Raw genomic sequence first — 109,377 nt, 5'->3', positions numbered from 1 at the left:
GCGACGCCTGTTCGTTTCGTTCCTGGTCCTTGTCGATGTCGGCCATGAAACTGCCGTATGCCGTGTTAGGTTTTGGGTTTTACGTTTTACGTTTTGCGTTGTTCGCTCTAGCCGTCAGCGCGCAAGACGGCGGTTTTGCAACCCTTGCAACGAGATTCCGGGCTGCTGACGGCGCCGTCAACAAACCGGCGCCAAACCCGGGGTATCAGGCTGCGGCGGCGATGGAAAGGGTTGCAGACTTCGTGCCGGAAACGCGTTCTGATTCCGGGATTATCGCTCCGGATTTCGGGCAATGGCCGGGCCGCAAGGAGAGATGATGGACGCCTTTCCCCGCCGTCCAGTCTTGCGCCTGACGCCCGTTGCCTGATGCCTGCACCCCCGGCGCCTACATTGCCCTGAGCAAGAGGCCCATTTCGGCGGGGAGGTTCGAGAAGAGGCCGGCCGCGATGTGGAGAAACAGGGGCAGCGTGACCCCGATCCCGATGAGGCCGATGGCGATCTGGAGCGGGAAGCCCACGATGAAGATGTTGATCTGTGGAACGGTGCGCGCGACGAGGCCCAGGCCGACATTCGCGCACAGGAGGGCCACGACGATGGGGGCCGAGACCTTGACGGCGATGATGAAGAGGTTCCGCGACAGCGCGACGAGGTTCTGCACCAGGTCGCCCGTGACGTGGAACCCGAGGACCGGCAGGACCCGGTAGCTTTCCGAGATGGCCTGGATCATCGTGTGGTGGCCGTCGACGGCCAAAAAGAAGAGCCCGGCCAGCATGTACTGAAACTCGGCGATGATGGACACCTGGCCGCTCGTCGCGGGGTCGATGACGTTGACGATGGCAAAGCCCATCTGGAAGCCCACGAGCTGGCCTGCCAGCTGGATCCCCGCAAACACGAGCCGGCCGGCGAATCCCAGGATGACCCCGATGAACACCTCCCCGCCCATGCGCATGCCGAGGCTGAAGAGATCGTCCGCGGCCGCCGCCGGGGGCTCCACGAAGGGCAGGACCAGAGCGGTAACGAGAATCGACAGCCCCCCCTTGACCCGCAGGGGCGTGGTCCGGTCCCCGAGGATCGGGATCATGGCCAGGATCGTGCTGACCCGGATGAGGACGAGGAAGAACAGCTCGACCTGGGCGGCGGAGAAAACGGGGAAGTTCACGCTCTGTCACCTGATGCCCGCGCCTGTTGCCTGGTGCCTATTTGATATAGTTCGGTATGTTCGAGAACAGGTTGTGTGTGAAGTTCACGAGCATGTCCAGCATCCACGGCGCGGCGACGAGGAGGGCCAGCATGACGGCGATGATCTTCGGCACGAAGGTCAGCGTCATCTCGTGCACCTGCGTCACTGCCTGGAAGACGCTGATCACGATGCCCACGACGAGGCCGACGAGCAGGATCGGCGCCGACACCAGGAGGGTCACCTTCATCGTCTCGGCCGCGATGCCCATGATCAGATCCGTTGTCATGCCTCTGCCTCCCCCCCGCGGGCGCTCAGTGGAAGCTCTGGACGAGCGAGCCGATGATGAGGTACCACCCGTCGACGAGCACGAACAGCAGGAGCTTGAAGGGCAGGCTGATCATGATCGGCGGCAGCATCATCATCCCCATCGACAGCAGGATACTGGCCACGACCATGTCGATGACGAGGAAGGGGATGTAGATGAGAAAGCCGATCTGGAAGGCGGTTTTCAGCTCGCTGATCACGAATGCCGGGATGAGCGCCGTAAGCGCCACGTCGGCGGGCTTCTCGGGCTTTTTGCCGCCCGAGATCTTGATGAAGAGCTCCATGTCCTTCTCCCGGGTCTGTTTGAGCATGAAGTCCCGGATCGGCACCGCCGCCTTCTCGAAGGCCTGCTGGGTCGAGATCTCCTCGTTCATGTAGGGCTGGATGGCGTCGCTGTTGACCTTCTGCCAGACGGGCGTCATGATAAAGAACGTCAGGAAGAGTGCGAGCCCGATGACAATCTGGTTTGCCGGCAGCTGCTGGGTGCCCAGGGCGTGCCGCAGGATCGAGAGCACGACGACGATCCGCGTGAAGGAGGTCACCATCATGAGGATCGCCGGGGCGAGCGACAGGACGGTGAGCAGCAGCAGCAGCTGCATCACCACGGCCACCTTGCCCGGCTCGCCGGAGCCGTCGCCGATGCTGAGGCTGACGGACGGCACGGGCATGTTCTGCGCCCACGCGGCCTCCGCCGCGGAGAGGGTGGCCGCAGCGGCAAGCAGGGCCGCCAGGGCGAGCGATGTCCACAGGGGCTTTTTCATGGCCGTGTCCGCCGGGTCGTTGTTCGGGTGCGTCGCCTCATTTCGTTTCACCCTGCCCGCCCAGGAGGCTCAGGGTCTTGAGCTTGCGCCGGTACAGGGCCACCGGGTCCAGAAACGGCTGCGGTTCGGCCTCCCCGGGGCGCGCCGACCGGAGACGCTCGAGGGCATCCTCGTCGGTGATGGTGGTCAGCAGGGTCATCCGGTCGCCGGAGACACCAACGACGATCACGCTTCCCAGCACGTCGAGCAGCAGGATGCTCGACTTCGGGCCCAGGTGGCGGGTGGAGAGGACCCGGATCATCCGGCCGTCGTCGACCTTCGCACCCGTCCTCTGCATCAGCTTCCGGACCGCCCAGAGCCCGGCCAGCATGACCCCGAGCACGACGGCCAGGGCCGAGATCATCTTCACGAGCGACGCCAGGAACTCGAATGTGCTCATGCCCGCCCGCCTCCCTTCAGCGCAGCTTGAGGATGCGCTCCGCGGGGGAGACGATGTCCGTCAGGCGGACGCCGAACTTCTCGTTGATGACGACGACCTCCCCGCGCGCGATGAGGCGCTGGTTGACATAGACGTCCATGGGCTCGCCGGCGATCTTCTGCAGCTCCACCACGGACCCCTGCCCGAGCTGCAGCAGCTCGCTGATCAGCATGCGGCAGCGGCCCAGCTCCACGGTGAGGCTCAGCGGGATGTCGAGGATGAAGTCGAGATCGAAGCCCCCCTTGCCGGCCGCAGGCTTCTGCAGCTCGCTGAAGTCGGGATCGCTGACTTCCGCCGTCGGGGCGCCCTGCCGGGATTTCTCCAGCTCGTCCCTGACGTCGTCCCAACCGATCTCCCCATCCTGCCTGGGCGGGGCGCCGCCGGTCTCCTTGTTGATCTCCTGCATCAAGCTGTCCACTTCATTCTGTTCCATAGTACCGAGCCTCTTTTCCTTCCACCATTCCCGCGATCTGAATCGCCGTGTTTCCCTTGTAGACGCCCGGGTAGGCGCGCAGCTTCTGGACCCCCTCCACGTAGACGTCGAGCGGGTCAACGCGGTAGCGGTCGAGCATGATGACGTCGCCCTTCTTGAGGCCGACCACCTCCTTGGCGCTGACTTCCGTGCGCCCGAGCTCCACGATGAGCTCCACCTTCGACGCGACGAGCCCCTCCTTGAACCGGTTGGCCCACTCCCGGTCCACCTCCAGGGCGTCGCTCTGGAAGCCGGCCTGCAGCTTCTCGCGCACGGGCTCCAGCATCGAATAGGGGATGCAGATGGACACGATGCCCGAGGAGAACTCCATCTCGATCTCGAAGTGCACCACGACGACCACGTCCGTCAGCGGGACGATGTGCGCGAACTGGGGGTTGATCTCCGAGCGCTGGTGCGTGATCTTCACCTCGAGGATCGCCTTCCAGGCCTTCTCGAAATCGGCCAACGCGCTGAGCACGACCCGCTTGATCAGGCGGTTCTCGATGGCGGTGAACTCGCGGCCCTCGATCTTGAAGCTCGACTGTCCCGAGCCGCCGAAGAGGATGTCCACGAGGGAAAAGATCACCTTCGACTCGACGACGAAGATCGCGCTGCCCCGAAGCGGGTCCATCCGGAAGATGTGCAGGCTCGTCGGCACCGGGAGCGTCTTGAGGAACTCGCCGAACTTCATCATCTCCACCGACAGGGCGCTCACCCCGACGACCCGCCGCAACAGCGACGAGAGGCTGAGCCGGAAGATGCGGGCGAACTTCTCCGTCGTCATCTCGAAGGTGGGCATCCGGCCCCGGATAATCCGGTCCTGGCTGGTCAGGTCGTAGGGAAGGACATCGCCCGGCTCGTGCTGCTCGACCCGGTCCGTGTCGATCTCCCCGCCGGAGAGCCCTTTCAAGAGGACGTCGACTTCTTCCTGGGACAGGATGTTGGACATCGCGAAACGCCGCCTATTTCTCTTCCCGTTTCTATTTCGTCCAAATCCCCCTCTTTCCCCGTTTTCCATGAGGGGGTGTCAGGGGGATTTCCGCCTTTTGCCCTTCGCCTCTTATTGCACCACAAAATCCGTGAAGTAGACCTGCACCACCTTGCCCCTCGTGAGGTGGCTGTTGAGGCGCATGGCGATCTCTTCCTTGAGGCGCTGCTTGCCCTCGAAGTTGTTCAGGTCCTTGAACGTCTTCACGGTCAGCACGCCGAGGACCATGTCGCGCACCTTCGGCTTCATCTGTTCCAGCTCGGTCGCGGCGAGCGCGTCCGACAGTTCGAAGTTCATGGTGATCTTGAGATAGCGGTCCGCATCGGCGTCGGCGAGGTTGATGATGAACACGTCGGGTGCCCAGACGGCGCCGATGGGGGGCTTCGGGGGGGCCTGGGGCTCCTTGCCCGCCGACTTGTTCAGGAACAGATAGGCCCCGGCGCCGCCTCCTCCGAGCACCAGCAGGAGGACCACGCCGATGAGGATCCACTTGAGCTTGGAGCCCTTCTTCTTTTCCTTGCCGCCCTCGGCGGCCTGCTCTTCCGTCTTGTTCTTTTCCGCTTCCTTGGCCATGGCTCCCCGGTTCACTCCTTCGGATTTACGCTGTCGGCCCGAACCGTCAGGGCATACCGTCCCGAGGGCTCGAGCCCTGCGGGCTGGGTCCCGGGCCGGGCCGCAGCGGCGCTGCGGGCGCACAGAGAATGAGAGCAAATTCCATACCAATCGAAAGCGGGGATTTTTCAAGCGATTCCGGCGGCCGGGGCTGCCCGCGGAGGGGTACGGGCCGGCCCGGCGGCGGCGGCCGGACAGGCGCAAGGGAAGGTCCCGGGGACGGCACGGGGCGGCCCCGGCGGGTCAACAAATTGACGGTGAGAAACGGGCATCCGGGCTGCCCCCTTCGGCGGCTTACCGCACTTCAGGGGCAACCCGGATTGCCGGGTTACCGCTTGATGTTCATCAGCTCGGCCATCATGGCGTCCGTCGTCGTGATGACCTTCGCGTTGGCCTGGTAGGCCCTCTGGGCCGTGATCATCGTGATGAACTCCGTGCCGAGGTCCGTGTTGGCCATCTCCAAGGCGTTGGACTTGACCTCGCCCAGCCCGCCGGCGCCCGGCGTGTTGATGATCGCCTGGCCCGAGACGAGGGTGGCGCTGAAGAGGTTCGAGCCCATCTTCTTGAGGCCCCAGGGGTTGGGGAAGTCGCCCAGAGCGATCTGCCCCAGCGAGGCCGTCTGGCCGTTGGTGAAGAAGCCCGTGATCGTGCCGTCCTTCTCGATGGCAAGGCTCCGCAGCACGCCGGAGGGATAGCCGTCGTTGGTCAGGGCCTTCACCGTCGAGCTGGAGGCGTAACCGGTCATCGTCTCGGCCCGGGCCGACGTGAGGTCCCACGTCAGGGTTCCCCCGTTGCCGATGACGGCACCGTTGGCCAGCCCGCTGAAGGCGACGTTGATGTCGGCGGGGTCCGCCTCGGTGTACGTGAAGGGGATCGTGAGCAGGTCGCCGTTGGCCCAGGCGCCCCCGAGGGTCACGGTGATGTCCGCCCCGCCTGCGCCGTCGAGGTCGATGAGCAGCGTGTCATCCACGTTGGTCGTGCCGTAGCCCGTGATGGAGGCGTTTGCATAATCCGAGGAGGAGTGGACGGACCAGGCGTTGACGCTGTCTCGCTGCAGCACGAGGCTGCCCGTCTTGTAGATCTGCCCGTTATGGCCGGCAACCAGCTGCGCCGTGGCCGTCCCGCTGCCCGAGGGCGTCAGGGTGCCCATGGTCGAGCTGTAGACCTTTTCGAGGTTGCCCAGGCCGTCGAAGGACAGCCCCGAGTAGTTCTGCGAGTCGGGCGCGTTGCCGTCCAGGGTGACGTACATCCCCCACTGGCCGTCGCCCTCGTTCTTCATGTAGGTCACGGCCAGCGTGTGGGCCGCCCCGAGGGAGTCGAAGACGGTCTGGGAGGAGTTGTACGTGCCGCCCGTGGCGGTCCTCGCGTCGAGGTTCAGCCCGATGGAGAAGGTCGTGGACGGGACGGGGGCCGACTGGGCGTTTCGGGTGTTGATGTCCCCCAGCGTGGGTGTCCCCGGCGGGTATCCCTGCACGCGGTAGTCGTTGACGTCGACGAGGTAGCCCTCGCCGTCGATGTGGAAGGCCCCTGCCCGTGTGTAGAACTGGGAGCCCTCGTCGTCCCGGACGATGAAGAAGCCGCCGCCGTCGATGGCCAGGTCCAGAGCGCTCGAGGTGGACTCGAGGGAGCCCTGGCTGAACTGGGTGGCCACGTCGGCCACGGTGACGCCCTGGCCGATCTGCATGATGCCGGAGGCGCCGCCGGAGAGGCTCTGGCTCAGCACGTTGGCGAAGTAGGCCTTGCCGGCCTTGAATCCCATCGTGTTGGCGTTGGCGATGTTGTTCCCGATCACGTCCATCTGCTTGGAGCTGGCGTTGAGCCCCGAAATGGCGATCCACAGTGCGCTTCCCATCTCGCTGTCCTCCTCGTTTCCCCGGTCAGACGCCCGGTGTTAATTCGTGCTGGTCTTCTTCACGGAAATGACGTCGCCGTAGGCGATCTCGCGGCCGCCCACGCTCAGCGTGGTGGCGCCGTCGCGGAAGTTCACCCCCGTCACCTCGCCCTGGATCACGGTCTCGGCGCCGACGGCCCTGCCCGCGCGGTCGGCGGCGCTCACCTCGAAGGTGCAGGTGCCCGCAAGCGCGCTCGGCGGGCTCCAGGTCAGTGTGTTGAGGCCCTGCTTCTGGTTCCGGAAGGCCACGGCGTCGACGAACTCGCCCTCGGCATTGTAGATGCGGACGAGGCCCTCCGCGGCATCGCCGGCGAGCCGGTAGCTCAGCGTCACGGGGCCGCCCGCGGCCTGGACCGTGTTGCCCCGGGCCAGGACCTCCTTGCCGATGAGGCTCACGGCCTGCGCGCTGCCCAGCGACTGCTGCTGCCTGGTGAAGGCGGTGAGCTGGGTGTTGATGTTCTGGAGCTGCTCGAGGCTCGAGAACTGGGCCAGCTGCGCCGTGAAGGCCGTGCCGTCCAGCGGGTTGAGCGGGTCCTGGTTCTTCAGCTGGGCGATGAGCATCCGCAGGAACTCGTCCTTGCCGATGATGTTCTTGCCGCCTGTCGTCGCGGCCGTGTTCGTGCTGTTCGAGGCCGCCTGCACGGTGTTGGTCACGCTCATGGTTCGACTCCTTCCGATTCCGTATCCTTTCAGGCGAAGACGCTCAGTCCGCCGTCCCCGATGCGGGGCGGCCCCGCCGGGATTCCCGGCTCAGGCGCTCGTGCATCCTGCCCGTGCTTTCGTTCGTTTCCCCTCCGGGAATCCCCGCGGGCAAATCCCGCCTCCCTCCAGAAGCCCTCACCGTCCTCGTCGGGACGGTTCTGGACGAGCACCTCCAGGCGCTCGATCTCGAAGCCCTTGTCCTGCAGCGCGCTCCGCAGGTCGTCCATGCCGGCTTGGAGCAGCTGCTTGACCTCCTGGTTGTCGGCCAGCATGACCAGCTTGACGCGGTTGTCCTGGACGACGACGTCGAGGTCGAGGGTGCCGAGCCGCGGCGGCTGCAGGTTCAGGACCATGCGCCCCGAGCCGTCGCGGAGGATCTGGGCCGCGCCCTCGAGGACCTGGCTCACCACGGTCTGCGGCCTTGCGGCGGACAGGTTCCCCGCCGCCTTGCCCTGGGCGGGGGCGGACCGTTCGGCCTGGCCGGCCGGCGCATCGCGGCCCTCGAGGCCGCTGATCCTCGGGACGGCCTGCTTCTTCAGGGAGCCGGTGTCCGCCGTCTTGTCCGGCTCGCCCCCGGCGAGGCCGCCGAATTCGCTCTTCACCCTCTCGGCGGACGGAACGGCCTGGCTCGGCTTGCCCTCCGGCGGGGGCGCCTCGGGAACCACGGCGGCCGGCTGGGGCCTTGGCGCCTTTGCGGTCTTCGCCTTCGACTGTGCCGGGGCCCCCTCGCCGCCCGTGAGGATCCTGAGGACCTCCCCTTCCCTGGCGGTCATCGATTTCACGGCGTTGATCCCCTCGCGCCGGTTCAGGGGCTCGCCGTTGACGTATCCCGTCTGCCGTGCGGCCTTCCTCTGCGCGGCGAGGCCGCCGTTGTTCCGGACCATTTCCTTCAGCAGGGCCTCCTCGGCCGGGGTGAGGGAGCCTTTTTTCGACGCAGCGGCGGCCTGCTGTGCATCCGCGCCTTCCCGGACCGCCGCCTTCGGGGGCGCCGCCTTCATGGCCTGCCCGGCAAGCTCCCTCGCATGCTCCAGGGTCTCCTTCGCCTGCACCTCGACGGCGGCCTGCCCGATCCGTCTGCCCGCGGCGGCGAGCCGCCCGCCGGCCCCGGCGAGCGCTTCAGCCCCCTCCGTTCCCCCTGCCGGTTTTCCCTTCGGGGACGTTCCTTTCTTCTCGCCCTGCGCCTTGACGGCCTCGAGATCCAGCCTCTTGGACCGGAGAATGTCGGCAAAGGACACGGTGAGGCCGGCCGCTGCGGCATCCCTGGCGTCGGCCCGGTCGTCCCGCTTCCTGCCGGGTGCCGGGTCCGCGCCGCGGGGGGCGTCTGCCTGGGCGACGGGGTCAATCGGAAGCTGAACAGCGGAAGAATCCATGGGCATTCCTCGAGTTGTTTTGCCCGTGCAGGGGAGCAACCCGTGTGCCACGCCGCCGGGGCACGGGGCACAGGGCGCAGGGCCAAAGGGCGACAGGAGGGACAGGACGCGTATAACACATCGGAATCACGACCGTTCACTTCCGATCGCGCTCTCCTTCCGTGCCGTGCTTCCGGTGATTTCGCCCGCGCGGAAGGGGGCACGACGCCCTGCGGGCCGGGCAATATTTGCCTGCCTTTCCCCGAGGGGCCGGGTAAATTTTACGAGGGTGCAGCGCCTAAAGAAACGCCCTGTCCGTGCCGATGAACCCGTTGAGAAGAAAGGCTCAAAGAGGATTCGGAGCGCCATGACGGCCATCGACACAACGGGTGCGGAGCGGCTCTTTGCCTCCATGCAGGTCAACCCCGGGCAGCTGGAGTACTACGCGGGCCGCGCCCTGGAGCGGGGCATCGAGCGCTACAAGAACAAGCAGTACGGGGCCGCCGTCGGGGAATTCCGGATGTCGCTGTCCCTCGCGCCGCAGGCGCAGAACGCCCTCGGCGTGGCGGAGCTCATGTCGAAGGCCTACCGCGCGATGGGGGATGCGCAGCGTGCCGTCGACTCCGTCAAGGACTTCGTCGGGAAGAACCGTTCCTCGGACGGGGCACACGCCCTGCTGGCCCGCCTGCTGTTCCAGGAGGAGCGGTACGACGAGGCCGTCACGGAATACGAGAAGGCCGTCGAGCTCAGCCCCAGCGCATCCAACCGCTTCGCCCTCGGCGAGGCCTACCTGCAGGCGGGCCGCCTGGGCGATGCCGAGCAGGAGTTCATGCGGGTGCGGCTCATGCTGCCCGACGACCCCGCCGCGCACCTGGGCCTCGGCCAGACCTATGCCCGGCAGGGCGACACGGAGGCGGCGGTCCGCGAGTTCAAGGCGGCCATCGACAAGAAGAGGGACTTCTGGGACGCCTACGCCGAGCTGGGATACGTGTACGCCGACCGGGGGGAGATCGACCTCGCCCAGGACACCGTCAGGCTCCTCGAGTCGAAGGCCCCTGCGCTGGCGGACATCCTGAGCCGTTACATCTACAAGGCCGACCCGCCGAAATTCGTGCTGGCCTACGCCAACAGCTCGTTCCCCTACAGCCTGCCCGCGGGAACGGCGGTCTCGAGTCTCGATGCCGAGCTTTCCGCCGCCGGCGCCTCGAAGACCTTCTGGGTGAAGTTCCAGTTCGACAAGGAGATGGACCGGGAATCCGTGGAGACGACGACGAACTGGACCATCCGCAGGTCCCAGGGAGGTGGGGCAGGACTCTACAATTTCGGCCTGCCGGTCCCGTCGACGGAGATCTCCGTCGCGATGCTGCCGGACTTTGTCAGCTACGATTCCCGGAACCTCACCGCCACGGTCTTCTTCACCGTCCGCCAGAACGCCGCGGCCGACGGCACCATCGACCCCGGGCACATCGAGTTTTGCTTCCGGGGGACCGACCGCTTCGAGCAGAGGATGGACCCCCGGAAGGACCAGTGGACCGGCTTCTCGGGCGTCTTCTAGGCTTCCCGGGTCCGGGTCGACGGGGGCATAAAAAAAGGGATCGATCGTCCGATGGACTGACCGTCCCCATGCAATGTGCCCGCTTTATGCGTCCTCTCCGGGGCCCTGTCGCCTCTTGATCTGAGCCTTTTGCCTGCTGCGAAGCAGCCTACTGCGCCGGCTCCGGCCGGTTCGGGGTGCCCGTGATCTCCTTGGCGATCTCGGCGGCCCGCTGGGCGCTGAGGTGTCCCCAGATTGCGCCCGCCTTCTTGCTCTTCATGTTCATGATGATCCCGGCGGCAAGCTTCCTGTCCATCTTCTCGAGCATGGGGCCCGCCTGGGCCGGCGGCGTGGCCTCGAAGACGGTGGCGAGGTCGCGGAGCCGCTTGTCCTCGGCCGCCTTCACGGCGTCGAGCATGCCCGAGAGCCTGTCCTCGAGGCCCTTGAGCGCGTCGATCTTGGCGACGATCTCCCCCTTCAGGGCCTGCAGCCTCTTCTCCTCCTCCCGGATCGCGCTTTCGCGGCCGTCGAGCTGCTTCTCGCGCTCGGCCAGCGCCGCGGCGAGCTTGCGCTCCCTCGCCAGGGCGTCCTCCGCGGGCTGCGGCGGGGCCCCCTTCTCCGGCGCCTTCTGCGCCACGTTGGCGATCGCGTGATCGGGGTCGAGGACCGCCGCGGCATGGGGCATGAACGTCTGCAGGACGCCCCCGGCGGCGGCGAGCTTGACGACGATCAGCGCCACGACGAGGATCTCACAGATGATGATCAGCCTTCTCATCGCCGGACCTCTTCAGAAAGCGGATGATTCCCTGCTCGTTCAATTCCACGGACTCCTTGCGGGTCCACTCTTTCCAGTACTGATCGAACTTCTTCTGCTTGAGGATCTCCATGATCTTTCGCCGCTTCATGGCCTCCGTGAGCTCATCCCGCTTGATCTCGAGGGCTTTCTCGCGGTCGGCGACCAGCACCGCCTGGGCCACCTCCCGCTGACGGAGGGTCCGGAGGTACCCGAAGGCCAGGCCGATCTCGCCCGCGTTGAGCGTCCCTTCCCGGCGGCGCATCAGTCCGGCCAGCACGGAGGCCTTCTCGCCGCGGATCGACCGGAGCCGCTCCTTCTGGCGCTCGAGGTCCCGGACCTGCTCGGAGAACTCCTGCAAGATCTGCTCCTCCGCGAGCTTCCGCACATTCAGGACCTGTTCGAACCGGAACCGGAACACCCTGTACTCCTGTCGTTCATCCCTCCTGTATGTCGGAGAGATGTCTCGATGAAAGGCCGCAGCCTGCGAAGCTGAGAAGTTTTGAAGCTCTGAAGCTTGGAGAAGCGAAAAGGACATGTCGTGCCGTAGCGCATTCCAAACTTCTCAACTTCCCAACTTCGTATCTTCCCGGACATTACGAGCCGCACCACCGCAGAGGTTTGTTCACCTCTCACTCGAACAGCGCAAGCAGCTGCCTGCGGCTCTCCTCGAAACTCACCTTCTCGCTCATGTCCTGCCGGAGGTAGGCGTTGACCCGGTCGATCATCCGGATGGCGTGGTCGATCTCGGGGCTGCTGCCCGCGACGTAGGCGCCGATGTTGATGAGGTCCTCGGCCTTCCGGTAGGTGGCGATGATGTTGAGCAGCTCGTTGGCCCGCCTGCGCTGCTCGCCGTCCACGATGTCGATCATCACGCGGCTCACGCTCTCGAGCACGTCCACGGCCGGGTAGTGGTTCTTCGCGGCGATGGCGCGCGACAGGGCGATGTGACCGTCCAGGATGGAGCGGGCCGCGTCGGCAATCGGCTCGTTGAAGTCGTCGCCCTCGACGAGCACGGTGTAGAGCCCCGTGATGCTCCCCCGGCCCTCAACGGGACCCGTCCGCTCCAGGAGCTTGGGCAGGAGGCTGAAGACGGATGGCGTGTAGCCCTTCGTGGCCGGCGGCTCGCCCACGGAGAGGCCGACCTCCCGCTGGGCCATGGCGAAGCGGGTGAGCGAGTCCACCATGAGCAGCACGTCGGCGCCCTGGTCCCGGAAGTACTCGGCCACGGACGTGGCCACGTAGGCCGCGCGCATGCGGATCAGCGGATGGCGGTCCGAGGTGGCCACGATGACCACGGAGCGGCTCAGGCCTTCCGGCCCCAGGTTCTTCTCGACGAATTCGCGGACCTCGCGCCCCCGCTCGCCGATCAGGCCGATCACGTTGACGTCGGCCTTCGTGTAGCGGGCGATCATCCCCATGAGAATGCTCTTCCCCACGCCGGAGCCGGAGAAGATGCCCATCTTCTGGCCCTTGCCGCAGGACAGCAGGCCGTTGAGGGCGCGGATGCCGAGGTCCATGGGCTCCACGATCCGCCCCCGCTTCAGGGGGTTGATCGGCTCGGCATAGAGCGGATAGTCGTCCTCCGGCTCGATGGGGCCGCGGCCGTCGATCGGGTTGCCCAGGCCGTCGATGATCCGCCCCAGGAGCTTCTTGCCCACGGCGATGGACGCCTTGCGCCCCAGCGAGACGATCTTGCAGCCCGGGCCCACGCCCTGCAGGTGGTCCAGCGGCATGAGGAGGACCTTTCCCTTCCGGAAGCCGACCACCTCGGCGCGGAGCGTCTCGCAGGCGCCGCCGTTGGCGAAGATGTTGCACATCTCGCCCACGGAGCTCGCGGGTCCGTGCCCCTCGACCATGAGGCCGATGATCTCGCTCACCGTCCCGTTGACCTTGATCGGGTTGATCTGGTCGAGAATGCGGTTGTAGCGGTTGAAGTCCAGGGTCATCAAAATACCTCAGGCGCAGGGACCGATGGCGTAAGGGCTTGAAAAGAATTTTTTCCGCGTCGCCTTTCGCCCTTTGCCTTATGCCTTTTGCCCGTTTTGCAAAAACGCCTTCAGGATCTCCTCGAGCTGCTGCTCCAGGGTGGCGTCGATTTCGCCGAAGGCCGTCTCGATCACGGCGCCGCCGGCGCTGATGCCCGGGTCCGCCTCCAGGGTGATCGACCGGATCCCCTCGAAGCCCGCAATGAGGCCCGGGGTCAGCTTCGAGACCCGCTCGTGGTCCCGCGGGTTGAGCCGGATCTTGATGCGGTCGCGGTCGAGGACGTTCTTGACGGCCTCGCGCAGGACGCCGAGGATCACGTCGCGGTCCATCGCCACCTCCCGCCGGATGACCTTCCGGGCCACGGCGATGACGAGCTTGAGCACCTTCGCCTCCCCGCGCTCCAGGATGCTGCGGCGGATGTTCTCGACCTCGAGCAGCAGCTTCTTGAGCGCCTCGGCCGTGGCGGCCAGTTCCTTTTCCCGCGTTTCGCATCCCTTGCGGAACCCCTCGGCATGCCCCCTCTCGTAGGCATGCTTCACGGCGGCCTCGATCTTCCTCTCCGACTCGACGAGGATTTCCTCGATCCGCGAGCGCCGCGGCACCGGGCCCTGGGAGAGGTTCTCGCAGCCGAAGTCGGCCGGCACGAAGCGGGGCTTTTCCGTCCGGGGGGCGTCGACGATCTTGACGTTCTGGGACTTGATGACCCGGTTAGACGAACGCATCGCCCTCCTCGCGCAGCAGCTGGATGCGGCCCTCGGCCTCGAGCCGCTTGCAGATGTCCAGGATGGCCCGCTGGCTCTTCTCCACCTCGGAGAGACGCACGGGCGGCATCATCTCGATGTCTTCCTTCAGCATCTCGGCGCCGCGCTTGGACATGTTCCTGAAGACCTTCTCGCGGCCCTCCGCGACGACGACCTTGAGGGCCCGGGCGAGGTCCTCGCTCGAGACCTCGCGCAGCAGCTCCTGCATGCTGCGGTCGTCGAGCTTCAGGATGTCGTCGAAGGTGAACATCAGCCCGCGGATCTCCGCGGCCAGCTCCGGGTCCGTGCCGTCGAGCGAGGAAATGATCGCGCTTTCGCTCGTGCGGTTCATCCGGTTGAGGATCTCCGCCATGAGCCGCACGCCGCCGATCTCCTTCTCGTTGGCGGCCCCGGAGATCAGCTCGCTCTCGAGCGTCTCGGCCACGTCCTCGATCAGGTCCGTGGGCACGCTCTTGAGATTCGCCATCCGCCGGACGATCTCGATCTGCATCTCCGGGGAGAGGGATTCCATGATCTCCGCGGCCTGCTCGGGGCGCAGGTGCGCAAGGATGAGCGCCGTCGTCTGCGGGTGCTCCATCTTCGTGAACTCCTTGAGCAGCTTGGGGTCGATGTCCCGCAGCTTCTCGAAGATGGGGTTTTCGCTGATCTTGCCCTTCTCGTCCTCCAGGGCGGTGAGGATGCTCCCGGCCTGCTCGGGGCCCAGGGCCTTGAGGACGATGTTCTTCGCCACGTCCTCCTTGACCGAGACGATCCCGCCTTTTTCCTTCGCGAGGTCGCAGAATTCCCTGGCGACGTTCTGCACGTCGCTCGCCGAGATGCTCGTGATCCGGCTCATGTACTTGCTGATGCGGCGGACCTCGGAGGCCCGGAGGTTCTTCATCACCGCCGCCGCGAGCTCCTCGTCGAGGGAGAGCAGAAGGATGGCTGCCTTTTCTTCGTTGGTCATAGAAAAACCCTGGGCATCAGGCATTGGGCATGAGGCTCGAGGGAAGAATTCCGAACAGGCCTGACGCCTGGTGCCTGGTGCCTGAAGCCTGTCACTTTATCCAATTCCGCAGCAGCTCGGCGAAGCGCTTGGCGTCCGCCGAGGCCATGTGCCGCACGATGTCGGCCTCCGTCAGTTCGCGGGACGCCTGCGGGGCGCCCAGCGAGAGCGTCACGCCGTCTCCCCCCTTGATTTCGCCCGCGGCGGCCGGCACTTCACGGACCGACACCTCCACCTGCCGGCCCCGCTCGGCGAGCATGCGCACGAGGGGCTTGACGACGAAGAGCGCCGCCAGGACCACCACGGCCAGGATCACGAGGTAGCGGACCAGCGGCAGGAAGGGCGCCAGCCTGTCGAGCCAGGACTTCTCGGGCATATCGGAGGACAGGTCCACCTTCTTGAACGGGACGTTGGACACGACGACCTGGTCGCCCCGCTTCGCATCGAACCCGGCGGACTTCTTCACGAGGTCCTCCAGCGCCGCCAGTTCCTTCTCGGGGCGCGGCTGGTACTCCTCGACCCCCTTGTCGTTCTTCGCGTACGTGCCGTCGACGAGCACGGCGATGGAGAGCTTCTTGACGTCCCCCACGGGCATGACGGTCTTGTGGACCGTGCGGCTGATCTCGTAGTTGATCGTCTCGTCGGACTTCTCGCGGTTCGTCCCGGCCGGCCGCGCAGCGGGCGCCGCCGCCTGCCGGGCCGTCAGCGCGACGGAGCTCTCGCCCATCGAGCCGGACGTGCTGCCCGACTTCTCCTGCGAGCGCTGCACGCTGCGGATGGCGGGCTCCTCGGAGTCGTACTTCTCCTCCGTCTTCTCCATGACCCGGAAGTCCAGGTCGGCGGAGATGCGGACGACGGCCTTCCCCTCGCCGACGACCTTCTCCAGCATGGAGGTGATGCGGCTCGTGAGGTCCTTCTCGACGTTCTTCTTGTACTCGATCTGGGAGTTGGACAGCTGGGCCACCCCGCCCCCCTCGGTCACCTTCGAGAGAACCTTTCCGCTCGAGTCCACGATCATGACGTCCCGGGGGCTCATCCCCTCGATGGAGCTCGAGACGAGGTGGGCGATGCCCTGGATCTGCTGCTCGCTCAGGCTGCGCCCGCTCTTGAGCTTCACGATGACAGACGCCGTGGGCTTCTTCTGGTCCTCGGCGAAGAGGGACTTCTTCGGGATGGCCAGGTGCACCCGGCTCTGCTGGATCTCGTCGAGGCTGTTGATCGTGCGGGTCAGCTCACCCTGGAGGGCGCGCTGGAGGTTGAGCTGCTGGACGAACTCGGTGACGCCCAGGTTCTTCGTGTCGAAGATCTCGAAGCCGACGCCGCCGCCCTTCGGCAGGCCCGAGGCGGCCAGCTCCAGCCGGAGCTGCGACACCTGCTCTGCGGGCACCGAGATCGTGTCGCCGCCGGGTGAGAGCTGGTAGGGAATCTTCTTCTCCTGGAGCCTCGACGTGATCTGGCCGGCGTCCTCGGCGGAGAGGTTCGTGAAGAGGACCTTGTAGTCCGGCTGGTTGATGAAGACGACGGCCAGCGCGATGCTGACGAGCGTGGCGGCCGCCGCCGCGAGGATGGTGAGTTTCCGGGGGACCGGAAGGGACTGGAACCCCTTCCACATCTGCGAGACGAGCTGAGCCATGGGCGGTTGATCCCTCTATCCGTCAGAAGAATTTCGGTACCCGTCATCGGAGCGCGCAATCCAGGTCGAGGTCGAGCAGGAGCCGCAGATGACAGAGGGCGGAACCCTGAACGTTACACCTGCATCCGCATCACTTCCTGGTAGGCTTCCAGGATCTTGTTCCGGACCTGCATCATGGCCCGGAAGGACAGATCGGCCTTCTCGAGGGCGATCATGGCCTCGTGGATGCTGCCCGACTGGCCGAGCTGGACGTTCGTGATCGCCTTGTCGGCGCTGTTCTGCAGCCGGTTGATCTCGCTGACCGCCTGCTTCAGCATCTCCCCGAACGAGCCCTGCGGCCCGCCCGCTGCGCTCCCGGCAGGCCGCGGGGCCTGCGCCAGGGGCGCCTGGACGTCGTGACGCGTCGTGATCTTGTTCATGGGTCGTGCTCCTTCACCGTCCGGGGCCGGTTTGCGCCCCGGACCTTCCCGGATTCGTTACTTGCCGATGTCGAGGGCCTTGAGGACCATGTTCTTCGAGGCGTCCAGCGCGGTCACGCAGGCCTCGTAGGCCCGGTTGGCCGTGATCATGTCGGCCATCTCCGTGACCACGTTCACGTTCGGGTAGGTGACGAACCCCTGCTCGTCGGCGTTGGGGTGGGCGGGGTCGTGGACCTTCTTGAGCCCCTCCCCGTCCTCGACGATCTCCGTCACCTTCACCTGGGAGAGCGCATCCTGGAGGGCCGCGCCGAACTTGCCCCGCACGGGCTCCGCGGCCAGCACGGCGACTTTTCTCTTGTAGGGGCCCCCCTCGGGGGTCTGGATCGTGCTCGCGTTGGCGAGGTTGCTCACGATGACGTCCATCTTCTTGCGCTGGGCCGTCAGCCCCGACGCGCAGATGTCAAAGGACGTGATGAAATCCATTACTTGCCCTCCCTCAGGACGATCTGGAGTTTCCTGAACTTGCGCGCCAGCATCTCGACGGCGGCGTTGTGCATGAGGTGGTTCTCGGCAATCGCGACCATCTCGCGGTCCAGGCTCACCTGTTCCCCCGTCCGGACCACGGAGAGGCTACCCCCCGCCGTCTGGGCAGGCAAATGTTTCCCGTGCGTGCGGGCCAGGCGGACGCCCTTCTGCTGCATCGAGGCGATCAGGTTCTCGAAGTCCACATCCTTGGGCTCGTAGCCCGGCGTGTCGATGTTGGACACGTTCGAGGCCAGGACCTGGTGCCGCTGCGACCGGGCCCCCACGATGTCCGAGAGCATGTTGATCGTTTTGCCGAAGAGGATGTCCATGCAGATTTTTCCCCGTTCAGAGAATCCGTGGGAAAACTTTGCAAGGCATGTGCCAAAGAAAAGTGTTCGGAGAAACAGGCAGATAGGCCATTTTGGGACAGCGGGCGGGAAGCCGTCAGGCATCGGCCCCGGCGTCCGGCGAGCCCTGTTCGAGCTTGTACTCGTTGAGCTTGTTCCGCATCGTCCGCACGCTGATCCCGAGGATCTCGGAGGCCTTCGTCTTGTTGCCCCGGACCCTCTTCAGGGTGCTGAAGATGAGATGCTTCTCCATGTCGCGCAGGGTCGTCGCCCCGCCCGCCGGGGACGGCGGCTCGGGACCTGCGGCCCCCGACTCGATCCCGCCTCCGTCGAGGTCGAGGTGATGCGGCTCGAGCGCATCGCCCGGGCACACGAGCACGGCGCGCTCGATGACGTTTTCCAGCTCCCGCACGTTGCCCGGCCAGGGGTAGGCGGCAAGCGCCGCCAGGGTCTCGGGGGTGAGGACCGGCTTTTTCCTGCCGTTCTCGGCTGCGTACTTCGCAAGGAAGTGCCCCGCCAGGGCCGCGATGTCGCCCTTGCGCTCCCGCAGCGGCGGGACGCGGACGGGGATCACGTTGAGCCGGTAGTAGAGGTCTTCCCTGAACTTCTTCTCCCGGATGCACGCCTTGAGGTCCGCGTTGGTCGTCGCGATGATCCGCGCGTCCACGGGGATGGGGTCCTTGCCGCCGAGCCGGTCGATCTCGCACTCCTGGATCACACGCAGGAGCTTCGCCTGCAGCGGCATGTCCATCTCGCTCACCTCGTCGAGCAGAAGCGTCCCGCGGTCGGCCAGCTCGAACTTGCCGATCCGGCGCTGGGCGGCGCCCGTGAAGGCGCCCTTCTCGTAGCCGAACATCTCGCTCTCCAGGAGCGTGTGGGGGATGGCCGCGCAGTTGACGGCAACGAAGGGCTGGTGCCGCCGGGGGCTGTGGTAGTGGATGAACCGGGCCAGCAGCTCCTTGCCCGTCCCGCTCTCGCCCTGGATGAGGACGCTCGAGCGGCTCTTCGCGATGTTCTTGAGAAACTCCAGGAGCTCGGCCATCCGGGCGTCCTCCGTCACGATGGGCCGCTGCGCCGGGCGGGCCGCGCCTCCCGTCTCCTGCACATCTGCGCGGGCGACGTCCGGCTGCAGGCCCCGCTCGAGGACATTCCGAACCACCACTTCGAGATCGTCGAGCGAAAAGGGCTTCATGACGAAGTCCGCCGCGCCCTGCTTCATGGCCTCCACGGCCGTGTTCACGGTCCCGTAGGCGGTGATGACGATGACGGGAGTGTCGGGGGACAGGCCCTTCACGTTCTTCAGCAGCTCCAGCCCGCCCATCTTGGGCATGCGGACGTCCGTGATGACCATCTCGTAGGCCCCCTTGCGGAACTTCGCCAGGGCGTCGGCCCCGTCGGCCGCCGTCTCCACAGGCCAGCCGCAGCTCACGAGGCAGTCCGTGAGCGACGTCCGCATGTAGGGGTCGTCGTCGACGACGAGGATGGGCCTGCACTTCGTGTCCGCTTCCGTCATCTCCGATTCCTATCTTCTTGCCCTATTGCCGCCCCGCCTTCTGCATTCGTTTCCGCGAGCGGCAGGAGGATGGTGAACACGCTCCCGCCCCGCTCCCCGCGCTCCACATCCACGGAGCCGCGGTGCAGGTCGATGATGTTGTGCACGATGGCAAGCCCGAGGCCGCTGCCCCCCTCGCGCGTGCTGAAGAAGGGGTCGAAAATCCGCTTCCGGTCCGCCTCGGGGATCCCCGGACCCGTGTCGGCGATGCGCAGCTCGATCGTCCGCTCCATGCCCGGCGTGAGCGCCGGGTCGCGGTGCAGCCGGGTCTCGAAGGAAAGCTCGCCGCCCCCGCGCATGGCCTGGACGGCGTTGAGAATCATGTTGAGGAGCACCTGCTGCAACAGTTCCCCGTCGGCGCGGACGACGGGCTCGCCGTCGGCCAGGCGCACGTTGAGCCGGATGCCCTCCTTCTCGAGGATCTCGCCGGAGAAACGGAGGATGTCCCGCAGGACGTCGTGCAGGCGCAGGTTGCGAAACTGCGGCTCCGGCTTGCGGGTGAAGAGCAGCAGGTTGGCGATCTTGTTGTCCACGCTGCGCACGGAATGGAGGATGCGGGAAGCCCGGTCCCGGCTCTTCTCGTCGGCAAGGCCCTTCAGGAGCAGCGAGGCCGACAGGGCAATGCTCCCGAGGGGGTTGCGGACCTCGTGGGCGATGTTGGCCGCCATCTCCCCCATGGCGGCGAACTTCTCCGTGCGCTTGGCCATCTCCTCGAGCCTCTCGACCCGGGTCACGTCGAGCAGGATGTGCACCGTCCCCAGCCTGCTGCCGTCCCCGGCGGAAACGGGGGCCGTGAGAACCTCGAGGATGTTCTCCCCGAGGCGGATTTTGCGCTTGCCCGGAATGCCCCGGGCCGGGGGCGCCCCGGTCCCGCCCGTCTCCGGCGACCCGAGAAGGAGTTCGGCGACCCGCGGCCCCGCGGCCCCGGGTTCCGTCCCGGTAAGGCGGACGGCACAGCCGTTCATCCTCGTGATGCGGCCCTGCAGGTCCGTCACGATGACCCCCGTGGTCAGGCTCTCGAGGATGGTCTCGAGCTCGCTGCGGACCTCCTCCTTCTCGGCAAGCAGGCTTTCGAGGCGCCGGTTCTTCTGCTCCAGCTCCCGGTTGAGGCTTTCGAACTTCGTCTCGAGGCTCCGGAAGGCCTCCTGGAGTTTCAGGGTGGCCACGTTGAAGCTCTCGAAGGACCTCTGCAGGACGTCGATCCCGCCGCCGGGGCCTTCCGCCGTCCCGTCCGGCCTGTGCGCATTGCGGTTCAGCATGGGCCCTACTTCGCCTGCAGGTACTTTCGGTACTTCTCCGTCCATGCGGCCTCGGAGAGGGTGTAGTCGATCGTCTTGTTCCAGAAGTCGTCGCCGGTCCGGACCTTCAGCTCCGAGAACACCCGGTTGGCCTCGGCCAGGTTGTTCATCCCCACATAGCTCCTGCCGAGGTGGTAGAGGGTCCAGGGGTTCTGCGCCCCCCCCTGGGCGGCCTCGACGGCCTGCCTGTAGGCTGAGACGGCTTCGGCGTAATTGCGGCTCTGCAGGTGGCAGTCCCCGGAGCCGGCCAGCGCGTCCTGGAGAGCCCTGCCGTGCGCGGCCCTGTCCTTCTCGGCTCGGCGGATGGCCATCTGGAACTGCTGCAGCGCCGACGGGCAGTCATCGCTGAACCGCAGGGCGACGCCGTAGCTGCGGTGCAGGGCGGCCGCGTCGGGCATGTCCGCGGCCGGGACGTCGGCATAGGAGGCCGCCGCTTTCGGGTAGAGCCCCTTCTTCAGGTAGATGTCCCCCTGGAGCCGCTGCATCGCCTGCCTGTCCTCCCGGCCGAGCACCGCCGCCTGCCGGGAGAGCTCCGTCAAAATGCGTTCCGCCTCGTCGGCGTGCCCCCCGCGGAGGCTCACGTCGGCCGCGAGCAGCAGCAGGGCGTTTCGGTTCCCGCCGTCCCGCTCGGTCATCAGCAGGTGGTCGGCCACGCGGCGCGCCTCGCGGTACAGGCCGACCCGCCGCAGGCTGTCGGCGATCCGGTAGCCCGTCGCGAAGTCGACGGACTTCACCCATGCGCCCTCGTAGGCCGACAGGAAGGTATCGGCCACGCGGAGGTAATCCCCCCTGCCGTAGTCCTCGTCGACCATCCTTTCCGTGCTCCCCTTGAGGGTCTGCAGCCCCGCGTCCCGGCACGGGCCGTTCGGGAAGCGCCTGAGCTGTTCAAAGCCGGCCTGGAACGCCTCGCGGTACTGCTTCCGCTGGTACAGGGCATAGGCCTTCTGAAAGAGGATCCGCTCCGCCAGCTCCGGGTTCGGGAGGTCCTTCGCGAGCACCCTGTCGTAGGCCGCAACGGGGTCCAGATAGTTTTCCGCGCCCGCCATGAGGGCCGGGAGCTTCAGCCCGGGGCTCCTGACCCCGATGTTGGCCATGATGACGGCGCTCTCCTTGGCTTCCTTGGTGTCGGGGTACTTCTCGATCACCGCGCTGTAGGCCCGGAGGGCCGATTCGTACTGCTGCATCTCGGTGAGCGAGCGGGCGATCAGGTAGCTCATCTCCTTGCGGAAGGGGTCCTGGGGGTAGAGATTGATCGTGTACGAGAAGACCTCGATGGCGCTGTCGAAGGCGCCCCGCCGGAAATGATGGAACCCCAGGCTCACGAGGGTCTCCCGGGGGATGTCCCGGTAGTCGGGCCAGCGCCTGACGGCCTCTGCGAAGGCCTCGTCGGCCTTCGCCGGGTCCTTCATCTGGCTGTGGCACTCGGCAATCCAGTAAAAACAGGCCTTCGACCGGGGCCCGCCCGCGAACTGACGGATATAGGACCGGAACGTGTCGATGGCCGTGCTGTACTTGCCCTTTCGGTACAGTTCCACCGCTTCGGCGTAGAGGGCCTCGTCTTCCGCAAGGCCGGCACCCGCCCGGCCGCTCTCCGCGCGGGGACGTGCGCCCGCCTCGAAGGGCTCGAACTTGAAGTACTCCGGTTCCGGCAGTCCCGCCGTCACCGAGTCGCCCGCAGCCGACTCCAGCCTCGGGGCGAAGAGAGGGGGTTTCTTTCCCGGCCGGGATGCTCCCGGGGCCGCCGTTTCGATCTTCACCTGGGGGTGGATTTTCGTGTCCTTCAGGGCCGGGGTGTCGGGAGCTTTCGGACCCGCCGGGGCGGCGGGCTCCCGCGCGGCAAGGGCTTTCTTCGGCGCCTCGGCTGCGCGGACGGGCCGGACGGCAAAGAAGCGGATGATCTTCTTCTGCTCGAGCCTTGACCCCTCGCGGGCCGCCTCCTGCGGATCGGCAAAGCGGCCCACGTAGACGCGCACCTTCCCGTCCCTGCCGTCGGGCTTATCGGCGAAGGCCTCGCACCCCTTGCCCTGCAGGAGCCTGACCTGCTCGGCGGCCTTTTCGGCGCTCGCGTAAGAGCCCACGTGAAGGCTGAAGACCTCCGCGCCTCTCCGGGCAGAGGCCGCAGGCGGGTCGAGGGCCAGTAAGAGGAGGAGAGCCAGGCAGGCAAAAAGGCGTTTTTTCATGGTCGCTCCCGTTTTCCGCGGTGCGGGCCGCGCCGGGCACACCACCGCCTGACCGGAAGAAAGCAATGGTTATGCCATGGAAAAGACGGGGCTGGGGGGGATGGGGGCGGGGGCAGGAGGGGTTCAGGCACCGGGCGGCGGCGTGCAGGGGCCGCCGGCAGCGGAAGCAGGGCATGGCGCCCCGTGCGCCCGTCGACCCGATCCACGGAAACTTGAGGGGCTTGTCAAAATATTGACGATCGAAGCCGAAACCCTCGGGCCTGCAGGCGCAAAGCATGAAAAAACCGGGGAGAGCATTCTCCCCGGCGCCCTTTTCGACGGAACAGACGGAATAGACTGAGAAGACGGGACGGGCGTCGCAGCGACGAGGGATGAAGGAACGCCGCAGATGGGCGTTTTTCACAAGCCCGCTAGCTGATGTTGAAGCGCTTGAGCTTTTCGACGAACGTGGTCCGGTTCAGGTTGAGCAGCTTGGCGGCGCGGTTCTTCACCCCGCCCGTCTTCTCCAGGGCCTTGAGGAGGAGGTCCTTTTCGAACTGGTCGACCACCCCGTTGTACTCGATGCCGTCCTCGGGGATGTCGACGACGCTCAGCACCTCGCTCTTGCCCTTCCCGACGCTGAGGATCTTGGGCGGCAGGTCCTCGACCCTGATCATGCCGTCCTCCCGCATGACGACGAGCATCTCGATGAGGTTTTCCAGCTCGCGGACGTTTCCCGGCCAGGAGTAGCGCATCATGTAATTGGTCGCCTCGGGGGTGAGCCCCTTGACGTTCTTCTTCTTGAGCTTGTTGAACTTCTGGAGGAAGTGGTTGACCAGGACGGGGATGTCCATCTTCCGGTCCCGCAGGGGCGGCAGGTAGATGGGGATGACGTTGATGCGGTAGAACAGGTCCTCGCGGAACCGCTTCTCCTGGACGGCCTTCTCGAGGTCCTGGTTCGTGGCGCAGATGATCCGCACGTCGGCGTTGATCGTCTTGACCCCGCCGATGCGCTCGAACTGCTTCTCCTGGATGACGCGCAGGACCTTGACCTGCAGTGCGGGGCTCATGTCCCCGATCTCGTCGAGGAAGATCGTCCCGCCCTGGGCCAGCTCGAAGCGGCCCACCCGGCTCTTGATGGCGCCCGTGAAGGCCCCCTTCTCGTGCCCGAACAGCTCGCTCTCGAGGAGCTCCTCGGGAATGGCGCCGCAGTTGACCGGCACGAGGGGAAAGCTCCGGCGGTCGCTGTTGAAGTGAATGGCCCGGGCGACGAGTTCCTTTCCCGTCCCGCTCTCCCCGTAGATGACGACGGTGCTGTCCGAGGCGGCCACCTTCTCGATGTTGTCGAAGACCTTCCGCATGCTGTCGCTGAAGCCGATGATCTTGCCGAAGTCGTACTTCTTCTTCAGGTGGTCCTTCAGCGCGATGTTCTCTTCCTTGAGCTTGGCGAAGGACAGGGCACGGTCGATGGTGAGCTTGACGATGTCGTCCTTCAGGGGCTTGGTGATGTAGTCGAAGGCGCCCAGCTTCATGGCCTCGACGGCCGAGTTGACCGTGCCGTAGCCCGTGATCATGATGACGATGCTCTCGGGGTTGACCTCCTTGACGAACTTCAGCAAGTGGAGGCCGTCGACGTGGGGCATCTTGAGGTCCGTGATCACGAGGTCGTACTTGTCCTCGATGAAGACGTCCATGGCCTGGCGGCCGTCGCCGACGCCCTTGACCTCGTATCCGTAACTTTTCAACAATTCCGAGAGGTTGTCCCGGCTCAACTCGTTGTCCTCGGCGATGAGGATCCGGATGTTCTTCATTTCCTTCTTGATCTTGCTGTCTGCCATGGCCGGCTCTACTACCGCTCCTCGGGGGTGGGTGTTGTCGGGTGACGGGCGATCCGGACGCCTTCAAAAGCCCCTCCGGCGGGTCGGGCGGTGCCCCGGCCCTGGCAGGGAAGCCCCTGGCGGAGGGATCGTATGTATCGCGTGATCTTAAAGCAACCCGGGATGTTAACAAAATTTTGACATTAGTCAACCAGAATTATCGAGAGTGCCGGGACGGGGGGATCGTGCACCGCGGGGCGGCACAAAGCCCTAAAGTTTTGACCCGCCGGACCGATCTCCATTGTGACAAAACCGTGAGCCCGGCGATGACCATATCGACGTACCAGATCGACAACATCCTCAAGGCCTACAGCCGGCAGAGCAAGGCCGCAGAGAAGCCCGCAGCGTCCGGGGAGGGTCCGAAGACAACCCCGCGGTACGCTGACGTGGTATCGCTCGGCACCGAGCAGCATAAAACGGAGGTCTACGACAGGATCTCCTACAGCCTGATGGACATCCTCCTGAAAGGCAATAAATCCAAATAGAACCCGACGCGATTCGCTGAGCGGGGGACCGACCCGGAGCGGGCTGAACGCCCTTCATCACATGACCCCGGTACGCCTGGTTGGAGACCGCATGTGACCGGCCGTCGCCACTGGAGAAGGCCGCCGCCCCACGACTGCCCCCGGCTGACGCGACGGGATCGACGCGAGGGACGGGATCGCCAGGATGAACGGGATGCAGGCCGCCGGAAACGAGTTCAGGATCATGCCCGTGCCCTCGTCCGTCAAGCGGACGATCCTCGTCGTCGACGACGACCCTTCCGTGCGCAGCCTCATCGTCGAGGCCCTGCGGCAAGGGGGTGAATACATCGCCACCGAGGCCGCCGACGGAAAGGAGGCCCTGGAGGCCCTTCGCTCCAACCTCTACGACCTGGTCATCAGCGACATCCACATGCCCGGCATGAACGGGATGGACCTCCTGGGCCGGATCCGGGAGATCAACCCCTCGATATCCGTCATCCTCATCACCGGCTACCCCTCCATCGGCCTCTCCGTGTCGGCCATGAAGACGGGGGCCGTCGATTTCATCGCGAAGCCCTTCCGGATCGACGAGCTGCTCTACAAGGTCAACATCTACCTGCGGGAAAAGTCCCTGCTGTCGGCCGACGGGATCCTGCACAAGGCCGAGCAGGAGCGGCTGCGCGACAAGGTCCGCCAGATCTCGGCCAAGGGGTTCATCTACGACTTCATCGAGCGGCTCGGGGTGAGCAACGACAACGTCTTCCGCGTCATCGCCGATTTGGCCCTCAAGGTCTCGGGCGGCGAGCACTGCCTGATCCTGCTCTACGACCGGGACACCGGCGAGTTCCTGCCCAAGTTCACCGGCAGCGTCGACAGCGTCCCCCCGCGCCACGCCGTGCCGTGGCCGAAGGATCTGCTGCGGGAGGTCGTCGAGAAGAGGGACGGCGTGCTGTGCAACGTCTCCGGCGCCGACGGCGCGGCGTCCATCCTCTGCGCCCCGCTGACGATCCGCGGCAACGTCTTCGGGATCCTCGGCCTCTGGAAGGGCCGCAACGGGGCCTGCTTCACGGACCAGGACCTGCACGTCATCCTGAGCCTTGCGCGCCGGGCATCGCTGAACCTCGAGAACAAGGTCCTCTACGAGACCCTCTACACGAACATCGCCGAGACCTTCCGGGCGCTGGTGACCTCCATCCAGGCGCGGGACCAGTACACCGAGCGCCACTCCGTGAGCGTGACGGAATTCTCGGTCCGGACGGCGGAGATCATGGCGTGCACGGCCGACGACATCGAGTGTCTCAAGATCGCCGCCATGCTCCACGACATCGGCAAGATCGCGATCCCGGACCACATCCTCCTCAAGCCCGACGAGCTGACGGGGGAGGAGTACGACATCATCAAGAACCACTGCGCGATCGGCGACGACATCCTCACCCCGATCGCCCTGTTCGAGAAGGAGCGCAAGATCATCCGGCACCACCACGAGAACTGGGACGGGTCGGGCTACCCCGACGGCCTGGCGGGCGAGCAGATCCCGCTGCTGTCGCGCATGATCGCCGTGGCCGACGCCTACGACGCCATGACGACCAACCGCCCCTACCGCGCGAGCATGAGCCGCGACGAGGCGGTGGCGGAGCTGCGCCGATACGTCGGCACGCAGTTCGACCCGAGGGTGGTCGAGGCGTTCATCGGCTGCCTGCAGTCGCCCTGTTCGAGCAGCCTTCCCGCCCTCGCGGGCTGAGGGCTCAGAACAGCCCCTTGATCACGTCGAGCGTCTTCTTCATCTTGTCGGTGGTGCTCTCGGGCTTCTGCTCGGCGGGCTGTCTTTCCTTCGTGCGCTCCTCCTGCGTGCCTTCCTGGCCCAGGGGCAGCATCCCCGTCGACTTGTTGCGCAGCTTCACCGCCCAGACGTACTCGTGCGGAATCTTCGGGTCCTTCGGCTTCGGGGGGTACGCGATGTTGAGCTCGTCGCCGTAGCCGATGAACTGCAGCGCGGCGCCGCCGGCGTCCTTGAAAATCCCCCGGGGGATCGCGCAGCGTGTGACCTCGGGCCCCATGACCACCTTCTCCCGGATGAACCGGCTCACGTCGGCGGGCGTGAGATAGCCCATCAGGCCGTACCCCGGTTCCTGCGCATCGCTCGAGGACCAGAGGATCGTCTCGCCCGTCTTCTCGCTGTGGCCGATCGCCGTGGCGAAATACCCGATCGCCGTGGGGATCTTCTTCCACTCGAAGGCGATGCTGTCCGCAAGCCCCCCCTTGACGGACGTGAATTCCACGGGCGCCATGAAGTCGTGCCTCTCGCCGACGGTGAACCGGATGTCGGGGCTGAAGTTCCCGTGCACGAAGTGGCTCCCCACGAGGGAGCTCGACCTCGGCACCTCCCTCTGATCCCTGCGGTTGGGCCACTCCGCATAGGCCCACCCCGCCCTCGGAGACGGGGGAGACAGCACCGTTCCGGTCCGGCCCGCCATGGCTTTCCCGAAGTCGGCCGGGCTCATCTTCTCCGTGTCGAGCACCCGGGGCTGCCCGGGCCTCACCGTCTCGCTGCAGCCCCAGTAAAGAAGCATGCGCGCCTTCGGCTTCTCCGGCTTCTCCGGCTTCCCCTCCTCCGGGCTCTCGCCCCGGACGGGCTTCTCACGCTCGGGGATCAGCAGCGGGAGGGTCTTGCCCATCTCCATGCCGGGGGGAATGTCGTGCGCCGCCTCGGGCGATGCCGGGGGATTCCCGGGTGCGCTGAGCTGCAGCAGGAGCGTCCGCTTCGGGCCGACCCCGGCCACCTTGCCCAGGATCATGCCCTGCAGGCCCGACATCTCCCCCTGGGACATCCCGGGGATCACCATGTTGTGCGTCGCCGCGCTCACCCAGTACAGGGTCAGGGGTTTCTTCGGCTCCGCCGCCGACGCGGGTGACAGGAAACAAACGGTCAACACAGCCGCCACCGCACAGGTTGTCCTGCTCAGAAGGTTCATGATCGGCACCTCCTCGGAAAATTTCTGTTCTAAAGGGTATGGTTGGAGAATCCGAGGGCGGGAATTCGGCCTCCGAGCAATCCAACGTTCTTACCCTCTCACCGTCTTGCCTTCTTCTCAGTGCGCCTCGTCCCAGTTGCGCCCCGCATGGATCTCCACCTTCAGCGGCACGCGCAGCTTCATGACCCCTTCCATCTCGCGCTTCACGAGGGCCATGAGGTCTTTCTTCTCGCCCTCGGGGACTTCGAACACCAGCTCGTCGTGCACCTGCATGATCATGGCCGCCTTCGGGTGGCGCTTCTTGAGGAGGGCGTGCAGGTTGATCATGGCGATCTTGATGAGGTCGGCCGCCGTCCCCTGGATGGGCGCGTTGATGGCCGTGCGCTCGGCGAACTGGCGCAGCGCCGCGTTGGAGCTCGTGATCTCGGGGATGTAGCGCCGGCGGTTCAGCAGGGTGCATACGTACTTGTCGCGGCGCGCATCCTCAAGGATCCCGTCGAGGAATTTCCGGACCCCCTTGTAGCGGTCGAAGTAGCTGTCGATGTATTCCTTCGCCTCGGCCTGGCTGATCCCGAGCTCCTTGGAGAGGCCGAAGGGGCTCATGCCGTAGATCACGCCGAAGTTGATCACCTTGGCGCGCCGGCGCAGCTCGGGGGTGACCATTTCCGGGAACACGCCGAAGAGGGCCGAAGCGGTCCGGGTGTGGATGTCCTCCCCCGACTCGAAGACCTCGATGAGCGCCTCGTCTCCCGAGAGGTGGGCGAGCACGTGCAGCTCGATCTGGGCGTAGTCGGCCGAGACCAGCACGCACCCGTGCGGCGCGACGAAGGCCTGGCGGATCCGCCGGCCCTCGGGGGTGCGGATGGGGATGTTCTGCAGGTTGGGGTTGCTGCTCGAGAGGCGCCCCGTGGCGGTCACGGTCTGGTTGTAGGAGGTGTGGATGCGCCCGGTCTGCGGGTGCACCATCGCCGGCAGGGCGTCGACGTAGGTCGACTTGAGTTTCGCGATGCTCCGGTAGGCCAGGATCTCGGCGGGCAGCTCGTGGGACTGGGCCAGCGTCGTGAGCGTCTCCACGTCGGTGGAGTAGCCTTCCTTGATCTTCCGTCCCTTGGCGAGCTTGAGCTTGTCGAAGAGGATGACCTGGAGCTGCTTGGGCGAGTTGATGTTGAATCGCTCGCCGGCCAGGCTGTAGATCTTCTCCTCGGACCGGGACAGGAGCTCGTCGAACTGGACCGACATCTCCGCGAGCTGCTTGCGGTCGACGAGGACCCCCCGCTGCTCCATGGCGGCCAGCACATGGACCAGCGGCATCTCGACCTTGCTGTAGAGATCCTCCAGGGCCGCCTCCCGGATTTTCCCCGCCACGACGGGGCGGATCCGCAGGGCGGCCTCGGCGCGTTCCCCCGCGTACGGAGCCATGCGCGCGGGCTCCACGTCGGCGGGCGACAGGGCCTTTGCGCCGCTGCCGAGCACCTCCTTCGCCGGGGTGAGCTCGAGGTCGAGAAATTCCCGCGCCGCCTCGGTGATGTCGTGGCTTTTCTTCGAGGGGTTCAGCAGGTAGGAGGCCACCATCGTGTCGTCGCCCGCCCCCCGCAGGGGAATCCCCAGCCGGGCGAGCGCGATGACGGCATTCTTGAGGTCGTGGCCGTGCTTGAGGATCTTCTCGGCGGAAAGAACCGGCGCGAGTTCCTTCAGGGCGTGGTCGCGCCAGGCCGCCTTGCCGGACCCGAGGGGCAAGTAAAAGGATTCCCCCGGCGCGCAGGCCATGCCGAGTCCCACGAGGTCGGCGTACATGGGCAGCTCGGAGGTCAGGACCGGGTAAAGGGCAACGGCCCCGGCCTTTTCGATGCCGCGGATGAGGCCGTGAAGCCCCTCCGCCGTCGAGACGAGATGGGCTTTGCCGTCCGCCTTGCGGTCGCGCACCTCCAGGTCCTGGATGAGCGAGGAGAACTCCAGTTCCTTGAAGAGGGCCTTCAGCGCCTCGCGGTCAGGCCCCTCGTAGCGCGCCTGCTCGAGGTCGAGATCGACGGCGGCATCGGTCCTCACGAGGGCCAGCTCCCGGGAGAGCCTCGCCTGCTGAGCGTGCTCCGTGACGGCCTTGCGGATCCGCTCGTTGCGGATCTTTCCCGCATTGCTCAGCACGCCCTCCAGGGAACCGTAGTCCCGGATCAGCTGGAGCGCCGTCTTGGGCCCCACGCCGGGCACGCCGGGGATGTTGTCCGACGCATCGCCCATGAGGCCGAGCAGCTCGGCCACCCGGTCGGGCCCCACACCGAAGCGCTCCTCCACGCCTGCGGCGTCATAGGTCTTGTCCTTCATCGTGTCGACCATGACGACCCCGTCGGAGACCAGCTGCATGAGGTCCTTGTCGCCCGAGACGATGACCACCTTCACGCCCTCGGCCTCGAACTTCCGGGCCAGGGTGCCGATCACGTCGTCGGCCTCGATGCCCTCGATCTCCAGCAGGGGGATGCGGTAGGCGCGCACGAGGTCCTTGATCACGGCGATCTGGGGCTTCAGGGCGTCGGGCATGGGCTTTCGGTGCGCCTTGTAGTCTTCGAAGGCCTCGTTGCGGAAGGTCGGGCCCTTCGCGTCGAAGACGACGGCGATGTACTCGGGCTTGCGCTCCCGCAGGAGCTTGGAGAGCATGTTGTTGAACCCGTAGACGGCGTTGGTCGGGAAGCCGCGCGAGTTGGTGAGGCCCTGGATGGCGAAGAAGGCGCGGTAGACGTAGTTGCTGCCGTCGACGAGGTAGAGGGTGGGTTTCGGCTTGTCGGTCATGGGAAATTCCTTCCAGCCCTCCGATGCGGTGGTTCTTCCGGCTGGTCAAAAATGCCCGGATGCAAGGCACCCTGTACAGACGGAAGTTAAGAAGCTTTGAAGTTAGGAAGCTCGGAAATGCGAAGACGGTGAATTTGGCTTCAGCCGGTCCAAGCTTCGCAATTTCTCAACTTCCCAGCTTCCCGATTCCGGAGCCATGTGCCTTCGGTCCACCGCCCTCTATAGTTCGAAGGTGGCGTTGATTTTAAAGGTCCTGACCGCCGGCATGCTGATGACGTCCTGCACGCCCGTCCTGCGGCGGATCTCGTCGAGGGCCCCTTCCAGGGCCTCCGCATCCGGCGCGATGAAGGTGAACCAGACGTTGTAGTCGTGCCCCCGGCGGTAGTTGTGGGTCACGCCGGGGTAGCCGTTCACGACCTCCACGAAGGCCCTCATCTTCTCCTCCGGCACCTTCGCGGCGCACAGCGTGCTCGCGTAGCCGAGCCTCCGGGAGTCGAATACCGCGCCGATCCGCCGGATCACGCCTTCGGCCTTGAGCCTGCGCACCCGCTCGATGACCTCGTCGCCCGTCAGTCCCACCTCCTGCCCCACGGCATCGTAGGGCTCGGGAACCAGCGGGAAGCGGGTCTGGAGGATGTTCAGAATTTTCCTGTCGAGGGCGTCCATAAACAAATGGCATCAGGCGTACGGCGAATGGCTAATGGCCGGAAGCAAGAGGCATCGCATTTCTTATGATTCATCTTGCCCTTTCGCCCTGAGCCATTTGCCCTTTGCCTTTCCTTGGTTGATAGACACACAGCGGCTCTTCCGCGAGGTAATCGCCCGTCTTCTCGTAGGCCCGGGCCCGGCAGCCTCCGCAGACGGTGACGAACTCGCAGCGGCCGCACTTGCCGCCGTACTTTCGGAGGTCCCGCAGGTCCCGGAAGATCCTCGAGTCTTTCCAGATCTCCTCGAAGGGCGTCTCCCTGAGCTGCCCGCAGTCGAGCTCGAGGTACCCGCAGGGCTGCACCTGGCCCCGGTGCGAGATGAAGACGAAGGAGCTGCCGCCGAGGCAGCCGCGCGTCATGGCGTGCAGGGGGTTTTCGGGGACGGACTGCGCCGCCCGCTCCTTCTTGCGCTGGTGGTAGATCCGGTAGAAGTGCGGCGCGCAGGTCGCCTTGAGCTGCATGGGGCACGACAGCCCCGCCTCGTAGAACCACTCCAGCGTCTTTTCGTACTCTCCGGCGGAGATGGCCTGGTGGGCCATTTCCTTTCCCCGGCCCGTGGGGACGAGCAGGAAGACGTGATGCGCCGCCGCCCCGAGCCGCTGCGCCAGGGCGAGCAGTTCCTCCACCTGGTCGAGGTTCATGCGCGTGATCGTCGTGTTGACCTGGAATTCGACGCCGGCGCGCTTCAGGGCCTCGATGCCCGAAAGCGCCCCCTGGAAGGCCCCCGGCACCTGCCGGAACGCGTCGTGCCGCTCGGCATCCGCGCCGTCGAGGCTGATGCTCACCCGCCGGATACCGGCCTCGCGGATCTTCCGCGCCGTGGCATCGTCCACGAGGGTGCCGTTTGTGGCCATGACCATCCGGAGGCCCTTCGCGTCGCCGTAGGCCGCGATCTCGAAGATGTCGGGGCGAAGAAGCGGCTCGCCCCCGGTGAGGATGATGACCGGTTGGCTGAAGGCCGCGATCTCGTCGAGAAGCCGCAGGCAGCGCTCCGTCTCCAGTTCCCCCTCGTAGGGTCCGTGGACCGACGAGGCACGGCAGTGCACGCAGGCGAGGTTGCAGCTGCGCGTCACCTCCCAGGCAACCATGCGCAGCGTGCCGGGCAGGACCATGCGGTCCACGCGGGGGCTCGTCGAACCGGGTTGACCCGATCTCTGTCTTTCTTCCGGCTTCATGTAATCACGAATCTGGAGTGGTGGAATACTGGAATGTTGGAATGATGAGCTTATTTGTCACACCCATTATTTCCATGATTCCATCACTCCATGATTCCAGCTTTTACTTTTGCAGCACCCTCGCCGCCTCCGGCGCGAAGTAGGTCAGGATGATGTCGGCGCCGGCGCGCTTGATCGCCGTGAGCGCCTCCATCATGGCCCGCTCGCCGTCGATCCAGCCCATCTGGGCCGCCGCCTTGATCATCGCGAACTCGCCGCTCACGTTGTAAGCGGCAACGGGGTGGTCGAACTCCTCCCGGGCCCGCCGGATGATGTCGAGGTAGGGCAGCGCCGGCTTGACCATGATGATGTCTGCCCCTTCCTCGATGTCGAGCCCGATCTCGCGGACGGCCTCGTCGCTGTTGGCCGGGTCCATCTGGTAGCCCTTGCGGTCGCCGAACCGCGGGGCACTCTCGGCGGCCTCGCGGAAGGGCCCGTAGAAGCACGAGGCGTACTTGGCCGAGTAGGCCATGATCGGCGTGTTCTCGAAGCCCGCCTCGTCGAGGCCGTCGCGGATGGCCTCGATCTGGCCGTCCATCATCGCCGAGGGGGCCACGATGTCGGCCCCGGCCTTCGCCTGCGAGACGGCCGTCTCGGCCAGCATCTCCAGCGTGGCGTCGTTGTCCACGTCGCCGTCCTTCAGGCACCCGCAGTGGCCGTGGCTCGTGTACTCGCAGAAGCACAGGTCGGTGATGACGAGGATGTCGGGCACCTTGTCCTTGATCTCCTTGACGGCCCGCTGGATGATCCCGTCCTTCCGAAAGGCGCCCGTGGCGTTCTCATCCTTCTCGTCGGGGATGCCGAAGAGCAGGACGGCCGGGATGCCCAGGTCCCTCGACTGCTTCACCTCCTTGAGCAGGTGGTCGACGGACATCTGGAAGTTGCCGGGCATGGATTGGATGGGCTTCTTCACGCCCTTGCCCGGGACGACGAAGAGCGGGTGGACGAGATCGTCGACCGAGAGCTTCGTCTCGCGGATGAGCCTGCGCAGATTCTCGTTTTGCCTCATGCGCCGGGGACGGTATGCGGGGAAAAACATGGGTGCCTCCTTCAACTGGGCATTCGACGTTGGGCATGGGGCGCCAGGCTGCAGGAAACGGCCTTGATTCTTTCCCGATGCCTGGAGCCTGATGCCTGACGCCTATTTCTTGATTTCGTCATCCGTCAGGTAACACGCCGGGTCCGCCGCCCAGGCATCGCCCGTGACGGCCTCGGCCCGTGCCCGGAAGTTGCCGCCGCAGACATCGAGCCAGCGGCAGGTCGCGCAGCGGCCCTTGACGTGGGGCTTCTTGTCCTTCATCTTCGCGAGCAGCTCGTTCGACGTGTCGAGCCAGATCTCGCTGAAGGGCCTTTCCTTGACGTTGCCGAAGGAGTGGACCCTCCAGAACTGGTCGGGGTGGACCTCGCCGTCCCAGCTCACGCAGCCGATCCCGTGCCCCGAGCTGTTGCCCTCGTTCATCCGGAGCAGCTCCAGGACCTCGGCGGCCCGCCGGGGGTCCTCGCGGAGGAGCCTCAGGTACACGTAGGGGCCGTCGGCGTGGTTGTCCACGGTGAGCACCTCCTTCTCGATGCCCCGGTCGAAGAGGTCCTTCGTGCGGTCCATGATCAGGTCGACCACCTGCCGTGTTTCCCCGTGGGTGAGGTCCTCCTCGATGAGGGCCGAGCCGCGGCCCGAGTACACGAGGTGATAGAAGCAGACGCGCGGGATGTTCTCCTTCTCGATCAGGTCGAAGATGCCGGGGATCTCCTTCCAGTTCTTGCGGCTCACGGTGAAGCGGATGCCCACCTTGATGCCCGCGTCGCGGGCGTTGCGGATGCCGCGCAGCGTCCTGTCGAAGGCCCCCTTGACGCCCCGGAAGCGGTCGTGCACCTCCCGCAGGCCGTCGAGGCTCACGCCGATGTACGACAGGCCGATGTCGCTGAAGACCCGGGCCAGCTTTTTCGTGATGAGGGTGCCGTTCGTGGAGATGACGACGCGCATCCCCCTGTCCACGGCGTACTGCGCCAGCTCGGGCAGGTCGGGACGCATGAGGGGCTCACCGCCCGAGAGCAGGAGCACGGGCGAGCCGAAGGCGGCCAGGTCGTCGATGAGCCGCTTGCCCTCCCCGGTCGTCAGCTCGTCGCTGTAGAGGATGTTCTGCGAGTTCGAGTAGCAGTGGACGCACTTGAGGTTGCAGCGCCGGGTGGCGTTCCAGACGACGACGGGCCGCTTGTCGCTGGAGAACTGCAGCAGGTGCGAGGGGAGCCTCGCCGAGTGGCGCCCGTAGCGCAGGACGTCGGCGGCCTCCACGGCCCCGCAGTACAGTTTCGATATCCCGATCATTCATCACTTCCTTGAAAAATACTCGACCAGCGCCTTCACCATCCCGGGGATGGTGAACGTCTCCTGGTAGATATCCACCGTGAAGCCGTGCCTTGTCGCCGCGGCGGCCGTGACGGGGCCGATGCAGGCGATGCGGACCTTTTCGGGCAGGGCCTCATCACCCATGATAAGCTTGAAATTAGCCACCGTCGATGGGCTTGTAAAGGTCACGACGTCCACCCGGCCCGCGTCGAGCAGCGCCTGCAGCTCCTCCCTGCGGCTCTCGGAGCGAACCGTCCGGTAAACGGTCACCACGTCCACCGCGGCCCCCATTTTCGCGAGCCCCTCGGGGATGACGTCCCTCGCCTCGGCTGCGCGGGGCAGCAGAACCCGCCTGCCCTGGAGGTCCACGCTTGCGAAGGCCCGGACGACGCCCTCGGAGATGTACTCGCCGGGCACGAGGTCCACGCGGATGCCCAGGCCCTCGACGGCCGCCGCCGTGGCCGGCCCGATCGTGCAGACGCGGACCCCTTTCAGATCCCGGATGTCCCCGCCCATCGCGCGGAGCCTCGCGAAGAAATGCTTCACGCCGTTTGCGCTCGTGAAGACGACCCAGTCGTACCCGCCCAGACCCGCAAGGGCCCGGTCGACATCGTCCCACCTCTCGGGAGGGGCGATGCGGATCGTGGGGAAGAGGATCGCCTGCGCGCCCTCGGCGGCGAGCAGCCGGGCGAACTCCCCCGCCTGCTCCTCGGGCCTCGTGACGACGATGCCCTTGCCGAAGAGGGGCCTCGCCTCGAACCAGTCGAGCTTCGGCCGCAGCGCGACCACCTCGCCCACCACGAGGATCGACGGCGGCGTGAATCCCTCCTTTTTCGCCTTTGCCGCGATGTCGGCCAGCGTCCCGGTGAGCGTCTGCTGCCCGGGGGTCGTCCCCCAGCGGATCAGGGCCGCGGGCGTTTCGGGTGCCTTGCCGCCCTCGACGAGGTTCCGCGCGATGTTCGCGAGGTTCTTGACCCCCATGAGGAAGACGAGGGTGCCGATGCCGGCGAGCGCCGCCCAGTCGATGTCGCTCTTTTCCTTCGTAGGGTCCTCGTGCCCCGTCACGAAGGCCACCGTCGAGGTGTACCCCCGGTGCGTCAGCGGGATGCCCGCGAAGGCCGGCACCGCGATGGCCGACGTCACGCCCGGGACGACCTCGAAGGGGATCCCGGCCTCCCGGAGCACCTCGGCCTCCTCGCCCCCGCGGCCGAAGATGAACGGGTCCCCGCCCTTGAGGCGGGCAACGGTCAGGCCCTTGAGGGCCTCGTCGACGAGGATCCGGTTGATCTCGCCCTGGGGGAGCGTGTGATCGCCGCCTTTCTTGCCCACGTAGATGAGGCGGGCGTCCTTCCGGGCATGGCGGAGGATCTCCTCGTTCGCGAGGTAGTCGTAGACGACGGCATCGGCCTGCGCGATGCACTCGATGCCGCGCAGCGTGATCAGGCCGGGGTCCCCGGGGCCCGCACCGATGATGAACACCTTACCTTTTTCTGTCAAATCGGTCTCCCAATCTTTCGTGCCGGCAATCGAGTCAACGTTTCGCGGACCGGGCGGCAGGCGACAGGTTACAGGCGGCAGGACGGTCCTGTTCCCTTCCTCTACGAAAGCCGCCTGTAGACCTCGTCGATGATCTGCCGGCCCCCTGCGGCCAGGATCCGCTCCGCCAGGATTCGGCCCATCTGCTCCGCCTCGGCGGCGGGCCCGCGGACGCGGTCCTTGACGAGCATCCGGCCGTCGAGGCTCCCCACGAGTCCCGTCACGGTGATCGAGTCCTTCTCGACCTTCCCGTAGGCCGCGATGGGGACCTGGCAGCCCGCGCCGAATACGGCCAGGAAGGCCCGCTCGGCGCTCACCTCGGTGAAGGTCCGCTCGTGGTTGAGCACGGAGACGATCTCCCCGACATCCTCGCCGCGGCGCACCTCGACCCCGAGGGCCCCCTGCCCGATGGCGGGCGTCATGATCTCCGGGGGGATGAACTGCGAGGCGCGGTCCTGCCAGCCCATGCGCTTCAGGCCCGCCGCCGCCACGATGATCCCGTCGAGGTTGTCCCGCTCGATTTTCTTGATCCGCGTGTCGAGGTTGCCGCGGATGGGGACGATCTCCACGTCCATGTAGATGTTCTTCAGCTGGCAGCCCCTCCGCAGGGATCCCGTGCCGATGCGGGCCCCCTGGGGAATCCGCTCCAGCTTGAAGTTCCCCCTCGAGATGAGGACATCCCGCGGGTCCTCCCGCTCGAGCATCGCCGCGATCTCCAGGCCTTCCGGCAGGAGGGCCGGCACGTCCTTCATGCTGTGGATCGCCAGGTCGATGCGCCGCTCGAGGAGCGCCTCCTCGAGTTCCTTCACGAAGACCCCCTTGCCGCCGATCCGGGCGAGCGCCACGTCCTGCATCCTGTCGCCCGTCGTCTTGATCACGTGGACGTCCAGGGTGAGGCCCGGGCGGCGCCGCCGAAGCTCCTCCATGACGATGCCCGCCTGCTTGAGGGCCAGCGGGCTTCCCCGCGTCCCGACTTTCAGTACCCGTCCGATGGTGCCTTCTCCCTTACGCGTTGATTCTCCAGCGCCGACCATGGGTCCACCGTCTCAAGCCCTCCGGCAATCAGAGGGTAAGAGGGTTTGAGGTTAAGAAGGTTGGACAAGCATCCAGCATGCGATGACTCCCGCCATATCCAACCTTCTTACCTTCTTACCTTCTTACCTTCTTACCTTCTTACCTTCTCACCTTCTCACCTTCCCCGTCCGCAGAACGATCCGGACCATCCTCCGGTTCTGAAACATCCTCGGAGCCGAGTCTGAACAATTTCCGGATGGCCGCCACGTAGGGCATCGCCCCGTTGGTCTGGCTCTCCTCCTTGAGCCCCGTGACGGGGTCGTGAAGGATCTTGTTGATGATCTGCGTCGCGAGGATCTCGATGTTCCTCCGGTCCTCCTCCGAGAGGGTCCTCAGCCACGACCCCGACCTCTCCATCTCGGCGCGCATGATCGACTCCACCTTCTCCCGCAGCGACACGATCGTGGGAACCACCTCGAGGGTGTTGTACCACTCGGCGAACTTCAGGACCTCCTCATCGATGATCCCCTCGGCCTTCTCGGCCTCCTGGAGGCGGTTGCGCACGTTCTCGTCGACCACCCCTTGCAGATCGTCGATGTTGAAGAGGTAGACGTTGTCGATCCGGCCCACCTCGGGGTCCACGTCTCGCGGCACGGCGATGTCGATGATGAAGAGCAGGCGGTTCTTCCGGCGCCTGAGCGCGCCCTGGACCATCGCCGGGGTGAGGATGTAGCCCGCGGCGCCCGTGGAGCTGATGACGATGTCGGCCTCCCGGAGCTTCTCCTCGAGCTGGTCGAAGCCCACCGGGACCCCGTGGATCTCCTCGGCGACCTGCACGGCCCGCGCGTAGGTGCGGTTGGCCACGATGACGCTCCCCGCCCCGTTGCTGACCAGGTGCCGCGCGGCAAGCTCCGACATCTCTCCTGCGCCCACGAGCAGCACCGTCCTGCCCTCCAGGCTCCCCAGGATCTTCTTCGCCATCTCCACGGCGGCGAAGCCCACCGAGACGGCGTTGCTCGCGATGGCCGTCTCCGTCCGCACGCGCTTGGCCGTGCGGAAGGCATGGTGGAGCAGCTTGTTGAGGATGATCCCCGAGGCCTTCTGCTCCACGCAGCTGCGGTAGGCATCCTTGACCTGCCCGAGGATCTGGGGCTCGCCCATGACCATGGAGTCCAGGCTCGAGGCGACCCGGAAGAGGTGGCGCACGGCGTCGCCGCCGCAATAGACGTAGAGGCACTTCTCCAGCTCCTCGGCGGCGAGGTTGCCGTGCCGGAGGATGAAGGACTTCACCCGGGCGATGGCCTCTTCCATGTCCTCGGCCCGTACGAGGACCTCGACACGGTTGCACGTCGAGAGGTAGAGGACCTCCTTGACGGCCGGCGACTTGAGGAGCTCCTCGTGCGGGCGCAGGCCGTCGCCCCAGGAAAACGAGAGACGCTCCCGGATCTCCAGCGGCGCCGTCTTGTGGTTCATGCCGACGAGGATGACGTTCATATGAAAAATCACTTCCCTCCACCCTTCGGGATCCCTCGCCTCTCCGAGGGAGAGGGACGGGGTGAGGGGGACAATTCCTGCTTCCTCACGTGAACCTGTGCACCGTGCTCATGAAGTTCACGCCGATGAACGCCGAGATGAGCACGACGAGGGCGGCGATGGACAGCACGGCGATCTTCCGCCCTTTCCACCCGATGGCGAGCCGCTGATGCAGCAGAAAGGCGTAGATGCACCACACGGCAAAGGACCAGACCGTCTTGGGGTCCGAAACCCAGTTGCTCCCGCCCCAGGCCGATGCGGCCCAGACGGACCCGGCGATGAGACCCAGGGTGAGCAGGGGGAACCCCCACAGGAGTCCCGCGTGATTGATCCGGTCCAGATCCCCCAGCGACGGCAGGTAGCGGGCCAGGCGCCCCATGCGGCGCCGGCGGATCTGGCGGTCCTGGATGCAGTACATGACCCCCGCGAGCGAGGCGAGGGCGAAGAGCCCCTGGCCGAGGATCGAGAGCGTGACGTGGATCGGCACCAGCCTGCCCTGCAGGGCGTCGGGGATGGCCATGGTCCCCTCGACGCCCAGCGACGCAACCATCATGAGCAGCGCGGCGAACGGTGCCACGATGGCCCCGAGAACCCTCGTCTTGGTCCGCACCTGGAAGGCGAGATAGGCGCCCGAGACGATCCAGGCGAAGAGGGAGGCGGCCTCGAAGACGTTCACGGCCACGTTGAACCCCCTCTCGGCGCAGACGCCCAGGAAATGGACGGCGTGGAGCGCCGCGGCAAGGCCGAGCACCCACGTGGCGATCCTGGCCACCATGACGCGCCGGGCCACGAGAGACGCGAGGTAGCCCGCCGTTGCCGCCAGGTAGGCCGCCAGGGCCGCTTTGAAAAACAGTGCCTCCATCATCTGCCCCTGTTTTCAGGACCCTTCCCGCCGGGCCGCCTGCGGCCGGCGCCCTTGCCTTTTTTCACCGAGCCCGAACCCGCAATCGTCCGGAGGTCGATGGTCACGCCGGCGAGGTTCCTCACCGTCTCCTCGACCTTGCGCCAGTGTCCCCTGCGGATGCGCTCGAGGATGTCGGATTCCACGAGGGCCTCGAAGATCTTCCGGTTCTCGTCCGGCCCCTCCCCGCGCTCGATGACGCGGCCGCGGACCTCGCCCAGGAGCCTCAGGAGCACCCCGTACTCGGGCCCGTAGCGCTCCTCGAGCTCCTTCCGGAGCTTCTTGGCCAGGGCCGGGCTCCTGCCCCCCGTCGCGACGGTGATCACCAGGTCCCCCTGCCGGCACAGGGCGGGCAGGATGAAGTCGCAGCGCTCCGGGTCATCGACGATGTTGGCCAGGACCCCCCGACGGCGCGCGTCGCGGAAGATCCGGTCATTGACCGCACGGTCGTCCGTCGCCCCGATCACGAGAAAGGCGCCGTCGAGCTGGGCCTCGCCGTAATCTTCCGCCACGTGGCTCACGCGGCCCGCACGCACGAGCCGTTTGAGGGCCGGCGTGAGCTTCTTTCCCACGACGGTCACACGGGCACCGCACTCGAGGAGGCGCTCCGTCTTGCGCTGCCCCACCTCGCCGCCGCCGACGACGAGACAGCGCCGATTGAGGATGTCGAGGCCGACCGGGTAATATCGCATGAAACCTGCAATTTTCCCTGTAAACAACAGTGTCCGATGACGCTATCACGACGGGTTTCAAAATTCAAGCTGCTTGAAATCTCTCGAAAAAAAGGCTATAGACCCATCTGGAAGCGCGGGCGTCTTCCCGCTTCGCCCTCTCGGGGATCCCCGCAAGACAGGCCCCCGTCTTCCGCACGATGACACCGGAAGGAGGCATCATGCCCGGCAGCTCGGAAAAGTCGGCCGCACCCCGGGAGAAATGGGTCCGTTTCAAGCTATACACCCCATCCGCGCTGGAGGAGGCCCTCTCGAACTACCTCACCGAAATGGGGGCCCAGGGGGTCTTCGAGGAGTTCCTGGAGCCGGGGGGCTCCGATCTCCCCGAGCCGGAGTCCCTGGACGAGCGCGTCCTCAACGCCTATTTCCCCTCCGACGCCGACGACGCGAAACGCGCGGCCCGGCTACAGGCTTACATCGACAGCCTGGCCGAGCTCTTCCCCGACCTCGAGAAGCCCAGCTTCAACACGGAGGTCATCGTCGACCCGCAGTGGGGCGAGGTCTGGAAGCGCTACTTCAAGCCCCTGCGGATCAGCAAGAACATCATCGTCAAGCCCTCCTGGGAACGCTACGCCGCGACGGGCCGGGAGACGGTCATCGAGATCGACCCCGGCATGGCCTTCGGCACGGGCCAGCACCCCTCCACGAGCATGTGCCTCCAGGCCATGGAGGAGATTCTGCTCAAGGACCGCACCTTCCAGAAGTGGAGAGTCCTCGACGTGGGAACCGGGACGGGGATCCTGGGCATCTCTGCCGCCAAGCTCGGCGCTGCGACCGTCCTGTGCGTCGACATCGACCCGCAGGCCGTGGAGATCGCCCACAAGAACGTCGCCGTCAACCACGTGGGCGACCGCGTCGTGATCGTCAACAGCGACGTGGCCCGGATCAAGGGCAGCTTCGAGCTGATCGCGGCCAACCTCACGGCGGAGACCCTCATCAAGATCAAGTCGCACCTCGTCAAGTTGATGGAACGGGGCGGCTACCTCGTCATCTCGGGGATCATCGCGAAGAACCGGCAGGACGTGGAGAAGGCCTTCACCCGCGACGACCTGGTCCTGCACCGGGTCATCGACGACAAGGAGTGGGTCTGCTGCGTCTACCGCAAGCCGGCGAAGGCCTGAGGGATGACGCCCCGGATCTATTTCCCCCCCATCCCCGAAGGGAAGGAGTCTGTCGAGCTGGCCGCGGACACGGTCCGCTACCTGCGAAGCGTGCTCCGCCTGGGCCGCGGTGACGCGATCCTGCTGTTCGACGGGACGGGCTGGGAGTACCGGAGCGTGATCGAGCGCCTCGAGGGCCGGGGGGGCACGGCGCGAATCGTCGCCCGCAAGCGCGTGCCCGTCCAGAGCCCCGTGCGCATCACGCTGGCCCAGGCCCTGCCGAAGGGCGACAAGATGGAATTCATCGTCCAAAAGGCGACGGAGCTGGGCGCGGCCCGCATCATCCCCTTCCGCTCCGCCCGGACGATCCCGCAGCGCACCGAGGACAGGTCCGCGCGGCGGCTCGAGCGCTGGCGCCGGATCGCCGCCGAGGCGGCCGAGCAGTGCGGCCGGGCCGACGTGCCCGAGATCGCCGAGCCCCTCGCCTTCCGGGAGGCCCTCGGGCAGGCGCCGCCGGGGGCCGTGAAGATCTTCTTCTGGGAGGCCGAATCGGAGCGCTCCATCCGGGAGATCCTGAGGGGCGCCGAGGCCCGGTCGGCCCGGGAGTTCTTTCTCGTCGTCGGGCCCGAGGGCGGCCTGTCGGGCGAGGAGGCGGAGCTGGCGAGGCAGGCGGGTTTCCTGACGGCAAGCCTCGGACGGCTCGTCCTGCGCGTGGAGACCGCGGCCCTTGCCATTCTCGCCGTTTTGCAGTATGAATGCGGCCTGCTCGGGGCGCTCGAGGGAAAGGATCACGATGGATAGGCACTACGGCGGGTTCTGGCGGCGGCTCTACGCCTTCACGGTCGACAAGATCATCCTCGGTTTCATCGGCATGGTCCTGTTTTTCGTTGGTGCGACGGCCTTCGGCCTCGGCATCTCTCCCCGCGCCATGTCAGCCGACCCGGAGGCCCTGCTGGAGCTGGGGGGGAGGGTCTTCCTGCTGTACCAGACCGTCACCGTCCTGCTGGATATGGCCTACTTCACGTACTTCCACGGCACGACGGGGCAGACGCCGGGCAAACGGCTGCTGGGGCTTCGAGTCGTCCAGGAAACGGGCGAGCCGATCGGCTTCGGGACGGCCTTCCTGCGCTGGGTGGGCTACATCGTCTCCGGCATCCCCATGCTGATGGGCTTCCTCTGGGCGGGCGCGGACAGGCGCAAGCAGGGCTGGCATGACAAAATCGCCGGCACCGTCGTCATCGATCTCTACCAGGTCGTCGAGATCGAGATCCCGCCAAAAAATGCCTTGACAAACCAGGGCAATTTATTTAGTTAAAACATCTTTAAAGCGCACAGGGGTCGGTAGCTCAGCAGGTAGAGCATCGGACTGAAAATCCGAGTGTCGGCGGTTCGACTCCGCCCTGACCCACCAGGAAAATCAAGGGGTTGGATGCAAAATCCAACCCCTTTTTCATTTGCCCTGTGACTACATTGTGACTACATTTGTCATCGGAACCGATGTTGGGCGGCCGTCTGCCCGCTCAACAGATCGCGGATGACATCGTCCGGGATGTTTTCGCGGGTGATCACAAGACCGGATCCGGCCACCGAGTATTCCCGCCAGTTGGAATAGATCTTCACGTCGCCGGGCGTGAGCTTCTGGCGGTCGTCTATGACTTCCACCTTGAGAATCTTCTTCAATCCGTCGCGCAGGTGCACGCTCGCCCGAACCCGGAGTTCCGCGGGCTCGTTGCCCATTCTGAAAGCCTCAGCCAGACAATCCTGGTAATAGGCGACGCGGCAGGTTTCCTGGATCGCCTCGTCGAGCGTGATGTCGGCCTTTACCTGAACGGAGGGAACGACGACGGGGATTCCCACGAGCATGAAAGTGGCCATGGCGGTTGCGCCCTGCTCGTTGCCCACGGAATAGATCTGCCAGGAATCCCTGCGCGATTCGATGTCGGGCTTGAAGCTTCCCTTGAAGCTGCCGTTCTTCGAGACCATGTCCGATGCACACCCCAAAAACATCACCACCGCCGCCAGAGCGGCCACTGACCTGCCCTTCATGGCTCCACCTCCCGTAGAATTTGTGATGAATCTATCACGTCCATGGCGGGATTCTTATTACATATTGCGAGTTAAAAAGGAAGGGGCCGGGAGGCGGTGGGGCAGGCAGCCGTCCCGGCCAGGGGAGATGCGAGATTCTCACTGAAGCCCGCCGGCACCGATCGAGCTGCTGCGGTGAGAAATTGAGATCCGCGCCGATCGCAAGTTGCCCGTCAAGCCGGGCTTCTTCATCGGTCCGAATGTAACACGCAGAAGCTTGTACGCCTCGAGTGGGGTATAGATCAGCGATGCGTCGCGCCCCGCGAGCACGTAGACGCCGGGCCCGGCCGGCAACACCCGGAGGTGCCGCAGCGACACGGCCAGGCCCGTCAGTGCGAATGCGCCGATGCCGGCGCTTACCCGCATGCCGCGATGGAGACCCGCGGAGGCTCCGGACAGGGCAAAGGCCGACCCCCCGGCCGCGAGCCTGCGGGAGGCCCTGAGAGCCGCCGGGGTGCCGGCCTGGGCGAATCCGCCGCTTTCGGCCCTGATCGCGTAGCCGCGGCGGAAGGCGACATCCTGGCCGGCGAGCACGAAGGCCCCGGATCCGGCCACCAGGCCCGTCCCCTTGCGCAGGGCCGCATCCGCGCCGCCGAGTGAGAATGATCCAGGGGCGGCCGCCAGACGGTGGTTGTATTCGAGGCTTGCCTGGGTGCCGGCCTGGGCGAACGATCCGGGCCCGGCGCTCAGGCGGTACGTCCTCCGGAAGGCGGCGTCCGTCCCGGACAGGGCGAAGCCGCCGCTCCCGGCCGCCAGGCGGAGGCCCTTGTGGAACGCCACGTCGGCCCCGGAGAGGGCAAACGACCCGGCCGCGGCACTTACCCGGCAACCGCGCTTGAGGGCCGTCTGGGTACCGCCCAGCGCGAAGGAGACGCTTTCAGCGCTGAGCCTGTAACTGCGCTTCAGCGATGCCGCCGTGCCGGACAGGGTAAAAGACCCGGCACCAGCGGAGAGCTTGCTTCCCTTCTCCAGGCTTGCGGCCATCCCGGCCAGAGCGATGCTGCCGCTCGCGGCGCTGAGCCGGTATCCCTTCCTGACTGCGGCCGCCGTCCCTGCGAGGGTGAACGTGCCGGCGTCGGCCGTGAGCACATAGTGGTTCGCGGTGACCCTCGACGGCACGAAGGGCCGCGGCAGGCGGACGGCGTAATCGAATGGCCGGCGGAACACGTGCGGCATCGGTTACTCTTCCTCAACGATCATGAAGCCGCTCATGGTGATGGAGTCCGCCGGGGTCGTCGCCAGTTCGAGCGTCTTGCGCTCGCCGGGCAGGATGACCGGCCGCGTCTCCGGGGTGTACACCATGAGGTACGGGGCCCGCACGTTCCAGTTGTGCGGCTCCTCCAGGACGATGGTGCCGCCGGTCATCTTCGTGGTGTTGTTCACCTCGGCGGAAAACCCGGCCGCAGAGTCGTTCGGATTCTGCGGCACCGGGGTCGGGGCTGTCCCGCCGCTGCCGGAGGTCGTGGAGCTGTTGCCGCGCTTGAGCACGAGGTTCAGCCCCTCTTCCTGCGCGTCGCCGACCTCGGATGACTGTGTGACCATCCAGGCATGGATGCGGCAGGGCTTGTTCGATGCCGCGGTGATCTCGAAGAGGTCCTGCTGCGCCGTGACGGCCACGGCATTGAACGGCACTCGGTAGATTCTACCCATATTATTGTTCTCCTATCTCACCAGATAGTGTTGCATCATGTTGTTGGGAATTAACGATTTTGACGAAATCGCCCCGTCAGACCAGTCATCACCGAACGCATAGTCATTCGATCCGTCTCCCACTAAATATATTCCAGACAGGCCGCTGATGTAGGGTGTAGACGAATCATCCCAAGACCCCACGAAGATTCCGTCTACGTAGCAATTAATGGTAACTGTAGAGCCCGTACCGGATGCAACGATTCGGACCACATGATCCGAGTTGATGCTCCAAGTCCCTGAAAACACTGATTGCCAATCTCTGTTTTTGTAGACATGCAAATAAGTATAATTCGACCCGCTTATCGAGCCAAGAAGTAGATGATATCCAGACGTTGTAGACCCCATGCGCACTGCCGGGCCTACTTTTGCGGTCGACCCATTGTTCGCTCCGGCCTTTAGCGTGATGATGCTCTCATTCCCGTTTGACCCTGCGTACCGGTAGCTGCCTGTAGACCAAACGCCGTATGACACGCCATTGCCATAGATTCTTCCGAAATCATCATCTGCACATAGGGACCAATTCGCGTCGTGGGTTGTCAGGGCAGTCCCGTTTGTTCCGGTAAAACTATCCGATGCCATTTACAGGGACCTCAATGTACGTCTCTCTCCGATCAGCCATTCTATAATATGGCCTCTTCTAGGCCGTCGCGATCACGGACGCCGGACGTATTGATACCAATCGTCGAAATCCGTGACCCCTCTGACGTTACCCTTGATGAGATCGGGGTATTTGGGGGCCTTTCGGGCGTGGAGTCGCCGCAGCTTGTCGGGATCGGTTTCGTTCGGTACGAGGTAATATCTGGTCATCGGTCACCTCTATTGCGTTACGAGAGCGTCAGCAGGCTGACCCCGAAGTCCACGGTGAAGGTCTCGCCGTCGAGGACCGTGATGGAGCTGCCGTAGTCGTACCAGCCCACGAGCGGATCCGCCGGCGAGGTCGGCGTGTCGTTGTAGATGACGGCGTACCGGAACGGCCCGAAGGAACCGCCGGATGCCGTGAAGACCACATCCTGCGCCGTCACGGTCAGCGTGCCGCCGGTCTCCGAACAGTCGTTCTGGATGTCCGCGCCGCCCGCCGGGTAGCCGTTCTGTGCCGTGATTTCCACCATGTCCGCCTTGACCGTGTCCGTGGCCTGCGGCGCCTCGTTGGTCAGAAACACCTTGAGGGTGTGCCCGGCGGCGTGGAGCTGGTGTACGCCCTTGGCCAACTGCTCGACGAAGTCATTGAACTTGTTGAAGCTCGCCATGATGTCCTCCTGTAGGGCAGATCGATTAATCCATCGTTACGTATTCACGCTCGGGAGCCCCGGTGTAGAGCCTGAAGTTCGTAACCTTGGCCGGATATGCTCCGCTTTGCGTGTAGGCGTATATCTGGCAAAGATCATTCGGCCCCCATCCGGAGATGTCTTCCGAGTAAGTCTCGGGAGTTGTGGATGTGGTATTCCTGGCCGTACCGACGGCAACCCCGTTGCGGTATACACGGCCGTAGGCATTGATCCCGTTCGACCCGGACGCAAGAGCAAAACTGACCCGCAGTGTCCCGGTGCGGGTTACGACGATCTCCTTGACCTTCGTGTAGGATGTCGCCGCTGTCGTTTTTTCTGGATCGCTTCCGATAATGAAGTAATTTCCGGCCGTATAGGCGCCGATCTTCGCCCGCGTGACAGTGCCGTCGGCGATATCCGCGCCGGCGATCGCGCCGGCCTGGAATTTCCCGGAGGGGATGCTGCCCGCGGTGATCTTGGAGCCCCCGACGCTGGTCACCTTCGCATCCGTCACGGCGCCGGAGGCGAGGGAATCGGTCCCCACCTTGCCCGCTGCTACCCGGTCGTTGCCGAAGTCGTAGATCTCGAGCCAGGCGTTGTTGGCCGCGTTGCGGAGCTTCAGCAGGTTGTTCGTCGTGTCGTACCAGAGCATCCCCGCGACGGGGTTCGACGGGGCGGAGCTCCCGCTGAAGCTGCTCTTCAGGCAGGCGAAATTGTTCTCCATGTTGCCGAGATCCGTCTGCCCGACATGGCTGGCGTCAAAGCAATCGTCCGTGAAGTTCTGCGCCATCTCATCCTCCAGTCTCGGCCCTGATCTGGGCGATAACCGCCTCGATCTCGCCGCGGGCCGCGTCTTTCTCCTCGATCCGGGCCTTGACCGCTTCGGCCTTCGCCTTCAGGGCGGCCGCAAAGCCGCCTTTCTTGTCCGGGTCATAGGTGCAGCTGAAGGTCTCCAGGATCTTTCCCGACTTGGAGTCGACCAGCTGCACATAGGCGGTGTAGACCTTGCCGGTTTTGGTTACCGTGTCCAGCCTGATATCCATGGCCATTGATCACCTCACTGCCAGTAGGCCGCCTTCATGTTCAGTTTGTACAGATACAGGACGGAATCCGGCGTGGGGTCAGTCAGCGTGATCTCGACCTGTACGTACCGGCCTGTGATCTCGGGCGCGAGCAGCTCGAAGAAGGACGCCTCGTTCGTGAGAGATCCGGACGAATCCCCCCATTTGAGCTTCGCCCGGAGCTGCCCGGCGATGGTGGCGGCGAAGATCTCGTACCACCGCTTGGTCGAGATCCCGATGTCCGCCCAGGTCGTGCCGCCGGGCAGGATCCCGCCCCACGTCTGGTTCGAAGCGACGAAGGCCGTCAGAAAGTCCCCCCAGACGCGAACCGTCTTGATCGAGCCAAGGTCGTATTCCGGGGACGTCCACATCCCCGTGAGAACTCCGCCCGTGTGGGAGCACCGCAGCGCATCCTGGCTGTTGTACGTCGCATGCTCGGTGTTGGAGTGCGTACCCGTCGTGAAATCCCAGGACCAGGTGTTCTTGTCCTCGTAGCCCGCCGGGTAGCGCACGGTGCACTGGGCCGAGCGCTTCGTGTTCGCGTACTGACCCCGGTTGTCCATGGGCGCGAGCCACCAGGTGAAGGTGCCCGGCCGCACGCCGGAGAACCGGATCATGGGGGCCTTGTAGAACCCCATGAGCAGGGCGCCCTGCCAGCCGTCGCCCATCCGCAGCTCGTAGCCCTCGATGTCCGGTTCGGAGAGGGCCTCGCCGAGGATCGACACCGTGTCGGCGGAGGCGACGGCCGTGATGGGTGTCATGTCCGAGGGTAGGGACGTCTTGCCCTGGATCATGCGGGACACGGTGTAGCTGCCATCGAGGGGCTCCTTCGTCTCGAAGATGCTCACCGAGCGCATCCGGCAGTAGTAGGTCCGCCCCTCCTCGACGGGGTCCAGCTGGAAATCCGTGGTGGCCACGGTCAAGAACTTCCAGTCGCCCGTCTCGCCGATCCGGAGCCAGATCTCGGCGTGCTTCCAGAACGGGTAGACCTGGGGGTCGGGCGGGTCGAAATCGATCTTCCAGCGTGTCCAGGACCGGCCGCGGTAATTGTAGACCTCCTCGGCGTCGGAGACGTTCCGCACAGACGGCACGTCCGACAGGGGCGAGGGCAGGGTCGTATCGCGCCAGGTGTGGGCCGAGAGGTTGTAGACGTCGTCGTAGAGGCTCGAGTACTCCTCTTGCAGCGACAGGGCGCAGGAGCCGTCCATGGCCACGCGGACGTTCATCACGCGGAAGTGCTTGTTCGTCCAGCCCGGCTTGCGGTGCGAAAACAGGACGACGTCGCACGGCTCGAGCGCGGCGCACCGGGACCGGGCCTGGAACGTCGCCTCCTTGCCAAGCCGGCGGCGCTCCAGCAGGTAGTTTGCCATCTTCACCACGTTCGCGTAGCCGCCCACGGCGGTCATGTCCGCCCCGTCCTCCCGGTAGCCCTCCGAGGCCACCGCCTCCGTGTCGGGCAGGACGTGGTCGTCCACCTGGTACCTCTTGTCCGGGTTCAGGAACTTGCAGCGAAGGGCCGTGGGCGTGTCGAACACGTCGGCCTCGGTGATCTGCAAGGTCGTGCGGCCGGCGGGGGCGATCACGTCGTCATCGGTCAATGTCATCACCGGGGACTCGTATCCCAGGTCGCGGTAGCGCAGCTTGAACAGGTTCTCCGAGTAGATCAGCTCGCCCCGGAAGGCTGTGAGCAGCAGGGCGATATTGTCCGTCACGGCCTGGTTGTGGTTGATGCAGGCCGCCCCCTTCCATCCCTTCGTCTCGCAGTAGGTGGCGGCACCGCCGAAGGATGCATCGTCGAGGCGCGACGGGTCGATGCCCATGCCGCCCCGCTGGGCGCTGCGGACGACCATGTCGCGCACGTGCAGGGCCGGGTTGTCGGACCAGGCCGCGGAGGCGGTGCGCGGGTCGTAGACCTCGAGCCCCCGGACCTCCACGGTGATCTCGCCCGGCGGCCCCTGGAACTTGTCCTGGTTGTACTTCAGGCGCATGTAGAGATACGCCGTGTTGCGCAGCGGGTTGACCCAGTTGACGTCGGCGTCGTGCAGGGTGGAGCAGACGCCCTGGGAGGCGGACCCGTCGAAGAACTCATAGTGGACGTTATCGGCTCCGTACTCGGTCCAGAGCTTGCCGTCGATCCAGATCTGGTCGACCCCGCCGACCTGGACGATGCCGTCGATGGGCCCCTCGCCGATGATGCCGACGATGTGCAGGTAATCGTTCCGGTCCCCCGTGGTGCCCACGTAGCAATGGTTGAGCCCGACGCGCACCTGTCCGTAAATGAGAGGGATCTCCGCCTGGGTCGACTTCGCGTTGATCAGGTGCCCACGCGAGCGCTCCTCCATGGCCCGGCGCGCCTGCTCGGCCCGGCTCTTCGCCTGCTGGGTCTGGGCAATGCCCGAGATCACGCTCGAGACCGTGGCAAAGAGAGAGACCAGGATGAACCCTTCAACGCCCATGGAACCTCCGCGCCGCGACGATGCGCATCTTTCGCGACAGGTTGAACGCCCGAACGCCTGTTTTCGGTGTCGAGGTCACGGCGACGCCGTTTCCGCAGTAGACGGCCAGCGTCTCGCCCATCCCCGCAAAATCGACCAGCAGCAGATCCCCCGGCAGCTCGTACAGGGGCGCGACGGGATCGCCCACGTTTCCCATCATCTCCCGCACCAGGGCGTCGGCCGCGGCCCGGTCCGCAGCCGCCCACTCCGCATAATCCCCGCGCTCCACGCTCCAGCCGGCGTATTCGGCCGGCACGTCACGGCCCAGGGCCCGCAGGACCGCCCAGCAGAGGCCGATGCAGTCGTAGCCGTCGGGCCCCGTCCCGCCCGGGCGGAACGGCTTGCCGATGAAACCGGCCATGACATCGGCGAACTTCACTTCGGGATCCTCCCCCACCACACCTGCCGCTCCATGATGGAGGGCAGGAACTCGAACCCGCCGAACCGGTCCGCGTTGCCCAGGGCCGTGCAGCGCTCGTAGCTCTGGTCGCACCATGAGGCCGACCCGCCATAGCCGCACTCCGTTCCCCGGAAGATCCAGGGACAGGTGGACTGCGCGATCCGCAGCGTCTTCTGGTTCCACAGGACCATCTCGTTGACGATCCGGATCTCCATGTCGGGCTCGACGGCGTTCCAGCCGCCGATGAAGCCCCGGAAGACCTCCTCAGCCAGGATCGTGCAGTCCGTCTTGATGACGCCGTAATACAGGATGGCCGTCTTCTTCCGGACGTTCTCGCCCAGGAAGAGGGCCGTGATCACCGAGTCGGCGTCGTCGATCGTGACCGTGAGCCGCTCGACGGACATGGAGATGGCCGAGGCGATGTCGGCGCTCTTGAAGGCGCGGGGCTGGAAGGTCTTGCCGTCGTGGCGGATGGCGCGGTCCCGGTCCGTGTAGTACACGGGCGTCGAGAGCTGCAGCTCCAGCAGCCAGAAGGGGCTGAGCGTCTCGGCGGCAAGGGCCGCGGCCATGTCGGCGTCGAAATTCTTCATCAGTTCCCCTTGAGCCCCTTGAGCTCGAGGCCCGTACGGTAGAGCCCGTTGGCCATGTATTCCTTCGTCATCGCGTCCTCCCTGAACCGGCAGCGGATGCGCATGAGACCCGTGAAGTCGCAGGAGATGATCATCCCGTCCGCTGGCGCGGAGGCGAACTGCACCCGGTCCGCGCCCTCCGCCCCGCCGCCGTCCAGGATCGAGTAGCCGCTAGACTGCAGGGCGAAATCCAGGTAGATGGACCGGGCCGAGGTGGACTTGCCGGGCAGGTCGAACGTGGTGGTCGACCCGTTGCCCACGCCCACGTAGAGCCCCTTGTAGGTGTCCGGATAGGGCACGAAGAAATAGAACGCCTCGTAGGCCCCCTTGCGGGCCTGGTAGAACTCCCAGATCTTCAGGAAGTCCGTCTTGGAGACCTTGTCGATCCTGAGCGTCACGTCGTAGACGGCGAAGTCGTCCTTAATGGCCCGCTGCTCCCAGCCGCCGTCGAAGGCCGTCACGACGGTGCGCCACCGCGGGCTGATCTGCAGCGGGTAGGAAAGCTTCACGTCTTCGGGGAATTTCGCCATGTCAGCCCCCCATGAACGGCTTCCAGTGCTTGAGTTTGCCGTCTTTCATCTCGGAGGATACGGTCTGCGTGATCGCCTGCGGGTTGCGTCGGCAGACATCCGCGAAGCTCTGCGTGTCGATGGCCCGGATGTTGTTGACGATCACGACCCCGCCCGACCCCATGCCTTTCACGCCCAGCTCGCCCGAGGCGGTCCTCCCAAGGGGCATGACGGCCTCGGGTCCTTCCTCGCCCATGAGTCCCATGCCGGAGGCCATGCGGAATACCGTCGGCCGCTCGACGATCCCTCCCGCGGCAAAGGGAACGAGGCGGCCGGCGCTGAAGATTCCGCCTTCCTCGAAGAACATCCCCGAGCCCCCTCCGAGCAGGGCGAAAAGGTCAAAAGACTCCGCTCCGGAAAGGATAGAATCGAGGCCGCCGAACAGCCCGCCGCCGGACCCCTTCAGGCTCTCCATCACCATCTGCGCCAGCGTGTCCGACCAGGCGCGGGCCATGGAGTGACAGAAGTTTGTCCAGACATCTTCCAGCCTGTCCACTTGCCCCGTGAAGACGGCGAAGAAGCCGTCGGAAAACGCCTGCTCCATGCCGCGTGCCGTCTGTTCCGCCTGCGTGCGCCCGCGGCGGAAGGACCCCTCGATCTCGCTGAAATACTTCCGGGCGCCGGCGTCGAGGCCTTCGGCGAAGCCGCCCTGGAACTCCTTCAGGCGCAGGACCCGCAGTTCCTCGGTCTCCAGTATCTGCTGCGAGATTTCCTTGTGCTCCAAGGCGAGCTTGAGGATCTCGCGCTGACCCTCGAGGTCGTCCTCGGTGATGTGCTGGGATTTCCTCGTCAGGAGCACGCGCAGGCGAGACTCCTCGGCCTCGAGGATCTTCCGCGCCAGGTCGTGCTCCGCCAACAGTCTCTCGGAGGCGGTCATCAGGCCGAGGCCTTCCTTCTCCGAGAGGATTTGCTTTTGAAAATTCAGCCGAGAGATTGCGGATCGGGCTTCCGTATCGGCGTAGATCTCGGCGATGGCCAGGGCGTTTTTCTGCTCGCGCTCGTAAATCTTCGAGAGGCGCTCCGTCAGCCTAGCGTCCTCCGAGATCCGTATCCGCTCCAGCTCGTTTGCAAGCCATTCCTCGACCAAAACCCGATCCGCGCCTTTCCTGCGCCAGATATCCGCCTGCCGCGTCGCCTGCTCCTCAACCGTCAGGACCTGCCGGGCCCACATATCCTCGATGTGCTCGTTGAGCCTCGCGATTTCTTCGAGGCGCTTCTGGTTCTCCTTCTCGGCGATGGCCGTCTTCATCTTCTCGACGGCCCAGAACTTGTCCCGCTCGGCCTCGGCGCGCAGGAGGTTCCCCTCCGAATACGGATCGTAGGGCCGTTCGGCCGTGATCTTGCCGCGATATTCGGTTTTCCCCATATCCACAGGTCTGCCGAACGCATCGATCCCGGCGATACTCTCGGCTTCTCCGGGGCTGCGCTGCAGGAACGTGCGGTAGATGACATCGACGACGGCGACGATTCCCTTGCCCGCCTGCTCCTTCATGTTGTTCCACTCAGCCCGCAGGCGCTGCATGCTCTCGTAGGCCGTCTCGGCCTCCGTGCCGAACCGGCCCGTCTGGATGGCGAGATTGGCCAGGGCGATGTCGGCAAGACGGATGTCCTCGACGCCGGCGGCCATGGCCCGGTTGAGCAGGCTCATCTCTTCCTTCGTGACGAGACCGTAGCGCCGGAGGGCCTTGGGCATCTGGTTGGCGATCGCGTCGGTGATCGTCTCGTAGGCCGTCTTGACATCCTCGCCGGCCAGGCGCGCCGCGTAACGGGCGCCCTGGGCGATGGCGACGAGCTCGTCGGACCGCAGCCCCTGGGCGATCCCCTTGGCCGCCTTCTGCATGAGGTCCGAATCGTCCATGATCCCGCGGGAAGCGGTCTTCATGGCCTGGTACATCTGCTCGGCGTTGATCCCGACGCTCTCGGCCATGAGCCGGAATGACTCCTCGGCCTGCTGGGCCTTGGCGCCGAGCTCGGCCAGGTCCTTCCCGACGGAGACCATCTGGTAGAGCCCGACGCCGGCGATGGTGAAGGAGAGGAGCCCCTTGAGCTGGGCGGAGATCCCCTCGGCCGACTTCTGCAGCTTCTGCATGGAGGAGCGGACCTGCTCGATCCCCGTGACGGCCCCGGAGGCGTCCGTGGTGATCCGCAGCTTGACCTCATTTTCGGCCATCGCGCTTGCCTTTCATCTCCTCGCAGTTCCGGCAGGCCCAGGCGAGAAATTCCCTGCCGAAGACTTCCTCGCATTCCTTCCGCTTTTCCTCGCTGCAGGGCCCCGAGGCCTCTTTCCTGCGCAGGGCCCGGAGCACTTCCTCCTCGAAAATCCCCACCTTTTCGAGGAAGCTTTGGTCGGGAACGATCCCGCAGCACCGGGCGGCCTCGATGACCGCGGCCAGGTCGATGGCATAGACGCCCCCGAACCCGACCCGCCATTGCGTCCTGCACTGCATCAGGAGGTCCCAGACCGCGGTGTTGCCGGGCAGGACCTCCATATCGCCCTCACCCGAGACGAAGACCCGGGTGAGGTCGATCAGTTTTTTAGTTCGTCCTGATGCCTCTCGGCCTGCGCCATCTCGAGGCTGTTGGCGAAGGCCATGATCCACTCGGCCAGCGCCGGCTGGTTCATGATCCGCCTCTTCGATTCGAGGTCGACGGGCAGGGGACGGCCATCCTCGTCGCCGATACCCTCGAAGTCCTCGATCAGGTAATCCGCCAGGGCGTCGTCGAACCTGTCGGCGTCCACCTTCTCCACGGGCGTCATGCGCCGCGACCGATGGTCGAGCTCCATCTCCGTGCGGACAAAAGGCCTGCGCAGTTCCCGCACGATCTCGTTGGTCAGCTTGCGGATCTTCATCCGCACCCCCGCCTGGTACGTCCCCCACGTGCCGGCCGGCGGGTTCGCCGGGTCGAAACCGAGCTTGCCGATCTTCAGCATCCGTCCATCTCCTTTCGGTTATGCCGCGTAGGCCGCGACCTTGTTGCCCACTTCCACCCGGCAGCTGCCGTAGGTGTCGTCCTGGAGGACGACGAGATCCCCGGCTTCGGCCAGGACCTTGCCGTTGACCGAAATGGGCGAGTCCAGGACGGCGCAGCGCGGGAAAACGATGTCGACGAAGTAGTTGCGCCCCGACTCGAACTCGGCGCCGGTGGCCTTCGCGTTGACCCCGAGATACTCGTTGTCCTTGATCTTCTGCTGCAGGATGAAGTCCCGCATCTGGCGGTTGAGCTTCAGCGTCTGCAGGCGGCCCTGGCGGATCACGTAGTTGGCGTACGCGCCGGTGCCGCCCACGCGGAATTCCACGGCCAGGTTGTTGTTGACGACATGCTCGATGCTCTCGATCTCGCTCGACATCGTGTGCCCCTCGAGAAAGGCCGAGCCGTTCCACTTGCCGCCCACGCGGACGACCAGGTCCGTCACCCGCAGCGGGGGCTCGGTCACGCGGGCCGGGAAGCTGCACCAGGCGGGCTCCGTCGGGACATAGAGGATCTCGTAGGTGGTGGACGTCGCGACGCCCCCCGGGGCGGAGATTGTGAGAACGGCGGGCGTGGCCGCCGAGACGGCCGTCACCGTCACGTCCTTCCATTCGCCCGTGGTGGGCACGAGGACCCGGACCTGATGCACGTTGTCGAGCCGTTCCTGGGCCGTCGATCCCTGGACGGCGTTTGCCGCCAGGGTGAGGCTCGTGGCGTTATAGGCCGCGGCGACGGATTCCTTCGCCATGTTGTCGGCATACTTGCCCGTCCCCTTCACGCCCAGGGAGAGCCTCGCCCAGGCATCCTTCGCGAAGGTGGCCGTGAGCTGGTCCACGTGCATCGAGGCGAAGCGGCGCTTCATGATCGTCTGCCCCAGGCGCATGGCCGCCGTGAAGGAGGGCAGGAACATGTCGGCCGTCGGGGTGATGACGTGCTTGTAGCCCGTGCCCCAGGCCGAGGCGGAACGGCTGCCGAAGGCAAAGGCGTAGCCGAAGCCGAAGTGCTGCGCCTGCGCCTTCTCGAACTCCAGGGTCCCTTCCGCCAGGGCCCCGAGATCGTAGACCGTGTCGGCCTCTTCCTTGCCGGTCAGCTCGTTGCGGTTGTCCTCCCGCCGGGGCTTGAGGAGGACCACGTTTCCCTTCGCGACGAGCATGGAGGTGTCGAGCGTCTGTTCCGTGTTCAGGGCGGTCTCCTTCGCATTCGCGGAGACGGCCAGCAGGTTGTAGTCGGCCAGGTAGTTTCTCATCGGTCCTCACCTCCTTCGGGTTCGTCCGCCGGCTCGAAGCGGTCCTCGTAACCGGCCGGGATCTCGTCGTAGGACGCCCCGGCGCGGAAGGTACGGCCGGCCAGGGGGCCGTCCACGATCGTGATGTCCGGTCCGTTCGGTTTCATGCGGTACTTCATGGCAGCCTCCTTAGCTGATCTTCATCAGGTTGACGACATAGTAGCGGTACTCGGCCGTGCACTTCTTGCCCACCCCGTAGGTGACGGAGACGGTCACGCAGCGCAGCTCGCGGGCGTTGTCCGGATCGAGAATCGCATTTTCCGAGTCGCTGATGGTGATCTCGTGCGTGCTGGAGACCGGCGTGAATGCCGTGTCCCCCTTGATCTGGGTTCCCGAGGCGACGTCGTCGATCCGGTACGTGCCGGACGTGGGGGTCACCGCATTGCCGGCCTCGTCCGCGAAGGAGAGGGTGACGATGCTCGTCGATTTCTCGTTGACCGTGTCGTAGCGCATCCTTCAGAATTCCCACTTCCCGGCCTGGTATTCGATCGTGATCCGCACCGTGGCGCGGCCGACGCCCTCGTCATTGATCATCAGCTCGATCGAGTCCCCGGCGGGCTCCGTCAGCAGGGCGAGGCCGCCCCACGTCTCGTCGGCGCCGATCGCCCGGTAGATGTCCTCGAGATAGGACCGCGCCCGGGCAGGCGGAATGTCCTGGCCTATGGCCTCGATAACCAGCGCGACGCGGTTGTCGCGCTCGCGCATCGTCCAGGCTTCGATCTCGGTCTCCGTGTCCCTCAGGCAGACGGCCGGCAGGCTATCGACAGGGATGGGCGTCGTCTGCCATTCCAGGACGTTCGCCCCGATATCCGTCGCGTAGCCGTTGGCGAGCCGGATCGTGGCCAGCCGGGCCCGCACCGCGTCGATGATCCGCTGCCGCACGCTCATGCCGCCTCACCCGATCGTCGTCAGGATCATCGTCGTCAGCCCGGCGCCGTCCGGCTGCATGTCGATGATCCGGTATTGCGTTTCGCCGATGAACAGCGTGTCGCCCACCTTCGTGCCCCCGATATCCGCCGACCGGCAGGTCGCCTCCCGTGTCGCCGTCCGCACCGCCGCGGCCGGGCCTTCCGCCAGGGCCGGCGATTCGTCGACGAGGACGGGAATATGCCGGGGATCCGCCCCCTCGCCCAGGTCGGCCTCGACGGCGAACTCGTCGGCATTGAGGAACACGGCCAGGTCGGCCTCGAGCTGTTCCCTGAAGGTCGCCATGGGCGGGTCATTCCTTTCCGCGGGCGCGGCCGAAGAGGATCCGTTCGAGGCACAGGGCCGCCAGGGCGACATACACCCAGATCTCCTTGTCCGGCGTCAGCGTGTAGCCGAGGCTCGAAATGGCCTCGACCGTCGCCTGCACCGCGTCCCGGAACAGGGCTATCGCCGTGGCGACGAGGGCCGCCGCGGCGGGCCCCGTTGTCTTGAGATCCCTGATGTTATCGAGGATTTCCTTCATCACCACTCCCCCTCGTACAGCACGTCATAGCACTTGTAGTTCCGGAACTTGTCGGCCAGGTTGTCCGGGTTCCATCCGTAACCCGTGTAATCGCACAGGCCGGCGTGATGGCAGTGCTCGACCACCAGCTCCGAACAGACGGGAATCTCGGCGACGTGCAGGAATTTCGCGAGGCCCACGGCGTGCAGCGCGAGCCGCCAGAAGGGGTAGACCCGCCCGTCCCACTTCTTGACGGCGTGGTAGCCGCGCATGAACGCCGGCATCGTCATGTCCCGGTGGCGGGCGACCAAGATCCGGCAGCCCGTGTAGGCGTTGATGTCGTAGTGGGCGATCCGGCGCAACGACTCGAACGTGGTGCCGTCGCTCGCGACGACGATGCCCGCGTGGTTGTACGTGCTCTCGCGGTCCAGCGCCTTGAGTTTCTGGGCCGCCAAGATGGCGCCAGCCACCCAGGAACCGGTGCGCACGCAGAAGTAGTCGCCGGGTCTCAGTTCGGTCTTCATTTCGCCTTCTCCGCCTGCGCGGGCGCGTTGATGACGACGGGTTGGTCCTGGCTCCCGATCCAGCCCCCGAGGCCGAATCCCGCCAGGATCGCCAGGATGATCATGATCTCGATGGTCGTGAGCCCTTTGCCCATGGTCCTCTCCTCAGATTCTCCCGTCCGGAGACATGGAGAAATGATTACCGTCCCCGGGGATGTCGCCTCCCCACCGGTTCAGCGGGTGCAGGGATTTCCAGTACTCCCCGGCGGGCCTGTAAACCTCGCTGTCCGCCACCAGCACCTTTCTTTCCCGGTCGATCATTGGGATGTCGACGGCAAGCCGCTCGAAGTGCAGGCTCACGCCGGACCCTTTCCCGACCTGGCTATAGACCGATCGGTCCCGCCAGAGATCGCCGCCGACGACCCAGCAATCCGTGTAATGCTCCTGCATCCACCGGATCAGGCGGGCCAGATTGCCCAGGAAGATGTGCTGCATTTCGTTCTTCGTCATAGTCCCGTGCCGTTGCGCAGCAGCTTGTCGACCTTGCCGTCGATCTTGCTCAGCCACGAGTTGACGGCCTTGATGGCCTCGACGACTCCGGAATGGTCCTGGCAGTGTTCCTTCGTGCACGGCCGCGGGGAAACCACCTTGAACACGATGGCGACGACCGAGAAGCAGACCCCGCAGATCGCGATTGCCGTCCCGATATCCATGATCACCTCGCCCTCAGTTTCCAGGTGCAGGTCACCTGATGAGTCCAATACCAGCCGGTGCGGACGGCGCTGCAGGAACCGTGAATGTAAAATTTACGGGATCGCTCTCCTTTCGGGTCCACGGCTCCTGGTAATTCTTGTAGGCCCGCACCGTGATCGTGTGCGATCCCGCCGGGAGGCCCCCGATGTCGAAGTACATGCGCACGCCGCCCGTCACGGCCTGTGCCGGAGACTCCACCACAGCGCCGCCATCCACAGAAACAGCGAAACCGTCAGGCTGCACTCCAGAAGCAGGATAAGGATCGCTGACCACGAAGGGAGACGGCCAGGCCGAAACGGGGACGAGGATCGCGAGAAACAGAAAGGCGATGACTTTTTTCATGGGTATCTCCTCTTCCGGTTGACGGCTCCTCCCGGCCTTTGCGGCCCGGGAGGGGCTACGGTAACTAGGTAAACCGCTTGTGGGCCAGCATGACGCACGACGAGTTGCCCGTCGCCGTCCCGCCGGCCACGGTGGCCACAGCCCGGACGATCCGTTTCGCGTCGGCCACGGGGAAATGGATCGCCTCGAAGGCGGCCGCGTTGCCGACCTCCGTGAAGGCCGCGCCGGGGATGTCCGCAAAGTTGTACTGGAAGATGCGGTACAGCAGGTTCAGCGTGGTGATGTCCGTCCAAGGGGTGTAGTCCTCGGCGTTGCCCCCGGAGGCCACGGCAAGGCCCTGCCAGCTGATGAAATTGCTGTCCGACGCCGTGTAGTTGCTGGTGAGCACCAGGTGGTACACGGTGGAGTTGGCCACGTCCACAGGAGCCGTGAAAACGAAGTCGTACCAGTCGTAGGTGGCCCCGACGCTGTTGGCCAGGATCGTGGCGGTGCCCAGGGCGGTGCCGGACGGCGCCCCCGAGCTGTCCGTCTCGATGGTCAGGGTGAGGAGCCTGTCCGACGCGATCGTGCCGGTCTTCTTGAGCCTGAGAGCGACGCGCTTGATGCTGCGGGCGCCGGACTGGGTGAACTGGACGGCGATCTTCGTCTTGCCGCTCGTCACCTTGTTCAGGGCTTTGTCCGTGTCCCCCGTCTCGTTGTAGCTGCCGCCCAAGGCCGCGGGGTCCGAGGCCTGGAATTTCACATTGAGCGTGACGCCGGATCCCTGGGCCTCCGCAGCGAGGATCGCCTTTGCGGGGCCGAGGTAATGGGACATGTCGAAATCCGGCCCCTTGTAGGTTGCGCCGCGCACCGCGAGGGGCAGGACCTGCTTGACGTCGTAGTTCTGGATGTCGCCGATCATTTTCTCTTTCCTCCCTTGTCCTCCGGAGCGTCGGCCGGCTTCCCCGTGAGCGCCTTTTCGGAATCCTCCCGGAGGGCCTGCTCGACAGCCTCGGCATCCCGGGCCGTCAGGGCCCGGGCCTTCTTCATCGCGATGAGGGTCTTGGCGTCCTTGTCCGCAACGTCCGGCCGTTCCCCTTCGGCAAAGAACTTGCCGCCGATGAAGACATTTCTCAAAACCATGATCTTCATGGGATTGCTCCTTGGTCGATTCTCCCGGGGCGGCCCGCCTGGCGCCGCCCCGGGATGTCAGGGGTTATCAGGTGGTCGATGCGTCGACGATGGCCGCGAAGGACTCTGCCCTGCGGCAGGCCCCGTCGACGTCCTGTAGCACCCGGACGCGGACCGTACCGGATGCGCCTCCCGTGTAGGGGTCGATCAGGATGTCGATGGCGCCCCACTCGCCGATGATGTAGTCGGAGAAGTTCCCGAAGATGATGGCCGAGAGGTTCGATCCCGCGTTCTTGGTCAGGTTGCTGGGGACCTGGTTGGAAACGCCGGCCCGGTAGCCGTTGAGCTCGCCGAAACCGGGTTCGTCGCCCTGCCCCCAAACGGGAATCTCGCCGTAGGTGGAGTTGATGAAGGTCTTCTTGAGCTTGCCGCGCACCTTCGCGTTGGTCAGGTAGGCGAGCGAGCCGATGTCCGCGTTGTCGATGGACACCTCGGTCTCGAGATCGACGATGTGTCCCCAGGTCGGGGCGCCTCCGTCGGTGCCGATGGCGACGGCCCCGATGCCGGACGTCTGCAGGATGCCCAGCGGCTGGCTGGAGCCGGAACCAAGGCCGTTGATGCCGGCGTAATCGATCGCCAGAGCCAGCACGGTGGCTAGGTCGTTGCGGACGAAGGCCTCCACATCGATGGAGGACTGGATGAGCAGTTTCCGGGAGATGTCCGTGTACGTCCCGACCGTCCGGGGCGAAAGGGCCACCTGCCCGAAGGTCTGCTGGCTTTCGGTTACGTCGACAGTCTCGCCGACCCAGTAGGCGGTCGCGCCGCCCGTCTGCTTCGGGATGGCGATGTCGCCCACGAGGCCGCCCAGGACCTGGGCCCCGAGACGGCGGAGAAGCATCTTGTTCCGTAGCAGCTCGATGAAGGAGGCCGCCAGGAGTTCCGTCGCCACGAGATGGCCTCCGGCCGTGGGGGTGCCTTTCACCAGGTCGCGCCTTCCCGTGAGGACGTCGTAGGGGACGAAGAATCCCTGGGGAGACTTGTGCAGCCGCTTGGCCACGGCCTCCGAGCACTCGAACTCGAAGGCGGCCAGGCCGCGGTTGCCTTCGGCCATGGCGCGGATCGCCCGCACGATCGAGAACTGCCGGATGTCGCGGTTCGACATGCCGATGGCCGGATCCGTGTCGATGACCGGCTTCGGGTCGAGCCGCTTGAGCTCCTCGAGGGCCCGCTTGAAGTCGTCGGGACTCGCGCCGGCTTCCACGTAGCGCAGGGCCACGTCGGCGAAACGCCGGTTGTCGCCCTCCTTCACGAGGCCAAGGATCGCCTTGACCCGGGTGGACTCCTCGTCGCCGCCCTGCTTGCGGGCGTCGTCGATTCGCTTCTGAATCTCTTTCTCGTCCATCTTCGTTTCCTCCTTGTCAGGATTGGTTTTCACGCCGACGCCCTGGCCGGCGGGGATCTGCCGCGAACGGCCGACGCCCACGCCGGGGTCGGCCGGGATCGTGACGAGGGAGACCTCGAGGGGTTCCCAGTCGGTGACGCGATAGGTCTGCACGCCGTCCTCTTCCTTCTCGAGGACCATGGCGTGGATGAGGTAGGACACGGATGTCGTCCGCAGCACGCCGGCGTCGACCTCCGCCCGCTTCTCCTGGCCGACGGCCGACGGGGAGAACCGCACTTCCGCACGGCCGCGCCGCGCCCTCTCGTCGATGCGGGCGCTCTCAATCGCGCCGATCAGCAGGTCGCGGTTGTGATTGAACAAAAGGCTGCCGGCGGAATTGAGCCGGTCCAACCGCACGGAGCCTCGGCTGTGGTCCAGGATCTCGATCCCCCACCAGCGCTCGACCGGCGTCTCGCTCGAGAAGGACAGCTCGTAGATGCCCTCCCTCCCCTCTGCGGCCCGGCACTCCATGTCGACATGGCGGGACAGGCGGCCGCCCGTCTTGCCCCCGTTGATCTCGTCAATGAGCTGCCTGAGTTTCGGATCCATGCTGCGTCTCCTTCCAGCGGCCGTTGCCGCCGTTCTTGTTCTTTCCTTCCCCGCCGTCAGCCTCGTCCCCGTCGCTTTGGCCCGAATCCGTCTTCGCCGCGGCGTCCGGCGTCAGTCCCTTGCGGCGCATGTATTCCTGCTCGTAGACGAGCTGGTCGATGTGCTCCTCGAAATCCTTCCCCTGCTCCGCCAGGAGATCCGTCCGCGTGGCCATGCCGGATGCGAGCGATTCCGTGTTCGCCTTGCCGTCCTTGAGGGGATCCACCCAGGACCAGGACCGGCCGCGCCAGACGGCCGCGCCGCAGATCCGGTCGATGTCTGCCGGCTCGAAATCGAGCGTGCGCGCCAGGACCTGCATCCGGAGCCAGCCCTCGAAGACCTGCTCGCAGAGGTCCTCGATCAGCCATGCCTGAATCGCCTTCCAACCGTCGCGTTCCTCGAGGGTGCCGGACCGGACGGAGCTGTAGTTGACGCTCTCGAGATCGGCCCCGAGGCTGTTGTAGGACACCTCGAGCCCGCAGGCGATCGCCCGGAGCACCTGCTTGACGAAATCCCGGTATGCCGTCGTCGGGTGCTGCGGGTCGAACATGTTCATCTTCGTCCCGGGCGGCATGATCGGGAATGTCCCCGGCTCGGCCTCGATATATTGCTTCCCGGCCCCGTCCTGGTCATCGGCCACGTAGATTCCCTCCGCCGTCTCGATGCAGCCCATCTTCGCGGCGGCTACGCGGGCGGCGACCAGCTCCGCCTCCTCGTACCCGTCGAGCACGTTCGTCTTCGCCATGACCGCGAAGGCCCAGGGCACGCCCCGGCGCTGGTTGACCCGGAACGGGACGAACAGGTGGATCATGTCCTCCGCCGGGATCCGCTCGCGCTGCCGATACGACACGGGGTCGGAATAGTCGTTTGCGGCCCTCCGGGCCACGTGATATGCCACCGGCCGGCCCCACGGGTCGATCTCGATCCCCATGATGATCCTGTATCCTTGCCCGAGATCCGCGTTGAAGGATTCATCGACGCTGTCGGCCTCGATGAGCTGGAGGGAATACCTGTGCGCGTTTTCGAAGTTGCGCACCTGGCGGATGAAGATTTCGCCGTCCCGCGCCACCGTCCGCAGGCAGAGGTCCTGAAGGCGGACCCAGGAGAGTTTCCCGGTAACGTCGGGCGAATGGCGGCGGCGGCCCCATTCCTTCCAGGCCGTCTCGATGGCGATATTGGACCTCTCGTCGAGGGAGCCGTTTTTGAATTTCAGCTTGCTCTGGAACGAGATGCCCCCGGGGCCCAGGACGTTGACGGCCACCATGCCGATGAACTTCTTGATGTAGGGATTGTTGATCGACAAATCGCGTGACCGGGCGCGGATCCTGGGGAGCTGGGTGCGCAGGACGGCGTCCATGGACAGGTTCGCCGGGTTCCAGGACGACACGAGGCGGTCGGTGCGGGCGGCGGCGAACCCCGTCATGCTGCGCTTCGCGATTTTCTGATAGCCCAGTCTCCGCAGGATCTTGTCCAGCATCAGAACCTCACATAGACATTGCCGCCGCCGTCGAGCCCCTTGCGGATCCGCTCGGCGCGGAGTTCACGCTGATATTCGGCCTGGTATTGGGAGCGGAGCCTGAGCAGGTCCGGCAGCGGCGTCTTCTGCAGGGAGCGCCCGTTGATCGTGTACGCGAGCTGGTCGTTCGTGGCGCGCCCCAGGATCACGGCCTCGATCGCGTCGAGAACCTTCTTGGCGTGGCTGCGTTTGTCCAGCCCGGCGATATATTCGGCCGGGCCTGCCTTGACCTCGCTGGTCCCGGTATCGACGATGCGCCGCTGAAGCGATTCGCCGGATCCCTTCTCGACGACGGCGACCCAGGCATACTCGCCGACGGGATAGAGCGCCGTCGCGGCGGCCGTCGCCGATGCCGAATAATCGGCGCCGTCTGCGACGGCCGTGATTTCAAAGGCCCCGGCGGGACCGGCAAACTTGTACTTGAGGGTCCATTCGGAGGCAGGGCACTCGACCGTGTTGCCGCCGGCGTCGATGTACGTCGTTTCCGCCGCGGCTCGTTTCCAGCCCAGCGTCACTCCCCTGTATATGACGGACGGCTCCTGCGGCATGCGCCCTCGTTTGGGAGCGGGGCACGGCCGAAAATGCCGCGCCCGCCCCGGAGAGAGGTAGATGACTGAGACGGGCAAACCTTAGCACGGGATTTTTTTCTGGAGGGGCGGGTTTTTCTATTTTTACCGAAAACACGGTTTACTTTTACCGAAAACACTATCAACTTTTACTCAAAATTTTCTTGACAGGTTTTTATTCCGCATCCGGGGGCACCTCGGTCAGCCTCCCGCGTGTCCGTCTCTGCATGAACTCCTCGATGTTCTGGGCGTGGGCGACCATGCGCCGGCCGATGATGGCGACGGGCAGGCCTTCCCGCACGAGATCGTAGAGCGACGGCTTCGAGATGCCGATGTAGTCCGCGATGGCCTGCGCCGTGATGAGGATCATCCGGCTCTTCGGGGGGCCGTTCATCTCCATTCTTCCGTTCATCTCCTCAGCCAGCCGCCCGCCGGCCGCGTCATCCACCCGGAGGCCGCAGACGGACGCACCGGTTCGTGTTGCTGCGGCTTTCTCGAGGCGGCCGTGACGAGCCGCAGGCCTCCGCCGGGGAACTCCATCTCCACGCATGCGGCCGCCAGGATCTCGGCGTCGAGCAGATGATTCGGACGCCCATGGACGTTCACCCACTCCTCGTGGCCTTTTTCGTTGCGCCGCTTCTCCTCGGCCAGGATCTGCGCCACATAGTCCGGCCCGGTGTCGGCATGCAGAAATGCCGCGCCGGGCAGCGACCGCGTCTCCGGCTTGGCCGCGAGCTGCAGCCGATAGTGGAGCTGGTCCTTCGCCTTCTCCGTGTCCACGGAGAGGATCCGCAGGCCGGCGGGCAGCTTCCTGCCCCGCGATGTCGACAGGACCTCGTTGCCTATCCTGAGCATCCCGGGCAAAGACGAACTCGAGCCCTTCGTTCCCCAGAGGGCGACACCGCCGCGGCCGCGGTTCCTGATCAGCCACAGGTAGGTTTCGTCCGTCATCGTCATGTCTTCATACTTTTCCCCGCCGCCCGTATCGACGCAGGCCCGGAAGATCCGCATGGTGCGCTCGGTGCCGGCCACCGGATAGGCTGTCTCGAATAAAAGATGCTCCACCTCTTCCCAGGTCGAGAGGAACCCGTAATGGATGGTCCAGCTGGTTCCGCTTGCCGCCCAGGCCTTCACGACGAACCAGAACCCGCTCTTCTGCACGTCCACGCCCGCCGTCAGCGCGACGGCTTCCTCGGGCACGGTCTGCGCCGGCAGCGGGCAGCGCGCGGCCAGGATCTGCGCCTCGTTTCCCGCGATGACCGTCAGCTTCCAGGGCTCCGCCAGGTGCTTGTTGTGGAAATCCTTGAAGGCGTTGATGTCGGAGAGGCTCCGGAGAAACGCCGCCGCAACGGTGGAGAGGCTCACGAAGGTGGAGAGCCACGACGGGATATGGAAGCCGATCTTCACGGGGCGCTGTTCCCGCAACACGTCCTTCATCGGGCGGTCGTCGGAACGGGCCCTCCAGCCGCCGGCGCGAACGGCCGCGTCGCGGTCGTAGTCGTTCCACTGCGCCAGGCAGTGCGGGCACTCGTACCAGGCGAGCTTGCCCGCCTCGATGACGGCCGGGTCCTCGGAGTGGATCCGGCCGTCCGGACCCGGCTCGGCAGCCCGCGGCCACTTGACCTGCTTGAATTCCATCTTCTGGCCGGCGCCGCAGGCCGGGCAGCACACCCAGTAATCGAAGACGGTCTGGACGGCGGCCAGGGCCCTCGTGATGTTTCCAGTCTCCGTCGTGGGCGTCGAGAGTTTCCAGATCTTGCGGCTGAAGCGGTACGTGATCGTCCGCGCCTCGGCCAGAGAGATGGGATCGGTCTCCCGCCTGCCGGCCGTGTCGACGTACTTGTCGACCTCGTCGCAGATGAGGAAGCGGATCGGTTTGTTGGCCAGCCGCGGCGCGCTGCGGGCCCAGGCCATGTAGATGACCATGTGCTGCAGGTTGATGCGCAGCGACGAGGCGTCGTCATCCACGCCCGTCATGTAGGAGCGCAGCCGCGGGCTGCCCTTGATCATGGGCTGGATGCGGTCCTGGTTGTTCTCCTTTGCCGTCAGCTCGTCCGGGTAGAGGACCAGGGCCGCGCCGGGGTCTCGGTCGATGGCGTAGGCGAGGCAGTTGAGGACGGCCTCGGTGCCGCCTACCTGCGGGGCCTTGCAGATCACGACCTCCTGGACGGTCGGGAACCATGAAGCGTCCATGATGCCGGAGAGGTACGGCGTGATCTCGTTCTTCCATCGGCCCGGCAATACGGACATGGTGACGTGGCGATAGCGCTCGGCCCAGCTCGACACCGGGATCCGCTTGTGCTTGCGGAAGACCTTGCGCTCCGACTCGCTGAAAGAGACCCTGTAGCGCAGACGGCCTGCGGCATGCCGAAGCGCGTCCGGGATCCAGGGTTTTGAGCGGGGGATGCGGATGACGGTTGCCATATCAATTCCCGACGTTGTCGTCCCTCTCGGTTTCTTCCTCGCCGTCGATCACCAACTCATACTCCTTCGCCTGGGCGTAATTGTTGATGTGTTCGTCCAGGTCCCGGATCATCACATTAATCAGCTCACCCGCCTTCCGCACGTCGCCGCCCACGGCCCGGATCCAGTCCGCGGCCCTGGACTGAACCCAGTGCTTCAGCCCCGCCTCGAGAATCCCCGCCCGGGCGGCCAGCTCGATCTCCATCTTCTCGCGCTCGATATATTTCCCGAGCTCCTTGTCGTGCTGGAACTTCTTCCGTTCGTGCTCGAGCTCCAGGTTCTTCAACTCCTGCTCGAGCTTCTTGCGCTGGAGCTGGTCCTCGAGGACCTTGATCTTCTGCCCCGTCCCGGCTTCCTTGAGGAAACTCCTCGCATATCGGTCAATGTCCTTCTGGCGATACTTCCCGTTGTCCTTCGGAAGGAACTTTCCCTCCTTGCGGTGCCGGTAAACCGTTGACTTCCTTGCAACCCAGCCGCAGGCGGCGAGATATTCGATCACCTCGTCGACGTTGTCGAAACATCTCTCCGGGGACTCTTGCGTATTGTCCGTCATGGGATCAGGTTCTCCCAGCTGATCTCGCCGGCCGGGTGCCCCAGGATGTAGTCCCGCACCTGCGGGTCCTGAAAGACCAGGTGGTTGATCCGCCCGCCGACGTACTTGCCGTCCCGCAGGACGGCGAATCGCTCCGGCGTGTTGATGATGCGCACGCCCGGGTTCTTGCGCAGCAGCTCGCGCAGCTCCATCACCGCCGCCGGAAGCTGGGCCGAGAGGATCCCGCCGGATGTCGGTCTTGTCTCTCCGGCGGTCCCTTTCCTCTCGGGCGCCGCGGCTTTCTTCGCGGCTGGTTCCTCGATGGTCAGCGCCGGCGGCAGCCCTGCCAGAATCCATCGGTCAAGGTCCGTCCCCATCGCGAACGCCTCGCCGGGGTCCTTCCCCTGGGGCACGGGCCAGCGGTCGCAGCGGCTGAAGTGTTCCTTCCACCAGGCTGTGGCCTTCGCACCCGGATCGTCGTAATCGATCGAAACGAGGATCTGCAGGGCCCCGCGGAGGACCTCGACGGCCTCGGCGTCCGGCTTGGCAGAGACCGAACCCAGCCCCACGGCGCCGGCGAGCCGGTTGTTGGCCATCACGGCAATGGCATCCAGCTCGCTTTCGACAACGACGAATGCGCGGCGATCCCTGCCCAGAAGCATGACGGACTTCGAGGATCCCGGCAGGACGATATACCGGCGATCGGCCTCGGGGCGGCGGATCCGTATTCGATGGATGACCCCGTCGCGGATGTAGGGGATTACAAGCCCCACGGGGATCCAGAGCGCCTTTGGCTTGCCGTCGTCGCGGCGCTCCTCTGCAAGGCCCCAGGCGCTGCGGGCCCGGTAGATGTCCCTGCCGTCCTCGCCGGGGTTCCACCCGAGGCGGTAGTCGGCCGCGGTGCCGGCGTCGATGCCACGGGCCGCCAGCCAGGCGAGGGCCTCGGCGTTCTTCTCGAGATGCCCCTGGGCCCAGGCAATGAATGTCTCGGCGCGCTCCTGCCAGATCTCTCCGGGGGCCGCGGATGTCTCCGGATTGAACGCCGGCTTCGGCCTCGGCACGTCCGGACGCCACCCGGCCGGCCGCTCGGGCACGTCGATCCGGAGCTCGTTGCAGGCCTGCCGGAAGGTCATTCCCTCGAAATCGATCAGAAACTGGATGTTGTCGCCGTACTTCCCGCAGCCCTTCCCGGGCCGGCACCAGTAGCTTCCGCCCTCGCGCTGGTTCGGCCAGACGTGAAAGCGGTCCTTCCCGCCGCAGCCCGGGCATGGGCCCTGCCACTCCCCGCCGTGGGTGGAAGCGGCCTTGCGAAGTTGCACCCGCTTGCCGGCCAGCTCCAGGACGTTTTTCATCGGCTTGCCCTTTTCAAACCCTCCCTCTTTTTTCCTTTTTTATAACTATTTAATTTCATTCCAATAATAATGATTCTATTTCATAGTTCCCCCCAGGAAAGTAGCCTTTGGGGAGGGTTGGAGAGATTTTTCACTATTTAATCGCACGAAACTTTTTCAAAAACAGTTAGCCGGGGAAAAGGTTGAAAAACGCTCCAACCCTCCCTCTCCAAATTTTGATGCCATCCATCCACGTCGATCCCCGAATAAAACCGGCACCTTGAATCCATGTCGGCAGAGCCCTGATAACAGGGATAGTTTCTGGAGGGTTGGGGAGGGTTGTAGATACAGGGAGGGTTTTTTACCCTTTCTTCTTTTTTTTGCGATTTTTCAAAAAACAACAGAAAACCCATATTAACCCTCCAACCCTCCCTGATTGCCGGCCAGGGCGATGCCGTGATACATGACGACGCCCTCGGACTTGTTCTTCTCGTACTTCTGCGAGAGCTGTTTTCCGAACCAGGTGCCGCTGGGCTCGTTCTTCCCGATGTTGTCGTGATACCAGTCGACGAAGCGGGCGTAGAGCGCCGAGCTCTTCTCCTTGGCCCCGGGCTCGCGGACGCAGCACTCGTCGATGAAGTCGGCCAGCAGGTCCTCGTTGCGGCGGTAAAGCTCCGTGGCCTCCGTTACCTCCCGGGGCGGTCTCAGGCCGTGCTTCTGGTAAAGCAGGCAGCCGCGCACGAGCCAGGACAGGATTCCGGGGTACTCCTTTGCGAGCTGCTGGTCCAGGTCCTTGATGGCCGGCCGCTCGTGCGTCTCCTGCGGCTCCCTGGTGACAAAGGAGACCGTGAAAGGGATCAGGTGCAGCCGCTCCCAGAAGGCCTTGTCGTTCGGCGGCGCCTGGGGCTGCGTGTTGGTCATCAGGAACAGCTTGTGCGTGGGGGTGAAGCGCGTCTGGTACTTGTCGTGCGGGTTGCGGCCGACCAGGGTGTCCTTGCCGGTGAGCCACTTGATCCTCGAGGCCGAGAACCGGTGCCCCTCGTCCACCTCGGACGCATAGGCAAAACGGATCCCCTTGAGCCCCATGATGTCCGGCGAAGGCCCGGCGGCGCCCTTCACGAATTTTGTCGAGAGCAGCATCTCGGCAGGGATCGATCCGGCCAGGTCCCCCATACAATATGCGATCCGCTCGACGATGAGGCTGCGGCCGTTCCACCCGGTCCGGCCATAGAGCACGGGAAAAACCTTTTCGTGCACGAGTCCCGTCATGGCATACCCGAAGAGCCGCTGGACATACGCGATAAGATCCTCGTTGCCGTTGAAGATCTCGCGGATGGACCGCTCCCAGAGCGGCGCCGGCTCATCGATGCCCAGGAAGGGCACCGGGCTGGACAGAGACAGGTAGTCGCCGGGGCGGCCATCATGCAGTCGCCCCGTCTCGAGATCGATCACTCCGTTTGCGCAAGGGAACAGCATGGGCTTGTTGTCAAACTCCTCCCCGGCGATGGCCAGCGGGTTGTCGATCGTGTGCGCGAATTTCAGGCACGCCGTGCGGCGCTTGTCCGCCCGCAGCTGGCTGACCCGCTTGAGCAGCTGCTTCTGCAACTCCGAGAGCCGCCTGATCTGCTTCGAGTTGTCCGCCTCCGCATCGGCCGTGAGGTCGGCGATTGTCCCGCCCAGGGCCTTATATTCCGCCATATAACAGGCCACCAGCTCCTCGACGGCGGCCAGCGATCGGTTCATGATGTCGCGCTTCCAGGAGTGGCCCTGCCATTCGTACCATTCCATGGTATTCTTGCAGTACAGGAACCGATCGCGAAACAGGGTCGCGTAGAGCACGCCGTCGCCCTGCTCGTTTGCGAAGAGGCATTCCTGGATGAATTGGCTGGAAAGCCCTGGGTGCTCTTCCGGCGGCACCGTCGCGGCCTCCCGGGCTACCCTCTCCTGAACCTGTCTGCGGATCTCGTCATCCCTGTCGGTCACGTTTCAGCCTTCTGCGCAATTCATAGACCCACCGCAACGAAATGTCCGGGATCGCCTCCCGGATCTTGGCCGGCTCGACGCCGGCCTCGATGAGCCGCATGACGACCGCCTTCTTCTCCGGTTCCAGGAAATGATCAGATCCGGCGACGAACTGCCGGCGGCACAGCGCGCATCGATATTTCTGCCGCCCGGAGGCGCCAAGGCCCCATTTCAGCAATGATGTGCTGTGACATTTTGGACAGGCTAGCGGCTTCTCCATTTCAGTTCGCGCTCGAATATCTCCCGGAATTTCAGTTTCGAAAAATCCTTCGCCGCCGCCATGATTCTCTTGGAGCCAAACAGCAGGGCAATGCCGGGGCCCAGGAGCTCCTTTATAGGAAAGCGATTCGATCCCGTCCGTTGTGCTACCGCAAGATGCCCTGATTTGAACCTGGTCAGGAACGCCTTTGGTTCCGTGCGGACGGGCTTACGGCCGGATTCATGTTTGACCAACACGCTCACCACCCCGCCAGCCTTACCCCAGCCTGCGCGCTGCGCTTTTTTCGTATATTGGGTCTCCCCCTTCCTTGTCCGCACCCCTTCCTGCCTAGCGTCGAAAGCGGAGAGAGGGAGCCCTCGACCGAGACCCGTGATCTCCGCTTCAAGCTCGTCGCCACGGGCCCTGGTTGCCACCTTCAGCCGTTTATTGATGTCCTTCGCCTTTATATTGTACTCGTCACGTATCATCTTCGAGATATGCGTCCGGCACTGGTCAGAGACTTTTTTGACAGCCGACCGGGAGGCTGCCGTGACGAGTTTTGGGTCCAGCACCTTCATGGCTTCCCTGACGCCAGTGAGTTCGATTTCAACCTTCATCTCCACCACCATCCAGTGTTCATTTTTTCCCAAATTCCCAATGAAATTAGAATTTTTCCGGAGCCGAAAATCGAGTCCAGGGTCTCCGCACGGCGTCGAGGCCGAGGAAGGACCCGCGGCATCGAGTGAACTCCGTAGATTGTTGTAAAGCTCTTATCAATGGAGTGCCGAACCGACCGGGGAAAACGATCGCACTTGAACCCGAAGAAAAAGAAGGGCCTGAAAGGAAAAAGAGCATTCAGATTTCTCCCCGATCCGCCCGTCTCTGTAGATCGCGGTAATTGCGGTTCGCTACGATGGCGAAGAAGAGGAAGCCGATGTTTGCACCCGCCATAAGCGCCGCGACGATCGCGCAGACGAGTTGCCACAGTTTGATCTCGATCATAACAGCCCCTCCCTCCGCTTCTTGACTTGCGCAACCAGCACGGACCATCCAAGCGGCATGGGCCAACCGTTTGGGATGAAATTAATAAGCATGTCAATGTCACTTTCGGCTTCCTTGAGGCGCTGCCATAGGTTGACCCTCTCGTCATACCAGCAGGGATAGACGCGCGTGCAATGCAGGCCTCCAGTATTATTGATTAAATGAACGCATTTTATTCTTTGGCAAATGCTATACATTATAACAGCCCATCCCTCATAAGGATCTCCTCGACGACCATCATGGCTTGGTCACCCGGCGTGCGTCGGTGGCTGCGGCAGTACTTCATCCAAGGCTCGTATAGGTCGTAGTTCTCTGGAAGGGTGAAATCAAGGAGAACGATCCGAGGATCAGGCGAAAGCAGAGTAGCCTGGCCCTTGATCTGGGCAATTGGAAGCGGGTCTGGCAGTTTGTCGACGACGACAGCGGATGCGGACGCCTTCTCCGCGCACTTCTTGGCGATACGAGCGTGGATCTTCGTCTTGAGTTGCTCGCGTTTCTCAGCATCGGGATGCTGTTTCTTTTCCATCCCCCCATCACTGGATACCTTCTTCGTTCCGTAAATATAACCGTTGCACTTCCAGCATTTGCCGTGCGCCATTAACGACCGCTCCTTGCCGCAGCAAGCGCAGATTCCCCTTTTGCTTGCCATATTCATCTCCTCCCTGATCTGTAGCCCCTGGGCGCAATCCATACAGCCGTTTATTTTTAGATTCGGCGCTTTTTCCTCTTCTGGGCGCGCCTTCTCTTGTCGGGCGATGCAGGCCTGCTTCTTCATGCGGGCCCTGTAGTGCTCGCAATAGAAATAGTCTGGTCCGTTCAGGATGTCATCGACCGAGGTTGTCATAGATCATCATGCAGTAGTTGGCCACGTCGACGGCCTTCTTGCGAATCATCGCCTCGTCGTTTCTCCGAAAGGCATAGCCCAGCTGCAGGACCTGATGCCTGAGCTCCTCCTCGAGCTCGATGATCGACATCGACTGCCAAGACTTTCCCATCTTCTTCGGGTCCGCCTCTTTCTCCACGAGTCGCCGCTGCCTTCGCGAAAGCGAAGGCCTCAAGCTCTCGCCAGTCAGTCATCATTTGCATCATCCTTGTCTTGGCAGGCGGAGCAGAGGTTCTCCTCGACCCAGGAGCAGCCGCCGTCGCAGCCATACTCATCGGTGCAACCGCAGACGCGGCAGACGGCAGCTCCGTTGGGTACCGGACATGCACCGGAACATTTGTATCCGTCCCCGATATCCGGGCATTCCTCGCAGCACAGCATCTCACCCTGATGGGGGCAAGTCCGGCGGCGCATGTAGCCGCATAGCCCGTTGGCGTCACGCGGACAACGATCCAACTCATCATGCATTCCGCGATCGGCATTCATGTCCAGAATCTCGGCTGGTACTTTCCCGGTTAGGTCAACACCGCTCTCGAGGATCACGCGGTCGAGCTCGGACTTTTTCAGGGCGCTGAATTTCCGCTTTCCCAGGACGTTCTTCAGGAAAGCCTCGGCCTTCGGGTCGGCGAAGATCCCCAGCTGCTCGCCGAAGGCCAGGATCTCCGCCTTCGTCTTCTTGTTGAGATAATCCTGATTGATGCGCCAGTCGCGGGCCAGATCGATGCCCAAATGGGCGGCGATGGCGCAGCGGGTCTCGTGCGAGGTCTTGTCCGTCTGCATGGCGATATAGCCACCCAAGGCCTTCAGGGCCGTTCGGAGGGCCGCGGCGTCCATCCCCTCGATGAATTTCCAGTCGGCCGCCTCGAAATGGTAACGGCCCCATCGGGAGGGTACGACGCTCGTCATCTCCATCTTGCGGAAGTATTCCAGGGCGGTAAAATTGCTATTGAGGATCCCGACCAGGACAATTCGAAGGCACCGGTCGCTGTCGGGCTCGAGATTCGAAATCCAGCTCGGCATGACTTCCTTGAAAAACTCCTCGCGGAAGTGCCTTCCATGCCAAGAAGCGCGGGGTGCGGGATTTTCGACCCTGCCGGGACCTTCTTCCGTCATGGGAGCCTGGGGAGAGGAATCGCCCGATGAACCCGGGGCCACTCGGTCGGGGCCGGAGCTGCGCTGCTGCCGAGACGGCTGGACTGGCTTCTTCAGTTTTTGGTAGCAGGCGATATCGGCGCAGGCCTGCTCCCAAGCGGGGATGCCCGAGGCTTCCATGATCGTGACGAAGTGCTCGCAGGAAAGGCATTTCTCGGCGACGTCCTTCCAGTACGCGCCGCGCTTGCCGTTGAATTTTCCCCACTCGGTGATGAACTGAAAGTCTCTCTCAAACCGGAAGCCGTTGGTGCCCCATTTCTTTCGGAACTTCTCGTCCCAGCCGGCAACCAGGGCCTCGCGCTGGCGTCTTTCGTAGCATTGCGGGTCGAGGCACGAACCAAAGCGCATCTGCTCCATCTCGTCTCCGAAGAGCAACTCCCTCTGGACATCGGTATTCTTCTGACAGGTATTGCAGCCAGCCTTGGCCATATCGAACCAAGGCTTCTTCATGGGGACGGCCAGAGAGTCGATCCCGTAGCGCAGCTCCGAGACTGTCAGCGGATCAAAACGGTCGGTGCAATTTGATAGGTAATCGAGAATTTGTTTTTTGTCGGTCAGGCGGGTGAGCTGCTCGCAGTGGCCGATCGTGATCTCTCCCTTGTCCCAGGCCTTGAGGACCTCGGGGGGCAGCGCAAGGATCGCAATGCGCCGGCGGATGTAGCGGGCTCCCTTGCCGGTGCGTTCGGCCAGGTCCTGGATGACGTCGGCCTTGCGGTCCTTCTTCGCCCGGCGATCCACCCAGGTCTTAAATGTGTTGGCCTCCTGGAGTTCGGTCAGATCCTTTCGCTGCAGGTTCTCGATGAGGCATGCATCGAAGGCGTCATCGTCTGACATCTCGCGCACCATGGCCGGGATTGTCGCCATCGCCATGCCGCCGTTCTCCTTGGCGACGACGCAGGAGGCGCGGAAGCGGCGCTCGCCGAAGATGATTTCGTAGTGATTCTTGACGGGCCGCACCAGAATGGGCGACAGGACGCCCTTGGCGCGCACGCTGGCCACGAGCTCCTCGAAGTCCGATCCCCGGAAATCCTCATCGCTTCGTGGATTCCAGGGGTTGGGCTTGAGCTTGGAAAGCTCGATTTCCCTGAAGTCGTTTGCGGTCATCGTCTCTCTCCCTTTTCGTACCCGGCGTTCTTTGCCCCCGGGCCGGGCGCCGGGGGATCCAATGGTGGTTATGCAGCGGTTGCGATGATCTCCTTCATGCTCGCCTCGCGGGCCCCCTTCGCGATGGCCTCACGCCTTTTCAGGGCGTTGATCCGGAAGTGCTCGATCCCGAAGTCGCGGCGGATCCACTCGGCTTTGAGGCCGAGCTTTCTTCCGAAGGCCGCAAGCTCGCCCGGGCAGGTGGCCACCATCATATACGGATAGCGCGTTCCGTGTTCGGGGTTGCAATCGACGAGGATCATGGTCACCTCGTGAACAGCCACAGAAGGACTGCGGCGAGAAAAAGAAACGTCCGCAGCTCAACGGCCAGAGACCACAGACTCTTTGGTCTTGGCGCTGTGCTTGCGCAGCCTCTCGACATACTCGTCAACCTCTTTCTCGAGGCGGGCCCGACATTCAGGGCAGAGGAAGCAGCGGATCCCGCTCTTCGGCTCTGTGATAACCTTTCTCTGATTGCGATGATACATCGTGCGAGCCTCTTCCAATTCCTCCGGAGACATACAATCGCAGAACATAGCCGGATTCTTCAGCCGGCCGCACCGACGGCAGATCTCCCATTCTCTCATCATTCCTCCCTCTCTTTGCCCTCCCTGAGAAATTTGCTGGGATCGAACGAGGACATGTGCAGCACCTCGCTGATCTTTTTTTGTTGCCCGGGGCCAGAGAAGGAGGGGAAACTGGCCCCGGGCGGCTACGGTGCGCCCGTCTCACTCTCACGGCGTTTGACTGCCGAGCCCGACGACAGCAGCGCCTTCGCCTTGTGCGGCGCACCGGTTCACTGCATGGGGCCCCTGAGCAGGACGGAGATCATCACGCCGCCCAGATAGGATGCCGCAACGAGCAGCACCCCCCAGCAGATGAGTCGCAGGATGCGACCGTCTTCCTCGATGAGGCGGTCCCAGCTTGAATTCTCGATGTAGTCCTGAAATCTCCTCAGCATGATCTCTCCCCCTTGATGGATGCGAGGGGCGGGATTTTCCCGCCGCGGCGCAGGTAGCGCTCCAGGGGCTTGCGGTTCCCGCGGGCCAGCTCTCGGATGGCGCGATTCAGGGCCGTCTCGTCCAAACCCGGATCCTGCACCCTTGCCATCATATTGACGCGGATGACCTCCTCGAGGCGCTCAATGCGCTCACGAAGCTCATCGAGAGTGGCCGGGGACGGGGAGGCGCCGTCCCCGGCCTGTGCAACACGAGGCTCCCGATGCGATCCGGATTTCATTTCTTCACCGCCCCTTCCACGCGCCGGAGAAACACCGCCACCTGGCGGATCAGCTCCCAGGCCTCGCGGTTGATCCGGTCGTGCTCCTGCCAGGTGATCTTCCCGTCCTGCAGGGCCTTTGACGCCTCCGAGGCCAGATCACCGAACTCCTGGATGGTCTTCAGCAACTCGGCGGAGACGGATGTGACACTGGTTTCGATGGCCGGGACGGGAATGACGATCTGGCCGAAGCGCTCGGCCAAGTAATAAATGGGGGCGAGGGCGTCTTCCGGCTTCACGCCCAGGGAGAGGGCCGTTTCGATGATGGTCTCGATGCGGTCCAGGGGATTGTAGGCTCCCGAATCCGTGAAATCGGTGGAGGGCTCCTGCCATTTGTGAACGAGAGAGGTTGAGACGTGCAGCCGCCTGGCATGCTCGACAGTCTGACGGCTGATGGCCCGGTTCAGCGCTTCGTAGGATTTCACAGTTTACAACCTCCGGCGCAGGGCATAATGGCAAACAAAAAATCGATGGGTTAACCGGTCGACAATCCCCTTGCTTTCTCTATAAGGCTGGTTTATGCATAACCTGTTTGTCCCTGTAGTTTTCGAATACCTCTCTGGGGTCCTTCCCCAGTTTCCGGCTGATAATCTCCATCAGGCGGGCGGAGCACAACTTCCCCCTGATGACCTTGGAAATGGAAACGGCCGAGACGCCGGCCTCCTCGGCGATCTGCGATTGCAGGATGTTTCTCTTCCTGAGCTCATACTGGATGTCGATGGGGTCCATATTTGCTGCTCCTCGGGTTGGGTATGAAAATCTATTTGATTGTCATCAAGACGACCCCCAGCGAATGGAACGAACACAAAGAATCGCTGGAAGGGGCGCTTGCCAGTGTCTGGGTTAAAACCGTTTCGGCGGAGAGCGCTCTTTTGAGGGCCCTTCGCTATGTCAGTGAGCATCAGTGGCTTCCGCAGGAGGTGCAAATGGGCCCGATAGAGATTGAGATGCCAGCAGAGCCTGATCTCGATCTGCGTACACGCGAATTAGTGGACCATGCAGACCGTTTCGGGATTTCAGCTGTATTTGATGCATGGGTGCGGAAACCGTCATGATCTGCTTCAATTGATGTCGATGGGGTCCATATGATTTTTTCATCCGAGAAACTTCCTGATGGAGAAACCGGGCTCGTTGAATTCCGCTACAGCACGTATCCCTCTGTGGGAGACAAATTGACCGTCACGACTCTCCCCGGGAAAAAGGTCCTGACGTTTCGATGTATAGAGCGCCGCTTCGATTTCTCCGGAGGGGAAGAATCCGCTTTTCTGCTCTTCGATGCTTGCTAATAAGCCGACTGCGGAGATATTTCAGCAGGCACTTTTTGCAATCGGGGCATGCAGGCTTCATGGATCCTCCCGTTTCCGGCTATGGGGCCATTGAACTTGAAAGAGACTTTGCTATCTCAGGCAGATGTCGACGGGCAACCCTCTCGAAATCGCTGAAGGGAACGCAGTTGATCGTATGTATAATTTTCACTGGCTTCTCTCTGCAGAAACAACAAAGAGAAGGTTGTCTTGGCCTCTGGGGCTGGTTCGATGTCAAATAGGTCTTCGCCTCCGCGATGGTCTGCCCGGCCAGTTCGTATGCGCGGGAATCGCGGACATTTTTCCCGGAAATGAGCAGCGGAGTCCCGCGCGGCTGGACATCAATAATGAGCTTCAGGTCCTGTGCCGCGTCGAGAAGCCTGAGAAGCAGTGATTTTTCGTATTCGTCCATATGCGTGCGTTACGGTCCAGAAGTTTCCAGGTCTTTCTTCAGGTGCTCGACCAATGAAGAAAGCAGACATAGCTGAAGCTTTTGCCGCGCTTCATCGAGCAGGATCCTTGCTGCCGCGGTCACTGCCTGATTCAGCGCCTCTTCCAGTTCTTCGGGAGTATGTTGCGTTCCATAGGGCCCTGATTCGTCTCCAAGAACGCGCTTTAAGGCTTGAGCGGAGACTGCGAAAGAAATCCCTGTTGTGATTCCCGACCAGGTTTCGGTGATGCAGATTGATAGGCCCATATAGTCTCTCGCAAGTTCATCCGTTGCAATCATCCTGGCCAGGCATGAGCCGGGAGCCCAGATATTGCTGCAATTGCGTTCTGCCGGCAGGATTGTCCAACGTTTCGGCCAGGAACGTTTCGAACACGGGGCACGAGTTTTCAGGCTTCATGGATCCTCCTGTTCCCGGTGTTACGGTCCAGGGGGTTTCTGATAACTTTTACCGCTGCACGGAGTAATTAATATACTATAGCTATAAATATGTCAAGTAAAAAAATTACTAAAGATATTAATTTTTCTAAACGCCTAAAATCGTTTATAAAAGATGAGCTTGGCATTACGCAGGCTGAATTTGCAGATAAAATGGGAATTACTCAAGGTTATCTAAATATGGTGCTCGGAACAAAAAATAGACCTCCTTCACGAGGCCCTTCTGCCGAGCTAATGGCTGGGTTATTTATTCACTATCGCGAATATCTCGACTGGCTCCTCACCGGCCAGGGCCCGATGCGGCGCGGGCGGGAGGCTCCGGCGGCAGAAGAGCCGGTTCAACCCTACACAACCACGAACGAGAAGCACGCCGAGGTTTTCGCCCTGGTCCGGGAGATCCTGGAATCCGGCGACGACCTGATCATCCGGTCGTTTCACGAGAGGCTGAAGGACTACAGGATCGCCCTGCGGCGCAACGACGAGACGAGATCGCTCAAGCAGCAGCTGGGAAGTCTCGAAAGAAAGTTCAAGGCATTGGAGCAGCGGATCGGCCCCCCTATGGAAGCCGGTGCGTCGGCGGATGCGGATGCGGAAGCCGTCGGCGCGGCAGACGCAGGTTCAGAAAAGAAGGCAATTTAATACATCTTGTGGAGGACTGAAATGGAATGGATCGTTCTCTGGCTCTTCTGCGGTATTGTCTCGTCACTGATCGCCAGCAGCCGCGGGCGCAGCGGTTTTGCCTGGCTGCTGCTCGGGGCGATCTTTGGACCCTTTTCCTTCGCCGTCGCCCTCCTGCCGAAGATCGAGCCGCCGCCGGAGGAACAGGGCCTCGTGAAATGCCCCTTCTGCGCCGAATTGATCAAAGCCGAGGCCGTGAAATGCAAACACTGCGGCTCGGAGATCACCAAACAGTCATAAATGGGCGCAGGGCTGACGGCATATAACTTGCTTATTCGGTTGCATTATAAAAATTTATTGACAATGCGCTCCGAATGGTTTAGAAAATTCCCCCGTTCGAAAAGTATTGACTTCCGGGCACAGGAAGCCGATATTATCATCAAACAGCCAATATGAAATCCACTCGGGAGGCTGGCGAGATATAAAATCTTGCCGTATAGCCTCCCCAAATTTTTTTGGGGGTCCTTTCATGAAAAAGGTGGCTGTTTTCGTCGATTGGGACAACGTCAGGAAGGGGGTCTTCACGGAAGCCGGCAAAAGGCTGAAATATAAGATCAATTATAACGACACTGCCAATGTTATCAAATATATAAATGCTTTCATCGATCCGGGAACAGAAGAGGTTTACCGGATCTTTTTCTATCTGACGGATCCCTATGGCGAAATCATCGACGGAACCGACTATTCGAAAACGAACACTTACAAGCACGCCACATCATTTATCGAACGCCTCAGCATCGCGAATCACATCGCCATCCGCAAGGGATCTCTCGTTCCGCGAGGAAAGGACGTAAACGGCAACACGATCTTCATCCAGAAAAAAGTCGATATGCTCCTCGGCCTGGACATTGCGCACGTCTCCTATTGCAGGCTAGCGGACAGGATCCTCATTTTCTCCTATGACACTGACGTTGTTCCTGCCCTGAAGGTGGCAAGGATCAACGGGCTCCAGGTCATTTTCCCGTCGTGTCCGGACGTGCAACCCGATATCAACCGGGAGTTGAAAATTCACTCCGATATTATCCGCGAAGTCCATTTCGGCAAAGTCTTTCCGAAACCATAAGTCTGCAGATGTCCGTCCGCCGCCGGGGAAACCGCTTCGTCATCGACTACTATCCGCAGGGCCGCCTGGGCAAGCGGGCCCGGGTAACGCTGCCGGCCTCCGTACAGGACGAAGACGATGCGAAGGCGATCGAGCAGCTCATGAAAAAGGCTGCCCGGAACGCCGACGACCCCATCGTGCCGACCGGTTCAACCGTCGAACAGGTTTTCCCCTCATACCTCGAATGGTACGCCATTCACCGCTCCAGGGGAACCCACTACGATCTCGAACGGGTCTACGAAAGACACTTCAAGCGGATCCTGGGCAGGGAGCGCCTCGAGGATCTCAACGTCCATCATGTCAACCTCTATAAGAAGCTGCGCAAGGCCGAGCACCATTTCAAGAAGAACGGCGACCTCGTTTCGAACCGCACGATCAACAAGGAGCTTTCCTATTTCTCCGGATTTCTCCGCTGGTGCCGCAAGCAGGAGAATCTCCGCCTGCGCCCCATCGAAATCGAGGCCCTGCCGGCGAAGCGCCCCACGCCGATTCCGCTGTCCTTCGGCGAGGCCGTCCGCATCATCGAGGCGGCTGAGGAGACCTACCGGATCTATTTCCTGTGCCTCTTCAGCCTGGGCCTGCGAAAGGCTGAGGCGGCCTGGCTGAAACCCGAGGACTTCGACCTGGAGAACCGAACCGTCCGGGTTAGACAGAAAGGCGGCTCCTGGAAGATGCTGCCGCTCAACGGCTGGCTGATCTCGCACCTCAAAAAGGCGGAGGCCATGATGAGGCCGGGCCAATATCTGTTCCTGAACAAAAAAACGGGCCGTCCCGTGCTGAACATCCGGAAGGCCCTGGCCCGGGCTGTGGCGAAGGCGGGCGTCACGAAGAAGGTCAACCCGCACCTGCTGCGCCACTCGATCGCGACGATCCTGATGGGGGAGGATGTGAACCTGCGGCTGATCCAGAACTACCTCGGCCACACGAAGGTCTCGACGACGGAGTTCTACACGCACGTCGCGGCAGAGCATCTGCGCAGGGCTGCCAATATCGTCGATCGTAACCTGAAGGCGTTCCGGCGTGACTACAAGAAATCCAGTAAAAACAATGACTTGAAAGTGCAATGACTACGGTCCAGAAACGCAACTATTTATTATTATTGAATAATATCACAACCGGAGCTGAGACTGAAAATCCGAGTGTCGGCGGTTCGACTCCGCCCTGACCCACCAGGAAAATCAAGGGGTCGGCTTTTGGGGGCTGATCCCTTTTTTTTGCGTTTGTGTCCCATTTTGACCGGTTGTCATCATTTCCTTTCTTTGCAGCCTGCTGTCCCTTCGAACCGAAAACTTACGTTAGAAACGCACACAGGCTGGACCGGAGGCGACCCTGCCTTGATGTCAGGCTGCGGCGCACAGTCAGTCGTCGCCACCAGACCGGAGTTCACGTCGTGCTTCATCCTCTTTGTCCTCTTCAAACCGAAAAAGCGGTAAAGACAGATTCCAATGCAGCGCAACAACTCGAATGACCAGCGTAGTCAGAACGGCGCCCGACAAGACAATCGGGGCCGGCAGTTCCAACCCGGAAAGCAACGCGAGCATTGCACCACCGCAGAGGCTTGCCGAGGCGTAGATTTCCCGTCGAAGAATCAGAGGCACTTCCCCGGAAAGAATGTCTCGGATTAGGCCTCCGGCCACACCCGTCGTCACACCCATGACGATCGCGATGCCGTATGCATGGGTGGCGTCAAACGCCTTCTGGAACCCGATGACGGTAAAGACGGCCAGGCCGAGAGCATCGGCATACATGAGGACCGTCATTGGCAGTTTCCAAATCCGCGCCAAGAAGAATGTGCATATCGCCGCGATCGTGGCCACGGCGAGATAGCGGGTGTCCGAAACCCAGAAGATCGGTTGAATCCCAAGGACGACATCCCGCAGCGTGCCGCCTCCGAGAGCCGTCACGCAACCCAACACCACCACACCGAAAATATCCATTCTCTTCCGGCCGGCCGCGAGCGCGCCGGTGACCGCGAAGACCGCGGTGCCGGCAAAATCCAGAATGTGCATGACAACATCCATACTTCATCCCCGAAGCAAGCAGGTAATATACTCCGCTGACAGTTCCAGAGTTATACTGAAATTCTATATCACTGAATAAGAAATCACGCTTGACGAATTGTGCATGTCACGCAATGCATGTCACCCATGATCACTGCATGACGGACGAAGAGGCATCGGCATGGTGAAAACGCTGACTGTCCCAATAGACGAGATCAACTGGGACGTATTAAGGTGGTCTGGCATGAAGATGCGATCGAGGACCTCGGGTGGGCGGGGCAAGGCACGCGCACGGGAAATCGTGGGCAAGGTCGACGATGACCTTTCGGGAAACCCCCTCGCCCCGGGAAAACCTCTGAAGGGGATCTTTCGGGGCTTTTTCCGATACCGGCACGGAGATTACCGGGTCATTCATTTCATCGACCGCAGGGAAGAGAAGAATTGCTGATCATACCGCCCTGACCCACCAGGAAATTGCGAAGGCCGGTTCCGCAGGGAGCCGGCCTTTTTCGTTGGCTTTTCCTGATGATACCAAAAGCAAGGTTCTTTTCATTTGGTGATACCAAATGAAATAGTACTTGCGTTTGGTAAAAACGCATGGCATGATGCTTTTCACCATGAAAACGGATGCAATCAAGACCAGGAGATTCTGGCTGGAAAAAATTGAACGGGGCTGGCAGCGGTCCATTCTCTGGCTCTCCGGGGTCCGCCGCACAGGGAAGACTCTGCTGTGCAGAAGCTTCTCCGATGCGGACTACTATGACTGCGAACTGCCCTCTGTACGGCGGATGATGGAAGACCCTGAAAGTTTCCTGAAGGGACACCGGGGGCGGCGCGTCGTGCTGGACGAGATCCACCGGCTGGGAAACCCATCGGAGCTGCTCAAGATTGCAGCCGATCACTACCCCGATATTCGCATCCTGGCGACCGGATCGTCCACGCTCGGTGCCTCCGCAAGATTTCGGGACACGCTGGCGGGCAGAAAATTGGATATCTGGCTGACACCGATGACGCAAAGCGATCTGGAGGATTTCGGCAATACGGACCTGCCGCATCGCCTGCTGCACGGGGGGTTGCCGCCTTTCTTCCTGGAGAAAACCCTTCCCGAGCGCTGGATCCAGGAATGGATCGACGCATACTGGGCAAAGGACATCCAGGAACTCTTCAGGCTCGAGCGGCGGCATGCCTTCCAGCGTTTCGTGGAGCTCCTCATGGCCCAGAGCGGGGGCATTTTCGAGGCGACCCGCTTTGCCCGGCCCTGCGAGGTCAGCCGGACAACCATTTCAAACTACCTGGCAGTCCTGGAGGCCACGTACCTCTTCCACGTCGTGAAACCGTTCAGCACCCACAGGGCGACCGAGATCGTCTCGGCACCGCGTGTCTACGGATTCGACACGGGCTTCGTCTGTTACTTCAAGGGATGGGACCGGCTGCGAAAAGAGGATCTCGGCACGCTCTGGGAGCACTTCGTGCTGAACGAGATGCACGCGCACCTGCAACATCGTCAAATCCGTTACTGGCGAAACAAGCGTGGCCTAGAGGTGGATTTCATCCTCGCCGGTCGAAAGGGCAGCCCGGTTGCCATCGAATGCAAGTGGTCCGCCGCGCACTTCGACCCCGCGGGGCTTCAGTCATTCAGAAGCATCTACGAAAAAGGGAATAATTTTCTCGTTGCCGCCGACATCGAAAAACCTTACCAGCGGAAATACGGGAACGTCGAGGTCCGGTTTGTCAGTCTCAAGGACTTGGTCAAAGCCATTGTCCGAAGCGGTTCATCTCCGCCCTGACCGATAGGAAAATATTAAGGCCGGTTCCGCAGGGAGCCGGCCTTTTTCACTCATCCGGGGCTGGAAGCCAGAGCGAAATCCGGGCCACTTCCAGGATATTTTGTCAGTCCCCAGTTACATGTAACGTTACCGGGGCATCATTCTAATACTTTTTTCGTATCAACAAAAATCGGCGGCTGCAGGCTTTTCGAAAAACCGTCGGGATCATTTACGGGTTCGCGGATATCAAAATAACTTCATGATTTCAAATACATATCAAAATTCATCCCTCACGCCGCCGGGCACGCCGTCGCCGTTCTTTACATTTCTGCATGCAGAAATTTCCTCCAATTTATGAATTATGCTTCTATTTCAGTAAGTTACAAATATGGCATGCATGTTGTTTCTCTTGATTCAGCGGTTTGAACAAAACTAGCCTTCAGTGCAAGTCTGCGATATGACCCAATGCTGATCCGCTGCGACGAAGAAAAGAAAGTCATATACGTCACGCCCGACGGGGATCTCAGGGCCAGCGAGGCGGAGTTCATGCACCGGCAGGTCCAGGAATTCGCCCGGAACGACGTCGAAGCGCTCGTCCTGGATCTCGCCAGGGTCCGCACAATCGACCCGCTCGGCCTCCACACGATCCTCCTGCTGTTCAACCAGCTCTGCAGAAACAGGGGTGAGCTGGTTATCGAGAATGCCACCCGCGAGCTCAAAAAGCTGTTTCAGCTGATGAGGATCGACGGGCGTCTCACCATCAGCCGGACCGGATGGCCCGGCTAGCGGGACCTGTTCATCTCCGGCATCCGAGAAAAGACCTTGTGAGCCCCTCTGTATCAGCCGCGTCATCGTGTGGTGCCGCAACGGCGACTCAAGCAGGAAGTGAAAGGAGATGGAGTATGGACAAATGGATGGATCTTGCCCGTCACAGCACAGGATGCCCCTACAAGGGCGTGGCGGTGTACGGCAATGAGGCGGAGCTGGCCAAGTATTACTCCGGGGTCTGTCCCGGGTGCAATGTTCCGGTCAAGTGGGAGAAGGTGAAAAAGGCCGTGGTGCATCCCGCTGCAGACCGCATCAACGCTGATTCCGCCGTGACCAGCCAATGATGACAGCCCGCGGCTGGCGATCTCCAACCTCACGACCGGCCTGAAATGAACGGGGCCGGCCGAATACGGCCGGCCCCGTTTTGCGTCTTGCGAATCATCGCACCCGGAAAAGGCTCGTCCGCGCCGTCACTGAGCACATATGAAAGAGAACGGGAAATATCCCAGACCTTCTGAATAAGTCCCTACCTGAATGCCTAGCGAACTCTCGTTCACACCTGTAACGATGATGGCGACGGGTTGTTTTTGGAATGAATCACTGCCATAGAGCGCCGCCGTGCATACGGGCGGCACCAAGAATGCTTCATTAAACGTTATCAGGTAAAACCGGCAAGGCAGCTGACCTCCTCCAAACGTGCAAAACCCGGTTTGAGTCGGCACCGAAACCGTAAACCCGCTTCCCCTCAAGATCCCCAATTCCGTCCCGTTATCATTTACGGTGATCGTGCCGGCCACCACCCTCTGGATCCCGGCCGCCGTCCCCGGGGGTCCCTGCGGCCCCTGGGGTCCAGCCGGTCCGGGAGGCCCCTGCTCACCCTGCGGCCCTGGAGGCCCCGCCGGCCCTGCAGGCCCGGGCGGCCCCGGCTCCCCTTGCGGCCCGGGGGGCCCCGGGGGTCCGGGGATGACCTTTATCCAATGACAGAGGTTATTGAAGAAATGAAACGGGCTGTAATAGCCCCCTCCCGTCGCCGCCGCGTAGCCGATCAGCGTCACGGAAAGCAGGATTCCCGCGATCGTCAGGACCGTCCGCTTCATCATACGCCCCTCCTTCCGGCACGGTTTGCTGTGGCAGCCGGCTGCAAAACGACTCGAGCCTCCGGCTGACGGAAAAGACCCAACGCTTCAAAAAGCGCCTGAGACGCATCACGGGTTTGACCCCGGAAGAAAGCGGATGCACGGCCCGCGGCGCTGAGAACCGGCGCGGGCTGGTACCGACGTGATCCGACCGGGGTGAATGATTTTGTCAATTATCGGCTCTCCGCAGGCAAGTCAAGAAGAAAGACGGGGAGGCGGAAATCCCCTCCCGTCCGGCTTCCCGGAATTCAGCAAGGGGCTTTACAAAAGGGCCAAAACGCGTTAACGTGCCCACCGTTACAATTCCGTAACACGATGAGGACGGCGATGACCGGGCAGGTGGGGTTCGACAACGAGAAGTACATCGAGGAGCAGTCGGCGGAGATCCTGGAGCGCGTCGCCAGGACCAGCAACCGCCTCTACCTCGAGTTCGGGGGAAAGCTCCTGTACGACTACCACGCCGCCCGGGTCCTTCCGGGCTACGACCCCAACGTCAAGCTCCGGCTGCTGCAGCACCTCAAGGACAAGGTGGACCTGCTGCTGTGCATCTTCGCGGGCGACATCGAGCGCAAGAAGATCCGGGCCGATTTCGGCATCACCTACGATGCCGACGCCCTGAAGCTCATCGACGATCTGCGAAACCGGGGCATCAGCGTCCTGGGCGTCGTGATCACGCGCTTCGAGAACCAGCCCGCTGCCCGGCAGTTCAAGAACAAGCTCGAGCGGCGCGGCGTCCGGGTCTACACGCACCGCTTCACGAAGGGCTACCCCACCGACGTGGACCTCATCGTGAGTGACGAGGGCTACGGGGCCAACGACTACATCGAGCCGGAAAAGCCCCTCGTCGTCGTCACGGGCCCGGGGCCCGGCAGCGGCAAGCTCGCCACCTGCCTCTCCCAGCTCTACCACGACTACCGCAGGGGCATCCACTCGGGCTACGCAAAGTTCGAGACCTTCCCGATCTGGAACCTCCCGCTCAAGCACCCCGTCAACGTGGCCTACGAGGCCGCCACGGCCGACATCCGGGACTTCAACATCATCGACCCCTTCCACCTGGAGGCCTACGGCAAGATCGCGGTCAACTACAACCGCGACGTGGACGCCTTCCCGCTGCTCAGGCGCATCATGGAGCGGATCACGGGCGGGGAGTCCTTTTACAAGTCGCCCACGGACATGGGGGTCAACCGCGCCGGTTTTGCCATCATCGACGACGCGGTGACCCGGGAGGCGGCCAAGCAGGAGCTCATCCGCCGCTACTTCCGATACCGATGCGAGTACGCCATGGGGTTTGCCGACCGCGAGACGGTGCAGAGAGTCGAGCTGCTCCTCAAGGACTTCCAGCTCGTGCCGGAAAACCGGCGCGTCGTCGAGCCCGCCCGCCGGGCGGCCGGCGAGGCCCAGGCCCAGGACAAGGGCGACGAGGGCATTTACTGCGGTGCGGCCATCGAGCTGCAGGACGGCACCATCGTCACGGGCAACAACTCGCCGCTGCTGCACGCGGCATCGAGCGTCGTCATCCACGCCATCAAGCACCTGGCCGGCATCCCGGGCATGATCAAGCTGCTGCCCGAGTCCATCACCGAATCGGTCCGGCACCTCAAGACGCGCATCCTCGAGGAGAAGAGCGTCAGCCTCGATCTCGAGGAGACGCTCATCGCCCTCTCGATCAGCTCGGCGACCAACCCGGCCGCGCAGCTTGCCATCGAGCGGCTCAAGGAGCTGAAGAACTGCGAGGTGCACATGACGCACATCCCCACGCCGGGCGACGAGGCGGGCCTGCGCCGCCTCGGGGTGAACCTGACGAGCGACCCCAACTTTTCCACAAAGGACCTATTCGTCTCTTGAAATCGCGGCCGTCCCGGGTATAGTCTACGCGCATGAGGGCACCCGCCGCGGGCGGCGCGGCCCCGCCGACGAGAATGGAGGAACCTGCCATGAGCAAGCAGCTCGATCCCGAGCAGTTCGAGGACATCAAGGAGATGATGGTCTACGAGGTGGTGCTGTCGGAGGCCCTCGTGAACCTCCTGGACCGCAAGGGAATCGTCACGAAAGCGGAACTCCTGGAAGAGATCAAGAAGATCAAGTCGAAAACCATCGAAAAGAAGAAATAACCGTCGGCCCGACCCCCCTTATCGACCATGCGGACAATCACGCGATGCACCCTCGGGGTGATGGCCTTCCTGGGGGCCTCGGCCCTCACCGCCTGCCTTCCCCTGCAGCGGCCTGCCCTCCCCGGTCCCCCGGAATTCACGGTCCGTGCGGCCCCCGGCGCGCCCGGCAGCCCGCGGGACCTGGCCGGGCGCTTCCTGTCGCGCGCCCCGTTCCCGCTGACGCCGAAGACCCCGATGCACGAGGGGCTGTGCTACGCGGAGCCCTTCTTTCACGACCCTGCGCTCGATCCCGCGGGGAGGGACACGGACCGCTACAACGGCGTCGAGACGGCGCACCTCTTTTTCAGCGCCACGCACGGCACGCCGGAGACGTGGCTCGCCGAACCCAACGGGAAGGACCCCGTGAGGTGCCCCCAGAGCGCATCGGAGTCCCACGTCGTGGACCCGGGGAAAATGCGCCTCGGCAACGGCACGGGCATCGGCGACGGCATGCGGTACTTCTGGCAGTGCGCCTCGACCGTGTTCGCCCACGGGCCGAGGCAGTGTCCGGCGCCGGCGCCGGAGTTCGGGTGCCCCGAGGGGTTCGACGGCACGCAGGACACGGTGCTCTCCAGAAACGCCTACGAGCGCTGGGGCCCCATGCTCGCACCGGGCCTCCGGATGGCCTGCGGCTTCTCAACGGCCGCCTTCTGCGACCCCGAGGATGCGGACAGGGTCTGGGACCTCTACGACCGGTCGTCGAACCGCTTCGGTGTTGCGGACGCCTTCATCGAGGGGTTTCGCGGGGGCCGCCGGGGGACGGTGCCCGTGTGCATCACGCGGGGAGGCCCTGACGTGGAGCGGACGGCCCTTTTCGACGCGGCGTTCTCCCCGGCACCGAGCCCCTTCGTGACCTCCCACTACCACGCCCAATACCCCGCTGCCTTCCGCTCGACGGGCCATGCCGAAACCGCCGCCGACGAGGGTTCCCCCCAGTGGGCGCCCATCTACAGCCTCCGGCCCATGCCGCTTCCGCATGCGCTCAAGGCCCTCGCCTACCGGCAGATCGACGGGGCGCTCCACTCGTCGGATTTGGAAGGGCCCATGGGGCTTGCCGTGCGGGTGGACCCGAAGAGCGGCGCCGTGCACCTGATCGGGCGGACGGCATTCGACCCGATCGGCCGCCCACTCGGGGAGGACGCGTATCTCGACCGCGCGGACCGGTTCCTGCGGCAGATGGGCCTGGCCGAGGCCGCCGCGAGGCCCGAGGGGGTCCGCATGATGCTCGAGTCGGTCCCCGTCGCCAACCGGACCTACGACGTGACGCGGCGCCAGAAGAGCGTGATCCTCCACTACAGGCGCGAGGTCGACCTCGACGGGAAAAGCGCCCCCGTCCTCGGCGACGGCGGCCTGATCCGGGTCGTGCTGAACAGCGACGGCTCCGTTGCCCGCGCCGCCAAGACCTGGCGGGAGATCGCGGGGGTCCGGAAGATCGCCCGCGTCAAGCCCTTCGACACCGCACTTCAGGAGGCGGAACGGCAGCTCGCCGACCCCGGCGGATACCGCCTGGACGGATGGGCCTGGGGCTACAAGGAGCTTGCAAGCGGCGAGGAACAGGCCGACCTGAGGATCGTACACGTGTTCTACTTCACCCCGAAGGCGGGCGGTACCGGTCTCGACCGCACACCCCGGCGGATCGAGATCGCCTCCCACATCGACGTCTCCGAGGCCACGATCGACCGGTAGCCGGCCGGCAGCGAGGCACGTGGATCAGAAACCCCCGGCAGGACAGGAGGCGGATGCCTTGGCAGCCGATGCCCCCGCAACCATCGAAGCCCTCGCAGAGCGGCTCGTTGCGGCGCTGGAGGCCTTCGAGTCGGCCCAGCGGCATTACTTCCCCGGCATCGCGCCGCAGCTGCGGGCGCAGTTCGCGCCGCTCGCGGACGGGCTTGCGAAGGCCCGGGCGTCCGTGGAGGAAACGCCCGCCCCGGCCGATGAGGAGCCTCTCCGCAGGGCCCTGCTGGACGCCTCGGCGCAGTGCCTCGAGGCCCTGGCGACGGCGACGCAGGGCGAGGGGCTCGAGTCCTCGCTCGTCAACTTCCGGAAGGCAGGCCGGAGGATCCACCGCATGCAGGAGGCCCTGCTGCCGCTCTGCCCGTTTTCCCCCGCCGTCAACCGGTATTTCCTCGAGCCCGACCTCCGGGACCGCGCGTCCGACTTCTTGACCGAGCCGGGGGCGAACCCCGCCGCGGGCCTCTTCCACGGCGGCCTCGAGGACGATCCCTACGCCCGGGGGAGCGTCTCGTTCTACATCCCCGACACCCGGGAGGGGTCGGAGCCGCTGCCGCTGGTGGTCGCCCTGCACGGGGGATTCGGCCACGGGCGGGACTTTCTCTGGACGTGGCTCCGCGAGGCGCGTAGCCGGCGCTTTGCCCTCGCCTGCCCCACGTCCCACAATATCACGTGGTCGATCCTGGGGCCCGACGCCGACGCCGCGCTGCTGCAGAAGACCCTTGCCTACGCGGCCGACCGCTGGAATATCGACCGCGGCCGCATCCTGCTGACGGGGCTCTCCGACGGGGCCACCTACGCCCTCAAGCGCGCCCTCGACGCGGAGACGCCGTTTGCGTGCTTCGCCCCGTTCTCGGGCATCCTGGTTCCCCTCGACATGCGGCACGCGAAGGGGCGGCGCATCTACTGGGTGCACGGGGCGAAGGACTGGATGTTCCCCGCCTGGAGGGCGAAAATGGGCGAGAAGGAACTGCGGGCTGCCGGGGCGGACGTGACGCTCGAGATCGTCCCCGACCTCTACCACGCCCACGCGCGAGAGAAAAGCGGCACGGTCCTCGCCTGGTTCGATCCCCGGCTGTCCCTTGCGCCCCACGGCGTCTGACGATCCGCCGCCCGGGGCTGTCGCGCCGGGCCGATCCCGCCCGCGCCCTTGAACGGCCGCCCCGCACCGGCTCCCCTGCCCTCAATCCTGCCCCGGGATGATGTCCTCCTTCCGGCTCTCGCGCAGCCGGATGACCGACAGCAGCGCCAGGGCGGCCACGATGAGGGCGATGCCCCAGCCCTCCCAGAACCCGATCGGCTCGCCCAACTGCAGCCTCGAGCCCGTCATGCCGATGACAGGGACGGCCAGGGTGCCCAGGCCCGCCAGACCGGCCGGCAGGCGGTTGATGACGTAGGTCCACAGCAGGAAGGCCACGCCGCAGACGAGGATCGCATTGTAGGCGATCGAGCCGACGAGGTAGGGCGACCAGTCGATGGGCCGCGACGGCACCAGGAAAGCGACGGGGATGAGCGGCAGGGCGCCGAAGATGAGCTGCCACGTGGTGAGGCGGATGAGATCCAGCCTGCGGTAGCGACGCTGCAGGAGTTTCACAATGACGGCGCCGGCGGCCCAGCACACCCCGGAGATCACGGCGAGCAACTTGCTCTGGGGCGTGCCCCCGAGGGCCCAGGGCTCGAGGATGCAGATGAGCCCGCAGAAGGCCAGGAGGATGGGGGCCCACAGGGCGCCGCGCACCTTCTCGTCCAGGACGAGCCAGGCCAGCAGCAGGATCCAGAAGGGCATCGTGTAGACGAGGATCGAGGTCTTGCCGGCCCCTCCCGTCTCGAGGGCCCAGACGATGAGGCCCGTCCCGAGGGCCGTCTGGGTGAGGCCGAGGACGGCCGTCCAGGCGGGAAAGGGCGGCCGCAGGGGCTCGCGCTTCCAGGCCATGAAGGCAAAGAGGAACACGCTGCCCAGGGCCATCCGCAGGGCGTTGAAGTCGAAGGGGCCCGCGTAGCGCAGCGTCTCCTTCATGACGACCCAGTTGTAGCCCCACACCAGGGAGATGCAGGCGAGGGCCAGGACCGGGCCGGCGGCGGAACTCCCCTTGTTCAGCCCCATGCCGCGTCGGACCTCACTCGTCGTCCTTCCTGATCTTCAGCAGGCCCAGGAGGGAGTCCTTGATGTCGCGGGCCAGGCCCGTGAGCCCCGAGAACGCCCCGCCCACCTTGCCCTTCGAGGCCGCCCAGAGGGCCCGCGAGATGCGCGCCGTGCCGTTCTTGACGACCTGGCCCAGCAGTTTCGCCGCCTCGGCGGTGGCCGACCGGCGCAGCGTCCGGCGGTCGGCGACGACGAGGCTGCCGCACCAGCGCCTCGCGATGATCCCCACGCGCAGCGTGAGAAAGGCATTGGCGGCCCCCGTCAGGATCGAGGTGACGACGATGGACGCGGCGGCCTGCATGCCCGGCACGGAGAGGCTCACGGCGCCGAGCGCCGACGAGAGGATCGGCTCGATCTGCTCGCCGATCTCCGCCTCGTCGAGCTCCCCCGCCACGAAGGCCGTGGCGGCCACGTTCGCATAGAGGTGCAGGAGTTCCCGCAGCGCCGGGCGCTGAGCGTAGATCGAGGCGATGCGCCAGACCATCCGGACGTGGGCCGTCAGGACGAACAGCGTGTCGAGCCGGCCGCTCTGGGAGATGGCCGTGCTGACGAACACGGCGGCGGCGCTGTCGCGGATGACGGCGTCGCACTCCCTGCCGAGCGCCTCCAGGGCCCGCTCGATCCCTGCGCGGTCCGACAGGTCATGGCCCCTGAGGCGGGGGTTGGCGGCCAGGCGCTTCCGGAGGGCGTCCAGGTAGCGGGAGAATTCCGGCTCCGCCTCGGACCCGGGGGGCACGAGGGGCTTGGGGAGCCGCAGGAAAAAGGCCGCGGCGGCGAGGACCAACGCGGCGTAGAGGCCGATCAGGAACCACAGTACGGCCGTCCCGAAGGCCGGGCTCACCCGGTCGGCAAGCGCCACCGCCTGCGCCGTCTGGTTGACGACGAACAGGACGAAGAAGAACAGGATGACGGCGCTCACCGCGAGCGCCACGTTCTTGATTGTGCCGTACATGCCCTTCACCGCACCCCGCAAAACCGGGCGGCCCGTCACCGGCCGCTTCCTCGGGGTCCTGCTACCCCCCTGCTCGTCCCCTCAACCCCTTTACCCTGTGACCTGCTTATTCATAGCCCAGCTCGGCCAGCTCCTCCTCGGTCATCCCGATGAAGTGCGCCACCTCGTGGACCACGGTGATCTCGATCTCCTCCTCGAGCTCATCCATCGTTTCGCACATCTCCTCGAGGGGCTCCTGGAAGATCTGGATCGTGTCCGGGTACTGCAGCATGTCGAAGTGGGAGCGCTCCATCAGGGAGGCGCCCGTGTAGACCCCCAGGAGAGGCTCGTCGGGCGGCAGGCCCATCTCCTCGAGCAGTTCCGGCGAGGGCCGCTTCTGCACGGAGATGACCATGTTGTCCAGGTGCCTCCGGATCTGCGGCGGGATGCGGCGGATCGCCCGCTGGACGGCCCGGTCGAACTCCCTGGCACTCAGCTTCCTCACGTCCCCGCCACCTCCGCCAGGAACGCCTCGAGCGTCATCACCCGCAGGAGCGGCTCGAGGGGGTTTCTGCGGTAGATCGCGAGGCAGCTCTCGTGCATCTCGCGGTTGAAGCTCGCGCAGCAGTCCTCGAGGATGACCACCCGGAAGTCGTTCGACAGGGCGTCGAAGGCCGAGGACAGCACGCACCAGTGGGTGGCGATCCCGCAGAGCGCGACCGTGTCGACGCCGCAGAGGCGCAGCGTCTGGTCCAGGTCCGTCTTGTAGAACGCGCTGAACCGCCGCTTGGGCGAATAGAAGTCCGTGCCGGCCTGCGTGAGCAGGTCCGTGACCTCGGCCCCCTTGGTCCCCCGGATCGAGTGGTGCTTCATCCTGCCCTGAAAGATGAAGTCCCCGGGCAGGAAGCTGTCCATGGAGAAGATCACGGGAATCGATCGCTCCCGGGCAAAGCCGGTGAGGCGGTTGATGGCGGGCACGATGGCACGGCCCAGCTCCTTGATCGGCATGGGGTGGGCGCCCTCGAGGGTGTCCCTGAGCATATCGACGATCACGACGGCCGGTTTCATGGGGTATCCCGTCCAGCAAGGGTCATTGATGTGCACTGTAGCAAAACGCCCCTGTTTAAGCACGGAAAAAGAGGGGGGGCCGCCCGGCCGGGCTCAACCTCGCCGGCCCCGGAGCCGATATAGGAGAGTATCGAGGAGGTTGCAATATGCGGGAAGCGCTGACCGAGGCCGAGATTCACAGGCTGGGCGTCCACATCGTCCGCGAGGAGCTGCAGCAGGACGGCTGGGTCATCCTGGACGTCAACGTCAACCCCAAGGTCAACCCCCAGATCGTCGCCCGGCGCAACGGCACTCTGGGGCACGTGCTCGTCCGGACGGCCCGGCACCCCAACCGGGGGGCCGTGGAGAACGACGAGGTCGTCCGGCGCTGCCTGGAGCACGCCGCGCGGCACAACGCGCAGTGCTATTTCGCCGGCCTGCGGGTCAGCCACGCCGATGCAACCCGCCTGCACGACGAGAAGGCCATGGGCTTCCCCTTCAGGGGCGAGGGGGTCCTCGTCGCGTTCTCGGGCCTCGAGGAGCTGCGACACGCGGGGACGTGACCCTTCGATCCGTCACCGCCGAACCCCATCCCCGGATCCCGCGCTGAAGCCGTCGCGCTGCGCCCCTTGCGCGCCCGTACCCTCCCATATCCCCTTGTGCAGACGGTCCGCGAATCGGTCCGGGACAGCGATCAAATTCTTCCCCCGTACGAAACAAAGCAGCGGCTGAGCCACAACATGCCTTGACGGAAAGCCCCCAATGTGTAATCATTACAATAAATATGTAATCGCAGGTATCACCATGGTCAGAACGCAGATTCAACTGACGGAAGAGCAGGCCCGCGCGCTGAAGGAAATCGCAGCCGCCCGCGGGGAATCCATGGCCGAAGTCATCCGGCGTGCCGTCGACGGGGTGATCAGCTCGGGCGTCATGATGCCCGCCGACGAGAGGAAAAAGCGGGCCATGGATGTCATCGGAAAATTCAGGTCCGGAAAGCACGACGTCTCGAAGCGGCACGATGCCTACCTGGCGGAGGCCTTCGACCGATGAGGGTCTTTGTCGACACGTCGGCCTTGTACGCCCTCCTCGACCGGGACGACGACAACCACGCCGCGGCGCGTAGAGGATGGACCGACATCCTGGAGAGCGGAACAACGGCGGTGACAAGCAGCTACGTCCTCGTGGAGACGGTTGCGCTTCTCCAGAGCCGCCTCGGTCTGGAGGCCGTGCGGGCCTTCGAGGATGCGGTGGTCCCCATCCTCCACGTGGAATTCGTCACGGGCGATCTGCATCGGCTGGGAATGGCCGCCCTGCTCGTCGCTTCACGGCGAAGGCTCAGCCTCGTCGACTGCGTCAGCTTCGAGATCATGCGGCGCCACGGGATCGGCGCGGCCTTGACCTTCGACGGCCATTTCAAGGAACAGGGCTTCCGCATCGCTCCGTGACGGAGCGCGGCGCCGTCACCGTTCACGCCCGGATCGGCCTCGAGGCGGATACCCCGGGGTGATTCAGAAAGAGTCCCGCGTGCTGCCTTTCCCCCTCTGGCGTCGCGTTCAATCAACGCATGCTGACCTTTTCCGGCGGACAGGCTCTTCTCCGCATCACGCCACGCTCAGGATGCCCGCGTAGACGATGTCGCCCGTCGTCTTCGAGACGCCGATGAGCATCGTGCCGCCGTCGACGACCAGGAAGGGGTCGACGCCGCACTCGACGATCCAGCAGTCCGCAAGCGAAGCCGCCAGCTGCTCGTTGGCGGCGAAGTAGGCCTCGAACTCCTCCCGGACCCGGTCGTCGATGCCGATGATGGAAAAGGCGCCCTTGTCCGCCAGGTAGGCCTGGGCGATCTGCAAGGCGTCCTGCCGGCTGACGACGGGCTTCTTCGCCCGTTGCTTGCCCGTCGGGGCCTTCGCCCTGCCTCCCGTCGTTTTGCGTTTCTTCGTTTCCGCCATGCCGATTACCGCTCCGTTTTTCTGCCCTGACAAAGCGATGCCCCTCGCATGGAGGGGCATCACGGGATGTATGCCACAGCCGGAGGGTTCTTCCCCCTCTGTCCTCCCCGCACCCGCGGCGATGCCTCTCCCACCGGCAACCCAGGATGAAGCCGGGGCCGGCTGCTCCTGCTGAACAGCCTTCTCGGTTCCCCTCCCTCGACGGGAGGGGATCAAGGGGAGGGTGAGTGCGTTCAGGCCCCCTCACCCTCTCCCGCCAGAGGCTGTGTCGCAACAGTCAAGAAGGGACGAGGGACGAGTTGTTTACCCGTTCTTTGACAACAAAATATCCGTAACGTCTATCCGCGCACGGTCTGTCGGGCAGGTTTTGATGGTTCAGGGCCCTTGAAGAGCGCCGTTGAGCCTCATGCCGGTGCGAAGCAGGGCCTTCCGAGGGCCCGGAGCCTCTCGATGAGCCCGTTGACCCCGAGCAGCGAGATCAGGCGAGCCACATTGAAGCAACTGGCCAGCATCGAGACCTCGGCTCGCGCCCCCTCGAGCCCCCGTAGCAGGAAGGCATCGACCTTGAGGTTGCGCTTGATGTGCCCGAAGGGATGCTCGGCCCGGGTTTTGCGCCTCTCGTAGACGGCCTGCGAGGCGGCCTCCTCGTACTGGGCCTCCAGCCTGAGCTTAACCTCTTCGTTGGGCAGCCGGATGATCTTGCGCCCCCTGCGCGCCTGGGTGCAGCTCCCGTAGTGCCGGCACGCGTGGCAGATGGCCGCGTCGGTGATCACGTAGTGCCGCTTGCCCGTGCGTTTTTCCGTCGATTCATACCGGAGCCTGTGACCTTCAGGGCAGCTGTAGTCATCTTGCTCTGGGTCATACGCAAAATGGCTTTTGCTGAACGGCTTTTCCGGCTCTTTCCTCGCCTGCCGCTGTGAAGGCACGATCACTCGGATCCCCTGGCGGTCGATCTTCTCGAGCTCCGCCGTGTCGGCATAGCCGGCATCGGCGCAGGCCGTCTCGCAGGGACTCTCCAGCAGCGCGTTGGCGGCCTCGATCTGCCGGGCGAACTGGTTGACATCACTGGTCTCTTCGACGGCATCGGCCTGCAGCAGAAGCCCCTGCTTGTCATCCACCACCAACTGGACGTTGTAGGCCGCGTGGCTGCCCTGGACGCTCTTCATCAGGGCGCAGTCCGGGTCGGTGAGGTTGACGTGCCGGTGGCTGCCTCCCTCGAAGCCCCGCAGGGCCTCCTGGACCCGGTCCTTGAGCGTGTTCGTCTGGGCAAGGTCCTTTCGCATCGCCACGTACGAGTCCATGTGCCGCTCCCGGCGGTCGATGGCCTCGCAGTCCTGCAACAGCTGCTCGATGCGCCGATCCAGATCGGCCAGCTTCTTCTCGTACCAGGCCCGGTCATGGCTGCGGTAGCGTGAGGCATTGGCCCGGATCTTTGTGCCGTCGACAAACAGCACGTTGCCCGCGATTAGGTCGAGCTTGATGCAGAGCCGGGCGCAGTGCCGGAGCACCTGCTTGAGGGCCGCCTTGTGGTTGCGCCTAAACTCCGCGATGGTCTTGTGGTCGGGCCTCAGCCCGGCCATCAGCCACACAAAGGCCAGGTTGTGGTGGCACTCCCGTTCGAGCTTGCGGGAACTGCGTACCCCGTAGGAGTAGCCGTAGACCAGCAGCTTGAGCATCGCGCGCGGATCGTAGGCGGCGTTGCCGACCTGGTTGGGGTCCACCTCGATGCCCAGTTGCGGCAGATCCAAGGCCTCCACGAAGGCATCGTAGGCCCGTACCGGGTCCTCGGGGGACACGTAGTCCTCGATGCTGGCGGGCAGCAGCCCCAGTTGCAGACGGTCGCCGGTTCGATAGGCATGAGCGCATCTCCTTTCGCGGAGCACTCTAGCACACCGGGCCGGGGTTGGCGATCCTTCGAGGTGCGTTACGGATATTTTTTTGTCAAAGAACTCAGCCCCTACTCCCTATTGCGACACAGCCTCCCAAGGGAGAGGGAAACTTGGGATTGCCTATCCCGCCGGGGGAGAATGTGTTTCTTCTATCGAGAACCCCGTCCCCAGCCGGGCCCGCGGCGCGCCGTGATGCACACGCCTCACTTGTGCAGGATCCGGTAGTCCACCACGGAGACGCCCTTCTCGTAGACGATGACCGGGTTGAGATCGATCTGGTCGAACCCCGGGTAGTCGTCGGCGATCCTCGCGAGCCTGCCCATCACGTCGACGAGGGCCGCAATGTCCCTCGGGGCCCTGCCCCGCGCCCCCGCCAGGATCGGGTATCCCTTGATCCCCCGGATCATCCTCTCGAAATCGCCGGGCGAGGCCGGCAGCAGGCACAGCTGCACGTCCTTGTAGATCTCCGCGAAGATTCCGCCGAGGCCGAACAGCATCGTCGCCCCGTACTGCGGGTCGCGGGCGATGCCGAGGATGACCTCGACGCCGCCGGGCGCCGCCATGGGCGAGAGCGTGACCCCGTCGATCCGGGCGCCGGGTGCCTTCTTGCGGACCGCTGCCATCATGGCGTCCCAGGCCTTCCGGACGCCCGAGGGCGGGATGCCGAGCGCGACGCCCCCCACGTCCGTCTTGTGGGAGATGTCGGGCGAGACGACCTTGAGGGCCACGGGCCGGGTGAACCGCCTGGCAAGCCTGACCGCCTCGGCCGCGCTCTTCGCGGGGGCCGCCGTGACGGCCGGGATCCGGTAGGAGCGCAGCAGGCGCACCGCCGCCGGCGCGGGCATGAGCCGGAGCCTCGGCCCCGCGTCGTCCGCCTTCCCGTGCGGCTCGGGCGCCCTGGGCACCGCCTCCTCGTGGGCGAAGAACTGGGCCAGGGCCCGCACGCCCCGCTCCGGCGTGGGGTAGACGGGGATGCCCTTCTCGTGCATCTTGAGGGCCTCCTCGCGCTCGACCTCGGCCCCCCCGCAGAACACGACGAGCTCGCCCTTGCCCGTCACGATGTCCGAGGCGCCGTGGACGGGGTCGCCGAAGATCACCACGCTCGTGTCGTAGTCGGACTTCGCCTCGGCGATCGTCTTCGAGTACAGGCTGGGGTCCGTGATGGCGTCGCCCGTCAGGTCGATGGGGTTCGTGAGGCCGCAGTGCGCGGGCAGAAACGCCCGGAGCCGCGCCTTGAGCTCCTCCGGCGGGAAGGGGACCTCGAAGCCGTACTTCTCGGCCTCGTCGATGCCCAGGATCGCGGCGCCGCCGGAGCTCGAGATGAACAGGAGCCGCTTGCCCGCCGGCCGGTCCAGGTACGCCAGGCCCTTGGCGAAATCATAGAGCTCCTCGAGGTTGTCGGCGCGGCAGACGTTGTATTTTTTGAAAATGGCCTGGTAGACCTCGTCGCTTCCCGCCAGGGACTTCGTGTGGCTCTCGGCGGCTACGCGGCCCCTTGCCGTGCGGCCCGACTTGAGGATGACGACGGGCTTGGAGGCCTGCCTCAGCGCCTCGACGAAGGCGGCGGGGCGCTTCACGCCCTCGATGTAGCAGGCGATGACCCTCGTGTTGGGGTCGTCGTTGAAGTAGTGGATGCAGTCCGACTCGTCCACGTCGGCCCGGTTGCCGAGGCTGACGAAGCCGCTGAACCCCAGGTGCTCAACGCTCGCCCAGTCGATGAGGGCCGCGCCGACGGTGCCGCTCTGGGAGATGAAGGCGATGCGCCCTCTCGTCGTGATGAGCGGCCAGGATGCGCAGAGGCTGCTGTAGGGGATGTTCACCCCCTGGCAGTTGGGCCCGATGAGCCGCACGCCGTGCTCCCGGCCCGCCTTCGCCAGCTGGGCCTGGAGCTTTTCCCCCTCCGCGCCCGCCTCGGCAAACCCCCCGGTGACGACCACGGCGGACTTCACGCCGGCCTTGCCGCACTCCTCGATGGCCCCCACGACCATCCGGGCGGGGATGACGACGACGGCCATGTCCGCGGGCGTCGGGGTCGCCCCGATCGACGGATAGGCCTTGAGCCCCAGGATCTCGTCGGCCTTGGGGTTGACGGGATAGATGGGCCCCGTGAAGCCGGCGTGGATGAGGTTGTAGAGGATGTCGTAGCTGAGCTTTCCGGGCGTGCTCGAGGCGCCGATGAGGGCCACGCTCGCCGGCTTGAAGATGGCATCCAGCGGACGGATCGATTCCATAGGTCCTCCTTTGTCGTGCGGTTGCGGTGAAGAAACGGTGGGTCCCCCTGACAGAACGGCCGAATCCTACCACAGGGGCCCTGCATTTTCTATGGGGAAGTTGGATCAGAAACCTCCCGATCCGGCGTCATTTTCCGCTCAAGAGGAATCTTCGCGCAGCCGATATTCAGATGCAGGGCGGCCGATTCGACCGAGCCCGGGGGAATCGCTTGCGCCCAATTTCGGCACGGCCGGCTTCATGGACCCGAAAAACGACTTCGCCAAATACGCCCTCGACCCCGACGAGCTTCGCGAGAAGAGGGAGGAGCTCGGCCGGCTCAGTGCCGTAAGGGACCAGATCGTCAGGGCCCTCAAATCGGCGATCCTGAAGCCGGATCAGCGGGAGCGGCTGAAGAAAGCCCTGCCCCTGTACGAGGCGAAGATCCGGGTGCTGCGAGACCGGATCATTGCCAGTGAGCTGCTGGGCAACCTCAACCCCGACGAGATCCGCATCCCGACCCACTACCAGGACCGGAAGAGATAGCCGGTGTTGCGCCTTTCCCCTTGCCATCCCCCGCCCGGATGCATTATAGAGTCCGTGGGTCTGCGGGCACATCAAGACGAAAGGAGGGTCCGCCCATGAGGCATCGCACGGCGGGAAAGGTCGCGGAGAACCTCTGGTACCTCGGCCGCGAGGAGTCGGGGGTGTACTGGCTCGAGGGGCGCGACGGGTCCATCCTGATCAACGGGGGGCTCGCGCACATCCTGCCGGACGTGCGGAGGCAGATGCAGGACTTCGGGCTCGACCCGGCGAAGCTCACGAAGATCCTGATCCTGCACTCGCACTTCGACCACATCGGCGTCATCCCCTGGTTCAAGCGCAACTGGCCGGCCATCGAGGTCTGCGGCTCGGCGGAGACCTGGCGGATCCTCCAGATGCAGAAGGCCATCGACATCGCCAACCAGTTCAGCCGGGTCGTGGCGGAGAAGATGGGACTCGGGGCGGCCCTGCAGGACGTCGATTTCGCCTGGCGCGACGACATCGCGGGCACGACCGTGGCGGAGGGCGACCGGATCGACCTGGGAGGGGTTTCGCTGGACATCCTCTTCACCCCCGGGCACACGAACTGCTCCATCACGGCCTACGAGCCCGAACGGAAGGCCCTCTTCGCCTCCGACGGCGGCGGCATCCCCTACCGGGAGGGCTCCTTCGCGTCGGCCAACACCAACTTCACCCAGTACCTCGAGAGCCTCGAGAAGATGAAGCCCCTGGCCGTGGAGTTTCTCTGCGCGGACCACTACGGCTATGTCACGGGCGAGGACGCCCGAGGGTTCATCGACCTGACCCTGCGCGAGGGCCGGAAGCTCCGCGCCATGATGGAGGGGATCCTCCGGGAGAAGGGCAACGTCGACGACGCCGCCAAGGCGATGAACGTCCTGTTTTACAAGGAGTGCCCGGATTACTTCATCGCGCCGGACATCCTCGAGGGGGTCTTCCGGCAGATGATGAAGTTCCTGGAGAAGAACCTTCAGTCCTGAATCCCGCCTGCATCGATTTGCCGCGGGGGCGGCCGCCCGGGCTGCCCCCTTTTTTTCCCTCCTGCCGCCGATCCCCGCTTGAAATGCGGGCCTGCCGCTGGCATACTCGGTCCGTGCGATCGCCGCTGGGGAGGGGGGATATGAACCGTCATCGGCTTCTTGCCTGTTTCCTGCTCGTTCTGCTCTGCGGGCCTCCCGGCTGCCCCGTGCGGGCCGCGGCGGCCGCAAGCCTCGAAGAATGCGCCCTGATCGAAGACGACGCGGCGCGGCTCCGCTGTTACGACGAGGCGGCCGGACGCAGAACGGCCGAGCGTGTGATGCCCGCTCCCGTCCCGCCCGCGACGGGCGATGCCTCGCCGCCGTCCTTTTTCAGCCGGAAGTGGCAGCTCGACGAGAAGAGCCGGCTGAGGCGCTACGCCATCATGCCCCACCGGCACAACTACATCCTGCCCTACACCTACAACTTCCACCAGGAGAAGAAGCCCTTCGAGTCGGCCTACCCGGGCACGGAGCTCGACGACGCCGAGATCAAGTTCCAGATCAGCCTCAAGGTGAAGCTCTGGCAGGACATCCTCGGGCTGCCCCTGGATCTCTGGTTCGCCTATACGCAGCTGTCGTTCTGGCAGTTCTACAACACCGAGTTCTCCTCCCCCTTCCGCGAGACGAATTACGAACCGGAGGCCCTGCTCAACTACCGCACCGACACGGACATCCTCGGCCTGATGCGGAGCCGGTTCATCCAGGTCGGCCTCAACCACCAGTCCAACGGCCGCGGCGAGCCCCTCTCGCGCAGCTGGAACCGGATCGTGGCCAACTTCGGCTTCGAGAGGGACGTCCTGAACCTCCAGCTCAAGACCTGGCTGCGCATCCCCGAGAGCGCAGACAAGGACGACAACCCGGACATCGAGTCCTACCTGGGCTACGGGGAGATCTGGCTGGGCACGATCTGGCGGGATTTCCACCTGGCGCTGATGCTCCGCAACAACCTGCGCCTCGACGACAACCGCGGCGCGGCGCAGCTCGAGGTGAGCTTCCCCCTGATCGAGCACCTCAACGGCTACGTCCAGTACTTCGTGGGCTACGGCGAGAGCCTCATCGACTACAACCACTTCGCGCACCGCATCGGCGTGGGCGTGATGGTGAAGGACTGGTAGGGTAGAGGGATGCGCATCCGGCTCCGCCTGCGCGGCGCGCTGCCGGGGCTTGCCCGCCTCGGCCTGTGCGCCCTCCTCGGGCTCCTGACCGCCGCCCCTGCGGCGGCCGCCCGGGACATTGATTTCGAGGCCCTCGCGCAGGAGATCGTCCGCGAGGTCAACCTGGCCCGGACGAACCCGGGGGCCTATGCCGCCTGGCTGAAGGCCCAGCGGCCCTGGTACCGGGGCACGCAGCTGAGGCGTCCCGGGGAGACGCCGATCCGGACGGAGGAGGGCCGTGCGGCCGTCGACGAGGCCATCCGCTGGCTCGAGAGGCAGCGGCCCGTGGGCGCCCTGAGCCTCTCGCGCGGACTGTCGCTCGCCGCCCGCGACCTCGTGGCGCCCCAGGGGGCATCGGGCGGTTTCGGCCACACGGGGCCCGACGGCAGCACGCCGTCGCAGCGCATCGAGCGCCACGGCCGCTGGGAGTCCATCATCGGGGAGAACGTCGCCTACGGCCAGCGGACGGCCCGCGACGTGGTGGCGGCCTTCATCGTCGACGACGGCGTGCCGGACCGCGGGCACCGGAAGAACCTTTTCAACCCCGCATTCCGCGTCATGGGCGTCGATTGCGGCCCGCACGCCGCCTACGGCGTCACCTGCGCGATCACCTTCGCGGGCGGCTTCCGCGAGAAGACAGGCCCCTGACGGCATCGGCGCGGCATCCGCGCCAGGGCGCCCCGTACTGCTCACGCCCCCCGCCCGGAACGCTCGCCGTAGCGCCTCAGCGGCAGCACGAGCCCGAAGAAGGGCACCAGGTACATGGCCGCCGTCATCGTCTCCCGGGGCCCGAAGAACTGGGCCGAGAAGACGATCATGAGGACGTTGTTCATGTGCGCCATCATCACGGCGCCCGCCAGACGGTCTTCCACGGCGCTGCGGCGGAAGAAGAGGATACCCGCGGCGGCGTAGAGGGCCGACAGGGCGATGCCGACGAGAGCCGCCTCCCCGATGAGGCCGGGGTCGTTGTAGAAGACGTCGGCATGCTTCGAGAAGACCCCGAGGTTGATGCAGGCAAACAGGACGAGGTTCACGGGGTAGGCACGGCGGTTGGCGGCCTCGAGCAGCCGGGGCGCGGCGCGCCGGAGGGCCTGCACGGCGGCAATCGGGACGAGGATGGCCAGCGCCAGCACGCGGAGCATGTCCCAGAAGGACAGCTCCACGCTTTTCGCGAGGACGATCTCGACGACGGCCGGAAGGCTGAAGGGCACCAGCAGCGACGTGATGACGGTCACGACGAGGACCCGGGCGCTGTTGCCCCCCACGAGGTTCGACATGAAAGGCGCCACGACGCCCGTGGAGACCGCGGTCAGCAGGAGCGCCGAGAGGGCGTAGTCGGGCAGGACGACCCGGAACAGCCCGTAAAGGATGAGGGGCAGGACGAACATTTTCAGCAGGACGAGGACGAGGAGCGGAAAGCCCGCCAGGCGAAGGGCATCCCGGACCGCCTCGAGCCGGATGGAGAGGAAGCTCATGAAGAAAAGCGCCATGAGACACGCGAGCGGGTAAGGCTGCAGGAAGGCGAAGACCCCCGGGCAGCAGATGCCGGCCGCCATCGACGAGAACACGACGGCAAGCAGCAGGATGTCTCTCGGCCGGAACGGGAGCGCCATGGCGGGTGCTCACACCGCGCCCTGCGGGCGGCGGCGGACGATCTGGTTGCCGATGACCGTGAAGACCGTCTCGCCCTTCTGGTTGCGCGCGGAGTAGCGGAAACGGACGATGCCGCGGTCGGCGGCCTTCGAGGGCCTGAGTTCCAGGACCTCGCCCTCGGCCCGCAGCGTGTCGCCGGGGCGGACGGGCTTGAGCCACCGCAACTCGTCGAACCCCGGGGACCCCAGGCTGTTCTCCGCGTTGAGGGCGCCCGTCATGAGGAACAGGCGGAACGTCAGGGCGATCGTGTGGATCCCGCTCGCAATGAGCCCCCCGTAGGGGGTCGCCTTCGCCGCCTCGGCGTCGACGTGGAAGACCTGCGGGTCGAAGCGCATCGCAAAATCGATGATCTGCCCCTCCGTCACCGTCATCCCCGGCGACTCGAATCGGTCGCCGACCCTGAAATCGTCGAAATAGAGCGTTCCCATCCTTCCTGCTCCGTTCCCGGGGCTCGTCATTCATCTCTGCAGAGCCGGGCCGCCCCGGTGAGGCTTTTCTATACCATCACGCCCCTTGCCGAATCCACGCTTTCTTTGCCGGGCGATACGCTCCGCTGACACCGCGGGAAACGGACGCGAATTGACAAACCCTGAAGAGCCCACTATAGTTTCGTCAACACGGATGGAAAGGAACGGCCATGAAGACCTTGAAGACAACAGCGGCCCTCGCGTTGCTGATTGCCCTGGCGGCCTCGGCGGGCCTGTGGGGCTGTGCGAACCACACGCGGGCCGAGGCGGGGGCGCTCCTTGCCCAGGACTTCCGCAAGATGGACAACGACGAGCTGCTGCTTTACCATTTTCGCCTCACCGAGGAGATCGACCGCCGCGAGCGTTCGGGTCCCTCGTCGTCGGTCGGCATCGGCATCGGCGGCGGAAGCTGGGGATGGGGAAGCGGCGGCGGGAGCGGTGTGGGAGTCGGCGTCTCCACATCGGCCCCCGTGGGCGGCAGCGGGACCGAGGAGCTCCGGAACCGCCGTGCCGAGGTGCGCGCGGAGATGCAGCGCCGGAACATGAAGCTGCCCTGAGCTCAGGGTGCAGGGTAAAGGATCCAGGAAACGCAAAGAGGGAGGATCGCTCCGCGTTCGTCCCTCTTTTATTTCCGTCCGTTTCCTGAGCCCGGTCCCCCGAACGTGCGGATCCTCTGCGGGCACCTTTCTTGCAGCGTTTCGTTGAAAACCGGTCATTGCGCAAGGGCATGGGCGATAATGCAATCCCGAGAGCTTGCATCGCCATGCCCGCAATGACGACCCCCAGCGTCCATGCCGTCGCCGCCAAAGAAAAAAAAGACCGTCAAATCGAGGCCTTCTAAATCAACCCAAGGCCGCACCCTCGCCGACATCCTCGGTGAGAACCGAACGCTGACGGCATGGCTGCGCCCCGGGAAAGGCGCCGCGCCGGAGGCCTTCGTGATCCTTGCCGAGGGCCTTTCGCCGGCCGACCGGGAATTCCTTGCCGGCACGGCCGACCTCGTCGTCGAGCCCGTGGATGACCTCGCCGGACGCCTGGCTGCGCTCGCGCACGAGAACCGGCAGCTCAAGTCACTGAGCCTCAGCGACGACCTCACCGGGCTCTACAACAGGCGGTTCTTCTCCATCCAGCTCGAGATCGAGATGGCCCGCTCCCTTCGGACGGGCCAGCCCTGCTGCCTGATGATGATCGATTTCGACAATTTCAAGGACATCAACGACCGGCTCGGCCACGACGAGGGCGACCGGTTCCTCACCCAGATGGGCGGCCTGATCCGCGAGAAGCTGCGCCCCACGGACTTCGTCTGCCGCTACGGCGGTGACGAGTTCGCCGTCATCATGCCCGCCACGAGCCTGCTGGACGGGATCGGGATTGCGAAGCGGCTGAGGGAATTCACTTCCCGCTACACCTGGAAGATGGCCGTCCGGGTCTCGGCGAGCTTCGGGCTGGCCGTGTTCGAGCCCTCGAGCCCGATGGGTGCTGAAGAATTCTTCAAACAAGCCGATAGTGAATTGTATCGGGCCAAGAAGACCGGCAAGAACCGCATCTGCCACCCCGCCCAGGCTGCGGCCCAGGCCCGGCAGCGTCAGCCGGTGGGCCCGGCGGAGCGCGAGGCGCTCTTCGGCCTGGAGACGGCTCCGCCAGGCAGAGAGTGAGAAGGTGAGAGGGTGAGAACGTTGGATGAAGCTGTGACAAAAAAGCATTCTCTCCGCTTATCCAACCTTCTTACCTTCTTACCCTCTTTCCTTCTGTATCGATACCGCACCGTGCGAACAACAGGCTACGAGAGAGAGAAATGACGATGCACCCGAACAAGACGCCCCTCATCGTCACGATCACGAGCGGCAAGGGGGGCGTCGGCAAGTCCTTCGTCACGGTGAACCTCGCCGCGTCCCTCGCCTCGCGCGGGCGGAAGGTCCTCGTGGTCGACTGCGACCTCGGCCTGGCCAACGTGGACATCATGCTGGGCATCCATCCCCGGCTGAGCCTCAAGGACGTTCTCTTCGGCAGCGCCCCGCCGGAAGAGGTCATCATCCCGACCCGGGCGGGCTTCGATCTCCTGCCGGCCTGTTCCGGCGTGCGGGAGATGGCCCAGCTCCTGTTCGAGAAGATCCAGATCGTCAAACGAATGCTTCTGACCCTGGAGGGCTACGATGCCATCCTGCTCGACACGGGTGCGGGCATCGCCGAGACGGTCCTGCAGTTCAACCTTCTGGCGCCCCGGAACATCATCGTGCTGAACCGCGAGCTGACCTCGATCACGGATTCCTACGCCATGATGAAGGTCATGCACCAGGTCTTCGGGAGAGACGCCTTCGGTCTCGTCGTGAACACCGTGGCCGATGACCGCGAGGGCGAGAGGATTTTCAACCACGTCGACGGCATCTGCCGCCGTTTCCTGGGCGTCGCGACGGAATACCTGGGGCCCGTCTACCGGGACGAGGCGGTGCCGAGATCCATCCTCCGGCAGGAACCGCTCGTCGTGGCCGAGCCGGCCTCGAAAACGGCGGCTTGCTTCTCCCGCATCGCCGAGGGCGTCAGTCGTTGGGGCGCCCCCGGGCCGAGGCAGCGGACAGGCCGCGCAAGGGCCGATGCCGCCAGGGGGACGCTGCACTGACGCGCGTCACGCAGGCTGCCGGAAGCGACAGGGTCTGAAATCCCCCGTGCACCGGGGATTTTCCGCCGTCTGCCGGATTGCGTTCACGGCCTCGGAACCCTGCACCCGGGCCCCTTTCTCCCTGAAAATATTCATGGACATTTCATAAAAACATGCTACCTTGGGAGACCAATCATTATGTTCGCGGTTTCATGGAGGTTTTGATGAAAAGTGCCAAGGGCAAGCTCTTCGTGACCCTATGCCTTCTGCTGACGCTGTTCGTTCTGTTCGGCCCTTACGGGGACACCAGAGTCTCCGCCGTCGACACGGCCACCTACAAGAGCCTCAAGATCTTCAACGAGGTGCTCGACATCGTCGAGAAGAACTACGTCGAGGAGGTCAAGCAGAAGAAGCTCATCGACGAGGCCGTCAACGGGATGATCAAGTCCCTCGACCCCCACAGCGCTTACCTGACCCCCGACCAGTACAAGGAGCTCCAGGTGGACACGAGCGGGACCTTCGGCGGCCTCGGCATCGTCATCTCGATGCAGAACGACCAGCTGACCGTCGTCTCCCCGATCGAGGACACGCCCGCGTTCAAGGCGGGGATCAAGGCCGGCGACCGCATCATGAAGATCGACGGCCAGATCACGAAGGGCATGTCCATCCAGGAGGCCGTCAAGAAGATGCGGGGCCCGGAGAACACCAAGGTGACCCTGACGATCATGCGCAAGGATTTCAAGGAGCCCAAGGACTACGAGATCACCCGGGCCGTCATCAAGATCAAGAGCGTCAAGCACAACGTCTACGAGGACAGCATCGGCTACATCCGCATCTCGGCCTTCCAGGAATCCACCGTTGACGAGCTCAAGAAGGCCCTCCAGCAGATCAGCGGCAAGTCCAAGGAACTCAAGGGCCTCGTCATCGACGTCCGCAACAACCCCGGGGGTCTCCTGGACCAGGCCGTCAAGGCATCGGATGCCTTCCTGAAGTCCGGCACCATCGTGTCGACCAAGGGCCGCGCGAAGGCCATCGAGAGCAAGTTCGTCGCCAGGGACGACGGCACCGAGCCTACGTCCCCCATCGTGGTCCTCGTCAACGAGGGGACGGCCAGCGCCTCGGAGATCCTCGCGGGCGCCCTGCAGGACAACGGCCGGGCCATCGTCCTCGGGATGCCGACCTTCGGCAAGGGCTCGGTGCAGACCGTGATCCCCCTCGAGGACGGCTCCGCCCTGAAGCTGACGACCGCCAAGTACTACACCCCCAAGGGCCGATCCATCCAGGCGGAGGGCATCAAGCCCGACATCGTGGTCGAGCCCATCCGCCCGGCCGAGGGCCCGGAGACGGCCGAGGCCCACATGCTGAGGGAGAAAGACCTCAAGGGGCACATCCGCGGGGATCGTGAGGTCGAACAGAAGCCTGAGGAGGGCAAGGGCAAGGAGCAGGACAAGGGCAAGGAGAAGACCGATCTGCAGCGGGACAATCAGCTCAAGAGCGCCGTCGACATCCTCAAGAGCTGGGAGGTATTCAAGCGCATCGGGAAAAACTGAGAGGCGCGCGCCGACCC

Annotated in this window: 123 protein-coding genes and 1 tRNA gene (1 of these 124 only partly in view); 32 read left to right on the top strand and 92 right to left on the bottom strand. The window is 64.4% G+C overall.

What is annotated here, in order from left to right; all coding sequences use genetic code 11:
- Positions 1-46: the 5' portion of a flagellar biosynthesis protein FlhB gene (gene flhB, locus HPY67_13380; GenBank protein ID NPV05716.1), read on the bottom strand. 1,025 nt of this gene lie to the left of the window's left edge; the window shows 46 of its 1,071 coding nt (coding positions 1-46); the start codon lies at positions 44-46; the stop codon falls past the left edge of the window.
- Here flhB and HPY67_13375 point away from each other — a divergent pair.
- Positions 45-317: a hypothetical protein gene (locus tag HPY67_13375; GenBank protein NPV05715.1), complete on the top strand. Its 273-nt coding sequence runs from the start codon at positions 45-47 to the stop codon at positions 315-317. The two genes, flhB and HPY67_13375, sit on opposite strands and share 2 nt — an antisense overlap.
- Positions 318-385: 68 nt before the next feature.
- Here HPY67_13375 and fliR read toward each other — a convergent pair whose 3' ends face one another.
- From fliR to HPY67_13325, 10 genes are all read right to left on the bottom strand, one after another.
- Complete coding sequence (gene fliR, locus HPY67_13370) at positions 386-1,159, bottom strand: flagellar type III secretion system protein FliR (GenBank protein ID NPV05714.1); 774 nt, start codon at positions 1,157-1,159, stop codon at positions 386-388.
- Between the two features lie 37 nt (positions 1,160-1,196).
- Positions 1,197-1,466 (bottom strand): flagellar biosynthesis protein FliQ, encoded by a 270-nt coding sequence (gene fliQ, locus HPY67_13365; GenBank protein NPV05713.1) that lies wholly within the window; start codon positions 1,464-1,466, stop codon positions 1,197-1,199.
- Between the two features lie 25 nt (positions 1,467-1,491).
- Positions 1,492-2,265: a flagellar type III secretion system pore protein FliP gene (gene fliP, locus HPY67_13360; GenBank protein ID NPV05712.1), complete on the bottom strand. Its 774-nt coding sequence runs from the start codon at positions 2,263-2,265 to the stop codon at positions 1,492-1,494.
- Positions 2,266-2,302: 37 nt separating this feature from the next.
- Positions 2,303-2,704 (bottom strand): flagellar biosynthetic protein FliO, encoded by a 402-nt coding sequence (locus HPY67_13355; protein NPV05711.1) that lies wholly within the window; start codon positions 2,702-2,704, stop codon positions 2,303-2,305.
- Between the two features lie 16 nt (positions 2,705-2,720).
- The gene (fliN, locus tag HPY67_13350) at positions 2,721-3,176 is read right to left on the bottom strand and encodes a flagellar motor switch protein FliN (GenBank protein ID NPV05710.1); all 456 of its coding nucleotides are present in this window, start codon (positions 3,174-3,176) and stop codon (positions 2,721-2,723) included.
- Positions 3,163-4,164 carry a flagellar motor switch protein FliM gene (fliM, locus tag HPY67_13345; GenBank protein NPV05709.1) on the bottom strand — a complete coding sequence of 334 codons (1,002 nt, stop codon included), beginning with the start codon at positions 4,162-4,164 and terminating at the stop codon, positions 3,163-3,165. Before fliM ends, fliN begins: the two co-directional genes overlap by 14 nt.
- Positions 4,165-4,275: 111 nt before the next feature.
- Positions 4,276-4,776 carry a flagellar basal body protein FliL gene (locus HPY67_13340; protein ID NPV05708.1) on the bottom strand — a complete coding sequence of 167 codons (501 nt, stop codon included), beginning with the start codon at positions 4,774-4,776 and terminating at the stop codon, positions 4,276-4,278.
- Between the two features lie 367 nt (positions 4,777-5,143).
- A complete protein-coding gene (locus HPY67_13335) occupies positions 5,144-6,667 on the bottom strand; it encodes a flagellar hook protein FlgE (GenBank protein ID NPV05707.1) in 1,524 nt (507 codons plus the stop codon).
- Positions 6,668-6,706: 39 nt separating this feature from the next.
- On the bottom strand, positions 6,707-7,366 hold the full coding sequence (locus tag HPY67_13330) for a flagellar hook assembly protein FlgD (GenBank protein ID NPV05706.1): 660 nt from the start codon (positions 7,364-7,366) through the stop codon (positions 6,707-6,709).
- A 29-nt stretch (positions 7,367-7,395) separates the two neighbouring features.
- Entirely contained in the window at positions 7,396-8,778 is a 1,383-nt protein-coding gene (locus HPY67_13325; protein ID NPV05705.1) for a hypothetical protein, read from the bottom strand.
- Between the two features lie 346 nt (positions 8,779-9,124).
- Between HPY67_13325 and HPY67_13320 the strand changes: the two genes are divergently transcribed.
- Entirely contained in the window at positions 9,125-10,312 is a 1,188-nt protein-coding gene (locus HPY67_13320; GenBank protein NPV05704.1) for a tetratricopeptide repeat protein, read from the top strand.
- Between the two features lie 148 nt (positions 10,313-10,460).
- On the opposite strand, the gene HPY67_13315 is transcribed toward HPY67_13320, so the two are convergent.
- The 13 genes from HPY67_13315 to HPY67_13255 all read right to left on the bottom strand — a co-directional run bounded on the left by HPY67_13315 (position 10,461) and on the right by HPY67_13255 (position 24,563).
- Complete coding sequence (locus HPY67_13315) at positions 10,461-11,066, bottom strand: hypothetical protein (GenBank protein ID NPV05703.1); 606 nt, start codon at positions 11,064-11,066, stop codon at positions 10,461-10,463.
- Entirely contained in the window at positions 11,041-11,505 is a 465-nt protein-coding gene (gene fliJ, locus HPY67_13310) for a flagellar export protein FliJ (protein NPV05702.1), read from the bottom strand. The genes HPY67_13315 and fliJ overlap by 26 nt, the downstream gene beginning before the upstream one ends.
- A 211-nt stretch (positions 11,506-11,716) precedes the next feature.
- Positions 11,717-13,033 carry a flagellar protein export ATPase FliI gene (fliI, locus tag HPY67_13305; protein ID NPV05701.1) on the bottom strand — a complete coding sequence of 439 codons (1,317 nt, stop codon included), beginning with the start codon at positions 13,031-13,033 and terminating at the stop codon, positions 11,717-11,719.
- A gap of 78 nt (positions 13,034-13,111) precedes the next feature.
- Entirely contained in the window at positions 13,112-13,795 is a 684-nt protein-coding gene (locus HPY67_13300) for a hypothetical protein (GenBank protein ID NPV05700.1), read from the bottom strand.
- Positions 13,782-14,780, bottom strand: coding sequence for a flagellar motor switch protein FliG (gene fliG, locus HPY67_13295; GenBank protein NPV05699.1), 999 nt, complete (start codon positions 14,778-14,780; stop codon positions 13,782-13,784). Before fliG ends, HPY67_13300 begins: the two co-directional genes overlap by 14 nt.
- Positions 14,781-14,871: 91 nt before the next feature.
- Complete coding sequence (fliF, locus tag HPY67_13290; GenBank protein ID NPV05698.1) at positions 14,872-16,452, bottom strand: flagellar M-ring protein FliF; 1,581 nt, start codon at positions 16,450-16,452, stop codon at positions 14,872-14,874.
- A gap of 113 nt (positions 16,453-16,565) precedes the next feature.
- Entirely contained in the window at positions 16,566-16,871 is a 306-nt protein-coding gene (fliE, locus tag HPY67_13285) for a flagellar hook-basal body complex protein FliE (protein NPV05697.1), read from the bottom strand.
- Positions 16,872-16,928: 57 nt separating this feature from the next.
- Complete coding sequence (gene flgC / locus HPY67_13280; protein NPV05696.1) at positions 16,929-17,354, bottom strand: flagellar basal body rod protein FlgC; 426 nt, start codon at positions 17,352-17,354, stop codon at positions 16,929-16,931.
- Positions 17,354-17,725 carry a flagellar basal body rod protein FlgB gene (gene flgB, locus HPY67_13275; GenBank protein NPV05695.1) on the bottom strand — a complete coding sequence of 124 codons (372 nt, stop codon included), beginning with the start codon at positions 17,723-17,725 and terminating at the stop codon, positions 17,354-17,356. The genes flgC and flgB overlap by 1 nt, the downstream gene beginning before the upstream one ends.
- Before the next feature lie 115 nt (positions 17,726-17,840).
- Positions 17,841-19,256: a sigma-54-dependent Fis family transcriptional regulator gene (locus tag HPY67_13270; protein NPV05694.1), complete on the bottom strand. Its 1,416-nt coding sequence runs from the start codon at positions 19,254-19,256 to the stop codon at positions 17,841-17,843.
- Complete coding sequence (locus HPY67_13265) at positions 19,253-20,554, bottom strand: PAS domain-containing protein (protein ID NPV05693.1); 1,302 nt, start codon at positions 20,552-20,554, stop codon at positions 19,253-19,255. The genes HPY67_13270 and HPY67_13265 overlap by 4 nt, the downstream gene beginning before the upstream one ends.
- 5 nt (positions 20,555-20,559) lie before the next feature.
- Positions 20,560-22,773: a tetratricopeptide repeat protein gene (locus tag HPY67_13260; GenBank protein ID NPV05692.1), complete on the bottom strand. Its 2,214-nt coding sequence runs from the start codon at positions 22,771-22,773 to the stop codon at positions 20,560-20,562.
- A gap of 410 nt (positions 22,774-23,183) precedes the next feature.
- Entirely contained in the window at positions 23,184-24,563 is a 1,380-nt protein-coding gene (locus HPY67_13255) for a sigma-54-dependent Fis family transcriptional regulator (GenBank protein NPV05691.1), read from the bottom strand.
- Between the two features lie 332 nt (positions 24,564-24,895).
- Here HPY67_13255 and HPY67_13250 point away from each other — a divergent pair, with 332 nt between their 5' ends.
- Complete coding sequence (locus HPY67_13250; GenBank protein ID NPV05690.1) at positions 24,896-25,114, top strand: hypothetical protein; 219 nt, start codon at positions 24,896-24,898, stop codon at positions 25,112-25,114.
- 193 nt (positions 25,115-25,307) lie between these two features.
- A complete protein-coding gene (locus HPY67_13245; GenBank protein NPV05689.1) occupies positions 25,308-26,834 on the top strand; it encodes a response regulator in 1,527 nt (508 codons plus the stop codon).
- A gap of 4 nt (positions 26,835-26,838) precedes the next feature.
- On the opposite strand, the gene HPY67_13240 is transcribed toward HPY67_13245, so the two are convergent.
- From HPY67_13240 to HPY67_13190, 11 genes are all read right to left on the bottom strand, one after another.
- Positions 26,839-28,065, bottom strand: coding sequence for a hypothetical protein (locus tag HPY67_13240; GenBank protein NPV05688.1), 1,227 nt, complete (start codon positions 28,063-28,065; stop codon positions 26,839-26,841).
- Positions 28,066-28,182: 117 nt separating this feature from the next.
- Positions 28,183-30,846 (bottom strand): DNA polymerase I, encoded by a 2,664-nt coding sequence (gene polA / locus HPY67_13235; protein NPV05687.1) that lies wholly within the window; start codon positions 30,844-30,846, stop codon positions 28,183-28,185.
- 219 nt (positions 30,847-31,065) lie between these two features.
- Positions 31,066-31,512 (bottom strand): Lrp/AsnC family transcriptional regulator, encoded by a 447-nt coding sequence (locus HPY67_13230; GenBank protein ID NPV05686.1) that lies wholly within the window; start codon positions 31,510-31,512, stop codon positions 31,066-31,068.
- Positions 31,513-31,582: 70 nt separating this feature from the next.
- Positions 31,583-32,665, bottom strand: coding sequence for a heme b synthase (ahbD, locus tag HPY67_13225; GenBank protein ID NPV05685.1), 1,083 nt, complete (start codon positions 32,663-32,665; stop codon positions 31,583-31,585).
- Between the two features lie 166 nt (positions 32,666-32,831).
- Positions 32,832-33,806: a porphobilinogen synthase gene (gene hemB / locus HPY67_13220; GenBank protein NPV05684.1), complete on the bottom strand. Its 975-nt coding sequence runs from the start codon at positions 33,804-33,806 to the stop codon at positions 32,832-32,834.
- 102 nt (positions 33,807-33,908) lie between these two features.
- A complete protein-coding gene (gene ahbC / locus HPY67_13215; GenBank protein NPV05683.1) occupies positions 33,909-35,090 on the bottom strand; it encodes a 12,18-didecarboxysiroheme deacetylase in 1,182 nt (393 codons plus the stop codon).
- A gap of 3 nt (positions 35,091-35,093) precedes the next feature.
- Positions 35,094-36,608 (bottom strand): uroporphyrinogen-III C-methyltransferase, encoded by a 1,515-nt coding sequence (cobA, locus tag HPY67_13210; protein ID NPV05682.1) that lies wholly within the window; start codon positions 36,606-36,608, stop codon positions 35,094-35,096.
- 101 nt (positions 36,609-36,709) lie between these two features.
- A complete protein-coding gene (hemC, locus tag HPY67_13205) occupies positions 36,710-37,681 on the bottom strand; it encodes a hydroxymethylbilane synthase (GenBank protein NPV05681.1) in 972 nt (323 codons plus the stop codon).
- A gap of 139 nt (positions 37,682-37,820) precedes the next feature.
- Entirely contained in the window at positions 37,821-39,155 is a 1,335-nt protein-coding gene (locus HPY67_13200) for a glutamyl-tRNA reductase (GenBank protein ID NPV05680.1), read from the bottom strand.
- Between the two features lie 85 nt (positions 39,156-39,240).
- Positions 39,241-40,056 carry a cytochrome c biogenesis protein CcsA gene (gene ccsA, locus HPY67_13195; protein NPV05679.1) on the bottom strand — a complete coding sequence of 272 codons (816 nt, stop codon included), beginning with the start codon at positions 40,054-40,056 and terminating at the stop codon, positions 39,241-39,243.
- A complete protein-coding gene (locus HPY67_13190) occupies positions 40,056-40,787 on the bottom strand; it encodes a bifunctional precorrin-2 dehydrogenase/sirohydrochlorin ferrochelatase (GenBank protein NPV05678.1) in 732 nt (243 codons plus the stop codon). The genes ccsA and HPY67_13190 overlap by 1 nt, the downstream gene beginning before the upstream one ends.
- Positions 40,788-40,987: 200 nt before the next feature.
- Between HPY67_13190 and prmA the strand changes: the two genes are divergently transcribed.
- The 4 genes from prmA (at position 40,988) to HPY67_13170 (ending at position 43,337) form a co-directional block, all read left to right on the top strand.
- On the top strand, positions 40,988-41,947 hold the full coding sequence (gene prmA, locus HPY67_13185) for a 50S ribosomal protein L11 methyltransferase (GenBank protein ID NPV05677.1): 960 nt from the start codon (positions 40,988-40,990) through the stop codon (positions 41,945-41,947).
- A gap of 3 nt (positions 41,948-41,950) precedes the next feature.
- A complete protein-coding gene (locus tag HPY67_13180; protein NPV05676.1) occupies positions 41,951-42,727 on the top strand; it encodes a 16S rRNA (uracil(1498)-N(3))-methyltransferase in 777 nt (258 codons plus the stop codon).
- Positions 42,720-43,241 carry an RDD family protein gene (locus tag HPY67_13175; GenBank protein NPV05675.1) on the top strand — a complete coding sequence of 174 codons (522 nt, stop codon included), beginning with the start codon at positions 42,720-42,722 and terminating at the stop codon, positions 43,239-43,241. Before HPY67_13180 ends, HPY67_13175 begins: the two co-directional genes overlap by 8 nt.
- A 20-nt stretch (positions 43,242-43,261) precedes the next feature.
- Positions 43,262-43,337 (top strand) — tRNA-Phe (locus tag HPY67_13170).
- A 74-nt stretch (positions 43,338-43,411) separates the two neighbouring features.
- On the opposite strand, the gene HPY67_13165 is transcribed toward HPY67_13170, so the two are convergent.
- From HPY67_13165 to HPY67_12950, 44 genes are all read right to left on the bottom strand, one after another.
- Complete coding sequence (locus HPY67_13165) at positions 43,412-43,972, bottom strand: hypothetical protein (protein NPV05674.1); 561 nt, start codon at positions 43,970-43,972, stop codon at positions 43,412-43,414.
- A gap of 138 nt (positions 43,973-44,110) precedes the next feature.
- Positions 44,111-45,187, bottom strand: coding sequence for a hypothetical protein (locus tag HPY67_13160; GenBank protein ID NPV05673.1), 1,077 nt, complete (start codon positions 45,185-45,187; stop codon positions 44,111-44,113).
- 3 nt (positions 45,188-45,190) lie between these two features.
- On the bottom strand, positions 45,191-45,661 hold the full coding sequence (locus tag HPY67_13155) for a hypothetical protein (GenBank protein ID NPV05672.1): 471 nt from the start codon (positions 45,659-45,661) through the stop codon (positions 45,191-45,193).
- Positions 45,662-46,527: 866 nt separating this feature from the next.
- The gene (locus tag HPY67_13150) at positions 46,528-46,950 is read right to left on the bottom strand and encodes a hypothetical protein (protein NPV05671.1); all 423 of its coding nucleotides are present in this window, start codon (positions 46,948-46,950) and stop codon (positions 46,528-46,530) included.
- 25 nt (positions 46,951-46,975) lie between these two features.
- Positions 46,976-47,758 (bottom strand): hypothetical protein, encoded by a 783-nt coding sequence (locus HPY67_13145; protein NPV05670.1) that lies wholly within the window; start codon positions 47,756-47,758, stop codon positions 46,976-46,978.
- A 1-nt stretch (position 47,759) separates the two neighbouring features.
- Complete coding sequence (locus HPY67_13140; GenBank protein ID NPV05669.1) at positions 47,760-48,011, bottom strand: hypothetical protein; 252 nt, start codon at positions 48,009-48,011, stop codon at positions 47,760-47,762.
- Positions 48,012-48,025: 14 nt separating this feature from the next.
- On the bottom strand, positions 48,026-50,485 hold the full coding sequence (locus tag HPY67_13135) for a hypothetical protein (GenBank protein ID NPV05668.1): 2,460 nt from the start codon (positions 50,483-50,485) through the stop codon (positions 48,026-48,028).
- On the bottom strand, positions 50,475-50,903 hold the full coding sequence (locus HPY67_13130) for a hypothetical protein (GenBank protein NPV05667.1): 429 nt from the start codon (positions 50,901-50,903) through the stop codon (positions 50,475-50,477). Before HPY67_13130 ends, HPY67_13135 begins: the two co-directional genes overlap by 11 nt.
- Entirely contained in the window at positions 50,900-51,514 is a 615-nt protein-coding gene (locus HPY67_13125; protein ID NPV05666.1) for a DUF2163 domain-containing protein, read from the bottom strand. The genes HPY67_13130 and HPY67_13125 overlap by 4 nt, the downstream gene beginning before the upstream one ends.
- On the bottom strand, positions 51,514-52,083 hold the full coding sequence (locus HPY67_13120; GenBank protein NPV05665.1) for a hypothetical protein: 570 nt from the start codon (positions 52,081-52,083) through the stop codon (positions 51,514-51,516). The genes HPY67_13125 and HPY67_13120 overlap by 1 nt, the downstream gene beginning before the upstream one ends.
- 1 nt (position 52,084) lies before the next feature.
- Entirely contained in the window at positions 52,085-54,292 is a 2,208-nt protein-coding gene (locus HPY67_13115) for a phage tail tape measure protein (protein NPV05664.1), read from the bottom strand.
- Positions 54,279-54,611, bottom strand: coding sequence for a hypothetical protein (locus tag HPY67_13110; GenBank protein NPV05663.1), 333 nt, complete (start codon positions 54,609-54,611; stop codon positions 54,279-54,281). The genes HPY67_13115 and HPY67_13110 overlap by 14 nt, the downstream gene beginning before the upstream one ends.
- Positions 54,612-54,649: 38 nt before the next feature.
- Complete coding sequence (locus HPY67_13105) at positions 54,650-55,054, bottom strand: hypothetical protein (GenBank protein ID NPV05662.1); 405 nt, start codon at positions 55,052-55,054, stop codon at positions 54,650-54,652.
- A gap of 18 nt (positions 55,055-55,072) precedes the next feature.
- On the bottom strand, positions 55,073-56,338 hold the full coding sequence (locus HPY67_13100; protein NPV05661.1) for a hypothetical protein: 1,266 nt from the start codon (positions 56,336-56,338) through the stop codon (positions 55,073-55,075).
- Complete coding sequence (locus tag HPY67_13095) at positions 56,335-56,496, bottom strand: hypothetical protein (GenBank protein NPV05660.1); 162 nt, start codon at positions 56,494-56,496, stop codon at positions 56,335-56,337. Before HPY67_13095 ends, HPY67_13100 begins: the two co-directional genes overlap by 4 nt.
- 10 nt (positions 56,497-56,506) lie before the next feature.
- The gene (locus HPY67_13090; protein NPV05659.1) at positions 56,507-56,830 is read right to left on the bottom strand and encodes a hypothetical protein; all 324 of its coding nucleotides are present in this window, start codon (positions 56,828-56,830) and stop codon (positions 56,507-56,509) included.
- A 3-nt stretch (positions 56,831-56,833) separates the two neighbouring features.
- Positions 56,834-57,265 (bottom strand): hypothetical protein, encoded by a 432-nt coding sequence (locus HPY67_13085; protein ID NPV05658.1) that lies wholly within the window; start codon positions 57,263-57,265, stop codon positions 56,834-56,836.
- 6 nt (positions 57,266-57,271) lie between these two features.
- Complete coding sequence (locus tag HPY67_13080) at positions 57,272-57,589, bottom strand: hypothetical protein (GenBank protein NPV05657.1); 318 nt, start codon at positions 57,587-57,589, stop codon at positions 57,272-57,274.
- A gap of 7 nt (positions 57,590-57,596) precedes the next feature.
- Positions 57,597-57,827, bottom strand: coding sequence for a hypothetical protein (locus HPY67_13075; GenBank protein NPV05656.1), 231 nt, complete (start codon positions 57,825-57,827; stop codon positions 57,597-57,599).
- Positions 57,827-58,330, bottom strand: a complete 504-nt coding sequence (locus tag HPY67_13070; GenBank protein ID NPV05655.1) for a hypothetical protein — start codon at positions 58,328-58,330, stop codon at positions 57,827-57,829. Before HPY67_13070 ends, HPY67_13075 begins: the two co-directional genes overlap by 1 nt.
- Positions 58,327-58,464 (bottom strand): hypothetical protein, encoded by a 138-nt coding sequence (locus HPY67_13065; protein NPV05654.1) that lies wholly within the window; start codon positions 58,462-58,464, stop codon positions 58,327-58,329. The genes HPY67_13070 and HPY67_13065 overlap by 4 nt, the downstream gene beginning before the upstream one ends.
- Before the next feature lie 10 nt (positions 58,465-58,474).
- The gene (locus HPY67_13060) at positions 58,475-58,819 is read right to left on the bottom strand and encodes a hypothetical protein (protein ID NPV05653.1); all 345 of its coding nucleotides are present in this window, start codon (positions 58,817-58,819) and stop codon (positions 58,475-58,477) included.
- On the bottom strand, positions 58,816-59,022 hold the full coding sequence (locus tag HPY67_13055) for a hypothetical protein (GenBank protein NPV05652.1): 207 nt from the start codon (positions 59,020-59,022) through the stop codon (positions 58,816-58,818). Before HPY67_13055 ends, HPY67_13060 begins: the two co-directional genes overlap by 4 nt.
- Positions 59,023-59,053: 31 nt before the next feature.
- The gene (locus tag HPY67_13050; protein ID NPV05651.1) at positions 59,054-59,404 is read right to left on the bottom strand and encodes a hypothetical protein; all 351 of its coding nucleotides are present in this window, start codon (positions 59,402-59,404) and stop codon (positions 59,054-59,056) included.
- Positions 59,405-59,468: 64 nt separating this feature from the next.
- Positions 59,469-60,305, bottom strand: a complete 837-nt coding sequence (locus HPY67_13045; GenBank protein ID NPV05650.1) for a hypothetical protein — start codon at positions 60,303-60,305, stop codon at positions 59,469-59,471.
- Positions 60,302-60,535, bottom strand: a complete 234-nt coding sequence (locus tag HPY67_13040) for a hypothetical protein (GenBank protein NPV05649.1) — start codon at positions 60,533-60,535, stop codon at positions 60,302-60,304. The genes HPY67_13045 and HPY67_13040 overlap by 4 nt, the downstream gene beginning before the upstream one ends.
- Positions 60,536-60,602: 67 nt before the next feature.
- Positions 60,603-62,504: a phage major capsid protein gene (locus HPY67_13035; GenBank protein NPV05648.1), complete on the bottom strand. Its 1,902-nt coding sequence runs from the start codon at positions 62,502-62,504 to the stop codon at positions 60,603-60,605.
- Positions 62,476-64,020, bottom strand: coding sequence for a phage portal protein (locus HPY67_13030; protein NPV05647.1), 1,545 nt, complete (start codon positions 64,018-64,020; stop codon positions 62,476-62,478). Before HPY67_13030 ends, HPY67_13035 begins: the two co-directional genes overlap by 29 nt.
- Entirely contained in the window at positions 64,020-64,607 is a 588-nt protein-coding gene (locus tag HPY67_13025) for a hypothetical protein (GenBank protein ID NPV05646.1), read from the bottom strand. The genes HPY67_13030 and HPY67_13025 overlap by 1 nt, the downstream gene beginning before the upstream one ends.
- A 193-nt stretch (positions 64,608-64,800) precedes the next feature.
- Complete coding sequence (locus HPY67_13020) at positions 64,801-65,025, bottom strand: helix-turn-helix domain-containing protein (GenBank protein NPV05645.1); 225 nt, start codon at positions 65,023-65,025, stop codon at positions 64,801-64,803.
- An 8-nt stretch (positions 65,026-65,033) separates the two neighbouring features.
- Positions 65,034-67,049 (bottom strand): terminase, encoded by a 2,016-nt coding sequence (locus HPY67_13015; GenBank protein NPV05644.1) that lies wholly within the window; start codon positions 67,047-67,049, stop codon positions 65,034-65,036.
- Between the two features lies 1 nt (position 67,050).
- The gene (locus tag HPY67_13010; GenBank protein ID NPV05643.1) at positions 67,051-67,641 is read right to left on the bottom strand and encodes a hypothetical protein; all 591 of its coding nucleotides are present in this window, start codon (positions 67,639-67,641) and stop codon (positions 67,051-67,053) included.
- Positions 67,638-68,972, bottom strand: a complete 1,335-nt coding sequence (locus HPY67_13005) for an alpha helicase (GenBank protein ID NPV05642.1) — start codon at positions 68,970-68,972, stop codon at positions 67,638-67,640. Before HPY67_13005 ends, HPY67_13010 begins: the two co-directional genes overlap by 4 nt.
- 393 nt (positions 68,973-69,365) lie before the next feature.
- A complete protein-coding gene (locus tag HPY67_13000) occupies positions 69,366-70,934 on the bottom strand; it encodes a DNA primase (protein NPV05641.1) in 1,569 nt (522 codons plus the stop codon).
- Between the two features lie 243 nt (positions 70,935-71,177).
- The gene (locus HPY67_12995) at positions 71,178-71,801 is read right to left on the bottom strand and encodes a hypothetical protein (protein NPV05640.1); all 624 of its coding nucleotides are present in this window, start codon (positions 71,799-71,801) and stop codon (positions 71,178-71,180) included.
- A gap of 226 nt (positions 71,802-72,027) precedes the next feature.
- Complete coding sequence (locus HPY67_12990; GenBank protein ID NPV05639.1) at positions 72,028-72,174, bottom strand: hypothetical protein; 147 nt, start codon at positions 72,172-72,174, stop codon at positions 72,028-72,030.
- Positions 72,175-72,409: 235 nt separating this feature from the next.
- Positions 72,410-72,988 (bottom strand): hypothetical protein, encoded by a 579-nt coding sequence (locus tag HPY67_12985; protein NPV05638.1) that lies wholly within the window; start codon positions 72,986-72,988, stop codon positions 72,410-72,412.
- Positions 72,989-73,037: 49 nt separating this feature from the next.
- Positions 73,038-73,235, bottom strand: a complete 198-nt coding sequence (locus HPY67_12980) for a hypothetical protein (GenBank protein ID NPV05637.1) — start codon at positions 73,233-73,235, stop codon at positions 73,038-73,040.
- 47 nt (positions 73,236-73,282) lie between these two features.
- A complete protein-coding gene (locus tag HPY67_12975; GenBank protein ID NPV05636.1) occupies positions 73,283-75,352 on the bottom strand; it encodes a ParB/RepB/Spo0J family partition protein in 2,070 nt (689 codons plus the stop codon).
- A gap of 68 nt (positions 75,353-75,420) precedes the next feature.
- The gene (locus HPY67_12970; GenBank protein NPV05635.1) at positions 75,421-75,654 is read right to left on the bottom strand and encodes a DUF4031 domain-containing protein; all 234 of its coding nucleotides are present in this window, start codon (positions 75,652-75,654) and stop codon (positions 75,421-75,423) included.
- A 533-nt stretch (positions 75,655-76,187) separates the two neighbouring features.
- On the bottom strand, positions 76,188-76,352 hold the full coding sequence (locus HPY67_12965) for a hypothetical protein (GenBank protein NPV05634.1): 165 nt from the start codon (positions 76,350-76,352) through the stop codon (positions 76,188-76,190).
- Entirely contained in the window at positions 76,346-76,630 is a 285-nt protein-coding gene (locus tag HPY67_12960; GenBank protein ID NPV05633.1) for a hypothetical protein, read from the bottom strand. The genes HPY67_12965 and HPY67_12960 overlap by 7 nt, the downstream gene beginning before the upstream one ends.
- Complete coding sequence (locus HPY67_12955; GenBank protein ID NPV05632.1) at positions 76,627-77,094, bottom strand: hypothetical protein; 468 nt, start codon at positions 77,092-77,094, stop codon at positions 76,627-76,629. The genes HPY67_12960 and HPY67_12955 overlap by 4 nt, the downstream gene beginning before the upstream one ends.
- Before the next feature lie 79 nt (positions 77,095-77,173).
- Positions 77,174-77,398 (bottom strand): helix-turn-helix transcriptional regulator, encoded by a 225-nt coding sequence (locus tag HPY67_12950; protein NPV05631.1) that lies wholly within the window; start codon positions 77,396-77,398, stop codon positions 77,174-77,176.
- A 23-nt stretch (positions 77,399-77,421) separates the two neighbouring features.
- On the opposite strand from HPY67_12950, the gene HPY67_12945 reads away from it, so the two are divergent.
- Positions 77,422-77,724: a hypothetical protein gene (locus tag HPY67_12945; protein ID NPV05630.1), complete on the top strand. Its 303-nt coding sequence runs from the start codon at positions 77,422-77,424 to the stop codon at positions 77,722-77,724.
- A gap of 310 nt (positions 77,725-78,034) precedes the next feature.
- Here HPY67_12945 and HPY67_12940 read toward each other — a convergent pair whose 3' ends face one another.
- Positions 78,035-78,385 carry a hypothetical protein gene (locus tag HPY67_12940; protein NPV05629.1) on the bottom strand — a complete coding sequence of 117 codons (351 nt, stop codon included), beginning with the start codon at positions 78,383-78,385 and terminating at the stop codon, positions 78,035-78,037.
- Positions 78,386-78,394: 9 nt separating this feature from the next.
- Complete coding sequence (locus HPY67_12935) at positions 78,395-78,670, bottom strand: hypothetical protein (GenBank protein ID NPV05628.1); 276 nt, start codon at positions 78,668-78,670, stop codon at positions 78,395-78,397.
- A 240-nt stretch (positions 78,671-78,910) separates the two neighbouring features.
- Between HPY67_12935 and HPY67_12930 the strand changes: the two genes are divergently transcribed.
- The 4 genes from HPY67_12930 to HPY67_12915 all read left to right on the top strand — a co-directional run bounded on the left by HPY67_12930 (position 78,911) and on the right by HPY67_12915 (position 81,706).
- Positions 78,911-79,498: a helix-turn-helix transcriptional regulator gene (locus HPY67_12930; protein ID NPV05627.1), complete on the top strand. Its 588-nt coding sequence runs from the start codon at positions 78,911-78,913 to the stop codon at positions 79,496-79,498.
- Positions 79,499-79,519: 21 nt separating this feature from the next.
- The gene (locus tag HPY67_12925) at positions 79,520-79,777 is read left to right on the top strand and encodes a zinc ribbon domain-containing protein (GenBank protein NPV05626.1); all 258 of its coding nucleotides are present in this window, start codon (positions 79,520-79,522) and stop codon (positions 79,775-79,777) included.
- 229 nt (positions 79,778-80,006) lie between these two features.
- Positions 80,007-80,600, top strand: a complete 594-nt coding sequence (locus HPY67_12920) for an NYN domain-containing protein (GenBank protein NPV05625.1) — start codon at positions 80,007-80,009, stop codon at positions 80,598-80,600.
- Between the two features lie 8 nt (positions 80,601-80,608).
- On the top strand, positions 80,609-81,706 hold the full coding sequence (locus HPY67_12915) for a tyrosine-type recombinase/integrase (GenBank protein ID NPV05624.1): 1,098 nt from the start codon (positions 80,609-80,611) through the stop codon (positions 81,704-81,706).
- 291 nt (positions 81,707-81,997) lie between these two features.
- On the opposite strand, the gene HPY67_12910 is transcribed toward HPY67_12915, so the two are convergent.
- Positions 81,998-82,660 carry a trimeric intracellular cation channel family protein gene (locus HPY67_12910; GenBank protein ID NPV05623.1) on the bottom strand — a complete coding sequence of 221 codons (663 nt, stop codon included), beginning with the start codon at positions 82,658-82,660 and terminating at the stop codon, positions 81,998-82,000.
- Positions 82,661-82,820: 160 nt separating this feature from the next.
- On the opposite strand from HPY67_12910, the gene HPY67_12905 reads away from it, so the two are divergent.
- The 4 genes from HPY67_12905 to HPY67_12890 all read left to right on the top strand — a co-directional run bounded on the left by HPY67_12905 (position 82,821) and on the right by HPY67_12890 (position 85,517).
- On the top strand, positions 82,821-83,087 hold the full coding sequence (locus tag HPY67_12905; GenBank protein ID NPV05622.1) for a hypothetical protein: 267 nt from the start codon (positions 82,821-82,823) through the stop codon (positions 83,085-83,087).
- A gap of 169 nt (positions 83,088-83,256) precedes the next feature.
- Positions 83,257-84,426 (top strand): ATP-binding protein, encoded by a 1,170-nt coding sequence (locus HPY67_12900; GenBank protein NPV05621.1) that lies wholly within the window; start codon positions 83,257-83,259, stop codon positions 84,424-84,426.
- 444 nt (positions 84,427-84,870) lie between these two features.
- Positions 84,871-85,191: an STAS domain-containing protein gene (locus HPY67_12895; protein ID NPV05620.1), complete on the top strand. Its 321-nt coding sequence runs from the start codon at positions 84,871-84,873 to the stop codon at positions 85,189-85,191.
- Positions 85,192-85,307: 116 nt separating this feature from the next.
- On the top strand, positions 85,308-85,517 hold the full coding sequence (locus tag HPY67_12890) for a hypothetical protein (GenBank protein ID NPV05619.1): 210 nt from the start codon (positions 85,308-85,310) through the stop codon (positions 85,515-85,517).
- A 126-nt stretch (positions 85,518-85,643) separates the two neighbouring features.
- Here HPY67_12890 and HPY67_12885 read toward each other — a convergent pair whose 3' ends face one another.
- Positions 85,644-86,273, bottom strand: a complete 630-nt coding sequence (locus tag HPY67_12885) for a hypothetical protein (GenBank protein NPV05618.1) — start codon at positions 86,271-86,273, stop codon at positions 85,644-85,646.
- A 363-nt stretch (positions 86,274-86,636) separates the two neighbouring features.
- On the opposite strand from HPY67_12885, the gene HPY67_12880 reads away from it, so the two are divergent.
- From HPY67_12880 to HPY67_12865, 4 genes are all read left to right on the top strand, one after another.
- Positions 86,637-88,154 (top strand): DUF1846 domain-containing protein, encoded by a 1,518-nt coding sequence (locus tag HPY67_12880; protein ID NPV05617.1) that lies wholly within the window; start codon positions 86,637-86,639, stop codon positions 88,152-88,154.
- An 89-nt stretch (positions 88,155-88,243) separates the two neighbouring features.
- On the top strand, positions 88,244-88,420 hold the full coding sequence (locus HPY67_12875; protein ID NPV05616.1) for a hypothetical protein: 177 nt from the start codon (positions 88,244-88,246) through the stop codon (positions 88,418-88,420).
- Between the two features lie 27 nt (positions 88,421-88,447).
- Positions 88,448-90,145, top strand: coding sequence for a hypothetical protein (locus HPY67_12870; GenBank protein ID NPV05615.1), 1,698 nt, complete (start codon positions 88,448-88,450; stop codon positions 90,143-90,145).
- 58 nt (positions 90,146-90,203) lie between these two features.
- Positions 90,204-91,292 carry a hypothetical protein gene (locus tag HPY67_12865; protein ID NPV05614.1) on the top strand — a complete coding sequence of 363 codons (1,089 nt, stop codon included), beginning with the start codon at positions 90,204-90,206 and terminating at the stop codon, positions 91,290-91,292.
- A gap of 81 nt (positions 91,293-91,373) precedes the next feature.
- On the opposite strand, the gene HPY67_12860 is transcribed toward HPY67_12865, so the two are convergent.
- The 4 genes from HPY67_12860 to HPY67_12845 all read right to left on the bottom strand — a co-directional run bounded on the left by HPY67_12860 (position 91,374) and on the right by HPY67_12845 (position 94,332).
- The gene (locus HPY67_12860; protein ID NPV05613.1) at positions 91,374-92,294 is read right to left on the bottom strand and encodes an EamA family transporter; all 921 of its coding nucleotides are present in this window, start codon (positions 92,292-92,294) and stop codon (positions 91,374-91,376) included.
- A gap of 13 nt (positions 92,295-92,307) precedes the next feature.
- Entirely contained in the window at positions 92,308-93,285 is a 978-nt protein-coding gene (locus tag HPY67_12855) for a DUF697 domain-containing protein (protein NPV05612.1), read from the bottom strand.
- Between the two features lie 106 nt (positions 93,286-93,391).
- On the bottom strand, positions 93,392-93,679 hold the full coding sequence (locus HPY67_12850; GenBank protein NPV05611.1) for a metallopeptidase family protein: 288 nt from the start codon (positions 93,677-93,679) through the stop codon (positions 93,392-93,394).
- Positions 93,680-93,765: 86 nt separating this feature from the next.
- Entirely contained in the window at positions 93,766-94,332 is a 567-nt protein-coding gene (locus tag HPY67_12845) for a cysteine hydrolase (protein ID NPV05610.1), read from the bottom strand.
- 146 nt (positions 94,333-94,478) lie between these two features.
- On the opposite strand from HPY67_12845, the gene HPY67_12840 reads away from it, so the two are divergent.
- The 3 genes from HPY67_12840 (at position 94,479) to HPY67_12830 (ending at position 95,759) form a co-directional block, all read left to right on the top strand.
- Positions 94,479-94,874 carry a hypothetical protein gene (locus HPY67_12840; protein ID NPV05609.1) on the top strand — a complete coding sequence of 132 codons (396 nt, stop codon included), beginning with the start codon at positions 94,479-94,481 and terminating at the stop codon, positions 94,872-94,874.
- Positions 94,875-95,115: 241 nt separating this feature from the next.
- Positions 95,116-95,364, top strand: a complete 249-nt coding sequence (locus HPY67_12835) for a ribbon-helix-helix protein, CopG family (GenBank protein NPV05608.1) — start codon at positions 95,116-95,118, stop codon at positions 95,362-95,364.
- Complete coding sequence (locus HPY67_12830) at positions 95,361-95,759, top strand: PIN domain-containing protein (protein NPV05607.1); 399 nt, start codon at positions 95,361-95,363, stop codon at positions 95,757-95,759. The genes HPY67_12835 and HPY67_12830 overlap by 4 nt, the downstream gene beginning before the upstream one ends.
- A 156-nt stretch (positions 95,760-95,915) precedes the next feature.
- Here HPY67_12830 and HPY67_12825 read toward each other — a convergent pair whose 3' ends face one another.
- The 3 genes from HPY67_12825 to HPY67_12815 all read right to left on the bottom strand — a co-directional run bounded on the left by HPY67_12825 (position 95,916) and on the right by HPY67_12815 (position 100,383).
- Positions 95,916-96,263, bottom strand: coding sequence for a hypothetical protein (locus HPY67_12825; GenBank protein NPV05606.1), 348 nt, complete (start codon positions 96,261-96,263; stop codon positions 95,916-95,918).
- A gap of 404 nt (positions 96,264-96,667) precedes the next feature.
- On the bottom strand, positions 96,668-98,146 hold the full coding sequence (locus HPY67_12820; protein NPV05605.1) for an IS1182 family transposase: 1,479 nt from the start codon (positions 98,144-98,146) through the stop codon (positions 96,668-96,670).
- 209 nt (positions 98,147-98,355) lie between these two features.
- The gene (locus HPY67_12815; protein NPV05604.1) at positions 98,356-100,383 is read right to left on the bottom strand and encodes a CoA-binding protein; all 2,028 of its coding nucleotides are present in this window, start codon (positions 100,381-100,383) and stop codon (positions 98,356-98,358) included.
- Between the two features lie 238 nt (positions 100,384-100,621).
- Here HPY67_12815 and HPY67_12810 point away from each other — a divergent pair, with 238 nt between their 5' ends.
- The 4 genes from HPY67_12810 (at position 100,622) to HPY67_12795 (ending at position 103,742) form a co-directional block, all read left to right on the top strand.
- Positions 100,622-100,906 carry a hypothetical protein gene (locus HPY67_12810; GenBank protein ID NPV05603.1) on the top strand — a complete coding sequence of 95 codons (285 nt, stop codon included), beginning with the start codon at positions 100,622-100,624 and terminating at the stop codon, positions 100,904-100,906.
- 95 nt (positions 100,907-101,001) lie between these two features.
- Positions 101,002-101,901 (top strand): MBL fold metallo-hydrolase, encoded by a 900-nt coding sequence (locus HPY67_12805; protein ID NPV05602.1) that lies wholly within the window; start codon positions 101,002-101,004, stop codon positions 101,899-101,901.
- Between the two features lie 140 nt (positions 101,902-102,041).
- Positions 102,042-103,055, top strand: a complete 1,014-nt coding sequence (locus tag HPY67_12800; protein NPV05601.1) for a phospholipase A — start codon at positions 102,042-102,044, stop codon at positions 103,053-103,055.
- A gap of 9 nt (positions 103,056-103,064) precedes the next feature.
- Positions 103,065-103,742, top strand: coding sequence for a CAP domain-containing protein (locus HPY67_12795; protein ID NPV05600.1), 678 nt, complete (start codon positions 103,065-103,067; stop codon positions 103,740-103,742).
- A gap of 41 nt (positions 103,743-103,783) precedes the next feature.
- Here HPY67_12795 and HPY67_12790 read toward each other — a convergent pair whose 3' ends face one another.
- Together HPY67_12790 and HPY67_12785 are read right to left on the bottom strand one after the other, a co-directional pair.
- Positions 103,784-104,707 carry a bile acid:sodium symporter gene (locus HPY67_12790; GenBank protein NPV05599.1) on the bottom strand — a complete coding sequence of 308 codons (924 nt, stop codon included), beginning with the start codon at positions 104,705-104,707 and terminating at the stop codon, positions 103,784-103,786.
- 9 nt (positions 104,708-104,716) lie between these two features.
- Positions 104,717-105,175: a MaoC family dehydratase gene (locus tag HPY67_12785; GenBank protein NPV05598.1), complete on the bottom strand. Its 459-nt coding sequence runs from the start codon at positions 105,173-105,175 to the stop codon at positions 104,717-104,719.
- A gap of 209 nt (positions 105,176-105,384) precedes the next feature.
- Here HPY67_12785 and HPY67_12780 point away from each other — a divergent pair, with 209 nt between their 5' ends.
- The 4 genes from HPY67_12780 to HPY67_12765 all read left to right on the top strand — a co-directional run bounded on the left by HPY67_12780 (position 105,385) and on the right by HPY67_12765 (position 109,360).
- Complete coding sequence (locus tag HPY67_12780; protein NPV05597.1) at positions 105,385-105,771, top strand: hypothetical protein; 387 nt, start codon at positions 105,385-105,387, stop codon at positions 105,769-105,771.
- A 381-nt stretch (positions 105,772-106,152) separates the two neighbouring features.
- A complete protein-coding gene (locus HPY67_12775) occupies positions 106,153-106,869 on the top strand; it encodes a GGDEF domain-containing protein (protein NPV05596.1) in 717 nt (238 codons plus the stop codon).
- 140 nt (positions 106,870-107,009) lie between these two features.
- The gene (locus tag HPY67_12770; GenBank protein ID NPV05595.1) at positions 107,010-107,831 is read left to right on the top strand and encodes a MinD/ParA family protein; all 822 of its coding nucleotides are present in this window, start codon (positions 107,010-107,012) and stop codon (positions 107,829-107,831) included.
- A gap of 203 nt (positions 107,832-108,034) precedes the next feature.
- Positions 108,035-109,360 (top strand): S41 family peptidase, encoded by a 1,326-nt coding sequence (locus tag HPY67_12765; protein NPV05594.1) that lies wholly within the window; start codon positions 108,035-108,037, stop codon positions 109,358-109,360.
- The last annotated feature ends 17 nt before the right edge of the window (positions 109,361-109,377 follow it).

The organism is Syntrophaceae bacterium (genome assembly GCA_013177795.1).
GTDB lineage: Bacteria > Desulfobacterota > Syntrophia > Syntrophales > UBA2192 > UBA2192.
The sequence above is the reverse complement of the archived record's forward strand: the minus strand, read 5'-3'. Positions and strand labels throughout refer to the sequence as shown.

Excerpts from the sequence above, each read along its gene's own strand:
- HPY67_13375 (NPV05715.1), top strand. The coding sequence starts at position 45 with ATGAAACTGCCGTATGCCGTGTTAGGTTTTGGGTTTTACGTTTTACGT.
- fliQ (NPV05713.1), bottom strand. The coding sequence starts at position 1,466 with ATGACAACGGATCTGATCATGGGCATCGCGGCCGAGACGATGAAGGTG.
- fliP (NPV05712.1), bottom strand. The coding sequence starts at position 2,265 with ATGAAAAAGCCCCTGTGGACATCGCTCGCCCTGGCGGCCCTGCTTGCC.
- HPY67_13355 (NPV05711.1), bottom strand. The coding sequence starts at position 2,704 with ATGAGCACATTCGAGTTCCTGGCGTCGCTCGTGAAGATGATCTCGGCC.
- fliN (NPV05710.1), bottom strand. The coding sequence starts at position 3,176 with ATGGAACAGAATGAAGTGGACAGCTTGATGCAGGAGATCAACAAGGAG.
- fliM (NPV05709.1), bottom strand. The coding sequence starts at position 4,164 with ATGTCCAACATCCTGTCCCAGGAAGAAGTCGACGTCCTCTTGAAAGGG.
- HPY67_13340 (NPV05708.1), bottom strand. The coding sequence starts at position 4,776 with ATGGCCAAGGAAGCGGAAAAGAACAAGACGGAAGAGCAGGCCGCCGAG.
- HPY67_13335 (NPV05707.1), bottom strand. The coding sequence starts at position 6,667 with ATGGGAAGCGCACTGTGGATCGCCATTTCGGGGCTCAACGCCAGCTCC.
- HPY67_13330 (NPV05706.1), bottom strand. The coding sequence starts at position 7,366 with ATGAGCGTGACCAACACCGTGCAGGCGGCCTCGAACAGCACGAACACG.
- HPY67_13325 (NPV05705.1), bottom strand. The coding sequence starts at position 8,778 with ATGGATTCTTCCGCTGTTCAGCTTCCGATTGACCCCGTCGCCCAGGCA.
- HPY67_13320 (NPV05704.1), top strand. The coding sequence starts at position 9,125 with ATGACGGCCATCGACACAACGGGTGCGGAGCGGCTCTTTGCCTCCATG.
- HPY67_13315 (NPV05703.1), bottom strand. The coding sequence starts at position 11,066 with ATGAGAAGGCTGATCATCATCTGTGAGATCCTCGTCGTGGCGCTGATC.
- fliI (NPV05701.1), bottom strand. The coding sequence starts at position 13,033 with ATGACCCTGGACTTCAACCGCTACAACCGCATTCTCGACCAGATCAAC.
- HPY67_13300 (NPV05700.1), bottom strand. The coding sequence starts at position 13,795 with ATGCGTTCGTCTAACCGGGTCATCAAGTCCCAGAACGTCAAGATCGTC.
- fliG (NPV05699.1), bottom strand. The coding sequence starts at position 14,780 with ATGACCAACGAAGAAAAGGCAGCCATCCTTCTGCTCTCCCTCGACGAG.
- fliF (NPV05698.1), bottom strand. The coding sequence starts at position 16,452 with ATGGCTCAGCTCGTCTCGCAGATGTGGAAGGGGTTCCAGTCCCTTCCG.
- fliE (NPV05697.1), bottom strand. The coding sequence starts at position 16,871 with ATGAACAAGATCACGACGCGTCACGACGTCCAGGCGCCCCTGGCGCAG.
- flgC (NPV05696.1), bottom strand. The coding sequence starts at position 17,354 with ATGGATTTCATCACGTCCTTTGACATCTGCGCGTCGGGGCTGACGGCC.
- flgB (NPV05695.1), bottom strand. The coding sequence starts at position 17,725 with ATGGACATCCTCTTCGGCAAAACGATCAACATGCTCTCGGACATCGTG.
- HPY67_13270 (NPV05694.1), bottom strand. The coding sequence starts at position 19,256 with ATGACGGAAGCGGACACGAAGTGCAGGCCCATCCTCGTCGTCGACGAC.
- HPY67_13265 (NPV05693.1), bottom strand. The coding sequence starts at position 20,554 with ATGCTGAACCGCAATGCGCACAGGCCGGACGGGACGGCGGAAGGCCCC.
- HPY67_13260 (NPV05692.1), bottom strand. The coding sequence starts at position 22,773 with ATGAAAAAACGCCTTTTTGCCTGCCTGGCTCTCCTCCTCTTACTGGCC.
- HPY67_13255 (NPV05691.1), bottom strand. The coding sequence starts at position 24,563 with ATGAAGAACATCCGGATCCTCATCGCCGAGGACAACGAGTTGAGCCGG.
- HPY67_13250 (NPV05690.1), top strand. The coding sequence starts at position 24,896 with ATGACCATATCGACGTACCAGATCGACAACATCCTCAAGGCCTACAGC.
- HPY67_13245 (NPV05689.1), top strand. The coding sequence starts at position 25,308 with ATGCAGGCCGCCGGAAACGAGTTCAGGATCATGCCCGTGCCCTCGTCC.
- HPY67_13240 (NPV05688.1), bottom strand. The coding sequence starts at position 28,065 with ATGAACCTTCTGAGCAGGACAACCTGTGCGGTGGCGGCTGTGTTGACC.
- polA (NPV05687.1), bottom strand. The coding sequence starts at position 30,846 with ATGACCGACAAGCCGAAACCCACCCTCTACCTCGTCGACGGCAGCAAC.
- HPY67_13230 (NPV05686.1), bottom strand. The coding sequence starts at position 31,512 with ATGGACGCCCTCGACAGGAAAATTCTGAACATCCTCCAGACCCGCTTC.
- ahbD (NPV05685.1), bottom strand. The coding sequence starts at position 32,665 with ATGGTCCTGCCCGGCACGCTGCGCATGGTTGCCTGGGAGGTGACGCGC.
- hemB (NPV05684.1), bottom strand. The coding sequence starts at position 33,806 with ATGTTTTTCCCCGCATACCGTCCCCGGCGCATGAGGCAAAACGAGAAT.
- ahbC (NPV05683.1), bottom strand. The coding sequence starts at position 35,090 with ATGATCGGGATATCGAAACTGTACTGCGGGGCCGTGGAGGCCGCCGAC.
- hemC (NPV05681.1), bottom strand. The coding sequence starts at position 37,681 with ATGGTCGGCGCTGGAGAATCAACGCGTAAGGGAGAAGGCACCATCGGA.
- HPY67_13200 (NPV05680.1), bottom strand. The coding sequence starts at position 39,155 with ATGAACGTCATCCTCGTCGGCATGAACCACAAGACGGCGCCGCTGGAG.
- ccsA (NPV05679.1), bottom strand. The coding sequence starts at position 40,056 with ATGGAGGCACTGTTTTTCAAAGCGGCCCTGGCGGCCTACCTGGCGGCA.
- HPY67_13190 (NPV05678.1), bottom strand. The coding sequence starts at position 40,787 with ATGCGATATTACCCGGTCGGCCTCGACATCCTCAATCGGCGCTGTCTC.
- prmA (NPV05677.1), top strand. The coding sequence starts at position 40,988 with ATGCCCGGCAGCTCGGAAAAGTCGGCCGCACCCCGGGAGAAATGGGTC.
- HPY67_13180 (NPV05676.1), top strand. The coding sequence starts at position 41,951 with ATGACGCCCCGGATCTATTTCCCCCCCATCCCCGAAGGGAAGGAGTCT.
- HPY67_13175 (NPV05675.1), top strand. The coding sequence starts at position 42,720 with ATGGATAGGCACTACGGCGGGTTCTGGCGGCGGCTCTACGCCTTCACG.
- HPY67_13165 (NPV05674.1), bottom strand. The coding sequence starts at position 43,972 with ATGAAGGGCAGGTCAGTGGCCGCTCTGGCGGCGGTGGTGATGTTTTTG.
- HPY67_13160 (NPV05673.1), bottom strand. The coding sequence starts at position 45,187 with ATGCCGCACGTGTTCCGCCGGCCATTCGATTACGCCGTCCGCCTGCCG.
- HPY67_13155 (NPV05672.1), bottom strand. The coding sequence starts at position 45,661 with ATGGGTAGAATCTACCGAGTGCCGTTCAATGCCGTGGCCGTCACGGCG.
- HPY67_13150 (NPV05671.1), bottom strand. The coding sequence starts at position 46,950 with ATGGCGAGCTTCAACAAGTTCAATGACTTCGTCGAGCAGTTGGCCAAG.
- HPY67_13145 (NPV05670.1), bottom strand. The coding sequence starts at position 47,758 with ATGGCGCAGAACTTCACGGACGATTGCTTTGACGCCAGCCATGTCGGG.
- HPY67_13140 (NPV05669.1), bottom strand. The coding sequence starts at position 48,011 with ATGGATATCAGGCTGGACACGGTAACCAAAACCGGCAAGGTCTACACC.
- HPY67_13135 (NPV05668.1), bottom strand. The coding sequence starts at position 50,485 with ATGGGCGTTGAAGGGTTCATCCTGGTCTCTCTCTTTGCCACGGTCTCG.
- HPY67_13125 (NPV05666.1), bottom strand. The coding sequence starts at position 51,514 with ATGAAGAATTTCGACGCCGACATGGCCGCGGCCCTTGCCGCCGAGACG.
- HPY67_13120 (NPV05665.1), bottom strand. The coding sequence starts at position 52,083 with ATGGCGAAATTCCCCGAAGACGTGAAGCTTTCCTACCCGCTGCAGATC.
- HPY67_13115 (NPV05664.1), bottom strand. The coding sequence starts at position 54,292 with ATGGCCGAAAATGAGGTCAAGCTGCGGATCACCACGGACGCCTCCGGG.
- HPY67_13110 (NPV05663.1), bottom strand. The coding sequence starts at position 54,611 with ATGGAGGTCCTGCCCGGCAACACCGCGGTCTGGGACCTCCTGATGCAG.
- HPY67_13105 (NPV05662.1), bottom strand. The coding sequence starts at position 55,054 with ATGCTGAAGATCGGCAAGCTCGGTTTCGACCCGGCGAACCCGCCGGCC.
- HPY67_13100 (NPV05661.1), bottom strand. The coding sequence starts at position 56,338 with ATGAGAAACTACCTGGCCGACTACAACCTGCTGGCCGTCTCCGCGAAT.
- HPY67_13095 (NPV05660.1), bottom strand. The coding sequence starts at position 56,496 with ATGAAGTACCGCATGAAACCGAACGGACCGGACATCACGATCGTGGAC.
- HPY67_13090 (NPV05659.1), bottom strand. The coding sequence starts at position 56,830 with ATGCGCTACGACACGGTCAACGAGAAATCGACGAGCATCGTCACCCTC.
- HPY67_13085 (NPV05658.1), bottom strand. The coding sequence starts at position 57,265 with ATGAGCGTGCGGCAGCGGATCATCGACGCGGTGCGGGCCCGGCTGGCC.
- HPY67_13080 (NPV05657.1), bottom strand. The coding sequence starts at position 57,589 with ATGGCGACCTTCAGGGAACAGCTCGAGGCCGACCTGGCCGTGTTCCTC.
- HPY67_13075 (NPV05656.1), bottom strand. The coding sequence starts at position 57,827 with ATGAAGGAAATCCTCGATAACATCAGGGATCTCAAGACAACGGGGCCC.
- HPY67_13070 (NPV05655.1), bottom strand. The coding sequence starts at position 58,330 with ATGAAGACCGAACTGAGACCCGGCGACTACTTCTGCGTGCGCACCGGT.
- HPY67_13065 (NPV05654.1), bottom strand. The coding sequence starts at position 58,464 with ATGGGCAAAGGGCTCACGACCATCGAGATCATGATCATCCTGGCGATC.
- HPY67_13060 (NPV05653.1), bottom strand. The coding sequence starts at position 58,819 with ATGACGAAGAACGAAATGCAGCACATCTTCCTGGGCAATCTGGCCCGC.
- HPY67_13055 (NPV05652.1), bottom strand. The coding sequence starts at position 59,022 with ATGGATATCGGGACGGCAATCGCGATCTGCGGGGTCTGCTTCTCGGTC.
- HPY67_13050 (NPV05651.1), bottom strand. The coding sequence starts at position 59,404 with ATGAAAAAAGTCATCGCCTTTCTGTTTCTCGCGATCCTCGTCCCCGTT.
- HPY67_13045 (NPV05650.1), bottom strand. The coding sequence starts at position 60,305 with ATGATCGGCGACATCCAGAACTACGACGTCAAGCAGGTCCTGCCCCTC.
- HPY67_13040 (NPV05649.1), bottom strand. The coding sequence starts at position 60,535 with ATGAAGATCATGGTTTTGAGAAATGTCTTCATCGGCGGCAAGTTCTTT.
- HPY67_13035 (NPV05648.1), bottom strand. The coding sequence starts at position 62,504 with ATGGATCCGAAACTCAGGCAGCTCATTGACGAGATCAACGGGGGCAAG.
- HPY67_13030 (NPV05647.1), bottom strand. The coding sequence starts at position 64,020 with ATGCTGGACAAGATCCTGCGGAGACTGGGCTATCAGAAAATCGCGAAG.
- HPY67_13025 (NPV05646.1), bottom strand. The coding sequence starts at position 64,607 with ATGCCGCAGGAGCCGTCCGTCATATACAGGGGAGTGACGCTGGGCTGG.
- HPY67_13020 (NPV05645.1), bottom strand. The coding sequence starts at position 65,025 with ATGGAGATGAACGGCCCCCCGAAGAGCCGGATGATCCTCATCACGGCG.
- HPY67_13015 (NPV05644.1), bottom strand. The coding sequence starts at position 67,049 with ATGGCAACCGTCATCCGCATCCCCCGCTCAAAACCCTGGATCCCGGAC.
- HPY67_13010 (NPV05643.1), bottom strand. The coding sequence starts at position 67,641 with ATGACGGACAATACGCAAGAGTCCCCGGAGAGATGTTTCGACAACGTC.
- HPY67_13005 (NPV05642.1), bottom strand. The coding sequence starts at position 68,972 with ATGAAAAACGTCCTGGAGCTGGCCGGCAAGCGGGTGCAACTTCGCAAG.
- HPY67_12995 (NPV05640.1), bottom strand. The coding sequence starts at position 71,801 with ATGGTGGTGGAGATGAAGGTTGAAATCGAACTCACTGGCGTCAGGGAA.
- HPY67_12990 (NPV05639.1), bottom strand. The coding sequence starts at position 72,174 with ATGATCGAGATCAAACTGTGGCAACTCGTCTGCGCGATCGTCGCGGCG.
- HPY67_12985 (NPV05638.1), bottom strand. The coding sequence starts at position 72,988 with ATGAAGAAGCAGGCCTGCATCGCCCGACAAGAGAAGGCGCGCCCAGAA.
- HPY67_12975 (NPV05636.1), bottom strand. The coding sequence starts at position 75,352 with ATGACCGCAAACGACTTCAGGGAAATCGAGCTTTCCAAGCTCAAGCCC.
- HPY67_12970 (NPV05635.1), bottom strand. The coding sequence starts at position 75,654 with ATGATCCTCGTCGATTGCAACCCCGAACACGGAACGCGCTATCCGTAT.
- HPY67_12965 (NPV05634.1), bottom strand. The coding sequence starts at position 76,352 with ATGCTGAGGAGATTTCAGGACTACATCGAGAATTCAAGCTGGGACCGC.
- HPY67_12960 (NPV05633.1), bottom strand. The coding sequence starts at position 76,630 with ATGAAATCCGGATCGCATCGGGAGCCTCGTGTTGCACAGGCCGGGGAC.
- HPY67_12950 (NPV05631.1), bottom strand. The coding sequence starts at position 77,398 with ATGGACCCCATCGACATCCAGTATGAGCTCAGGAAGAGAAACATCCTG.
- HPY67_12945 (NPV05630.1), top strand. The coding sequence starts at position 77,422 with ATGAAAATCTATTTGATTGTCATCAAGACGACCCCCAGCGAATGGAAC.
- HPY67_12940 (NPV05629.1), bottom strand. The coding sequence starts at position 78,385 with ATGGACGAATACGAAAAATCACTGCTTCTCAGGCTTCTCGACGCGGCA.
- HPY67_12935 (NPV05628.1), bottom strand. The coding sequence starts at position 78,670 with ATGGGCCTATCAATCTGCATCACCGAAACCTGGTCGGGAATCACAACA.
- HPY67_12930 (NPV05627.1), top strand. The coding sequence starts at position 78,911 with ATGTCAAGTAAAAAAATTACTAAAGATATTAATTTTTCTAAACGCCTA.
- HPY67_12925 (NPV05626.1), top strand. The coding sequence starts at position 79,520 with ATGGAATGGATCGTTCTCTGGCTCTTCTGCGGTATTGTCTCGTCACTG.
- HPY67_12920 (NPV05625.1), top strand. The coding sequence starts at position 80,007 with ATGAAAAAGGTGGCTGTTTTCGTCGATTGGGACAACGTCAGGAAGGGG.
- HPY67_12915 (NPV05624.1), top strand. The coding sequence starts at position 80,609 with ATGTCCGTCCGCCGCCGGGGAAACCGCTTCGTCATCGACTACTATCCG.
- HPY67_12910 (NPV05623.1), bottom strand. The coding sequence starts at position 82,660 with ATGGATGTTGTCATGCACATTCTGGATTTTGCCGGCACCGCGGTCTTC.
- HPY67_12905 (NPV05622.1), top strand. The coding sequence starts at position 82,821 with ATGGTGAAAACGCTGACTGTCCCAATAGACGAGATCAACTGGGACGTA.
- HPY67_12900 (NPV05621.1), top strand. The coding sequence starts at position 83,257 with ATGAAAACGGATGCAATCAAGACCAGGAGATTCTGGCTGGAAAAAATT.
- HPY67_12895 (NPV05620.1), top strand. The coding sequence starts at position 84,871 with ATGCTGATCCGCTGCGACGAAGAAAAGAAAGTCATATACGTCACGCCC.
- HPY67_12890 (NPV05619.1), top strand. The coding sequence starts at position 85,308 with ATGGACAAATGGATGGATCTTGCCCGTCACAGCACAGGATGCCCCTAC.
- HPY67_12885 (NPV05618.1), bottom strand. The coding sequence starts at position 86,273 with ATGATGAAGCGGACGGTCCTGACGATCGCGGGAATCCTGCTTTCCGTG.
- HPY67_12880 (NPV05617.1), top strand. The coding sequence starts at position 86,637 with ATGACCGGGCAGGTGGGGTTCGACAACGAGAAGTACATCGAGGAGCAG.
- HPY67_12875 (NPV05616.1), top strand. The coding sequence starts at position 88,244 with ATGAGCAAGCAGCTCGATCCCGAGCAGTTCGAGGACATCAAGGAGATG.
- HPY67_12870 (NPV05615.1), top strand. The coding sequence starts at position 88,448 with ATGCGGACAATCACGCGATGCACCCTCGGGGTGATGGCCTTCCTGGGG.
- HPY67_12860 (NPV05613.1), bottom strand. The coding sequence starts at position 92,294 with ATGGGGCTGAACAAGGGGAGTTCCGCCGCCGGCCCGGTCCTGGCCCTC.
- HPY67_12855 (NPV05612.1), bottom strand. The coding sequence starts at position 93,285 with ATGTACGGCACAATCAAGAACGTGGCGCTCGCGGTGAGCGCCGTCATC.
- HPY67_12850 (NPV05611.1), bottom strand. The coding sequence starts at position 93,679 with ATGGTCATCTCCGTGCAGAAGCGGCCCTCGCCGGAACTGCTCGAGGAG.
- HPY67_12845 (NPV05610.1), bottom strand. The coding sequence starts at position 94,332 with ATGAAACCGGCCGTCGTGATCGTCGATATGCTCAGGGACACCCTCGAG.
- HPY67_12840 (NPV05609.1), top strand. The coding sequence starts at position 94,479 with ATGCGGGAAGCGCTGACCGAGGCCGAGATTCACAGGCTGGGCGTCCAC.
- HPY67_12835 (NPV05608.1), top strand. The coding sequence starts at position 95,116 with ATGGTCAGAACGCAGATTCAACTGACGGAAGAGCAGGCCCGCGCGCTG.
- HPY67_12830 (NPV05607.1), top strand. The coding sequence starts at position 95,361 with ATGAGGGTCTTTGTCGACACGTCGGCCTTGTACGCCCTCCTCGACCGG.
- HPY67_12825 (NPV05606.1), bottom strand. The coding sequence starts at position 96,263 with ATGGCGGAAACGAAGAAACGCAAAACGACGGGAGGCAGGGCGAAGGCC.
- HPY67_12815 (NPV05604.1), bottom strand. The coding sequence starts at position 100,383 with ATGGAATCGATCCGTCCGCTGGATGCCATCTTCAAGCCGGCGAGCGTG.
- HPY67_12810 (NPV05603.1), top strand. The coding sequence starts at position 100,622 with ATGGACCCGAAAAACGACTTCGCCAAATACGCCCTCGACCCCGACGAG.
- HPY67_12805 (NPV05602.1), top strand. The coding sequence starts at position 101,002 with ATGAGGCATCGCACGGCGGGAAAGGTCGCGGAGAACCTCTGGTACCTC.
- HPY67_12800 (NPV05601.1), top strand. The coding sequence starts at position 102,042 with ATGAACCGTCATCGGCTTCTTGCCTGTTTCCTGCTCGTTCTGCTCTGC.
- HPY67_12795 (NPV05600.1), top strand. The coding sequence starts at position 103,065 with ATGCGCATCCGGCTCCGCCTGCGCGGCGCGCTGCCGGGGCTTGCCCGC.
- HPY67_12790 (NPV05599.1), bottom strand. The coding sequence starts at position 104,707 with ATGGCGCTCCCGTTCCGGCCGAGAGACATCCTGCTGCTTGCCGTCGTG.
- HPY67_12785 (NPV05598.1), bottom strand. The coding sequence starts at position 105,175 with ATGGGAACGCTCTATTTCGACGATTTCAGGGTCGGCGACCGATTCGAG.
- HPY67_12780 (NPV05597.1), top strand. The coding sequence starts at position 105,385 with ATGAAGACCTTGAAGACAACAGCGGCCCTCGCGTTGCTGATTGCCCTG.
- HPY67_12770 (NPV05595.1), top strand. The coding sequence starts at position 107,010 with ATGACGATGCACCCGAACAAGACGCCCCTCATCGTCACGATCACGAGC.
- HPY67_12765 (NPV05594.1), top strand. The coding sequence starts at position 108,035 with ATGAAAAGTGCCAAGGGCAAGCTCTTCGTGACCCTATGCCTTCTGCTG.